Origin of the sequence: Chitinophaga arvensicola, from assembly GCF_900110835.1 — a bacterium.
GTDB classification, from domain to species: Bacteria; Bacteroidota; Bacteroidia; order Chitinophagales; family Chitinophagaceae; genus Chitinophaga; species Chitinophaga arvensicola.
Map to the genome: position 1 here is coordinate 3,709,611 of NZ_FOJG01000001.1, position 115,343 is coordinate 3,824,953.

Here is a 115,343-nt window from a genome sequence, read left to right on the forward strand (position 1 = left end):
ATCCTTGTATGTCCCTCGAATCAATACAACAAGCATTACTCGATCGCTGGTTAACTGCGTATGATGAGATAGACCAGTTGCCGTATTATAAAGCGCAGGCGGTAAAAATGATGTATGGAGATGCTTATCTCTATCAACTGCAACAATATCAATCCCGGAATTTTCAGCCTGACAGGCCACTGTCAGATCTCCCATCAGAGCGCCTGTCAGGAGTTTATGGACTTGATGTCAGCGGAAAGCCTTGTTATACCTCCATTCAGACGGATTGGGAGGGCTTTTATCTGTATGGAGACACGTATGTGGAATACCTGGAATTTTATATTCCGTTGGGAATCCTCTACCGGTTGGAGCGATTGCAGCTGGATCAGGGAAAGAAAATCAGCTATCAGTCCTTTTCATTAAACGGTATGGGGCGGGAGTCGCCGTACGCGGGCAAAGCCAAAGAGTACATCCTGACAGAAGAGCTGAAAAGAAAGGATTTTATCAGTACAGTGGCACTTTATGAATATAAAAAAGGCAAAATAAAATGGGCGGATTGCCTGTATAATATGCCTGGAATTGGTAAGTATACTTCCAGGGAAAAATACGGCTATAACGATTCCGGAGAACTGGATGAAATTGTGTCGGCAGATAAGGAAGGGCATAGTCAATATACTTATGTAAAGCCACCAGCCGATATGCCATTGGATGAATTGTCGGAACAGGTGTCGCAATTGCTGGCAGCAGATGTATTGGCCGCAATTGTGAAAAGTGCGCCAAAGGAACCATTGATGATATTGGAACTCAATTACCAGGACGTTGGCAATTATTTTCCGTTGTTGCAGCTGGTTTCTGAGGCCTACTGGAGCAAGCATGCTGTAAAGTACGGGGAGGAGGGACTTTTCGACGCGGTGGTATTATCAGGCGATAATCCGCTGACGGAAATTTCTTTTACTACTTCTGAAAGAATTATAAATGCGTTCATTGGAGAAATCACCAAAAGTGGGGACTATGATGCTGCGCGTAGAATGATGTACAAAGCCGCCTGGCATTTAACCACGGGCCGCCTGAATAAACAGGTCGCCGTATCTGATCAGTTTATTGCCTATGCGGTGGATTGGTCTATGTGCCCGGAAGATGTGGGTGAAATATTGACCGCCTGTGGCATGCCGGCGGCACAACTCAATGACTGGAAAAAAAGAGGCATCCTGTAATTCTCACATCTCCCGAAGGGACAATATATACTTACCTGTTCAGGAAACAGGTAAGTATACATAAAACGTAGTTCCTTCACCCGGCGCTGATTCCGGGTAAATATTTCCGCCATGATTCAGCGCTACTTTCCGGCAAATGGTGAGACCGATACCCGTACCAGGATATTGTGCTGCTTTTACCAGTCGCTTGAAAATAGTAAATACCTGGTCGGCATATTTCTGATCAAAGCCAATACCGTTATCATGGAAGCCCAGTTCATAATACTGCTTGCCTGCGTTCAGTTCCGGGAGTGTCTGTTGTTTTTCGGGAGACAGGAGCGCAGTGCTTACGCGTATCACCGGATCTTTATCGGAAAATTTCAGCGCATTGCTGAGTAAATTATGAAACAGTTGATTGATCTGTATGGGAATCGCTTTTAGCTGTGGCAGCTGTGATATTTCTATCTGTGCATTTTTGTCGCGGATCACAATCTCAAGATCGCTTAATACCTGCTGCATAACGTCGTTCAGATCGGTGGTCACAAAGGGATCATCGCTTTTATTCAGCCGGGTATAATTCAGGAGATCTTTGATGAGGCCCGACATCCTGGAGGCAGAAAGGATCATTTTTTCCAGGTAATCGCGCACGGGCTGTTGTGCTGCATCAGCGCTCATAGCGATATTGCCGAAGGTCTGGATTTTACGCAGGGGTTCCTGCAGATCATGGCTTGATATGAATACGAAATCTTCCAGTTCCTGGTTGGTCCGTTTCAATTCTTCGTTGGCAATTTTCAATTCGCCGGTACGGTCCTGCACATGTTGTTCCAGTTTGTCGGCGTAGCTCCTGGCGGCTTCCCGGGCGGCCACAAAAGGTGTGATATCGTTGGTGATACACATGATGCCGGAAAGGTCGCCGTTTTCCTCATAGAGTGGTTCAAAAGTAATTCTGACAATGATCGTTTCTGGTTGCTGGAAACGGTTGATCGTCAGGGAAAGTTCACCGGTAACAAACCGTTTGCCGGTCATGTACACTTTCTCGATCATATCTTCCAGGCCTTGTGCTTTCAGTTCCGGTAAGGCTTCGAGTAAAGGTTGTTGCATCACTTCGGCGGCTGTTCTGCCCCAGTATTGCAGCTGTATTTCGTTGGCCACTTCAATATTCATGAAAGGGCCTTTCAGCAGGCAGATGGCTACGGGTGCCTGTTCAAATAAATTTTTCAGCTGTTGTTCTGCATGGTTGCGCGACCGGAGTATCTTGATATGCGCTTTCACTTTGGTCAGCAATTCCCTGGCGGAAAAAGGTTTCACGAGGTAATCATCTGCACCTGCTTCCAGTCCGTCGATGCGGGCTTCCCCACCGGCGCGCGCCGAAAGAAAGATCAGTGGAATGCGCGTGGTAGCAGGATTGCTTCTTACCCTTTCCAGCAGTGCTTTTCCATTCATCACGGGCATCATGATATCGCTGAGGATCAGATCCGGTTTATGATGCTCCAGTTGTTGCAGCGCATCCAGGCCATTCTTTGCCACGGTTACATGGAAATTATTTTCGAGTAGCCGTGACAGGTAGCTGCGCATATCTGCGTTATCATCCACTATGAGTACGTGTGCGCGCTCCGCATTTCCTGCGTTGTCGCTGATCTCCCAGTGCGCCATTTCAGGCATATAGTTACCTTCATGGGCAGTGGAGGTGTCGTTATCGAGCAGGCTATATGCTTCTTTCAGGAAAGCGCCTTTCAGGATAGTCGTATCCGTTAGTTTCCCGGTTTCTGTAATTTGTTCTGCCGGGAGATGTGATTTGCCGAAAGGTAAGGTGATGGTAAAGGTGGTGCCTTCTCCTTCCTTACTCGCAACGCTGATGGTACCGGCGTGTAGCCGTACCAGTTCGCTCACGAGTGATAACCCGATACCTGATCCTTCGTGTGTACGGCCAATACTGTTTTCTACGCGGTGAAAGCGCTCAAACATATGCGGCAGTTCTTTTTCCGGGATGCCCACGCCGGTATCTGTTACGTGCAATACAGCATGGGTGGCTGTTTCCCGGAGTTGTACGCTGATGCTTCCTTTCAGTGTGAATTTAAACGCGTTGGAGAGGAGGTTAAGTACGATCTTCTCCCATATTTCTATATCTACATATACGGGCTGCGTGGTTGTACAGCTCACGAGGAGTTGCATGCCTGCTTTTTCTATGATCGACTGGAAGCTGCTGGCCAGATCGGTGGTGAGCCTGGCCAGGTCTACAGGCTGGTAGGCTGCTTTCAGCCGGTCGGCTTCCACGCGGCTGAAATCCAGCAGGTTGTTCACCAGTTTCAGCAGGCGGTGGGCATTGCGGTAAGTGGCGTCCAGGTTGGTTTTATAGCGGTTGTCCTGTAGCAGTGGTTGTTGCAGCAGCTCTTCCAGTGGTCCCATCATCAGTGTGAGGGGAGTTCTGAATTCGTGGCTTACGTTACTGAAAAAGGCGGTTTTGGCTTTATCTATGGCAGCCAGTGCTTCTGCGCGTTGCTGTTCCTGTTCATACGCATGTACGTTGGAAAAGGCGGTGCTGAAAGCGTTGCCCAGTAATTCGTAGAAGTTGAGATAGGGTTCATCCAGTGCGCGTCTGGCGCTGACGCCAGCTACGATGAAGCCCCAGGGTAGTGGCTGCCCGGAGATGAGTACCGGCAGCAGCACTGCATTCTCGGGTATCTCCGGGTAGGGCCCTGCGGCCACCCCGCCAAACCGTTGTGGAAGGTCGGTAACAACGTGGTACTGCATGGTTTGCAGCGCCTGGTTAAAAGGCCAGGAGCTATCGTCCTGCAATGATACTGTTTCCGGTGTGAGCGCGGTATCATCTGTAATACCGGCGCTGGCGGTGAGCCGGGCATTGTCGCCATCCAGCTGGTACAGCAGGAGGAAGGGTATATCCAGTTGAAAGTCGGCCGCCCTTTCCAATGTGGCGGCGCATATTTCTTTTACCGTTTTTGCTTTTCCTATTTGTGCAGATACGTCCCTGATCACTTGTGTGCGGCGGGCGGACAACATTTTATCGGTTGTTTCGGTGATAGGGTGAAAGATGCCGCCTACTTCGCCGGCCTCATTTCGTATAGGCGCAAACGAGAAGGTCATAAAGGCTTCTTCCAGGTAGCCGTTGCGGTCCAGGAACATGCGTTGATCCTTGATATAGGTACCTTCTCCTTCCTGGCCACGGGTAAAGGCATCGCCTACTACAGGCAGGGCCGTTTCCCAGCAGATCCGGAAATTCTGCCCCATAGAGGCAGGGTGTTTATCTCCGCAGATCGGGCGGTAGCTGTCGTTGTAAATCTGTATGGTTTCCGGTCCCCAGGCTATTAAAATAGGAAAAGTGGACGACAGGCAAAGGCTCACGGTCGTCTTCAAACTCTGTGGCCATGATGAGATGGGGCCCAAAGGGGTAGTTGACCAATCCATGCGCTGGATCAGTTTACTCATTTCTCCTCCACCCGATAAAAATTGTTCCGTATGCTGCATAAGCGCTTATTAACAGGGCAGTTGTCCTTTTGTTTGAATGAATCCAAAGCGGATACTATCTTTACCCTTCTTCTTCGCCCAATTTAAACAAACCACTGTGAAAAGCAAATTACTGTTTCTGCTCGCAGCTACAATAGGTCTTCTGCAGCAGCCTCTTCTGGCGCAAACCAACCATCTGCCTGATTGGGCTTTAGGCGGTTTTGTACGGCCTGCGGGCTTAAATCCGGTGATCGGTACGGATACTACCACCCATTTTTATGATTCGCTGTTGAACCGCCTGGTATACTGGGAGTCGAACGACACCTTTAACCCGGCAGCAGTGGTAAAGAACGGAAAGATTGTGGTGTTGTACCGCGCAGAAGATAAGTCGGGAATACAGATTGGTATGCGGACTTCCCGCATCGGGTACGCCACCAGTAAAAATGGCACTACTTTCCGCCGGAAGCAGGCGCCGGTGTTATATCCCCGCAAAGATGACCAGCAAACCTACGAATGGCCCGGCGGTTGTGAAGATCCCCGTGTAGCCGTTACCGTAGATGGTACCTACGTGGTGTTCTATACGCAATGGAACCGGCAGGTACCCCGCCTGGGAGTTGCTACCAGCAAAGATCTGGTGCATTGGACCAAACACGGCCCCATTTTCAGGAAAGCCGAGGGTGGTAAATTTGTGGATGCCCCGCATAAATCAGCTTCCATTGTTACCCGCCTGGAAAAGGGAAAACAGGTGATCGCAAAAGTGAATGGTAAATACTGGATGTATTGGGGAGAAGCTGGTGTATTTGCCGCAACTTCCGATAACCTGGTCGACTGGCAACCGGTTACCAACGATCATGGAGCGCTCAAAGCCCTTATAAGGCCCAGGAAGGGTTATTTCGACAGTGGTTTAACGGAGTGCGGCCCGCCGGCCATTATCACGGATAAGGGCATCCTGTTGCTGTATAACGGCAAAAATCAGCCGGGGGAGGAAGGAGATCAGCGGTTCACGGCCAATACCTACAGCGCCGGACAGGTATTGTTTGATAAACAGGATCCGGAAAAGGCCATCGCCCGACTGGATGTACCTTTTCTACGGCCGATGGAAGCATTTGAGAAAAGCGGGCAGTATACGGCGGGTACCGTTTTTATTGAAGGACTGGTTTATTTTAAACACAAATGGTTTTTATACTACGGCTGCGCCGACAGCAGGGTAGGCGTGGCGGTTTTTGATCCGAAGCATCCTGCACCCGGAGATCCTTTACCTGCGGCGCCCGGAACCATCGGTGAATAGTCCCCGCCACCCGCTGCAAATGCCGTCCTTAAATAACACTGTTGCAGCGGGTCTTTCCGTACGGGACCTATTTATTGTTCGCTATTCCCGGTATAAATATCGAATACGCCGCCTTTCATCAGATCACTATGCTGCAGCAATAAGCCAGGATATTTTTTTCCATCTTTCAGGATCTGCGAAATAGACAGCGGATAGCCATTGTCGTTATGTACGCGGATAGTGGTGGTGGTACCATGTCCTGTGTGAATGATAATATTGCTGAAAGCGGGAACGGTGAGCGCATACTCCGGTGCTACCGGGTTTACGGGATAAAATCCCATCGCAGCAAATACATACCAGGCGCTGATCTGCCCGGCGTCGTCGTTGCCACACAAGCCTCCCGGCCCGGTGCTGTATTCTGTGGTACGGATTTCATTTACATACGCCGCTGTTTTTTGCCCGGCACCTGCATAATTGTAGAGAAAAGGAATTTGTTGGCCCGGTTCATTGCCATGCCAGTATTGCTGTTTCATAAAAAGACTATCCAGTGCCCGTTCAAATGATGGCTTACCGCCATACAATTTTATCATACCAGGGATGTCGTGTGGGATGTAGAATCCATACTGGCGCGGCGTACCTTCGGTGATAAAGGATTCTTTTTTATCGGGGTCCGGGGCTTCATACCATTTGCCGGAAGCATAACGGCCATTGACGAAGCCCCGCTGCGGATCAAACACATTCGCATAGTTACCCGCCCTTTTCTTTAGCGCGTTGTAATCGCTGGTTTTATGCAGAGCTTTCGCAATGGTGGACAATGCGTAATCGTCGTATGCATACTCCAGGGTACGGGACACCTGCTCGCGGCGATGGAATGCGTATGGCACCTCATCTTCCAGGGGTACATAGCCGTATTTCAGGTAAGAAGATAACGCCCTGCGGCCTTTGCCTTCTTTGTAATCCGCTAATGCGGCGGTGTCAAAGGCGTTCTGACGCATAAGCCGGTATGCCTCCTGAATATCGTAGTTCCGGATGCCTTTGTTCCAGGCAGAGGCGATGAACGGAATGGCATGGTCTCCGACCATGGCGGCGGTATAATTGTTCCAGCAGGGGAAGATCGGCAACCAGCCGCCCTGCTGGCCTTTGAGGATCAGTGAGCGCACAAAATCATTGATCAGCGTAGTTTCCAGTATTTCATACAGTGGCAGTTGTGCGCGGTAGATATCCCACATGGAAAAATCATCGTAGTAATTGCCGGATTCGAGTTGCTTTACCTGGTAAGATTGCGCAAATGCCGGATAGGTACCCGTTACATCATTGAACAAGCGCGGGTGCTGCATGGAATGATACAGCGCGGTATAAAATACCTGTTTGTTTTTTTCGGTAGATCCCTCTACGGTGATTTTACCCAGGGCTTCGTTCCATAAGTCGCGGTTTTTACTGGCCAGGGCCGTAAAATCCCAGTTGGGAATTTCGGCGGCGAGATTTTCCCGTGCAGCAGCAATACTGGTAAAAGAAGTACCTGCGCGTACGCGGATCACACTTCCTTTGTGTACCTTTAATTTCACTGCCACACCGATGTTTGCCTGGTCTTTAAGACTATCGGCGATGAATACACGTTCTTCCTGGAATACCTGTGCATCAGCAAATTCCTCTTCAAACTGCACCACAAAGTAGCCGCTGAAACCGGCGGGTTGTCCCTGTCCCTGGTAGATCCGGAACGCAGGGTTGTAGCCGGATATTTCCTTTCGCTGCCGGTCGATGTATACTGCTCCTTTCCCCCTGTCGCTGTTGGGCCGGATCAGCAGATAGCCGTCGCTGTTATTGTCAAAGCTGAATTGCATCATGCTGCAACGTGCGGTGGCGGTGAGTTCAGATTTAATGGCGTACTTGTTCAATTGCACACGGTAGTAAGCAGGTGTGGCTACTTCCGTTTTATCAGAAAACGTGTCTGCGTACTCGTCAGGTGCTGTTTTTAGTGCTCCTGCAACCGGCATAATGGTAAAGCTGCCATAATCCTGTGTACAGGAGCCATTCAGCCAATGGGTACCCCGGAATCCGCTAAACAGTGAGTCGGTATAATAATAGGGCGCTACGCATTTCTGTTCGGTGAGCCGCGTTTGCGGGGTCCATTGCGTCATTCCGAAGGGGGTACCCACTGCGGGAATGGTGTTTGCCAGCTGTTCGGTGCCGGCGCCATGAGCCATGGCGGCAGCAGTAGTGCTTTTAGACGTACCGGTGAGCGGGTCCACATAAGTAATCAGCTGGTTGGTTTGTGCAGAAGCACTCCCCAAACCAGCTGATAACCATAACGTATAAACGATTTTTCTGATCATCAATATCCTTTGTTTTGTTTAATCTTATCCCGGTTAATGTCTATCTGGCTTTGCGGCACCGGTATCACCATGTTATCGGCCGTAAGATCGGCTACTAAACGGATCTGTGCTTTTTTGCCGTTTAATACCGCTATCGCCCTGTTGGTGCGTACCAGGTCGTACCAGCGATGCCCTTCAAAGGCGAATTCCACACGGCGTTCGTTCTCAATCGCCAGGCGGAAAGCTCCCTGATCCGGCAGGTCGGTGGATGTTTTATCGCCCAGTCCTGCTCTCCTGCGGATGGTATTCAGCCAGGTGAATGCATCTCCGCCGGCCTGGTAACCAACTTCATTGAGTGCTTCCGCGTACATCAGCACTACGTCTGCATAGCGGATTACGGGAAAGTTGTTGCCGTTATCATTCTTGGTAGCCGGTACATCAAAGTACTTCTTTACAAAGTAATAATTTACGGTGGCGCCGCTGGCATTTTTGTAAGAAGTGGCCATAGACAATCCTTTACGCAAGTCGCCTGCTTCATAGGCATTTTCCATGTCTGGTGTAGGCTGGTTGTTACCATCGCCGCCAAACATGATCACTGCGTTGCCGGAGTTCTCCGGCGCAAAAGAGTTGGGCAATGGATTGCCTTCTTTCACGCCACCGGATTTGTATTGTACGTCAAAAACAGATTCCTTGTTATTTTTCTTGCTCACATCAAATACATCGGCATATTTGTCGAGGATGCCATAGGTGCCCGCGTTGATTACTTCTTTCAGTTTGGCAGCTGCATCGGGAAATTTGCGCTGTGTGAGCAACACTTTACCCAGCAGGGCTTTAGCAGCGCCGCTGGTGGCCCTGCCAATGTCTGCACCGGTGTAAGTGGCCGGCAGCGATGTTTCTGCTGTTTTCAGATCATTTTCAATCTGCGTGTATACGTTGGCGGCAGGATCGCGGGTATACTCATATGCCTGGTTGGCATTGGTCAGTTCTTTTATCACCAAAGGTACATCCCCGAAAGAACGTACGAGGTTGAAGTATACGAGCGCCCGCAGGAACAGCGCTTCACCGGTGAAACGTTTTTTCAGGGAATCGCTCATCGCAATGGGGCCTATCCTGTCGAGGATGGCATTGCTGCGGGAAATAGCTTTGTAGCTGTCGTTCCAGCGGGCGGCTACAAAGGGATTGGTTGTTTTGATATAGAAGCGGTCAAATTCGTCCTGGTCGGTGACGGAGCCGGATGGTACCGGGAAGTTGTTGTCCGATGGTATATCGCCGTATACATAGGCATTACCGAATACACCGCCGGATTGCAGGGAACCATAGTTGGCGTTGAGTGCATTTTTGAAGTCGTCGGCTGTTTTATAAAAGTTTTCGGCAGTGGCCGTGGAAGGAGGGACCTGTTCGAGGAAACTCTTTCTGCAGGCGGTAAAAGCAACAGTAGTTGCCAGTAAAATGTATATATATTTTGTGCGCATGTTCTTTCAGTTTTTACAAGATCAGAATCCGATATTTACACCTACTACAAATGTTCTGGCAAGCGGATAGCGGCCATAGTCCACCCCGCTGGTGAGTGCGCCTTCGTAGTTACTTACTTCCGGGTTATAGTTCAGGTAGTTGGTAAAGGTGTAGAGATTTTGTGCAGACAGGTAAATCCTGGCCTGTTGCAAACGGATATGTTGCAGCATTTTTTCCGGTAGCTGGTAACCCAGGCTGATGTTCTGGATCCGCAGATAAGAAGCATCTTCTACCCAACGGTCGGAAATAGCGTTGTTATTACCGGTGGTGCGTTGGTTGGCGCGGGGAATAATACCGTTGCCAGGTTTCGCTTCCGACTGCCAGCGGTTCATTACAGTAGTGAGCTGGTTAGCGCTGCCTTCCACGTTTTCAAAGAAGCGTCGGCTGAGGTTCAGGATCTGTCCTCCCTGCTGGCCTTGTATCGCTACCATCAGGTCGAAATTTTTATAACGGAAAGTGTTGGTGAGGCCATAGATAAAATCAGGCTGACTATTGCCAATAATCGTACGGTCATCTGCGGTGATCTTACCATCTTTGTTCACATCTTCAAACTTCACGTCGCCAGGTCTGGAAGTGGCGTCGTGTGGAAATTTATCCAGGTCGGCCTGGTTCTGGAAGATGCCAATCTGTTTGTAGCCATAGATGTTACCGATAGGTTTGCCGATCACGGTGATGTTGGTTTCATTCACGCCGGAGTTACTGCGGATCGGATCTCCCGTAGGGCCTAATGCCAGTACGGTATTACGGTTAAAGGAGATCGAGGCATTGGTATTCCAGGTAAAGGCGCCGGTGAGGTTGCGGGTAGCAAGAGAAAACTCCCATCCTTTGTTTTCGATGGCGCCGATGTTTTTAACGGCGGTGCTGAAACCTGTAATAGTAGGCACATTTACGGCCAGTAACAGGTCGTTGGTATTTCTTTTATAGTAATCGATACCGATGGCAATTCTTTCGTGAAATAACCCGATGTCTATACCGGCATCAAACTGTTTACTCTTTTCCCATCCCAGTTCAGGATTTCCCATGGTAGCTGCCGCCAAACCATTGACCAGCGTGTTGTTGAAGCTGTAGTTGTCGGCGTCGAGGGTAGCGAGGTAGGGGTAGTCGGAAGTAAACTGGTTATTCCCTGCCAGGCCATAGCTCACACGCAGTTTGGCGTTGGATACGGTGGGGATGTTTTTCATGAACGGTTCTTCCGTGATCACCCATCCTACCGAACCTGCGGGGAATACGCCCCACCTGTTCTGGCTGCCGAAGATGGAAGAACCATCGGCGCGCAGGGATACATTGGCGATGTATTTTTCTTTATAGTTATAGGTAGCGCGGCCGAAGTAAGACGTAGAGCTATTAGCCGTTCTGAAAGAGTTGACAGTGCTGGGTAGACCTGCGGCATTCAGCGTAGGTACTACATCGTTAGCATAGGAGGTACCGATCGCCTGGCTCCTCTGGAACTGATATTTGTAGGCTTCCATGCCTAACAGCAGGTCGAGGTGATGTGCGCCGGAATTTTTGGTATAGTTCAGTGTCTGGTTGAACAGCCAGCTGGTGGTCATATCGGAGTAGGCTTCGCCTACTGCCTGTGTAGGTGGCAGGATCTGGTTCAGTGGCAGACGGGAAGTTTTGTAAGCGTTTCTTCTACCGGAGCCTACATTGAAATTGCCCGTAGCCCGATATGTGAAATCTTTCAGGAACTGATAGGATGCATATACGTTGGTGAGCAGGTTGGTGGTGATCAGTTCACTCGGATTTTCGGTGATATTCGCCACCGGGTTGGTAATGCCGGGCCAGCCATAAGGTACGGCCAATGCGGTTTGAGAGGTATAGGCGCTGTGGTCGGCATTCCAGATGGGCGTCATTGGTACGGCAGATAAAGCGGCGTTGATGATCCCATTGCTGGCCCAGTGCCCGTCACTGTTTACTTCCTGCTGAATTTTGTATACCGGGTTAATATTGGCGCCCAGTTTAAAACGATCAGTTATGTTAAGGTCTACATTGGCACGCACAGAATAGCGGTCCAGGGTAGATTTATCGATGATGCCATCCTGTTTGAGATAGCCACCGGTAACGAGATATTGTGCTTTATCGGTGCCACCGCTGGCGGTTACCTGGTAGTTATTGATCATGCCTTTGCGGAAAATCATATCCTGGTAATCGTACGTAGGCATGGCAGCTACTTTTGCCGGATCGTCAAAGTTGAACCAGTCGAACAGGTCACCGCGCGGATAACGGTAACGTAAATACGAAGAAGGACGGGCGCTGTTTGGATCGTTGATACTGGCGCCGGGTACGTTATCGAGATAGGCGTTGTTGGAGGCTTCTTTGGAGAATTCCGCAAACTGCTGGGAGTTTAATACATCTATTTTTTTTGAGAGTTCCTGGAAACCCGTGTATACGTCGGCGTTAAATTTCGTAGCGCCGGTTTTACCGCGTTTGGTGGTTACAATCAGTACACCGTTGGAGCCTTTGGAGCCGTAGATAGCGGTGGAAGAGGCGTCTTTCAGTACATCGATACTTTGTACATCATTGCTGCTAAGGTTACTGAATACGCTGGCATCCACGATGTTGCCATCTACTACAATGAGGGGATTGGTACCTGCGCTGATGGAGCCGAAGCCGCGCACTTTGATGGCGGGTGTAGCACCGGGAGCGCCGCCGGTTTGTTGTACAATCACGCCGGGGATTTTTCCCTGCATGCCGGTGGCCACGTTAGACAGTGGCATGTCGCGCATTTCTGCCATGGGTACGGAGGAAATGGCGGCGGTTACATTTCTTTTCTTCTGGGTGCCATATCCTATTACTACTACATTATTCAGGGAGCGGGTTTCTTCCTTCATTACTACATTCCTGGAGCTGCCGCTTCCGGCGGCAACTTCTACGGCGGTATAGCCGATCATGCTGAAGATGATCACGCTTTTTTCGTCCGGTACCCGGATGGAGTAGTGACCGTTTACATCGGTAATGGCACCGCCGCCACCATTCTTAATGGTGATGGTTACATTGGGAAGTCCGTTACCTTTTTCATCCGTCACTTTTCCGCTGATGGTAACCGGGGGAAGAAGGGTGATAATAACAGTAGGCTTAGACTTTTCCGTGATCACGATGGTGTTGGCATTCAGCGACCAGGAAAGAGAGGTGTGTTGCAGGAGCAGGTTCAGTGTTTGTAGTACGGACCTGCGTTCTGCCGGCAGCGTCAGGGGTTCATAGTCAGCCAGCTGAGCTTCCACATAAGCGAATTTGAAATGGCTTTGCTGCTGGATCTGTTTAAACCCTTCTTTGAGGGGCTGGTGTTTCAGGCCGACCATAACGTCTACCTCTTCCAGCCGCTGCGCTTTGCCAGGAGCCGCAATCAGCATATTGATGCCCAGGAGAAAAGCAGAGGCGAGTAAGCAACTTAGTTTCATATAATACGCAAACGTTCGCTTTGGGAAAAGGCGTAGCCTTCCCCTGATAAGAAATTTCATACCTTTGGGTAGTTTTTAAATGTTTACCAAATGTTTAAGACAACCGGCTATACTAACTCGTCCTTAGTATAGCCTTTTTTAAAATCGTTTATCCAGCCATATTGTACTGTCGGCTCCTTTTTGCCATTGTGCGTTTGTTAGCTTACAGATCACGTCCAGTGCCTGTTTCATTGGATCGTTGATAAAATTTCCGGTGAATTTTTTGGTGCGCAGGGACTCATCCCTGATTTGAATGTTGACGCCATAGTATTGGTTGATAAGTGGAATAGCTGTTTCAAGGGTAACGTCTTCAAAAACCGGTTCATCATTTTTCCATACCAGCACTTCTTTCATATTGGCTTTTGTACGTAAAGGCGCTATAGCGGCCTTGTCGATGATCAGTTGATCACCGGCCTGCAGTTCGGCCAGTACCGTTTTATTATCCTGTTGCACCTGCACTTTACCGGTGCTCACGGTCACAGATATGGGGGCGGTACCGCCGGTGGCTTTGATATTGAATGAGGTGCCCAGTACGCGCGTCACGATGCTGCCCGTGCGTACCAGGAATGGCTTGCTTTTATCGGGTACCACTTCAAAGAAAGCTTCTCCCTTAAGTGATACTTCCCGGTTTTTACCCTGAAAAGTAGCGGGGTAGTCTAATTCGCTGTTTTCGTTCAACGTTACGATACTGCCATCCGGTAGTTTGATCACTTTATTGGTATTCTGCTGAGTAGCGGGAAGTTGCACATGTAGGGTAGGAGCAGGTTTGGATGCCGGCATCAGCCACCAGGCGGTTAATAGTGCCAGTAATACGGAAGCAGCGATAGCGATTTTCTTAAACCCGCCTGGACGTTTTACGGTCATCACCTGTACCATATCGATATCGCTTTCCCCGATTTTTTGCTGTAAACGGGTGTAAAGCTGGTCCCAGGCAGGTTCGCGTGTTTGGTCGGGCATACGTTCCCAGAGCGCCGCCAGTTCCTGTGATACAAGGTCATTTTCCGAAAGTTCCGACATCAGTGTCCAGAACTCTTCCAGCTCCTGCGGCGTGCAATCGCTGGCCAGGTATTTTTCCAGTAAAAGTTTTAGTCGTAACGGATTCGAGGACATACACCAGTTATATACCTCTATGACGACAAAAAAGAAGGGGTAGTACTAATCAGTCTGAAAATAAATCTGAGAATACCACCAGGTACACAATAGCCTGGGGAGTAATATGGTGGTTAAGCAGGTATTGTTTAATGATTTTCAGGCTGTCTGTAATAGTATTTTTAACGGTATTACGGGATAAATTGAGTTCTGTGGCGATTTCTTCATGCGTCATGCCTTTTTCCCGGCTTAGGGTAATCATGAGTCGTCGTTGGGGAGATAGTTGTTTATACGCATTATTAAGGATCTCGCGGCACTCGTTGTTGAGCAGACTGTAATCGGCGCTCTGTTCCTGATGTGCTTCCATATGCTCGCTCACCAGTTTCTGGAGGCGGGCGTTTTTGGCGGCCAGTTTGAAGAAGTCCATGGCTTTGTTATAGGCCACCTTGTACAGGAAAGCATCCATGTTCTGGATATGAATGATGAGATCTCTGCCGGTCCATAGTTTCAGGAATACATCTATGACAATTTCCTCCGCCACCTCTCTTGATTTGGTAACGGTGATCACATACTGGTAGAGCTTTTTTCTATGACGTTCAAATAACTGTTTAAACGCGGCTTCATCCCCTGCAGCAATGCTGCTCAGCAATTCAGTTTCATTATACATGGAATCTTCTCTTAGTTGATATCAGGAACGTGGTCTGACAAATATATTTTTTTTCCGGAGATTTTTTTAAAATATATCGGCAGATGCAGAATGCTCTATTGCCATATCAATAAAATTGATGGCCGGATGCTGGCTGTTCTGCTAAATTTACAACTCTGAAGAAACATCATATGAGATTACCCATTCAAATACTGGCCATTTGTGGCAGCACGCGGCAGTCGTCTTCCAATCATCACCTGATTCAGGCCATCCGTAACCTGTCGGCTGGCAGATTTGCGGTAACGCAACTGGATAGCCTCACGGACATACCTCATTTTAACCCGGACCTGGATCTGACAGCCGACAGCGCCCCTGCTGCGGTGCAGGCGTTCCGCGCGCAACTGGCCGCCGCAGATGCGGTGCTGATCTGCACGCCGGAATATGCGATCGGTGTGCCTGGTACATTAAAAAATGCGATCGACTGGACCGTTTCTTCTATGCATTTCTCCGGGAAGCCGGTGGCTTTGGTAACGGCGGGTACATCCGGGCATAAGGCGCATCAGTCGCTGTTGGGTACTTTATTGATCATTGAGTCGAAAATTGCACCTGCCGCACAATTGGTAGTATCGTCGGTGAAAACGAAAGTAAATGATCAGGGTGTGATAACGGATGCGGCAACGGAGATGCAGGTACGAAAACTGGTAGATGCCCTGGAAGCGGTGGTGCTTGGAAAGGAAGAGGAATTGCTACCGGCGCCATCGTTATTTTGAATAAACTTAATAAGGCAAGGGTGTTTCATTTTTTAGATGAAACACCCTTGTTGTTTTTATGTTGATTATCCGTTTACGAAAAGACGTTTAATGCCAGAACCTACTATTGCTGTTATGCCGTCTGAATTTTTTGATGGCAGCAATATTTTCCATGAGTAGTTTGTTCCGGGTTGCAGTGGGTTGCGCTGCTTCAAATGCGGGGATCGATTTAAATGCCATTACCATGTCGTAGTCCATGCCTACCTGGCCGGGGCTGAAAGGCACATCGCCGTAGTTATCGCGGAACCAGAGTTTCCACCTCGGGCCACCTGGTGTGAACACGAAGAAGGAATCAGAGTTGGGCACCGGTGCGGGTAGCAGGAAGGCTTTCAGTGTATCCTGTGCAGGTGAGTGGCAGCTCATACAGGACGATAATGCCAGGTTGGTGTATTTCTTTTTGGTATCGAGGTCGTAGGCTACCTGGGTAACGGCGCCGTCGTTTGGTCCGCTTAAACGGCCGCCCCAGCCCAGCGTTTCTTTGCTATAGGCCGGTGCATCTGGATTAATCACTGTTTCGTTCAGTTTAGGATAGGGAGGTGCGATCGGGCTGTTGATATCCGGATCATTTCCCCACATGGCGCCCAATGGTACCATCTTTTCCCAGGTGGAGCCACTGGCATCTTTTTTATAAACGAAAGTAGAATACACCCACCCTGTTTTCGGAGAGGTTTTACTATCCTTTACAATCACGTCCATCTGGAAGAAGCTGACTTTGCGCAGCTGGTATCCCAGTCGCGGATCTGCCAGTGTAGGAATGGTATCAAACACATGGAAGGTTTGCGCATTTTCCATGACGGACCATTGTGGGTAGTTGATGTTGGAGAATGCCAGTTTTACGATCACGCTGCCTTCTTTAAACTGAGCGGCGTTGTTCATCAGGTTTACTTTCTGACCGGTTTCGCCCCAGATCTGTCCTACGGTATAGGCAGCAGTGGAATCATACAGCGTCAATACATAACCGGCCTCGTCTTCTTTCAGGGTGGTAAACATGTTGGCCGGGTTACCATTGCCTAAATAAGTGCCCAGGATAGATTCCCTTTGAGATCCAAGCCATGGCTCATGAAACCAGCCATTCTTTGCAGCCGACCAGGTGGCGTTGCTGGTGAAAAAGGGGAGCAGGTGCGGTGCTACATAGCTTTTCAGGGAGTCCATGTAAGCAAATACATTGGACGCCGAAATGGGTTGTCCCTTTAGCGCCCTTTGCCAGGAAGGATCTACCACCGGTTTGGCGGTAGAGGGGTAATCATGGCTCAGCACAAAAAGCGAATCGGGATACTGTTGTGCAGATGGTACGGAGTCCCGATGATTTTGGAAGGCTCCCGCCTGCCAGGCAGAAGAGTCTTGTTCAGAAGTGGTGCCAGGATCTTTTTTTGGATGGTCGGTGCAGTTGTATGCCAATACAACAATGACAAACAGGGTCAGTAAAGCACCCGTGATACCGGATTTCTTTTGCATGGTGTGTTGCGTTTAGGGTTTTGACGATTTGCTTAGTGGAATAAGAAAAATGTTATTTTGAGTAATATAAATATATAGGAAAAAAATAAATCTTGAATAAAAGTGATTGGTTTTTTTCTGTTATGGCTGAGGTAGGTGTATAAAACAGGAAAGCCGTTCCTGTTTTGCAGGAACGGCTTTCTTTATAGCATTAGTTGTTATCGTACGCTGTACTTCACGGCTTCGGTTACACTTTTCCAGTTATCGGTGCGGAAGGGAGATGCCGGGAAACCTTCTTTATTAAAGAGGTTATCTTCCAGGTTATCATCTGCCCAGCCATAACGCACGGCTACTGGTGTTTTTACTTCATCGGTATATACCACTACCTTATCGCCTTCTACAAAAGCTTTGGCATAGTGGAACTGCTGATCGGCGCCTGCCACTTCAAATCCCCGGATATAACCGTATCTGTCTTTTACTTCCAGACCGCTACCCACGCTGGTAAAGCTAAGGGTTACTTTATTGCCGTTTACCTGCATACCCTGGTATACAGGACCGCTGTAAACGTTATTTTGTCCGTAGGTCTGGTGGAGGGCTGCTGCTGCCAGTCTTTTACCTACATCCTGTTTATTTCTCGGGTGAATATCCTTTGATTCACCGATGTCGGTGATCACGGCCATACCGGTATTGGGTACATTCAGGGAAAGCGTTTGTGCTTCTCTGAGTTCCGCCCATTTGCTGCCATTTTTGCTGGTGCCGTTGTTGGAATTAAAGCTGGCCAGTTGTACAAAATAGAAAGGGAACTCGCCCTGGTTCCACAAACGGCGCCAGTCGTTGATCAGCAACGGAAACGCTTTGCGGTACTGGTAAGCACGATCGGCATTGCTTTCACCCTGGTACCAGATGGCGCCTTTAATAGCAAAAGGGATCACCGGGTGGATCATGGCGTTGTACAAGAGGGAAGGGTAGCTGTTAGGCCCTACGCTGGTAGCCGGATTCAGGGCAGTAGCAATGCGGAAGGTCCAGTTGCCGGCCAGTGATTGTTTACGGCTGTTGATTTTCAGGAAAACATCATCTGCTTCTCCGTAGAAACCGCCGCCGCCGGCATTGTCTTCAATTCGTACCGCAATAACGTTATCGCCTGCCTTTAATACGCCGGCGGGGATTTTATAGAGGCGGAAAGCATTGTAGGCGGCTGTGTTGCCTACTTGTGTGCCGTTGATATAAGTAACGTCGTTGTCGTCGATAGTGCCCAGGCTTAATTCCGCAGGTTTACCCGCATCGTCTTCCGCCACCGTGAAGTGTTTACGGAACCATACCACGCCGTCGAAGTTGGGGAGTTTTTGCTGCTCCCAGAGACCAGGTACTTTCATTTGCTGCCAGGCCTGATCGTTGGTGTTTACGGCCGACCAGGTATTAGCAGTGGCTTCATCCGGCAAGCTTCCTTGTATAGATTGAATAAGTTGTTGCTGTTTGGTTTTGGCCACGAGTGCAAAGGAATCCATGTTCAGCACCGGTGTTTCTTTCATCAGGTCGCGGAAATCGTCGCTGCCGGCCAGTCCTTCGCGGCTGATCCAGGTTTCCACGATTGTGCCGCCCCAGGAGGTATGTATTAACCCGATAGGTACATGCAGTTGTTCGTTGAGCGCCTTTGCAAAGAAGTAACCTACCGCTGTGAAGCTGCCCGTATTTTCTGGATCAGCAGCCAGCCACTCGCTTTTCTTTACATCCGTTTTAGGTGTTACCGCCATATCTTTTGGCAGGTAAAAATGCCGGATCTGCGGATTGGCGGATTGTGCTTTTTCTTTGTCGGCGTTCAGTACATCATTCACATGAAATTCCATGTTGGATTGCCCGCTGCAGATCCATACATCGCCCATCAGCACATCTTTCAGGGTAACATTGTTTTTGCCATTTACGGATAAGGTATACGGGCCTCCGGCTTTTTCCGGTTGCAGCAATACTTTCCATTGTCCGTTTTTGTCTGCTTTTACGGTAGTGACCTGTTGATTGAACCGGATCGTAATTTTTTCATTCTTATCTGCCCAGCCCCATACCGGAATGGGTTTGTCGCGCTGCAGTACCATGTTATCTCCGAAAACGTTGGGTAAACGAACGTCGGCGAAGCTGAAGGAACTTATCATGGTTGCCGCCAGCAATAAAACTGTTTTTTTCATAATTGTGGTAATTGTTCGTAGCGTATGTTGAATCGATGCGTGTGTATAAATGTAATAAAGACAACTATCAATTTATAATTTTTGAGGACCGGCGGCGGATAATAGCTTGAAATGTGATGCCGGCAGGGAAGTAATGCGGTCTTAAAATTATGTACATCTTATCCCTAATCATGTAACAATTCCCCTCCGGGCAGGGAGTAGCTTTGCATAAAATCAGTCGAATATGTCAGTAGCTATACCAGTGCAGGGCTCTCCTGCACACTCAAAGAACCAGATCAAAGAAACCTTTCCCGTATTGGAAATGACTTGCGCCGCCTGTGCGGTGAGCGTGGAGTCTACTCTGAAAGCAGTGCCGGGTGTGGCTGATGCCGGTGTTAACTTTGCCAATCAAAGCGCCTGGGTGCAGTATGATCCGGCCAGGGTAAGCCCCGAACTCCTTCAAAGCAGCATCCGTAGCGTAGGTTACGACCTGCTCATCAATAAAGATAACCAGGAAGAAGAACAGGCCGCTGCACAGCAGCACCATTACCAGCAGGTAAAACAGCGGACCATCTGGTCGGCCGTATTGTCGTTGCCGGTAGTGGTGATCGGGATGTTTTTTATGGATATGCCTTACGGCAATTATATCATGATGGCCTTTGCTACACCGGTGGTGTTTTTCTTTGGCCGTCATTTCTTCGTGAATGCCTGGAAACAGGCCCGTCATGGTAAAGCCAACATGGATACACTGGTAGCGCTGAGTACCGGTATTGCCTGGTTGTTCAGTACCTTTAATACCTTCTATCCTGAATTCTGGCACCAGCGTGGATTACACGCCCATGTGTACTTCGAAGCCGCTGCAGTGGTAATTGCCTTTATCTCGCTAGGGAAATTACTGGAAGAAAAAGCAAAGTCAAATACCTCTTCTGCTATTAAGAAACTCATTGGCCTGCAACCAAAAACGGTGCTGCTGGTTGAAGCAGGGGGACAAGCCCGCGAGATCCCCATTTCCCAGGTAAAAGTAAATGACCTGCTGATGGTAAAACCCGGCGAAAAAATACCGGTAGACGGTAAGGTGGCCAATGGCACTTCTTATGTAGATGAAAGCATGATCAGTGGGGAGCCAGTGGCGGTGGCCAAGAAGGAAGGCGACGCTGTATTTGCCGGAACCATTAACCAGAAAGGAAGTTTTCAGTTCCATGCAGAAAAAGTAGGCGCAGATACCCTGCTGGCACAAATCATTAAAATGGTACAGGAAGCACAGGGTAGTAAAGCCCCCGTGCAGAAACTGGTCGATAAAATTGCGGGTATCTTTGTACCGGTGGTTATTGGTATTGCCATTGTCACTTTCATCGCCTGGATGGTGTTGGGCCAGGAGAACGCGTTTACACATGCACTGCTCACTTCTGTTACGGTGCTGGTGATTGCTTGTCCCTGTGCACTCGGACTGGCCACACCCACCGCTATCATGGTTGGTGTAGGCAAGGGCGCGGAAAACAACATCCTGATCAGGGATGCGGAAAGCCTGGAACTGGCACATAAAGTAAATGCGCTGATCCTCGATAAAACCGGTACCATCACAGAAGGGAAGCCTGTAGTGACCGATATCAGCTGGTATGCCACAGATGACGAAGCCGCCGGTGTATTGTATGCATTGGAGCAATCGTCTGAACATCCGCTGGCAGAAGCCGTGGTATCCCATCTCCGGGAAAAAAAGATAGTTCCGGTTACCTTACAGCAGTTCGAAAGCATTACGGGGCAGGGAATTAAAGGCCGGTATAACAACCAGGACTGGTTTGTTGGTAACAGCCAGCTGATGGCCTCAAAACAGGTGGCCATCCGGCCCGATATTGCGGCCCAGGCAAGCGCTTTACAGGCGGGTGCCAACACGGTCATCTATTTTGCCAAAGGTAAAACCCTGCTGGCCGTAGTAGCCATTGCAGACAAGATCAAAGCGACTTCCCGCAAAGCTATTGAAACCTTACAACGCCAGGGCATTGAAGTATACATGCTCACCGGTGATAATGCCCACACCGCCGCTGCTGTAGCCCAACAAACCGGTATTAAACACTACAAGGCAGAAGTCAGGCCATCAGATAAAGCAGATTTTGTAAAGAAACTGCAACAGGCCGGAAAAGTAGTGGCCATGGCCGGCGATGGGATCAATGACTCCCAGGCATTGGCGCAGGCAGACGTAAGCATCGCCATGGGCAAGGGTTCAGACATTGCCATGGATGTGGCCAAGATGACTTTGATCACTTCCGATCTGAACAGCATTCCCAGGGCGCTGAAATTATCCGGAAAAACTGTCCGTACCATTAAACAAAATCTCTTCTGGGCGTTTATATATAATGTGATCGGTATTCCGGTTGCAGCAGGCGTATTGTTCCCGGTAAATGGCTTCCTGCTGGATCCTATGATTGCCGGTGCTGCTATGGCACTGAGTTCTGTGAGTGTGGTAAGCAATAGCTTACGACTGAAAGCCGCCAGACTATAATTATATAAAAGGTTGCATGAATTGTATAACAGTACAGCCCTGTCAGCCCCGTAATTTTACATCATCATCAACAACAGAAAAAAGAATCAATATATGAGCACAACACAGTTTAAAACAAACATCAAATGTTCCGGCTGTATCGCTACGGTAACGCCTGTATTAAATGAACTGGTAGGATCTGATAACTGGAAAGTAGACCTGGCCAGCGCTGATAAAGTACTGACCGTTACAAAAGAACACCTGGATAAAAGTGAAATCAGGAATGCCATAGAAAAAGCCGGTTATAAGGCGGAAGCTTTGTCATAAACACTGATGGCAGGAACGATATTCTGAATTTATAAAAACAAGCAAGATGAAAAAGATATTACTGACAGGTATTGTATTGGTAGCAGTATTCCTGCAGGCAGGAATGGCACAGGATAAGACCGTTTCCCCACAGCTGTCTCCGTTGCTTTCATTGTATTACAATATCAAAGATGCATTGGTAACAGGTAACGCGGGTACGGTGGCTGCCAAAGCAGATACGTTTGTACAAACCGCTGCACAAACAGATATGTCGTCCCTGCCACCCGCTGTTCATAATGCTTACATGCCGCTGGCTTCTAAGTTGACCGCTGATGCCAAAGCAATGTCTGACGCAAAAGATATCAGCAAACAACGCGAATTATTTAAAACATTTTCTGATAATTTTTACCAGCTGGCCAAAGCCGTTCCGCTTTCCGCACAGCCGGTATACCAGGAGTACTGCCCCATGAAAAAGGCCTACTGGTTAAGCAGCAGCAATGCTATCAAAAATCCTTACTATGGCAGTCAGATGCTGACCTGCGGAAAAGTAAGCGATACCATTCAGTAGTTTTTTTCAAAGATCCATATGAAAGCAGTATTACTGTATATCACATTCATGAGCCTGTGCAGCATAGCGGCTGCACAGGCTTCTTCGCCTAAGGTAGTCCGCTACGATCTGTACGTAGGCGATACCATGGTTAATTACTCCGGTAAAATGCGCCACGCACTTGCCATCAACGGTACCATTCCCGGGCCTACCCTGCATTTCACAGAAGGAGATACTGCAGAGATTTATGTACACAACACCCTGAAAGAAGAAACTTCCATCCACTGGCATGGACTGATCCTCCCCAATCAGTACGACGGTGTATCTTATCTTACTACCCGACCCATTAAGGGCGGACAAACACACCTGTTCCGCTTTCCCATTGTGCAGCATGGTACGTACTGGTATCATAGTCATACGATGTTCCAGGAACAAAGCGGCATGTATGGCGCTATTGTTTTCCACGAACGGAAGCCCACTATCGGTAAAGAATATACGTTATTGCTAAGTGACTGGACCGATATGCATCCGCATACGGTAAACCGGTATCTGCACAATGCGAACGACTGGTTTGCCATAAAAAAAGGCTCGGTGCAGAGCTATGGAGAAGCGATCAAACATCAGCATTTCAAAACCAAAGTAACCAATGAATGGAAGCGCCTGAATGCCATGGATGTCAGCGATGTGTATTACGAGCGCTTCCTCAGCAATGGTAAAGAAGTGGATACACAGCCCCAATTCAGGGCCGGTGATAAAGTGCGGCTGCGTATTATTAATGGCAGCGCTTCCACTTATTTCTGGTTGAACTATGCAGGAGGAAAACTCACCGTAGTAGCCAATGATGGCGCAGATGTGGAGCCGGTGGAAGTAGACCGTTTACTCGTTGGCGTATCTGAAACCTATGATGTGATAGTAACCATCCCGGAAGATATGCAATATGAATTCCTGGCCACTGCGGAAGACCGTACCAGGTCTACCTCGCTATGGTTGGGGCAGGGCATGAAGATGCCTGCCAAACCTTTACCCCGCCTGAAATATTTTGAAGGGATGAAGATGATGAATGGCATGATAAAAATGAACGGCGACCTGGATACCAGCAGCGGCATGCAGATGAGTAACCAGGTAATGGATATGAATACCGTTATGTATCCGGAAATTACCGGCGGGGAAGAAACGCCGGCGAAGCCCATGGATCACAGTATGCATGGCATGCAGATGGATAGTGCCTCCGGTGACATTGTAACGCTGAACTATGGCATGCTGAAAGCGCCTGAGAAAACCACCCTGCCCGCTGGTCCGGTGAAGTTGTTGCAATTTGAACTAACCGGAAACATGAACCGTTATGTGTGGAGTATCAATAACAAAACGGTGTCTGAATCAGATAAGATTTTAATCAAAAAGGGAGAGACTGTAAGGATCGTATTGTTCAATAATACGATGATGCGGCATCCCATGCACCTGCACGGGCATTTCTTTCGTTTGCTGAATGGACAGGGCGAATATTCGCCGTTGAAAACCGTGCTGGATATTATGCCGATGGAAGTAGATACTATTGAATTTGCGGCGACGGAACCAGGGGGCGACTGGTTCTTCCACTGTCATATTTTGTATCATATGATGAGTGGCATGGGGCGTGTATTCAGCTATGAAAATTCACCGCCTAACCCCGAGGTGCCTGATCCGGCTATGGGGTACAAAATGGTGCAGATGGACGACCGGAAACTGCATCCGATGGCGCGTGTAGGATTGGAAAGCACCGGAAGCGACGGAGAAATTACTGTGGCAAACACCCGTTACCGTTTGTCTACCGAATGGCGGGTAGGTCTGAACGACCGGCATGGATACGAAAGTGAGAGCCATTTCGGGCGCTATCTCGGCAAAATGCAATGGCTGTTTCCCTATATCGGTTGGGATGTGCGTTACCGTAAGATGGATGAACCGGAGAAGAATCTTTTTGGACAGAAGAATACAAAGGATTTCCGGCAGGTGTTTCACGTAGGTCTGGAATATACATTGCCTATGCTGATTGTGGCCGATGCGTCGGTAGATACGGATGGAAAGGTGCGTGTGCAGCTGATGCGCGATGATGTACCGGTAACACGGCGTTTACGTTTCAGTTTTATGGTGAACACAGACAAGGAATATATGGCAGGGTTCCGCTACATTGTAACGAAGAACTTTGCTTTCTCCACACATTACGACAGCGATATGGGACTTGGTGCAGGGATTACTTTAAGCTATTAAAATCTACCGGGTATGGAACATCAGCATGACCACTCCAATATGAAAATGGATCACGCCGGCAGCGGCGAAAGTCACGCACACGGCGGGCATCACGATCATCACGCTATGATGATTGCCGATTTCAGGAAACGTTTTTATATCGTGCTGGTGCTGACGGTGCCGGTAATGTTATTATCGGAAATGATCCAGCATTGGTTGCGGATCGATATTCATTTTCCGGGAGATAAATATGTACTGCTGGCGTTATCTTCTGTGGTGTTTGTTTACGGAGGATGGCCTTTTCTCAAAGGCTGGTGGGATGAGATGAAGCAATGGCAACCAGGGATGATGACGCTGATCGGTTTTGCCATTACGGTGGCTTATGTATACAGTGTAGCCACAGTACTGGGTTTGTCCGGTATGGATTTTTTCTGGGAGTTGACCACGTTGATACTGATCATGCTCCTGGGGCATTGGATTGAGATGAAATCGGTGATGGGGGCTTCGCGGGAGTTGGAACTGCTGGTGCAACTGATGCCCGACGACGCGCACCTGGTACATGGCGATCATGTGATGGACGTGAAAACAGCATCGTTGAAAGCGGGCGATGTGATCCTCATCAAGCCGGGAGAGAAAGTAGCCGCAGATGGTACCGTGCTGGAGGGCACTACTTCGCTGAATGAGAGTATGCTTACCGGCGAATCGAAGCCGGTGCAGAAGCAGGCGGGTGATAAAGTGATTGCCGGTGCTATCAATGGTAACGGTGCTATTAAAGTAACGGTAACGCATGGAGTAGCGGACTCCTATCTTTCCCAGGTAGTGAAGCTGGTGCAGGATGCGCAGCAATCGCGCTCCAAAACGCAGTTGCTGGCGGATAAGGCGGCCCGTTGGCTTACGCTGATCGCTATTTTATCGGGGATCGCTACTTTTTTATACTGGTGGATGAGCGGGCGGGAGTTGTCATTTGCGATAGAGCGGATGGTGACGGTGATTGTGATCTGTTGTCCGCATGCACTGGGACTGGCAGTACCGCTGGTGATAGCTAAATCCACGGCTTTGTCGGCCCGCAATGGTTTACTGATCAAGAATCGCACGGATTTCGAAAATGCACGTAAAATTACCACGATTGTTTTTGATAAAACGGGCACCTTAACGGTGGGCCGGTTTGAAGTGGTACGTTTTGATAGTTTACAGCAGGGCATTTCCAAAGAGGATTTGCTGGGTATGGCCGCATCGCTGGAAGGAAGCTCGGAGCATCCTATTGCAACAGGTATTACCGGCAAAGCGAAAACGCTGGGTATAACATTGCCGGCGGCAACCAATGTAACGGCTATTACCGGTAAAGGAATTACGGGTAATATTTCCGGGAGAGATGTGAAAGTAGTGAGTCCTGGTTATGTGGCGGAACAGTTCCCCGGAGCCGCGCCTACGGCCATTCAGCCTGGTGAAACATTGGTGTATGTGCTGGTGGATAACCAGGTGGCGGGCTTTATTGCGTTGGCCGATGAGATCAGGCCGGAATCGGCAGGAGCAATCGCCACGCTGCGCGAGCAACAGATCAAAACGGTATTGCTGACCGGTGATAATAAAATCGTGGCGGAGAGTGTGAGTAAAACGCTGGGAATGGATCGCTTTATAGCCGAGGTACTGCCACATGAAAAACTGGATAAGATTAAAGAATTGCAGCAGCAGGGTGAGTTTGTGGCCATGACCGGCGACGGAATCAATGATGCGCCGGCGTTGGCACAGGCGGATGTAGGTATTGCTATCGGCAGCGGTAGTGATGTAGCGGCAGAAACAGCGGGAATTGTGCTGGTAAATAGTAATCCACAGGATGTGGTCAACCTGATTTTATTTGGTAAAGCTACGTGGCGGAAAATGATCCAGAATTTAGCCTGGGCAACGGGGTATAATATCGTGGCGCTTCCACTTGCGGCAGGCGTGTTGTATAAAGAGGGAATTCTGCTGAGCCCTGCTGCAGGAGCGGTATTGATGACCGTGAGCACAGTAGTGGTAGCAATAAATGCCAGTATGTTAAAAGTGAACCGTTCCGGGAAATAAATTATGTGTAAATTTGTGTAGGACGTAGGAAGTGTTTTACAACTGTTTATTACTTTGTCAGCTATCCCGCGAATGCCTCTCAAAATATAGCCATATGAACATCCGACAATTTTTTCACCAGGTTGTGAATACCGGGACTCTCCGCCAGGAAGCTTCGCTGGCGAAAGTGACCCGGATGGTTAATACTTTTTCCGTAGTTACCATCTCCCTTTGTCTCATATTCGGTGGATTGATCTACCTGGGTACCGGTAAAGCAGATCTCCTGATTCCTGCCTGGATAGAAGCGGCCGTGTTTCTGGGGGTGTTTATGTTAAATGCTTTGAATAAGCCCGTTTTAGCCAGTATTTCTTTTATAGCCATCAACAATATAGCGATTGTCTATTTCAGTGCTGTAATGGGCATGGTAGCAGAAGTACACTTGTTATTCCTGTTCCTGCTGGGAGCATCACTGATGATTTTCCGTTCGCGCGCCCTGGTGATTGCCAGTATCGTGGTAGCTGTGGTATCCGTAACGGCCTGTGAAATCAATTACTACTACCGCCTTATCACACCCATGTCTATGCCGCTGTCGCAGCAGTTTATCATCCGCTGGATTACGCTTCCGGCGATCCTCCTGCTGGATGTGGCTACTATCTTCCTATATGTCAGAAAACTCAGGACGCTGAATATCCGGTTGACGAAAGCCACCGATGAGAAAACCATTTTTGTGCGGGAAACCAGTCATGAGATCCGCAATCCGCTGAATGCTATTTACGGCATCAGCCAGGATCTGATGATGAAAGTGCATAAGGAGGAGCGTTACAGTGAGATCCGTCCGGAAATTGAGCACCTGTATTCCGCTACGCATAATGTATTACAGATTATCAATAACGTGCTGGCCATTTCTAAAATAGAAGACGGAGCGGCACATACGTTGCATCCCGAAGTGTTCAATATCCGGGAGCTGATTACAGACAAGGTGATTGTGTACCAGTATATCGCTGATCTGCGGGGAGTAAAAATCCGGGCAGATATCCCTGAAAATATGCCGGAACATATCCTGGCAGATAAAGGCAAGCTGACGCAGATACTAAATAACCTGTTGTTTAATGCGATCAAGTTTACCCGGAGCAACAGTATGGTAACAGTGCTCGTATCGCGGGAGAGTGATCTGTGGCAGTTTGTGGTGAAAGACCAGGGCAATGGTATGCCGGAGGCCGACTTACTGACCTTGTTTACCCCGTTTAAATCCGGGAAAAGTGAGTTTGAGGGCTCAGGACTCGGGCTGCCGATTACGAAGAAGTATGTGGACATGATGAATGGTCGCATTACAGTGAACAGTACATCTGGAAAAGGCACGTCGTTTATTGTGCGTTTGCCGCTGGTAGTGAGCGAAGCGGCTATACCGGCTACGGGTACCGGCTGGATGGAGCTGACTATGCACAAAGGCATGAAAAGCCTGGTGATAGATGATAATGAGATGAGCCAGCTGGTGTTATCCAATTTTCTGCGTCGTCTTGGATTTACCACCGTAACGGCGGGTAATGGAGCAGAAGGGATTCACAAAGCAATGGATGAAAAACCGGATATTATTTTCATAGATAGTTATATGCCGGGACTTAGCGGGAAAGACACCCTTCAGCAGCTCCGTGCTATTCCTGATTTACAAAACATACCGGTGATCGCCGTTTCGGGCGATGCGTTCCAGGAGTCCATCGATGATATGCTGGGCGCGGGCGCCAGTGAATACATTTCCAAGCCTATTGATCTTAAACTGCTGAACAGTGCTTTGAATAAGGTACTGGTGCAGTAACTACGCATACACGTACTGGTAGCGGGTAGTATCCTGTGTGCTCCAGTCGATGTTTCCTTTCATCATTTGACCGAGTGTGAGCACATATTGCTCCAGCACAGGTTTTACGGCTGCTGCGCATACGGCAGACAGTACATCGGCGGTGTTATTAAACAGCGCTACTTCCGAGTTATGGATCTTCACGGCCTGTTCCACAGCCTGATCCAGGGTAAGTTGCTGATGATGTTTCAGCAGCATAACGAGATTCAGTTCATCTCCCCCTTCATATTCTTTCGGGAAAGAGTAGAGATCATTTGCCCAGCAGATGGTACGGCTGCAATAAAGTCCCATGTTTTTTACCTGTGGATTGGAACGCAGATCTGCCGGCAGGCGGATAGCACCCATCAGGGTAGCGAGATCCAGGAAGAAGTTGGCGCCACCGATCTGTGGCCGGAAACGCATGTAATCTTTCAGGGAAGTGTTGTGCGCTTTGTCCACGTGTTTCATACGCCAGAGATTGGCGGTAAAAGCTTCTTTAAGGCTGCGGGCGAAGCGGGCCTGCCAGGGGCGCTGACTGATCTGCCGCATGCGTTGCCAGATGTCGCTCATCGCTGCCAGGAGCGGGCCGCCTGTTTCCAGGGAGAAGGTTTTGCCGGTTTCCAGGATCTGCATCATGTGATGCGCCATGCGTTCAAAACCGGTGTTGAAAGCATTGGGAGCGAGCGCGTCGAGGTGGTCATCCCAGAGGAAAAGCAGCGTGTTGAAATCGCTGGCAATGCAGAGGGAAAAGAGGGAGGCCTCCGGGAACATCCGGGCCACCATCCAGGTGAATTTCTGTTCGTGGTACGCTTCCCAGGCAGTATCGGAAGTAGCCAGCCGGAAAGTGTGTACCCAGGCGGTGGTGTGGGCATCTGCTTCGTTTACCAGGGGATGCAGACGCTGAGGAAAAGGACAATAAAGGTCCGGGCAGGTGGTTGTTGCTTGCATGACAAATTGCATTTAAAAGTGAATAGATAAAAGTTGACGGGTAATGGTCGATTTCGATTGTTTACAAATTTATTAATGTGGGCGTTGGTCCGGAAAAGAATTTCGTGGGAGAAGTGGTGATCATGAATGTCGGGAATGCCCCTGAATATTTCGCAAATACCCACCCTGAGTGATACATTAATGGGCTATTTTTGACAGGAAAGCATCCGGGTACTCAAAAGTTGCCCTGTCCGGATTGTTCCAGGTATAAGTGATACCGCGTCTATAAAAGAAAACTATTCATCAGAAAACCTTCAGCGTATGAACACAAAAAAGATTTGGGCCAATTTCAGTGTCCAGGATTTAGACCGAACAACTGCCTTCTACAAGAAACTTGGATTTAAGCACAACGGCGCTTCGAATCAGCTGACCAGCTTCTTCTTTGGCGAGCAGCAATTTATTATTCATTTCTTTCTGAGAGAGATCCTTAAGCCTGCTATCAAAGGCGAGATCATTGAAACAAAAACAGGGAATGAAATTATATTCACCCTTTCTGCTGATACCAGGGAAGAAGTGGATAGCTGGGAAAAAGAGGTGCGGGAAGCAGGGGGAACAATTGTTTCAAAACCGGAAGCGTTTGGAGAGGGGTATTATGGTTTTGTGTTTGCTGACCCTGATGGTCATAAGTTCAACGTATTCCAGATGTAGTAGCGTATGCTGCAATAAATAGCCGTCTTCATCAGCTGATGGAGACGGCTATTTGCTATGGTAAAGGTTACTCCGATCTTAAGCTTTTTACGGGATTTCTCAGGGCCGCCTGTATGGATTTATAACCGACGGTGAGCAGGGCAATGACCAGGGAAACTCCAAGTGCCAACAGGAAGATGCCTGCCCCCAGGTGGATGCGGTAGGTGAAAGTGCCCAGCCAGCGGGTCATCAGGTAGCCGGCCATGGGGGGATTTGTGTCAGTAAATTCCGTAAGATGCTTAACGTGGCCGGATTGTGACCCTTTACGGGTAACATAACGATGGCATCTTTCCGGAAACCCATGTCAGATTCCATCGTATACCGCATTTGATTGGCGATCATGATGGTGCTGATAATGAGCGGATAGCGTACGCGATGCCACTTAGATGTGGCTTCTATTTTCAGTGATTTTTAATTTATGGATAATTAATATGTGTTAGTGTTTTGTACAGTAATCCGTTCGCTTTTACAATGTTCAGAGGGTAGCAGCAATACGCTGGATCGTTTCTTTTAAAGCGGCAACGGAAGTGGTGCTGGTTACCTTATTCACCTTCATTCGGATGATCTTATCTTTTTTTCTGACCATGATGAGATCGAAGTTTTTCGCATCGCTCTGGTAGAAGGCTTCGTCGCCGGTATTGGATAGGAGTTGAATGTTTCCGTTGCGACGGTTGTCGTCCAGGATATTCGTGTAGGTTTTTTGTGCAGCAGCTACGGAGCTGTATTCCTCATAGTTGTAAAATACATTACCGGTGTTGCCGGATACCGGATCTGATTCTACCGCTGTGAAAGCGGAGCGGTATTTCATGGCATTGCGTTCCTGGTCAGCAGATTTCTGCGTGAGCAGTACGGATTGGCCGAGGATCTTTGCTGCATCGGCAGGGGTGAGGTAATAGCTGGGAATGGTATCTGCTGATGAAGCCAGCGGGAGAATGAGCAAAAGAAAGAACAGTTTTTTCATGACGGTATCATTTAAGGTTTGGAATAATACGCGTTGGAAGGTAGTGGAAAGGTACGAAAAAGAGTTGGGGTTACGAGAGAGAATCATGGCCGGATGGCAGTTTATTTATACTGTCTTTTTCTCTAACCTCCTTTACTCTCCGATTCCATGTTTCTATCTGTTTTTTTAGTCTCTTTTCTTTGGTGTAACAGGAAGTTAGCAGCAGTAAGAAAAAAAGAAGAATGGGACGATTGGATTTCATAAGTTAATAAGAAAAGGTGCCTGTGCGTTTTTTATCTTAAACACATATTGATAACCGAAAATTGTATTTGTGTCTCTTGAATGAATGTTCATCATCCCGGAACTGATTTTCATTTACGAACAAGCACCTTTTCCCCTTTTGTTAAAATGTCTGCTGTAGTCCATCGAAGATTTTCCCCGCTGCAACACCCAGTCCTTCCTGTGCAGTAGGATCAGCTTCATTGCTCAGTAGTACAATGCCCAGGTTAAGGTCGGGATATATCACACAGTAGCTGCTGAAGCCAAAGGTGCCTCCACTTTGCCAGATCCTTCTGGCGCCTTTGTCCGTTTTATTCATCTGCCAGTTGAGGCCTACAGCAAAGCTGGAAAAATCGCCCCATGCCGGTTGATGGGTAAGTAACACCGCGCGGTTGTTTTCATCCAGGTGAAGGCGGATATATTGCAGCATATCAGGAACAGAAGAGTATACACCACCGGCCGCCAGTGTAAATGACGGAATATAAGGCATTACAGCGCCTTTCTGGTTATAGCCTTTCGCCAGCACTTTTGAATTGCCGGGCGTTTCAGTGGCAGTGTATTTCATGTGCTGGGGACGTGTAATATATTTTCTCACCAGTTGACTGTAGGAAATGCCGTATATGCGTTCCAGTATGATACCCATCAACTGTGCCCCTGCATTCGAATACTTAAACCTGGTGCCGGGTATAGTATCCGGTTGCACCTGGTGCAGATCGTTCAGAAATTCAGCAGTGCCGTAGTTTTCCTGGCTTTTAATAACAACGGAAGGAATGGAATCGGGCGGTAGCTGGAACAAATCCTTGCGTTCAGGTAGCATAAACGGAAGCCCGGATACGTGCGAGATCAGGTGTTTCATTTGAATAGCATGTCCTTTGTATTGCAGATTGGGATAATCGCCATTCAGGTAGAACCGGATGTCATCCTCCAGCTTAACTCTTTTTTCAATCACAGCTTTGGCCAGTAAATAGCCGGTAAAGGTTTTGGTAATCGAACCAATTTCATATTGTGTGTTGAGTTCGGGCAAGGTCTTACTGCTGTAGCGATACGTATACTGCTGGCCGTTTGCCCAAACACCTGCTTCTACATTTACTCTCGCAGGGTGCTGCATAAAACCGGATAAGGCAGTTTGTACCAGGCTATCCATTTTCGTTTTTAACGGATTATCGGAGGTAACCTGCGCCTGCGTGGAAAGACCGGATATAATTAAAAGGACAGCGGGGATAAATTGTTTCATAGTTGCTTTTCGAACTACTATGAAAAGACGATGCCATTTAGAATGTTACAGATAATTATCACATTAGGTATGGTGAAAAATGAATAATTGTATCAAAAATGAACATTCATTGTGCGGAGTCGCACTATTACTTCGTGGGTACGTTCACGTATGGTCTTATCCCCGCGTAGCTCCAATACCGGAGCTGTTTGCTTTTGCATCCATTGTTCATGTGCATTCAATGTGCGGGTAGCGATACCGGTATCATGATCGTAGTCTGCCGCCCATGCAAGGAATTCCTGGTGCTGTTTTTTTCTGTCGGGATTTAGGGAGATGCGATCGCCATAACGTTCCTGTTCACGCTTAAGTAGCCGTGCCATCCGGACTTCCGGGGGAAGCCAGAGAAAAACGATCAGGTCAAAAGACGGAAATACCGTATCGCCCCAGTTGATGATGGAGCCACCTACCATCCAATCAGGTTGTTTATCCAGATCGGCGCGGATAAGTGCATTCCTTTGGGCGGCATTTCGCCTGATAGTGAAAGGGGGATCGGTTGATTCCCAGAAATAAGCATCGCTATCGAAATATGGAATGTTTAATTGTGCTGCCAAAGCATTGCCTAAAGTAGTGACGCCGCTTCCGGAAGCGCCGAACAGGTGCAGTTTCATGTTCGCAAAATTGCAGAAAAATACTAACGGGACAAGGGGCCCGTACTGATTTTTTCTCCTGCTTTATACACCGCAGCTATTTTCCGGGTGTTCTTGATGTCTTTTGATGGATCAGCATCGAGTAGCAGCAGGTCTGCGGTTTTTCCTTTTTCAATGGTGCCATAATGAGCGTTTATCTTTAAAGCGGTAGCAGCATTTTTGGTGGCTACGGTAATAGCTTGTAACGGTGTTAATCCGGCTTGTACCAGCAGCTCCATTTCCAGGTGTTCCGAGAAGCCCTGGGTGCGGATAGGCTGTGCACCGGAATCGGTGCCGAGTGCCACCAGGATACCCGCGTCTGAAATGCGTTTAACATTTTTCATCGCCGTCTCAAAAGCTTTGATGTTGCGTTGCAGCGCCGGTGAATTTTTTATTTTTTCCTGGTAAGCCGGTGCCGTGATCATGTCATATACGCCCGGTTCCAGCGAGGCTTTAAAAAAAGGATCATTGATCCATTCCGGCTTACGGGAATAGATATACGCATATTCATCCAGTGAAAGTGTGGGAATGTATACGATGCCCTTTGCTTTCATCTGTTGCAGTAAGTCGTTGTCAATTTCCTGATCGCGGATACTATGGGCGATGATATCAAGCCCATTGTCTACCAGGCTTTTTGCATCTGCCAGGTAAAACAGATGCGATGCCACGCGGATATGATGGGAGTGTGCGCGGGCAATGAGGGCCTTGTAAATATCACTGTCCATTTTTGGTGTAGAGCCGCCAAAATCATCTACCCACATTTTTATTACCGTAGGATGAATGAGTGCTACACTGTCCAGTTCGGTAGTCGCCTGCGCCACGGTGGAAGGATGATACACATACTTCATCGGGGGACCGCCATGCGCCGATGAAAATCCATATCCGGCAGAAAAGAGACGGGCGCCGGGCAACAAACCATTCACCGAAGAATCGCGCAGACCGGAGGCAAACAGCATCGGCTGATCCGACCCCATGACCAGAATGTTGGTAATGCCGTAATCACCATATTTTTTTAATTGTGATAATATATTTTCACGGGTGTATGGTTCTTCTTTACTGTCACTGCCTTTTATCATACCGATGTGTACATGACTGCTCGTGAGCGCGGGCATCACTGTTTTTCCTGCTCCGTTGATCACTGTGGCACCGTCTGCTTTTAAACCACGACCGATCTCCGCTATTGTAGATCCTTTGATAAGAATATCGGTATTAGGCACTGGTTTACCACCATTACCATCAATGAGGGTTACGTTTTTCAGCAGGATTGTTTTGACAACCGGGGCCGGAGAAAGGGCCGCCAATAACAGTACAGCAGGGAGTAGTAACAGGTAATTTTTCATAGCAGTAATTTAAGCATTAATGTGTAAACGGAATAGAGAAACGGTTCACAAATTGTAAGCCGTTTTCCGAAATAACACAACAGGGAGCAGTGGTCAACCACAGTAAACTAATACATAGGTACCGTCTGCACTGGCATGACGGAAGAAGTTTTGTAGGTTTTCAAGATCATTTCCTAAGTCTGTCAGATTATAAGCAACATGCAAGTCTTCACTATCATTCCATACACCAGGATATACACCTTGTTCATTAAGCTCGCTGGCATCGTAATTTTCAATAAGATCTGTTTCATTAACAGTCGCCAATAAATTATTGATTCTATATACTTCGTCCGGTGATAGATAACTTACATAGTCTGTAATGTTCTCCAGCGCATCAAAATCGATGTTTTCAAAATCAATATCATCACTGTCTGCCGCTCCGATTACAGTGGCTGGAGAGAAAATATCTATTTTTTCATTCATCTCTTTCCTGGAGAAAATTTTGTTTAACAAGTATTCCGTGCCCATAAAGCTTCCCTGGAATACGACAGATGCGTTACTCAATTCGGTAGGATTTATTCCTTTCCCATTTTTCTCTTCTATTAACCTGAATTTTTCAGGAGTAGTTTTATAAAGTGTGGCCGACTGGCTCATAGTTAGATATTTATATTAGGTAAGGTGAAATTAAACAAATTCTATTACCGCTTACTATACTGCATCTCCAGCGGCATTGGGAAATCATCTCTCCCGGGCAGCTTCAGGTAAATATCCGGCAAGGGGCCACTATCTTTTTGATGAAAGTAAACTACGCGGTAAGGATAAAATCCTTTCTCCAGTGGTAACACGTAATTCTCTCCATCACCTGGTTCAAAATGAGCGCCCAGGATTTGCCGGCCAGCTAAATACACTTTCGTTTTTTCATTACCGGGACCCATCTCAAAAATATAATAGCCCGGGGCGGTGATTTCAATAAATCCTTCCTTTACGAGGTAAAAGAAAGGCTGTTTTGAAAGCTGGTTGATGTCAAATGTTTCATCTGCGATGCCGGTTTTTGTAGGCAATAGTTTTTTCAAGTCTGGTTCGCCTTCATAGCAGGCGTAATGGAGGCCGCCGGACTGCACTCCTGCCGGTTTCGGGCTGGCTGGAATCACGTTGCCCGTTTTCAGATAGGCGGTTGCCTCCCGGTTGTATACAGTTCTTTTGCCGATTGATTTCACATGGATGGTCGCATCAGAGCGGAGTGCAACCGGTGTTTCTTCACCTTTAAGTGTCGGGGAAGATTGGTCTGGTATACTGCCATCTGTGGTGTAATGAATATACCGGTCCGGATTCAGATTGTAGCTGAATAAAGTAAAGGGTTGATCTTTTAATACAATGCCGTTGGTGGGTTTGATATATATTTTCCTGGAGGTATTGTAACCGCCGGTAGAGGCGTAGAAGCCACCATAGGAAAATTTCAGTCCTTCCCAGAAGCCTTTGAAATTAGTGGAGTAATGGGTTTCGTTGGTAAAGGGAATGCAGGTCCAGTCCAATGCTGCCGGCGCTTTGGCCCGGAGAATACTATCCATACCTGAAATACCCATGTAATCAAACGCGATGCCTTTGCGACCGGCGATGAAGAGGGTGTTATTGGCGTAAGAGAAGGTGTTGATCTTTTTATCCGCCAGTTTATTCAGGTATTGATGATCCCACCATAAACTGGGATCGATGGCGATATAGGAAGTAAAGAGATCCGGGTCTGTCAGAAAAACATACATCACAAAAAGTCCGCCCAGTGATCCGCCATACAACGTGTGACCGCTTGCGCCGGCTTTGTATTGCTGTTGCATATGGGGCATCAGTTCCTTTTTAATAAATTGCAGGAATTGATCTGCACCGCCGGAAACGCCACCGGTAGCGGTGGGGGTAAAATCCCTGTCTCTCATGTCCGCGCCGTTTTTCCGGGTGTTGGTGATGCCCACCAGGATGGTATTTTTCGGAATAAATCCTTCGCCATGAAGGAAGCCCCATTCCATGCGTTGAAATTCTGCGACGTCGTCGAGGCAGTAGATGATTTCGTATTGATTGAAGGTGTCTTTTGGAAGGATAATATTCAGCGCTCTTTTTTCCTGCAGTACCGCAGAGTAGAGGGTGTCGTGCAGGATGTTGGGCGCCTGTGCTTTTGCTTCACAGGCAAAGAACGTAGTGACGGTGATGATGAATATTAAGCGTATCGGGGCTTTCATCGTGTTGTAATTAGGTAGCTTAAGATAAGCAATTGTTGGCTACCTGGCAAACGTTGATGTGGCGTTGATAATTTGGTTTTTTATCTGCAATAAATAAGGGGGCGCCGGAAGCATACTGCTCCCGGCGTCCTCCTCTTTTTTAGTGACCACATTTAATGCGTTATCTCTCCGGGAATTACTTCCACTGATTGCTTATGTCCCCCTCTTAAAATATCTACAGGAATTCTTCGTCCTATCTGCTTGTCTGAGAGCAACAGGTGAAGGTCATCTACGGATGCTACGGGTTTACCATCAAATGCAATGATGATATCGCCGATATGCAGTTCGCTGTTGTAGTAATTTCCATCGGGTACCGTTTCAAACACGTATACGCCGGTGTGGGTAGTGAGTTTGTTGGCGGCAATCATTCTGCTGCTGAGGTTTACCGGTTGAGCGGCAATACCCAGTTGTGCGCGTCTGATTTTTCCGTGAAGGATCAGTTGCCCAGCAATCTGTGCGGCCAGGTTGGAGGAGATGGCAAAGCAAAGTCCTTGTGCGGAGGCGATTACGGCGGTATTTACGCCGATTACCTGGCCTAAGGAGTTCACGAGCGGTCCTCCGCTGTTACCGGGATTCAGTGCGGCATCGGTCTGGATCACATTATCTATCAGCCGGCCGTTGCTGGCCCGGAGTGTGCGTCCCAGTGCGCTCACTACACCGGCGGTCACGGTATATTGCAGTCCCATCGGATTCCCGATGGCAATGGCAATCTGTCCTACCTGGAGTGTGGCGGAATCGGCGAGAGGCATGGCCTTCAGACCGGATTCATCGATCTTCAGGACGGCGATATCGGTAGAGGGATCGGCGCCTTTGATTTCTGCGTTGACCCTTCTGCCGTCTACGAAAGAGACTTTGATGCTTTCCGCATTTTCTACCACGTGGTTGTTGGTGATAATGAAGCCATCGGAAGAGATGATGAAGCCGGAACCGGTACCCGCCTGCGTGCGTTTGTCGCGCGATCGCTGATCGGTAACCTTCTTCTGTACTTCTATATGTACTACCGATTCGGCTACAGTACCCACTACGCCGGTAACGGTCTGGGAATAGGCATCTAATAAACTCTTATCGTTCGACGCCTGGTGCGTAAGAAATGAAATTGAGTTATCCATAATCTCAACCGGCTCAAATTTATTTCCAGTTTAGATGGAATGCCGTTTTGGCATCGGAACACCACGGTTTATGCCATCTTTGCTTTGGGAGAGTTGAAAATTATAATTATTTAGCTATTTTGACGGGGAATGTTTTTCGTCTAATAAGGAACTATGCCGGCAATTGATTTACAGGAGCTGTGGGATGAGGTATACATGACGGACGATCAGCAGTCGTTCCGGAAGCTGTTTAATCTCCTTTACGGCCGTTTGGTGCGTTTTGCAACGGATCTGGCGATCAGCCCGGAGGCGGCAGAAGAAATTGTGTCGGATGTATTTGTACAACTCTGGAAAAACCGCACGGAAGGCGAACCTATTCTATACCTGAAAACATATTTATACACGGCGGTGCGCAACCGTTGCTACAATTATCACCGTGATCATGAGAAGCACCAGTGGCTCGAACTGGAAGCCGAAGATGGTATGGCAGCCAATGAGATACATCCGCAGCTGGAATGGAAAGAAATGCAACAGTGGCTCGATGGTGCTGTTGCCAGTCTCTCTCCCCAGGGACGCACCATTTTCCGCCTGGTGCGCGAAGAAGGATTTAAATACAAGGAAGTAGCAGCTATCCTCCAGATCTCTCCACGTACCGTAGAAACCCAGCTGGTACGCGCTACCAGCCGCCTCCGCGAGGCCTTGCGGCAATACGGCAAAGGCTTTGACTCCCAATTACCGGTCCGGTAAAAAATATTTTCCCGTTCTGTAGGTAATCGTTTCCTTTTCCGTGTCTCTTGACACAGGGAATATTTAAACAGCACCTACATGCAGCATCATCGCTTTGATGAATTGATTACGGCAAAACTAAGCGGCACGCTGGACCACAGTGGTGAACAGGAATTGGCGGCTTTACTGGAACAGCACCCGGAGTGGGGGGCTGAACTATCTGTGCTGGAACAATACTGGCAGCAGGCGCCGGAAGTGGAGGAGCCTTCTTTTGCTGTTTTCCGGGAGATGATGGACAAAGCGGAGGCCACGCCGGCAGCGATCGTAAAACCCATGCACTGGTGGAAACCGGCAGCCGCTGCTGTGGTAGCGGGATTACTTTGTATGGCCGGTTTCCACCTGTGGAAGCCCCGCACCCAGCCCGATTCCAATATCCAACTCGTGCAAACCGGCAAGGCAGAACGGCGACAGTTCGTGCTGAGCGACGGCAGTAAGGTACACCTGAACGCCTCCAGCCAGCTAAAGTGTCACCTGGATCCCAACAGCCGGGAAATATGGCTGGAAGGGGAAGCCTATTTCGAAGTGGCGAAAGATGTGCACCGACCTTTTATCGTTCATGCCGCCGCTTTGAATATCCACGCACTCGGCACGGCGTTTAACGTGAAAGCCTATCCGCAGGATGAGCAGTACGAAACTACCTTGCTGGAAGGCGCCGTAGAAGTGTACCTCAATAAAAAGCCGGAACAGAAAGTACGGCTACGTCCGTACGAAAAACTGTTGGTCGGCAGCCATACGGCGCTGGCATCTCCGGAAGAGAAATTAGTGATAAAGCCGGTACTGTCCAAAGGCGCACTGGCAAAGGCATTAGCTTTACCGGTCATTGACAGCACCCTCCGGGAAACTGCCTGGATAAGTAACCGGCTGCAGTTCGACTCCCTCTCTTTTGAGCAACTGGCACGGGAACTGGAACGCTGGTACGGCGTACAGATCGAATTCAGGAATGAAGGAGTGAAAAAGTATATTTTCAGCGGCTCCTTTGCTTCAGAAACCGTTATCCAGGCGCTACAGGCATTACAATTAACAGAAGATTTCCACTATAAATATCAAGGCACGCAGATCATCATATATTAGGCACGTTACCTTTAAAAATCGGATATGAAAAACTAAGTACCAGTACACAGTTCAATGAAAAAAAGCACAGGAAATGCTACTAACATTCCCTGTGTGAAGGCTAATCAGCAACGCGCCAGCCCCTTTGGAACGGATGGCAGGGCCTTGCTATTGTATCACCTATCATCACAAATTTATGGAAAAAGTCAACCAATCGGATGCATGCCGGCGAAGAACGGCTATGCTTAAGCATTTGATCATTATGAAGCTATCATTCTTTATTGTCCTGCTCTCCTGTATGCAGGTAGCTGCCACCGGTTATTCCCAGAAACGGATCAGCATCAGCGTAAAGGATACGGAAATTAAAAAAGTACTGGACCGTATTGCCGGCCAGTCAGACGTCCGTTTCCTGTACAGCAACCGAAAAGTAGACCTGCAGCAGCGCATCAGCATCAATGCCGCAGAAGAGCCACTGGCACAGGTGCTCGACAAAGTACTGTCAGGCAGCGGCTTTGCCTGGAAAGAACTGGAAGGCCACCTGGTAGTGATTATCCCGGAAAATACCGCCTGGGAAAATATCCGCGTAAAAGGACATATCTCCGGCGCCGATGATAACGCGTCTCTTCCCGGCGTAACGGTGCAGGTAAAAGGAACGGCTATCGGTACGCTTACCGATGAGAAAGGAAACTTTACTATCGATGCCCCGGCCGGTGGCACCCTGTTATTCCGTTATGTAGGCTATGAACCCCTGGAACTGGCTGTGAAAGCCAATATGGAAGTACAACTCAAAAAATCTTCCAGCGCCCTCACGGAAGTGGTGGTTATCGGTTATGGCGTCACACAGAAAAAAGACCTTACCGGCTCTATCGTCAGTGTAACCCCCAAGGAATTCAATAAAGGTATTATCAGCAACCCCGTACAGGTGCTCCAGGGTAAAGTAGCCGGCCTGGTGATCAGCAAACCGGGTGGTAATCCCAACGGTAAAACCAGCATCAGCCTGAGAGGCGCATCCTCCCTGTCTGCCAGCAGCCAGCCGCTGTTTGTAGTGGACGGTATTCCCGGCATCGATATCAATGCCGTACCTCCCGATGATATTGTGTCTATTGATGTGCTGAAAGATGCCTCCGCGTCGGCTATCTACGGTTCCCGGGGCGCCAACGGCGTTATCATCGTTACTACCCGTCGCGGTAAGGAAGGCCTGGTACAGGTGTCTTACAGCGGGTATGTGGGTATGGAAAAAATGTCCAATACCTACGATGTACTCAACGCTTCCGACTATCGCAAATACCTGAAGGATAACAATATCGACGCATCAGCATTCGACCTCGGTGCTTCCACCGACTGGCAGAAAGCCATTACCCGCACAGGGATCAGCCACAGTCATAACCTGTCGATGAGCGGCGGAAAGGACAATACCCGTTACAGCGCGTCTGTAAACTATCTCAACAATGAAGGAGTGGTGATCAACTCCGGCCTGGAAAGAATGATAGGCCGTATCACGCTGGATCAGGGCGTATTCGATAACCGCCTGCGGCTTGGATTATCGATGAACTATGTAGGCGAAAAAAACAAATACATCGGCACAGATCCCGATGGCAACGGTGATAACCGCATCTGGGAACAGGCTATTTCCTATAATCCTACTGCACCCATTTATAATGCCGATGGCAGCTGGTTCGAAAAACTGGATATCAACGATAACTATAACCCGGTAGCACTGGCCCACCAGATCAAACACCAGCGGGCCATGAATAAGTTCATCGGTTCTGCCAAAGCCACCTATGATATCAGCAAACACCTGACCTACGACCTGTTACTCGGACTGGAGCGCGCTTCCAGCGATCGTGGGTTGTATTACTCCAAGAAATCACCGGTCGTGGAAGGGGCAGGCAGCAATGGTACCGCCACCCGCGCCTCGCAAACCTGGGATAACAAAACACTCGAAACCTATTTTACCTATAACCAGCAATGGGGGAAGAATGTGCTGAAAGCAACCGCCGGTTATTCTTATCAGAACTTCTTTAACAACAGCATGACCGCCGGTAACACCCAGTTTGTATCTGATATTTTCAGCTACAATAATCTCGGTGCAGGTCAGGGTGATCAGCCGGCCGTTGGCTCCGGTGCGGAAGAAAACTCGCTGGTATCTTTTATTGGCCGTGTATTTTACAGTTATAACGATAAATACCTGCTCACCGGTACGGTGCGCCGCGATGGATCTACCCGTTTCGGGAAAGATAAGAAGTGGGGTACTTTCCCTTCTGCCTCCCTGGCATGGCGTATTACGCAGGAACCTTTCCTCCAGAACAGCAGCTGGCTGCAGGACCTGAAATTTCGTGTAGGCTACGGCGTTACCGGTAACCAGGAAATACAGAATTACAAATCACCATTAACGTATAGCCCTGGTGGTAAGGTGCTGGATAATGGCCGCTGGGTGACGTCCTACCAGATCGGGCAGAATGAAAACCCGAACCTCCGCTGGGAGTCTGCCGCACAATTTAACGCCGGCTTCGACTTTACCATGTTTAAAGGGAGATTGAGCGGAACGCTGGAATACTATGATAAGCGCACCAAAGACCTGCTCTTTAATTACAACGTGCCTTCACCGCCTTACCTGTTTCCCTCTATGCTGGCTAACGTAGGTAAAATCAGCAACAAAGGGGTGGAATTGTCGCTGAGCGCCGGTATCATTGAACACAAAGATTTCAGCTGGAATGCGTCTTTCAATATCTCCCGCAACTACAACGAAATCCTCTCCATCGCCAACGACCAGTTTAAGAGCGATGCCATCTATGATGGTACAGTAGGCGCCCGTGGACTCACCGCCGTACAGATCGTAAAAGTAGTACCGGGGTATTCTATCGGCACCTTCTACATTCCTCACTATACCGGTGTGGATGCCAATGGCAACCAGCAGTTTGAAGATATCGACGGCAGCGGCAGTTTCGATTTCCGCAGCGACAGCCGCGTAGCGGGCAACGGCTTACCGAAATACCAGGCAGGACTGGCCAATACCTTCCGCTACAAAAACTTCGATCTGAACTTTTTATTGCGCAGCCTTTTCGGCTACCAGATTTTCAACGCCACCGACCTGGTGCTGAGCGACCGTTTTAGCCGCCTGCCGGGCCGTAATGCCATGGCCAAGTATGCCGACAGCAATATCAAAGGTACCTACGTATCCGACCGGTTTATAGAAAACGGCGCTTTCCTGCGCCTGGATAACTTCTCCCTGGGCTATAGCATTCCAGCCGCCAACAGTAAGTTGTTTGCCAATCCAAGGGTATATATCTCCGGACAAAACCTGTTCGTAATTACCAAATACTCCGGTCTGGATCCTGAATTGCCTATCGACGGACTGGCACCAGGTATTGATAACCGGAACGTATATCCGAAAACACGCTCTTTTGCTGTAGGCTTTACGGTGAACTTTAAATAAAAACCATCGACATGAAATCAACATTCCTGAAATATACATTGCTGACCGGGATGATCTGTTCCCTTTTCAGCTGCACTAAACTCGACGAAACTTTCTACGACCGTGGAACAGACGATAACTTCCTTAAAACAGAAGACGAGCTGAACGCCTTTGCCAACGGTGCTTACGCCAAAATGCGAGGTTACCGCGACAGCTACTGGAAAATGAATGAAGTAACCACCGATGAAACTACGGTGCCCTCCCGGGGAGCCGACTGGAATGAAGGCGGTTTATGGCGCGTATTGATCAGTCATGAGTTCCCGATCACGCATCAGTACATCAATGATATGTGGAACTTTATTTACCGCGATGGCGTGAATCCTGTGAATGCCATCCTGCAAAAGCTGGAAGGCTCTTCGGTAGTACTGCCTACCAAAGACCAGATCATTGCGCAAATGAAAGTGCTGCGTGCATTTCACTATTACCTGGCCATGGATGCCTTTGGCAACGTGCCCGTAGTCACCTCTTTTGAACAGACCGATCCGCCAAAGAATACGCCGCGCGCAGAAGTATTCACGTTCATAGAAAAAGAAGTGAAAGATAATCTCGCTGCCCTGCCCGCCACACTTGATACAAAGAACTATGGCAAAGTGAGCAAGGGAATGGCCTTTATGCTGCTGGCCAAACTCTATGCTAACGCAGAAGTATACACGGGCACACAGCGCTGGGCAGATTGTATTCGTATGTGCGATTCCGTTACTGCTATTGGCTACCAGCTGGAGCCCAGCTACTTCACGAATTTTTCTACCAAGAATGAGAATTCGAAGGAGAACATCTTCGTGGTACCCTATGATGCCATCAATGCCAAAGGCATGATGCTGCATTACCTAACCCTACATTATAACAGCCGTTATACCTACGGTTTACCAAGTTCTCCCTGGAATGGCTGGTGTACACTAAAGGATTTCTACGAAGCCTATGATACGGATGATAACCGCAGAACCATGTTCCTCGAAGGACAGCAGTATGCGCAGGATGGAACGCCCCTGAAAACAGAGCAGGGGGCGCCGTTGATCTTCTCCCGTACTATCGGCGACCTGGCCAATGCCACCCAAACAGAAGGTGTACGTATCGTGAAATACGAAATTCAGAAGAATACACCTTATTCCGATCAGGACAACGACCTGGTGATTTTCCGCTATGCGGATGCACTGATGCTCAAAGCAGAGGGGTTGTTGCGTACCGGTCAGGCCGGGCCTGCACTCACACTGGTGAACCAGGTGCGTGCCCGAAATTTTGAAAATGGGAAGCCGCTGCTGACACTCACGCTGGATAACCTGCTGGCAGAACGTGGCCGCGAGTTTATCTGGGAAGGTTGCCGCCGACAGGATCTGATCCGCTTCGGGAAATGGAACAGCACCTGGCAGTTCCATCCTGCGGACCAACCATTCCGCCAGTTGTTCCCTATTCCACAGGCCCAATTGGATGCGAATCCCAACCTGGTACAGAATCCGGGGTATAAATTATAAAGTATAAAACGGGGAGGGAGTAATCCTTCCCCGTTTTTTGTTCGTGGCATAACCTTTGGCTTTATATAGCATCAGGTAGGTAAATGTTTCACAGCACAGCTGTTTCAGCAGGCGCTTGTAGAAAACTTTACAGCTATTGTGCATTTAATTCTATAGTGTATGGACGAACAATTTCATAGTTACAGTCAGCTGATTTTTGATAAACTGCATGGCTGGCTGGTAATGGCGGTAAAGATGACGCCGAATTTTATACTGGCGGTGCTGGTATTCTTTGTTTTCTTACTGGCGGCGCGTTTTATCCGCAAAATCACCTACAAATTCTCCCAGCGGCTTTCTGAAACGCCTGCCATCTCCAACCTGGTATCCAGTTTACTCTACATTGTGTTGATGTTGATGGGATTATTCATCGCCCTCAATATCCTGAGCCTCGATAAAGCCGTTACCTCTTTACTTGCTGGTGCGGGTATTATAGGGTTGGCTTTAGGTTTTGCTTTCCAGGACCTCACAGCGAATTTCATCTCCGGGATATTTATCACCTTCAAGAAACCTTTTGAAGTGGGCCACCTGATAGAAACAAACGGATTTACCGGACGTGTAGATAATATTGCGCTGAGAGCTACTACCATGATTACAGCAGATGGACTACATGTGATCATTCCCAATAAAGAGATTTTTCAGAAACCTATTATCAATCATTCACTCACTCCTTTGCGGCGTATTACGCTCACCTTTTCCATTCCGTTGTCCGACAAACTGAATGAAGCGGAAAAGATTATGACGGATATTGTAACGGGTATGAAAGATGTGGTGCCGGACCGGCCCAAAACCGTGTGGTACAGCGCTATAGAAGGTGGAACCGTGAAAGTGATCCTGAGTTGCTGGGTGAGCAATGAATCGGATGACGCCTACGAGCGCATTACGCATGAACTGATTACGAAAGTCACTACGTCTTTAAAAGCGGCAGGTTTGATGTAAAGTAAGCCCGGCACACCAGCCGGGCTTTTTACTTTTATGGGTGCAGGGTGTTTTCCTGTCTGTCTTTGCACCAGGGACCATTTCCTTGTCGTATAGCCGTACGCATGAGTACTACATTGGTGATAATGAACAACACGATTACCAGTATCGCCGCTATTTTAGCGAACGTGCGCAGCACAGGCTTCTTTGAAAAGCCACCGAAAATATATCCGATAATGAATACCATGCTGGCGGCGAAAAGCACACGCAGCAGGATAAAAATGCCAAAGAACATATTATTTGTTTTAAAGATTATTTAATTTTACTGAGCAGCAGTTGATCTTCCGCTTTGCCCCAGTGCGGGTACACATCTGTGCCGGGATTGGCCAGTTTGGCCAGACTTTCACCGGCGAGTTGTTTTGCTTTTTCTTTATCACCGCCCCACATTCTTGGGGTATAATATTTCACCCAGGCGGCCACGTATAAAGCGCGTGGATTTTGCGGTTCCAGTGCCATGGCTTTGTCCAGCATCTGCTGGGAAAGCATCCCGTATTTGCGGCCGTAAGTCATAGGATTGATGAATACCTTAGTGCGGTAAATCATGCTGAGCACGGTGTATACTTCTGCCAGTTCCCTGCGTTGCCGGGTGCTGTCGAGCAGTGCGAGCGCCTGTTTGGCCTGCTGTTCACCTCGTTCACTGTATGGCTCAATCTTATCTCCATCGTCTTGCAGGAGGAATCCGATCTTTGCGTTGCACAGCGCCGCATAGTAGGGCGATAACCAGGCGGGGCTGCCACCGGCGCCGGTGAAAGTTTTTTCCAATTGTGTGTAGTCGCTGACTGTTTTAGCCTGATCCAGTTTGTTGACAGCTGCCTGCAGTGCGTCGGATTGTGCGTGGGTGCTGTAGCCTGAAACGAACAGGAGTGCGCTGATGAATAGTTTTTTCATGTTTTCTTTTTTGAGTGATTTATAAATTGTTATTTAAAAAATCGTCGGTCCGGTCGATGCCAAAACTCATAAATACGCCGATGAAGTATCCACGTGTAGCCGGTAGCGCTACCGGCTGTTTATTCGATCCATTGGCGCTGTATTGATAACCGAAAATCTGTTGGGTGCCGAAAATATTATTGACGCCCATGGCAAAGCCGGAGAAGTCTTTCCACTTCCAATGCTTAAAGAAGGAGCAGAGATAAGCCACATGCAGGTTGGCGATGTTATAGGTGCGGGTAGTGCCCTGATCAGTGATGCTGCCATCTTTGATATTATAATAAGGGCGGCCTGCAGCAAAAGCCCAGGAAACATTAACACTGGTGCTGATGTCCTGGAAGAATTTCTTGATGGCCACGGTAGTGGTATGTGATGAAGCGTATGCCGGGCGCAGGGTGTAAGGATTATTAAGATCGTTGCGTTTGGTATCGAGATAGGTATAGGTGATCCAGTAGTCTAGGTTTTTGATACTTTTTTTATCCCGCCAGAAGAATTCAATTCCCTGCGCATAGCCGTGGCCGTTATTGTTCACATCTGGTGTGGTCTTTACCAGTTCGCTGTATTTTTTATAATAGGCTTCGGCGCGGAAGAAGCGGTTGTGGGCTTTTTTCGTATAGTTAAGCACGTAGTGTGTGGCACTGGAAAAGGTTAAATTCCGTTGCAGGTACAGCCAGTCGTTCAGCGGTTCCTGGTAGAAAACGCCATAGGCAATATTGAATTGACTGCCATCCGGCAGACGGTAGGCCATGCTGAGTCTGGGTGCCACTACTGCTTTATGTAGCACGCTGGCATACTCCGCCCTGATACCCGCTTTGGCAGCGAGGTTCGGCGCAAGGTAAATATCGCCTTCGGCAAAGAGGGCGCTGAGTTGATCAGTGAGGGTAAGGGCGCTGTCGTTGCTATGGCCTTTGTCGTGCGTGTAGAAATGTTCTCCGCCTATACGCAGTGCCTGCCCTTTAGGAAAGAAGTGCGAGAATACAATACGTGCCTGGGCGAAATCGCTGCGGATCTGACGAAAGCCTGTTTTACCCGGCACAGGGGTGTTTTTCCAATCCGTAAGACTACCCGCTGTATTGGTTTCGTTGGAACTATATGCTGCGCCGGATTCTACCTTCCAATTGTGCGCCAGCAGGCTACGGAAACTGATATTATTATAGCTGTTCCAGCCACGTACGCGGTAGGTGTAGTTTAACAGGCTGCTATCGATGTCGGGGTTGCGCATGCCCACATCGCTGTAGGTCCAGTTGCTGTAAAGCTTGAGTATACCTGTTTTTCCGGTGCGGATCCTGAAATTAAAATTGCCATCTGCATAAGCCGGGCCAGCATAGTAATCTGGTTTTTGTGGCACTATGCTGTTATAAACAGATTGATTGCTGTAATTCAGGTTAGCGCCATAACTGCTTTTATTATTTTGAGCAAGATGTTGGAAGCCGGCGCCGAGGTTAGCTGGAAATACGCTGAAACTGGCGGAGGTCTTCTCCGGCAGGTCGGTGCTTTCCATAATAAGGGCGCTGCTCATAGCGCCGCCATACAGGGCGGAGTAGCCACCGGAACTGAAAAGGATTCCTTTAAACAGGAAAGGATTAATGCGGGCATATTGCGGAATGCCGGGAACAGCCGGGTAGTTGGGTGTTTTTAATAAGGTGCCGTCAATAAACTGGCGGGTTTCATCGCCGGTACCGCCTCGGACAAAGAGTCCCGATTGCTCGCCGATCTGTTGTGCCCCCGGAAGGGAACGCAGTGCCTGTGTGATGTCGGCGTTGCTGCCCGCTACGGTAACAGCATCGATGGGCGTAAGGGAAGCGCCTTTGGCTTTATCGCTCGCTTCAAAGGTACCGGCGCTGATGACCACTTCAGATAAAGCACGTTTGCTTTTGATCGTGGTGTCTGGTTTATTTTGTGCGCCGGCGGTAATGGCAGTGAGTAAAAGGAATGTGAACCCTGTTTTCATGATGCTGTACGGTTATAACAGCAAAGCTAGGGTGGGGGAAGCGCGGGATTTTTACAGAGTAGACACGATGGGAAAGTGTGGCGACAAAACGGGTAAGGCTCAGGATTCCAGTAGGCGGTTAACATTCTCTTTAAAGAATTCGCTGACGGGAATTTCCAGGGCGCCTATGCATACGAGATCTCGTTTGATGGTGGTAATTTTCTTTACTGCCACGAGATAGGATTTATGTGTGCGCACAAAGGCACCGGCCGGGAGTTTCTCTTCCATGGCCTTCATGGTCATGCGGGTAAGTATGGGCTTGGGATGATTGGTGAGATGGATCTTGATATAATCTTTCAATGCTTCAATATAGGTAATCTCTGCGGTGCGGATCTTTACCTGCGTGTATTCTACGTGTACGAAAAAGGAATGTTCTTCGATGGCGGCAGGCGCATTTCTCAGGCGGTATAACTCACTCGCACGGTTACACGCTTTCAGGAACCGTTCAAATGAAAAGGGTTTAAGCAGGTAGTCTACCACCTGGAGATTGAAGCCTTCCAGCGCATATTCTTTATAGGCCGTCACGAGGATCACCATAGGAGGCTGTTGCAGCGATTGCAGCAGTTGCAGGCCGCTGAGCCGGGGCATCTGTATATCCAGGAAAAGCAGATCAATGGGTTCCTGCTGTAGTACTTCCAGCGCTTCCATGGCATTGCGGCATGATTTCACCAGTTGGAGGAAAGGTACCTGACGGATATTATCTTCCAGTAGTTCCCTTACCAGTTGTTCATCATCTATAGCAAGACAGCGTATCATGTAAGAGACAGTATTAAAGTGACCTGGAATACCGGTGGTTCGTTCCGGATCTGTAACTGATGCCGGTGAGGGTAGAGCAGTTGCAGCCGGGTTTTAACATTGGCCAGTCCGATGCCGGAATTTTCATCTTTGCTGGCGTTTGGATCGTTGTCGTATCTGTTTTGTACTTCAAAGGTAAGCACCTCTTTTTCCAGGAACAATTGTATGTCGATGGACGGATTGGGCGTATAGCCGCTCCCGTGTTTAAACGCATTTTCCACAAAGGGAATCAGCAGCATGGGCTCAATGGTAAAAGCGGCGGTATCCCTGCTGCCGGCGATCCGGGTATTTACAGCTATCTCCTGGCCAAAACGGAGTTTTTGTAAAGCGATATAACTGTTGAGATACGTCACTTCTTCAGATAATGCCACTTTCTTCCCGGTATCGTAGAGCATGTAGCGCATCAGGTCGGAGAGCATGAGCAACGCAGGTTCCAGCTGATCGGATTTTTTCCGGGCCAGCGAAACAAGATTGGTTAATACATTGAAGAGGAAGTGCGGACTTACCTGTGAACGCAAAAATTTCAATTCGCTGCTGAGTTGCTCGGCCTGTTGCTCCTTCTGCGCTTTCTCTGCCTGCAGTTTGTCTTTTATCCGGCAGTAAATCAGGCTGATCGCATAAACGACGAAAGAAGGTGCGAATACAAACCGGTAGGTACCTGGATCATGCTGTACCGCCGGAAACCATTGTGCCATAATTGCGTACTTCAATGGAAAAGAACCACCGATCAGTACGATCACAGCCGGGATGTATGCCCACCAGTAGTGCTTGTTCCAGAGCCGGGGATAGAGCACCAGCGCATGCAGGTAGAAGATACCGATATGGATAACGCCACAGATCGTAAAGAACGATCCGGGGATACTGCCGATACTGTAATCGTGTGCAGCATTGGACACGAGATAAGGCAATAGCAGTACCACACTCCAGAGGAGGATATGGAGCGTAAGGATGATTTTTTTTACAGAGATGTTTTTCTTCATGATGCTGCCTGATAAAGCTACTGATTTTTCCAAAGCTAACGGCATCGCGGGCATTACGGATGGAAGGGGAGATATGACAGGCAAATGTGCCCGCTACACCGGTATTTGTGGAGACGGGCAAGTATTTATTACATTCAGGGAAAATACCATTACTATCGGCGGATGCAATTGGTACCTTTGAAATGGTTATGAAACAAAAAATCCTGTTATGATAAAACGCAGTATAGGGATACTCTTTTTGCTGTTGAGCAGCTCCCTTGTTTTTGCACAAAAGTATGAGGCCAACTGGGCGTCTCTCAATAAACGGGGTATCCCGGACTGGTTCAATAATGCAAAATTCGGCATCTTTATTCACTGGGGCGTGTATGCTGTTCCTTCCTATGCAGTGGTGGGGCCGGGTGGTTATTCGGAGTGGTACTGGTACAACCTGAGAGGCACTAAGGAAGGCTCCCATTCTCAGGTGCAGGCCTTTCACGATAAAAACTACGGCAAAGATACGCCGTACGAAAATTTTGAATCACAGTTTACAGCCTCCCTGTACAACCCACAGCAGTGGGCAGAGGTGTTTCGCCGTTCCGGTGCTAAATATGTAGTGCTCACTTCCAAGCATCATGAAGGCTATTGCCTGTGGGATAATAAACAAGCCAATGAGTCCTGGGGGCATTCCTGGAATGCTGTGACGGGAACGCCTAAACGCGATTTACTCGGCGATCTGACCGAAGCGGTGCGCAAAGAGGGATTAAAGATGGGCTATTACTATTCCCTGTACGAATGGTTTAACCCGCTGTGGCTGAAAGATCGCCAGCGCTATGTAAAAGAAGTAATGACGCCACAGTTCAAAGACCTGGTGACCCGCTATAAGCCCTCCGTTATCTTTTCTGACGGAGAATGGGAGATGTCGGATACCGCGTGGCAAAGCCCTTCTTTACTGGCCTGGCTGTTTAATGAGTCTCCGGTAAAAAACGAGGTAGTGGTAGATGACCGCTGGGGAAGTAATACCCGTGGCAAAAACAACGGCGCCACTTACCTGACTTCGGAATATGGTAGCGGCATGCAGCCGGGGGTGATCTGGGAAGAAAGTCAGGGCATCGGCCAATCCTATGGCTACAACCGTATGGAAACCGCCGACGACTACAAAAAGAGCAGTGATCTGATCCTGATGCTGGTAGACATTGTATCAAGGGGAGGTAACCTGCTGCTCGATATAGGCCCCACTGCCGACGGGCGTATCCCGGTGATCATGCAGCAGAAACTGCTGGACATCGGTAAATGGCTGGATGCCAACGGCGAAGCCATTTATGATACAAAACCCTGGAAGTTGAGCCAGCAATGGAGCAGCGGAAAAAAGCCGGAAACAAAAGGAGAGGCGTATATGTCCGGTTACAGCATTACCCAGCTGGTGAAGAAATCAGCAGAACATGCCAATATAGAATTATTCTTTACCAGGAAACCGGGCGCACTGTATTGCTTTGTACCGGCTTATCAGCCACAGGTGCTGATCCGGGACTATACGCCTGCAAAAGGATCCGTAGTGAGTGTATTGGGTACTTCAAAAGCCGTAAAATGGAAACAGCAGGGGAAAGATTGTGTAGTGGATCTTTCGGGATTACGTCCTGGTGATGTACCCGATGGAATGCTGGTAATGAAGATAAAAGGATAGTATATCTGCCGTGATAAGAAGAGGGTTGTCCAGGTATTAACCGGGGCAGCCCTCTTTTTATAGGCGGGGATCGTATCTTTGCGGCGAAGACAGCCGGAAACCTGCTTCCCATTTTTAGTACAAATAACAACCATGGTACATTCTTTTTTAATGGTTGGCCAATCCAATATGGCTGGCCGTGGGTTCATAAAAGAAGTGACACCCATTTATGATGAACATATAAAAATGCTCAGAAACGGCTTGTGGCAAACAATGTCAGAGCCCATCAATTACGACCGGCCGGGTGCTGGTGTTGGTCTGGCGGCCTCTTTTGCAGCTGCCTGGCGTTTAAAGCATCCAGGTGAGCAGATAGGTTTGATTCCCTGCGCCGATGGAGGTACCAGTCTTGACGACTGGGCCGTAGGCGGTGCATTGTTCGATCATGCGGTTGCCCAGGCAAAACTGGCCCAACGGATCAGCGCACTGGACGGCATTTTGTGGCACCAGGGCGAAAGTGATTGCTCTGTTGAGCGCGCGGCTGCCTATGGCGAAAAGTTCGCGGTTATCGTGAATGCCTTCCGCAAGGAATTGAATGTGCCGGATATTCCGCTCATTATAGGCGGAATAGGCGATTACCTCACGAAGGGTATCTATGGTAAATACTTTGAGACATATCCCCTGGTAAATCAGGCGTTGCAACAATTTGCAGGTCACACGCCTCATTGCTATTTTGCTACCGCCGCTGGGTTGACTGCCAATCCGGATGAGATCCACTTTAACGCTGCTTCCCAACGGGTATTAGGAGTCCGCTATTTCAAAGCATTCGATGAGCTGACGGATGTTACCGTGCCGCAGGCCGATGAAGCAGATATCCTGCAAACTATTTACGACCGGCCGCTTACAAAAACGGAACGGACGAAGTTGCTGGAGAACAGTTTTGCCGCCGGAGTATTATCGCTGGCAGACTACCAGGCGGAGTTATCGAAATTATAATATACTTGCTGAATAACAGGAAGGGGGCGTCTCAATATCAATTGAGACGCCCCCTTCCTGTTTATGAAGAGCAGTTCTATCAGATCGCCTCAATAGAGAAGCGCCTGGTCTTTTCTTTTTTATTGTATTCAGACACCATTACATGCCCTTCTTTGGCAGGGAAAATGTATGTTTCCAGGTTACCGTCTTTACGGGAAATAGTACGCAGTACTTTCTTCTGATCAACACTATAGAAGTTAATGTTCTTCTGGTCGGTAATGATCAGATAAGTAGACTTGGTATCCGAAGAGCTAACGGTATAGTACGATTTATTGTCGGCCAGCAACAGCGAGTAATTGCAGGGCATACCACGACTGGGCAATACCGGGATGGTGTTGTCGACCGACAGCGCGCCATCTGGTGTTTGTTTGATCACCATCGCATCACGGATAGTGAATTTCCGGGTACCAAAATAGCCCAGCATGATGGGGGAAACAATCACCAACGGTACAGTAGCTACTTCGGCAGCGACCAGACCTACGTTCATTCTTCTTTTTAAAGCTGATCCGGTAAAATAGGTATTGCCGGAGTAGTCTTTAAAAGAAGGTCCTGCCAGCAGGTAAGATTTATTCGCATGCAGCCTGCCTTTTGAATTGGCAATAGGATTTTTTACATCATTCCAATAGTTATAAACGTGTTTGATACTATCTTTTTTGCGGCCGTCGATATTAACGGTAAACAGCCCCAGGTAATTTCCTTTGGCGATGGATTTATAGGTAACCAGTGCACGGTTTCTGCGGGGATTGATGATTTTACCAGACACAAATGGTTTGCCGGATACCGGATCATTTGAGAATGCCTGCACCTGCAGGGGATTGCCTTTTTTGTCTTTCAGGTAATATTTGGGGATAGAGGTGCTGTCTTCCAATCCATAACCAAATACATAGAAGCCACCACCGTGTTTCTCATCTTTTTTCTGCAACAGGAAATATACATCATGACCGGATACGAGCATGTTGTAATCTCCTTCTTCACCGCCAATTTTCTTTTGCCAGGTCTGGTTACCTTTGATATCATAGATGTAAAGGAATTTTCCCCGGTCATCGCCAAAGAAACAGGCAAATCCTTTTCCGGCAATATTGCTTACGCGCAATGGTTCTTTCAAACCACCGTTACCGATGTCCAGCTGACCTTTTCTATATTCTGTTGCGAGGTCTACGCCTACTTTGATGGTATTGGTTTTTAATACTTTTCCGGTCAGGTCAATGAACTGTGTAAATACGGCCATGTAACCTTTGGATACCGCTTCACGGATTTCTTTCCTTTTTTTAATGGCATGTCCGAGGAGGTTACTTTTCATGTACGACAGGCAGAGTACTTCCTGCTCGAAGGCTACAGAACGAAGATCCAGTTTCATTTCCCGGAAATTCACTACGCCAATGTCGTTCAGGTTTTCATCCATGATCGTGATCTTGTAGTTAAAGGAATCTTTGTCGGCTTTTTCAAGTTCAGTGAAAACGAGGTAGCCTACCAGTGTTCCGTCCTGGCTGATAGTTCTCATGCTGGAAGACATTTCATTTCCAACTTCTTTGAAAACTTTTGTTTGGGCAAACGTACCGGTTATTGTGAAGAACAATAAGGTACATGCTACGATGAGCTGTTTCATGTGTGCAGATTAGGGATAAATTGTTACAGTATTATTTTTTTGAAAAAGGTGTGGCAAATTCGCAGTATAAACTCCTGGGATGATTGCTGGTAAAAGCTTTGGCAGCCTTTTGTTTATCATTGTCGTCGTTTTCTGAGAGTAATGTACGCATAAGGGATTTGAAGCCTTGTTCGGCTGGCGTCATGCTGCTCCAGAAATTAGCTTGTTGCAGGGTGTTATAAAACTCTTCCAGTTTTTGTCTCGGCATTTGCTCGAACATCGTTTCCAGTTCGTAGTAATTTTTGGAGATGTATTCTTTTGGTCTGATGTTGATCGCGTTAAAACGATTGAGTTTTTTATCGGCATAGTATAACCCGGAAACAACATTATGGAACATAAAGTCGTACCACGGATCGGTGTTGCCTTTGTCTTTTTCCAGTAGCAGGCGATACAGACAAGCCGTCATGTTGCCGTTGCAATAGATACTCCAGACCATCATTTTCATGGACTTATCTTTCAATGCAGCCGGTACGGGGGTAAACGTGCTGTTGGGTGATTGCAGACTTTTTGTTTTGTTATATCTTTCCTGGCAGTCCGGGTGCGTTTTCAGCGAGTCTTCCAAACCAGCTGTGCTGGTATTGAAGCTGTAGTTTTTGGCAGACAGCCCCTTGGTGCGTTTTACCATCCAGCTATCTTCCACTGTCAGTTGATAGGCGGCGAAGTAATCTTTCACATTTTTCTTTAATGGTTGACGGTATTGGATATCTGCACTGTCGAGTCGCAGGAAGAACGATGGATCAATTTCAATCCGGCTGTTTTTAAGCAGGATCAGGGCCAGTGAATCGGCATCTCCTTCGTGATAGCGCTGATGCCTGCTTCTGTCGAACGAATAGCCTTCAAACACTTTTTTCAGGCGGGTGAGGCGTTCGTATTTCGAATCCAGTACTGCGTTCAGCGATTGTTTGTATTCATCAGAAGTGAGCCATTCCGCTCGTTTTTTCATACCGTTTTCCGGATGCATCATGATGTTGTGCGCCAGTTCATGCGCCAGTACAAGTGCCAGCTCCTCCCTGTTCTTTACAAACGCCAGCAGGCCGATGTTTACCGCAATCATATCGTTACCGGTAGCATAGGCATTCACAGAGGTGCTGCGGTCTATCATCAGGAAAGGCTTATGCGCGATCAGTTTCGGGTTGGCACGTACAATCTGGCTGATAACCCCATCAAGGTAATTATAAATGTCAGCCTCATATACATACCCATCATTTTCAATGGCTTCCGTAATGAAATCAGTGCGGCCGTCCCAGATTTCCTTGTATTTCCGCTGGGTCTCCTTTTCTTTATAGAAAGAAGGACAACTCCATGCTTTTTTCAGGGAATCTTTCTGGCGTTGATAGTAGAAGTGCGAAAGATCTTGATAACTATACAATGTCTGGCTTTGGGCTATAACAGTGCAGGTCAGCAGTACGACTGCTGTTAAGGTAAGGGATCGGTAAATTGACATAAGTATCGGGTAATGACTATGCGTCAAAGATAGGAAGGAATTATCTGAATTGAAAAGTGCTGATAGTTGTATTTTTTGGGGCTAGAGAAGATGATAAACTAAAATTTTACCGCTCTAATAGTTTTATTAAAAAATTATTTTAAAAAGTATATTTTTAAAGGCACAGCAAACCAATATCTCTTTCAATGGTTTCCAGATTCCGCTATTTGTTGATAGCCTCCACGTTTATACTATCCTGTAAGTCCAGGAATTCCACGCACCGTACCTGGCAGGTATATGGTGGCAGCAAGGAAAATATTCATTACAGCGCCTTAACGGAGCTGGACACCAATAATGTTTCGCAGCTGAAGGTAGCCTGGGCTTACCATACAGGCGACTCTGCCGAAAGAACCCAGATCCAGGTAAACCCGGTAGTAGTGGGACAGCGCCTTTATGGCGTATCGCCCCAGTTGAAACTGTTTGCCGTAGATGCCGCTACAGGAAAGGTGTTCTGGGTGTTTGACCCGGCGAAGTTATCAGGATCCCCGCTCCAGGTGAATGCATGCCGGGGCGTTACCTACTACGAAAAGGAGGGCAGGGAACAGCGGATCTTTTATACGGCAGGCAGCCGGCTTTATTGTGTAGACGCGACCCAGGGTACACCGGTACCGGCATTTGGAGATAGTGGCTTTGTAGACCTGCACCGTGATATGGGGCGTAATATGGATCAACTGGATATTACCTCCACCACGCCGGGCATTATTTATAAAGACTTACTGATCGTAGGCACAAGGGTAGGTGAGGCTGCAGGCGCTGCGCCTGGCTATATCCGGGCTTATGACGTGCATAGCGGGAAACTGACATGGATTTTTCATACCATACCGCAACCAGGAGAGGAAGGTTACGACTCCTGGGAAGATACCACCGCCTGGCAGCATACCGGCGGCGCCAATTCCTGGGCCGGATTCAGCCTGGATGAAGAAAAAGAAATTGTGTTTGCACCGGTAGGATCTGCTACCGATGACTTCTATGGCGGCAAAAGAAAAGGGAATAATCTTTTCGCCAATTGTGTACTGGCATTGGATGCTGCTACCGGCAAAAGAATCTGGCACTTCCAGACGGTACACCATGATCTGTGGGACCGGGATCTGCCCACCGCGCCTATGCTGGTGACAGTGACCAAAGACGGGAAGAAAGTACCTGCCCTGGTACAGGTAACCAAAACAGGTTTTATCTTTTTACTGGATCGCTATACCGGTGTTCCTTTGTACCCGGTCACAGAAAGGCCTGTACCCGCAGATACAGCGTTGCCGGGAGAACAGGTATCGCCCACACAGCCGGTGCCCACTTTCTTTGCGCCGTTTGTGCGGCAATCGCTCGCGGAGAAAGACCTGAACCGGCTGGTGCCGGATTCTTCCTACGCAGATATACGTGCACGACTGGCCACCTACAAAACCGGGCAGTTATTTATTCCACCTTCGAAAGAAGGTACGGTGATTTTTCCTGGCTTTGACGGAGGAGCAGAGTGGGGTGGACCGGCCGCCGATCCGGAAACCGGTATTATGTATGTGAACGCCAGCGAAATGCCCTGGATATTGACCATGGTGGCTGCCGGCACAGCCCCTGCGCCGGCAAAGGAAACGCAACTGCAGGCAGGCAAACGCCTGTATACCGCTAACTGTATGTCCTGCCATGGACCGGAGCAGAAAGGCGGCGGCGCATTTCCATCTCTCGTAAATATTCAGACAAAATATTCAGATACAACCTTTATGCAGCTGGTAGCTACCGGCAGACGCATGATGCCCGCTTTTAAACAGCTGGATGAAGCCGAGAAAAAAGCACTGGCAGTATTTCTATTGAAGATAAAAGGAGCAGAACAAACGTCGTTTATGGCTACCCGTAAAAACGATGATGCCTATACGAATCTTCCCTATCATACTACCGGGTATAATAAATTTTTAACGAAAGAAGGCTACCCCGCAGTAATGCCACCCTGGGGCACCCTGAGCGCCATTGACCTTCATACAGGCGCATTGCTCTGGAAAGATACACTGGGCGATTACCCCGAACTGAAAGCAAAAGGTATCCATAGTGGCACAGAAAATTATGGTGGCCCGGTGGTAACAGCGGGCGGCCTGTTGTTTATTGCCGCTACGGCCGACAGCAAGTTCCGGGCTTTCAATAAAAGAACAGGACAGCTGTTGTGGGAAACAGATTTACCGGCATGTGGATTTGCCACGCCTGCCGTGTATGAGGTAGCCGGTAAACAATATGTAGTCATCGCCTGCGGAGGTGGTAAACTGGGAAAGAAATCCGGAGATACCTACCTCGCATTTTCACTATAATAACAGATCATTCCACCTTTAAATATCTTTTACTATGAGCATTTCAAGAAGAAGTTTTCTGTTGCAGGGAAGCCTGGCGGTTGCCGGTGCGGCATTCCTGCCAAAAGGTTTGCTGGCTGCCAATGCGGCGAAGCCATTGCTGGGAATACAATTGTATTCTATCCGCGAGGATATGAAAAAAGATCCCTCCGGTACGCTGAAACAGCTGGCGGCCATGGGCTATAAAAATGTAGAACATGCCGGCTACAGCAAGCGCCAGTTCTACGGCTACAGCGCCAAAGAATTTAAAAAACTGCTGGACGACCTGGGATTACTGATGCCGAGCGGGCATACCGTGATGGGAAAACAACATTGGGATGCTGCAAAAAAAGATTTTACAGATGAATGGAAGTATACCGTGGAAGATGCCGCCATCGTGGGGCAGCACTACGTAATCAGCCCATGGCTGGATGAAAGTCTGCGCAAGAACTATGATGACTTTAAAGCCTATATGGATGTATTTAACCGGAGCGGCGCCCTGTGTAAAAAATCAGGAATGAAGTTCGGGTATCATAACCACGATTTTGAATTCAGTCAGCAGCTGAACGGCAGGAAAATATTTGATCTTATTCTCCAGAATACAGACCCGTCACTGGTAGCACAGCAGCTGGATATCGGCAATATGTACCACGCCGGTGGTATCGCCCTCGATATTATCAAGCAATATCCCGGTCGTTTTGAACTGATGCATGTGAAAGATGAAATAAAAACAGACAAAGGCGAAATGGGTGGAAAATACGAAAGCACGGTACTGGGTAAAGGTATCATACCAGTAAAGGAAGTAATTGACCTGGGTAAGAAAGCCGGTGGTACACATCATTTTATTGTTGAGCAGGAGTCCTACCAGGGTCAGGCGCCGTTGGATGCTGTGAAAGAAGACCTGGCCGTAATGAAAAAATGGGGCTACTAAATGAAACTACGGACTATAACGATTGGTATATTGACAATGGTGTTACCTGCGGTGCTTTGCGCGCAGCAGGTAACATGGCTCGGAGCAGAGAAGGAGCTGATAGCCGGTCCGGCCTCAACGGACCGGCGGGCGCAGTGGCTGGATACGCTACAACAGTGGCGCACCAACGAAAAGAAACGCTTGTCTTATAACGGCAACGAATATAGCAGGAAGGAATTCAATTGGGTGCAGCAAACCTTTATGTTTGCACAGGTAATGGCGCACGACCGCTTCCTGTATGATACGGCCACCCGGCAATACACGGTAGACCGTTTCCTGGACGACCTTGAAAAACGCTACGGTGGCCTGGATGGCGTACTGATATGGCCCACTTATCCGAATATCGGCATCGACAACCGCAACCAGTTCGACCTGGTGGCGGATATGCCCGGTGGTAAAGCAGGAATACAGCAGATGATCCGTGCGTTTCACCGGCGGGGAGTGAAGGTATTCTTTCCTATCATGATCTGGGATCATGGAACACGCAGGATAAGCATTCCGATGGCTGCAGCGCTCACCGGTGAGATGAAAGAGCTTGGTGCAGACGGCTTGAATGGAGATACGATGAATGGCGTTAGTGAGGACTTTAAAGATGCGTATACCCGTGCGGGTTACCCGCTTGTATTGCAGCCCGAGATCCATATCGGAGATCTGAAAATGGTAGAATGGAACACGATGAGCTGGGGCTATTACTGGTTGAAATGGGGAAGCCCGGAATTCAGTTATATACCAGGCGTGAGTGTATATAAGTGGCTGGAGCCACGGCACCAGGTACATGTTACCGACCGCTGGTCGGTGAACAAAACCGACGACCTGCAATATGCCTTCTTCAATGGTGTAGGTTACAATACCTGGGAGAACATCTGGGGAATCTGGAACCAGTTGCCCGACCGGTATGCCTTTGCCATTCGCCGTATCCGGCAGATTTATCGCTTTTTCCCGACGGTATGGAGCAGTGAAAACTGGGAGCCGCATATACTCACGGAGCAACCCGGCGTATTTGCGTCGGCATTTCCTGGTAATAACGTGACTGTCTATACGCTGGTTAACCGCGATAGCGTGGTAAAGCAGGGGGCTCAACTGGCGCTGCCGTTCGGCGCGGGCGATCGTTATTATGATGTGTGGAATGGGCGGCAGTTAAAGGCAACCGTGAAGGATGGTAAGGCATATCTCGATTTTAGTATAGAGAAAAATGGTTTTGGTGCGGTAGCGTTGGTGAAAAATAATGCCACACTGCCTGGACTATCCGCATTCCTGGGCGTAATGTGCCAACAAGCCAAAACACCGCTGGCCGGTTTAAGCGGAATTTCACTTCCTTTGCAGCAGCGTCAAACGCTCATTCCTGCTACTAAGAAGTATCAGCAGCCGCCGGAAGGTATGGTCCGGATACCGGGCACAGACCAGTATCATTTTGAATCGGCTGGAGTGATGATAGAAGGCAATGAGTTACCGGAGGCGATCGGGGTGCAGTATCCCTGGGAGTCGCATCCGCAACGTGTTCACCGGCATGGGATGAAGCTACCGGCATTTTACATGGATGTGTACCCGGTAACCAACCGTCAGTACAAACAGTTCGTACAGGCAACCGGGTATCATCCGGCGGATGACCATCATTTCCTGAAGGACTGGCAACATGGAAATTATCCTGATGGTTGGGCAGAAAAGCCCGTAACCTGGGTAAGTATAGAAGATGCAAGGGCCTATGCCACCTGGGCGGGCAAAAGATTGCCCCATGAGTGGGAATGGCAGTATGCGGCACAGGGCACAGACAACCGTCAGTATCCCTGGGGGCAGGAAGCCGACTCGCTTCGTATACCCGTGCCGGATACTACCCGGGAACGCAGACCACCTACTAACGTAAACGCATACCCGGCAGGCGCCGGTCCGTTTGGGGTGAAAGACCTCACCGGCAATGTATGGCAATGGACCGATGAATATACGGATACGCATACACGTTCCGCTGTATTAAAAGGCGGCAGCTATTATCGTCCGCAAACCTCCTATTGGTATTTCCCGCAAACGCCTAAACTGACGCAGCATGGGAAGTACCTCTTGGTATCACCGGGCATGGACCGTTCGGGAACGGTTGGCTTCCGTTGTGTGGCAGACGCAGAATAGGATCGCCGGAGCCGGCAATTGAAGTTATTATTAGTGATCAATGAATCTATGATGTTATGAAAATGAAGATTATTTCCGGTATCAGCGTTGCGTTGTTTGTAGCTGGTCATTGCCTGGCACAAACGCCACGCACGTTTAAAACCTGGATTCCTGCTTACGATACCGTGTCCGCTTTAGAAGGACGTGGATGGACCACTGGTTTAAATAACTACTACGACCGCTTACCCGCCAAAGCAGAAAAGACGGTGAGAACACCGGTATGGAACCTGTCGAAAAACAGTGCAGGTATGAACCTGCGTTTCCGCTCGGATGCTGATGAAATTGTAGTGAAATATGTGGTGGGCGGTGCGAAGGAAATGCCGCATATGCCTGCCACCGGTGTAAGCGGGGTAGACCTCTATGCCAAAAGCATCGACGGCCAATGGTTGTGGTGCGCCGGTAAATATGATTTTAAAGATACAATTGTATATCGCTTTGCAGGATTAAAGAAATACGACCAGCACGTTAAAAATATCGATTATACCCTTTACCTGCCTTTGTATAATTCTGTAAAGTGGTTGTCTGTTTCCGTGCCGGAGGAAAGTCTATTACAACCGTTGCCGGTACGTAAAGAAGCCCCTGTGGTGATATACGGTACTTCCATTGCACAGGGCGCCTGTGCTACGCGGCCGGGTTTAGCATGGACTTCCATCCTCGGCCGTAAACTGGAATCGCCGGTGATTAACCTGGCCTTTTCGGGTAACGGGCGACTGGAGCCAGAAGTGCAGGAGTTTGTAGGACAACTGGATGCCCGTCTTTTTGTACTGGATTGTTTACCTAATCTCGCGGGTGCGGAGTATGCAGGCGCCGAATTAAAGCGTCGTATCACCAACGCAGTAACTTTTCTGCAACAGGGACATCCGGGTACACCGATCCTGCTCACAGAACACGACGGCTATACTGGTGGCGACATGAACCTCAGCAGTAAAGCGGCTTATAAACAGGCAAATGCTACCTTGCGGGAGGTGTACGATTCCCTGCAAAAAGCCGGTGTGAAAAATATCAGCCTGCTCACAGAAGCCGAAATAGGCCAGGATATTGAAAGTATGGTAGATGGTACGCATCCGAATGATATTGGTATGATGCACTACGCCGACGCCTATGCGAAAAAGATCCGGGAAATACTGCATGCAGAAAACGGCAACACGGTTACCACTACGGCAGTGACCCAACGCAGGGATTACAATACCTACGACTGGGAAACACGGCATGAAGCAGTAATGGCATATAACAAAACACATCAACCGAAGGTGGTGTTTATGGGTAACTCCATTACGAATTTCTGGGGTGGAGAACCCGTGGCGAAAGTCAGAAACGGGAGCCTTTCCTGGGAAAAGTATTTTACGCCCAAACAGGCAGTGAACCTGGGATTTGGCTGGGATCGTGTGGAAAATGTGCTGTGGCGCGTACAGCACGGAGAACTGGATGGTATTTCGCCGGCATATATCGTGTTAATGATCGGAACCAACAATCTGCAGGCCAATACAGACGAAGAGATTGCTACCGGGTTGGTATTTCTCTTGAAAAATATACAAGCCAGGCAGGCAGCTGCAAAAGTTATCCTCATGGGTATATTGCCACGCAAGGAAATGGAAAGCCGCGTGGTTCGCATCAATCAGCTGATAGCGAAGCGTACCGCAGGTAAGAATATCCAGTTTCTCGATGCAGGTAAATTATTCCTGAAAGCGGACGGAAAAATCGATGTGTCGCTGTTTTCTGATGGGTTACATCCGAACCAGGAAGGATACGAACGATTGGGAGCCCTGATTAATAAGTACCTGAAGGTGCAGTAAAATCAACATTTGACGTGTCGAAATAAAAAAAAAGGGTGTTCAGTTATATTTCCTACATTAGATGGAAATATCACTGGACACTTCTCTGTGAGCTCATCAGAATAGGCAGGAAAGACAGCATAAATATTTTGCATGAGAACTCAATATAATCAGGACCCTCATTTTATTGTTGCCATCGGAGCCTCTGCAGGCGGAATAGAGGAATTACAATCTTTTTTTGATCATACCCCGTTAGCGCAGGCATCTTACATTATTATACAACATCTTTCGGCAGACTATAAAAGCCGGATGGTGGAAATATTGTCCCGGCATAGTCAGTTACAGGTAAAGGAAGCCGCCAATAATATGCTGGTGGAGCCCAACCAGGTGTACCTGATTCCAAGTCCGCAGTCCATGACAATACAGGACGGTCGCCTTTTTCTGAAAGATAAAAGCAGTAGTGCTGCGCCCCACCGGACCATCAATACCTTTTTTAATTCGCTGGCGGCAGACAACGAGCATCACCTGATTGCGGTGATCCTGTCGGGTTCCGGTGACGATGGCAGCGAAGGCATTGTAACCATCTGTAAGGCAGGAGGAATGATCATGGTGCAGAACCCGGCTACGGCGCAATACAACGGTATGCCTTTAAGTGCCATTGCCACCGGCGTGGTAGATCATGTGCTCACTCCGGCGGAGATGCCGGCCGTTATCACAGAATATGTAAACAAGTCGAAGAAGAGTGTGGTCACTCCCGCTATACAAGCCATGGAAGAAAAGAGTATTACTGCGATCATTGACCTGATCCGGGAGAAGCTGCCATTTGATTTTTCTGAATACAAACCTACTACCATATTGCGGCGTATCAGGCGGCGCATGGTTTATTTCAATTTTGAATTCCTGGAACCTTACTACCAGTATCTGCTGCAACATCCCGGAGAAGTGGAAACGCTGGCGCAGAGTTTTATGATCAGCGTGTCTTCTTTCTTCAGAAATCCGGAAGCGTTTGACGTGATCCGGGAAACGGTTTTGCCGGAAATCATGACACGGAAGAAGCCGGAAGAAGAAATCAAGATCTGGATAGCCGGGTGCGCCACGGGAGAAGAGGCGTATACAATGGCCATCCTGTTGTACGAAGAAGCAGAGAAGACAGGTAAGGAAATCACCATCAAAGTTTTTGCAACCGATATAGACAAGTCCGCGTTGGAATTTGCGGGCAAAGGGCTGTATGGTGACCAGGTACAGCAGGAGATATCGCCGGCACGACTGGCACGGCACTTCATTCAGGAGGCGAATGGTTACCGTATCAAGCAACATATCCGTAAGATGTTGATTTTTGCACAGCATAATGTGGTAAAGAATCCGCCTTATTGTAACATGGATCTGATCAGTTGCCGGAACCTGCTGATCTATATGAATATATCATTGCAGCAAAAGGCGCTGGCAATGCTGCATTTCGGATTAAGCCAGCAGGGCTACCTGTTCCTGGGATCGAGTGAAAATATGGGCATGCTGCAACCTCATCTCACGGAGATCGATAAAAAATGGAAAATATACCGCAATCAGGCATCTGCGAGGTCCGTAAGGTTTGATATCTTTACACCCGTGACATTAGCAGATAGTAGCATGGCGCCATTGGTACCTTCAAAAAAAACCGGTAATACCGGAAAGAAAAGTATGATGCTGGAAGAAGTGAACGAATTGCTGTTTGCCGAAAGCGATTTTGCCGGTGTTTGTGTAGACACTGACCATCGGGTGGTAAAATATTTCGGTAAAGTAGAACGCTTTCTGCAGCAACAGGTTTTCAGTTTTAACCTGATGGACCTGCTGCCCGGATCGCTGAGCGTGGTATATGCCACCGCAGCAAGAGAAGCGTTGAAAAATAATGAGCGGGTAACAGTAACAGGTATCGCTGTAGCAGAGTATGCCCCGCCTAAAGTAATTAATCTCACTATCCGTCCTTTGCATACAAGGGAAGCTGATCGTGCGCTGCTGCTGGTATTGTTTACAGAAAACAAGACGGTGGAAACACCGGCGGCGCCTGCATTTGATTTGCAGGTATACCTCAACGCCGGTTTGCAAAGTCTGGAAGAAGAACTGAAAGATACACGGCAGCGTTTACAGGAAGCAATGGAGAAACTGGATGCCTCCAATGAAAATATGCAATCGTTCAATGAAGAACTCGTCTCTGCCAATGAAGAGATGCAGAGTGCCAATGAAGAAATGCAGTCGGTGAACGAAGAGCTGCAAACGATCAATACCGATTACCAGCTTAAAATAAGAGAACTGATCGTACTGAATGACGATATGGACAATTATTTCCGCAGTAATCTCAACGGACAATTGTTTGTAGACAATAAACTGTTGTTGAAAAAATTCTCTCCCGCTGCTATCCGGCATATCAATCTCCAGGAAAGCGATATTGGGCGCCCTATCCATGATATTACGGTCAATTTTAAAGACAATTCCCTGGAGCAGGATCTCCGGCAGGTAATTGACAAGGGTGTAGTATTGTCGAGAGTAGTAGAATCCTTTAACGGCAACTGGTACCAGATGATGGTAATGCCTTATATCCGGCAGTTGGATCATTTGCAGGACGGCGCCATTATTTCTTTCAATGATATTTCGTTGTTAAAGAAGGCCGAACTGGAACTGAACCGGTCGAACCTGAGCCTGCAACGGATCAACGAAGACCTGGATAATTTTGTAAACTCCGCCTCTCATGATCTGCTGGGCCCATTGACCAGTATAGAAGGCCTGATGCAGTTGTTGAATGAAAAGGTGGATATGGAGGATAAGGACATTGTGTTGTATACGGATATGATCGGAACCTCTATTAAGCGCTTCAAAGAAAATCTGCGGGAGCTGGCGGAAGTAGGAAAGATAGAAAGCGAAGCCGTGAAAGAGGTACAGGAAGTAGAGATCGGTTCGGTACTGGATGAAGTGTTCTTCAGTATCCAGGACAAAATGCAGGCAGCCACTGCGGTGATTTCCCGTAACCTGGCAGAGAACAAGTTGATTTTCTCCAGGAAAAACCTGCGCAGCATTCTTTATAACCTTATTACCAATGCGGTTAAATTCAGGGCGGCAGACCGCCCGCTGAAAATCGAAATAAGTACCCGGAAGGAGAATGGTTTCCTGTTGATGGAAGTAAAAGACAACGGGATCGGCATTGAGCAGGACAAGCTGGGAGCCGTTTTTAGCATGTATAAACGCCTGCATCCGGAGATAGAGGGACTGGGTATCGGATTATTCCTGGTCCGGAAAATAGTAGATGCTTCCGGTGGTATGACAGCGGTAGACAGCGTGTTAAACCAGGGAAGCACCTTTAAAATTTACTTCAAAACAAATTAGTTATTTCCCGCGCGCCTTATTATAGATTGCGTTCAACAGGGAATTTTTATCACCTGTTGCCACATCCTGTTGCAGGTGCCAGATCATAATTCCTGCACCACCATTGCTTTTCACAAAAGCGGTTTTCTTTTCTATTGTTCCGGTTCCATTGTAATAAATCGTGCCTTTATCTTTCACTACGATAGCGTCGCTGCCGGCGGCATTGGGATACGTGGTCACGAGGTCGCGGTACGTGAAAGTACTACCCGCATCAGTAGCCGGGAAGCCGGGGCCGAATGCATATCCATAGAACGGTACACCAACGTACAACTTCTCCGCAGGAATACCCCTGGCGCGATAAAACGCAAAATCGCCGGTAGCTTTTTCATAGCTGGCATGTGGGCCTGGGGCGGCAGGGTTCCACCATCCGGTGGCATCATATGACATGATATTGATGTAGTCAAATTTATTAAGCGTAGTGGCCGACATAAACTGCGGCGTACTGCTCCATTGTACCTGTGCGGAAGTAATCAGTTTTCCTTTCTGGTGTAATGCGGCCTGCAATTCGCTCACGAAAGCAGCATAGCGGGTGGTATCGTGAGTGATCAGGGTATTTTCCAGGTCTACGTCTACGCCGTCAAAGCCGGCACGGACAGCCAGGTTCACAATATTGTTGATAAATGCGGTTCTGCTGGCCGTATTGAGCAGTGGCTCAAAAGAGGCAGGTGGATCTCCACCGCCGATGGCAAAGAATACGCGTACTTTCTGCTGATGTGCTTTGGTGGTCAGTTGCAGTAATGCTTCGGTGTTATGTTGTCCGAAGGTGCCGCTGGCATCCGGGTTCACAAAGGCCAGGTTGATATCGGTGACTTTCGACAGATCGATCGTAGGGAGTTCTGCAAGCCAGTTGTTGGCCGGGCTGAAAAAGTAACCCAGTATGCGGATACCGGGTGGTTCCGGTTCGCTGTGCGTATTCTTTTTAGCACAGGCGGTGGTCAGAAATAAGAAAAGGCAGCATAAAGTAAGTGTATGTTTCATGAGCATAAGCCTGGTTTTAAAAGGTATAAAAAGCCCCATATTGATGTGCAATATGGGGCCATGTTTTGTATCTGACAATCATTGTTTATCCCACCAAACGGGTTGCATCCAATCATTTTTACCGCCGATACGTTTGAGCGCATCCTGGTAGTTGGCCGTATTGTTATAGGCTTCAGTGCCCGGATAGAATAGACGTTTGAATGGTTTCATGCCTGTTTCAGATTCGCCACCCACATCTTCAATGGCCGCCAGTACCGGGAAACCACTCCTGCGCTGGTTTGCGAAGGCTTCGTAACCATTCGGAAACAGCGCTACCCATTTCTGCATATTGATCTGTTCCAGTGCTTTGGCAGGAGTGAGGGTATGGGCTGCTACAAAGTTATCTACCAGTGTGCCGTTGATGGGTGTCATGCCCGGATAAAGTTCCAGTTGTTTCATGGCAGCCCGGATGCCGAGCTGGTAGTGTGTATTGGCATCATCTGCAATCCAGTTCCTGGAGGCTGCTTCTGCCAGCAGGAATTCTGTTTCCGCTATGCCCATATGAAGGAAAGGAGCGTTTAGCTGATAGAAAGGCGCATTGATCTTGGTGAATTTGGCGCCATGCGGAATAACGGTACCATCTGCAGCCGTGAAATCGCCCCAGTTATCCCACCAGTAAAGGCCGGGGGCGAGGGTGAAATAATTGGTTTTAGCAGTGATGTCGTTGCCGGCGGCATCTTTATTAATAAAGATCGCTGGTAGTCTCGGGTCATTTTCTCCTTTCAGGTAATTGACAAAAGTGCTGCAGCCGAGCGTGTAGTTGTAGGTCTGGTCTTCCTGTAAAGCCTGCGACAGTCCATTGCCACGAAGATCAGGGAAGTTGAAGTTTTCATGGATCATCTTGAAATTATCATCTGCCGTTTTCATCACACCGGCGGTAACGGCTGCCTGAACTTCTTTGGCAGCAGTAGCGGGATCAATTTTAGACAGGCGCATACCGAGTCGCAGCCGGAGTGAGTTCGCCAGTTTTTTCCATTTGGCGATGGAACCCTGGAACACAATATCGTTACCGATAGGTGCTTTTGTATCATCGAACTGGGCGTTTGCTTCGGTCAGTTCCTTGAAGAAATCCATATAAATTTCCTGCTGGGTATTGTAGGCCGGCGTGTAGGTTTTATTGTAATATGCCAGCCCGGCATCCTTGTAGGGAATATCACCATAGCAGTCGGTGAGCAGCGAGAAGATATAGACTTTCAGGATGCGGCCTGCAGCTACGTAATTCACCACTTTCCCATCGTTTTTGCAGCGTTCGATCATGTCTGCCAGCTGCTTGATGCTTTTGCCATAGAAGATTTCCCAGGGGCGTTCATTGTAAAAATCATCCCGGATATATTTGCTGCCGGTGCGCATCCCCCAGCTGCCGCCAATATATTGCACCCTTGGCTGAAAGAGGTAGAGATTAGGATACCCCGTTTCACGGCCGCCATTAAGATAATAGGCGGCTGCTGCCAGTTGCTGTCCGGGATCAATATTGTCACCTTTGGTAGGGTCGGTATTTATGGATTCAAAGTCTTTGGTACAACTGCCCAACAGGAGGGTCGTAAAAAATACCAGGACGAGCGTATAGTTATTGCGTTTCATCAGTAGTGATTTAGAATTTTGCATACACATTGATACCATAAGATCTGCGGGTAGGAAGTGAGCCGTACTCAAAGCCTTGACCGTTGCTGTTGTTGTAACTGCTTTCCGGATCTACGTTGGGAATATGTTTGCTGATGGTAAAGAGGTTCCTTGCTACCAGTGATACAGACAGGTCCCGGATGATGCCATTGCCGAGAATAGATTTCGGGAAGTTGTAGTCCAGGTTCAGCTGTCTGATTTTTACAAATGACGCATCATAAATAAATGGCTCGGGGATGTTGTCCGTTACCCGCTGCCAGTAAGCTTGCGGATTGATGAAACTTTCTGCGGTTTTATATTTGGGAGCGCCGGTACCGTCTACGCCATCCTGTTGTACACCTTTGATCGGCAATCCACCGGTTGGTGTCCATTCTGCGGGTGTTTTATTGGCGGCAAGTCTTGCTTTTTCTGAAAGCGCCCAGCCTTCGCGGCCATCAAGGGTACCTTTCTGCCGGCCATTGGCATAGGCGAGCAGGTTGGTCATGGAGTAGATGCTGCCACCTTGTTTGATATCCAGTAAGATGTTGATCGAGAAATTTTTATAGGAAAAGCGATTGGTGATACCACCTATCCAGTCGTACTGGCCATTACCCAGTTTAGCGTCTGTAGGATCATACTGCGGAAGATTGTTGGCGTCGAGGATCAGATCTCCGGCAGTATTGCGGAGGAACTGACGGCCTACGATAATACCATATTCTTCTCCTTCTTTGGCAACGATAGACGCATTGGCCCAGCGTGCGGATGCAAGCGTGTAGAAGCCGGATACCAGCGGACTGAGTTCCAGGATCTTGTTACGGTTACGTGCGAAGTTCACATTCATATCCCAGTTGAAATTTTTGGATACGATCGGTTTCAGTTGCATGCTCACTTCAATACCCCTGTTGCGGATATTTCCCGAGTTGATGACTGCGTTGGGATAGCCGCTGGTGGAAGAAATCGGCGCATTCAGGATCTGGTTGCGGGTGTTCGACTGATACCAGGTCACATCCAGGTTGGCCCTGTTATTAAAGAAGATGAGGTTGATACCGGCTTCGTACGATTTGCTGATGCTTGGCTTCAGGTCTTTAAAAGGTACTTTATCTACTGCTACTCCGCCAATCGCATAGCCGCCTACGAGCGGAATATCAGGATTACTGCCGTAGGTAAGTTTCAGCTGATAGGGATCAATCGCATCTGTACCGGTTTGTGCAATGGAGAAGCGCAGTTTGCCAAAATTCAGCAGGTTGTTTTTAGGCAGCAGTTCAGAGAATACAAAACTGGTAGATACGGAGGGATAGAAGAAGGAGTTCTGTCCCATAGCCAGTGTGGAAGACCAGTCATTTCTACCGGTGATATCGAGGTAGAGGTAATTTTCGTACGCGAAGTTTACCGCGCCGTATACAGAGTTGATCCGTTTACGGTTAATGATTTCGTTACTGATCTTGGTCTGGAAGTTATTGATGCTTTGTACACCTTTTACGCTGATGTCGCGGCCGGAGGTATTCAATACATTTTCATGAAAATCCATGCGGTTGGTACCGAGGTTACCACCGATCCAGAATTTGTGTACCTGTTTGCCGTAGTTGAGCAACAGTTCCGTATTGGTTTCCTGGAATACGCGGTCTTTCATGGTGATGGCGCCGGTTTGATTAAACGGTGTAGAAAATTCCATGAATTCGCGGAAGCCAAAGCGGGAGTAGTCGGTACCGGAGCGGGCCTGTACAGAGAGTTCCGGCAGGAGCTGGTATTTCATCTGCACGAAGCCGTTGAGGCGGTCCTGTTTACTGTTATTGGGTTGTTCGTTGATGGCCCAGTAGGGATTTACCTGGTAGTTATTATTGTTCCAGTTGATATAGTTACCGGTGATAGGATCTTTATAATCTTTCAGCCAGTTGATATCGATATTGGGGGCGATGCCGCTTAGCACATAGCCGATGTTGTTAGGATTATCTGACAGTGCCGGGCGGTTATCGACGTTTTCATTGACATAGGCCAGTTTGGCGTCTATGCTGAATTTGCTGGTGAGCTGCGAGGTACCTCTCAGGGCAAAGTTATGCCGCTGTAATCCGCTGTTGGGCACGATGTCGGTGTTGCGGATATTGGTGTAGGTGAAGCGCAGTTGTGTATTTTCCCCACCGGAGGAAATGGCCACTGAGTTCGTAAGTGTCAGTCCTTCGCGGAAGAAATGCTGGATGGCGTTTTGTGCCCGCACATAAGGTTGCTTTGTGCCGTTCCAGATCCAGGTCATACTGTCCGCATTGAATTTTGGTCCCCAGCTGGCTTGTGTATAACCTCTCGCGGCGTCTACATCCCTGGCTAATATACCGTCCCTGCCGCTGCCATAGTCTTCCTGGAAATCGTAGCTGCTGTTCAGTTTTTCAAGAACGGCGTTGGAAGTGATTTCCAGTTCCAGGCCTTTGCGGCTGCCTTTTTTGGTGGTGATGAGGATCACGCCGTTGGCAGCGCGGCTGCCATAGAGGGCCGTAGCGGCGCCTCCTTTTAATACGGAGATACTGGCTACTTCATCGGGATTGATGATAGAGGAGCCGTCTCCCAGATCATATCCGCCATATTTATCTGCCTGGCCGGGAGAGGAGTTGTTGGCGGGGATACCGTCGATCACATACAGTGGTTGGTTGTCGCCGCCGATCACTTTCACTCCTCTGAGGGTTACTTTCACGGAAGCGCCTACACCGCTGTTGGTGGTATTGATATCCAGACCGGCCACACGTCCGCTGAGGGAGGCGATGGGATTGGTTTCACGCGCCCTGGTGAGGTCGGAGCCTTTTACATCGGTGAAAGCATAACCCAGTGAGCGTTGCTGACGGCCGATACCGAGCGCGGTAACTACCACCGCATTCATTTCAATGATCTTTTGTGGCGAGGAGCTGTCGGCAGCTACGGGCGCGTTATTACCGGCGGTTTGTTTAATGATGATCTGTGTGCCGATCGCTTTCACGGTATACTGTGAAGCGGGGAAGAGTGTTTGCAGCAGGCTGCTGATGGGAACATTCTTCTGATGGATAGTGAATTTGCTTTTATTGGCAATCACCTGGTTGGGATAGGCAAACAGCACGCCGGCCTGTTTTTCAATCAGGGACAAAATTTCGGGTACAGCTTTATCTGTGACATCTATAGAAACCCTTTTTGTCAATGCGCTGGTTTTATCCTGCCCGATGGAAGTAACAGCGGAGCATACCATCATGAAGATCAGGGAAATACAGGGAATGAGTTTCATTGAGTTATTTTTGATTGTTGATGATAGGGGGCCTTGTGAGGCAGACATACTTTCTCCTGTTGGATCAGCTGCTTCCAATTGGTAAAAGTGTGTGCAATACAGTGCCTGGCGGCCTTCGCCGCATTTGTGTTTTTAACGTGTTTGTTGATTTGCGTTTTAGATCCTGGTAATTAGTACTGAATTTGGTTGACTAGCTTTTTGGTTGTTTTATATTCTTCTATATTGAAAATAATAAGTAGAATCGTTTTCTTTCTCCACTTTCAGATCGAGTATTTCAGAAAGTACCTGCAGTGCTTCGGACAGTGGTACGTTGTTAAAACGTACGGTCGCCTTGAACTTCAGCCTGTCTTCATTGGGTACATGTAGTGTTACATGATAAAAAGAGGCGACGGTTTGCATGATCAGGGTCAGTTCCTGGTTGCTGAAAGCCAGATCGCGGTTACTCCATCCGCATCTCCAGGCATAGTCGCCTTCCGGTTTCTCTATGGCGCCGGTGGCGGCGTTCACGATAGCCAGATTGCCGGCGGTGAGGGTCACTGATGTTCCTTTATTGCTTTGTACACTTACCTTTCCGTCCCATACGGCTACATCGCTGTAGCTGCTGGTGGTTTTCACATTAAAGGAAGTACCGAGTACCTGGATGTTGCCGTTGGGTATGGCTATGCTGAAACGTGTCTGTTCGTCTTTCGCTATTTTAAAGAAGGCTTCCCCCTGTGTCATACGCAGTTGCCGGTTGCGGTAGCTCAGCATGGTGCCGGGTTTCATGAATACATCCGAGCCATCAGGCAGGCGGAGGCTATCGGTAGTATTGCCTTTGGCGATATAGTCGTGCCATTCGGGAGGAGTGCTGTGCAGGTAACGGTAACCGGCGAAGGCCAGCACCGGAAGCGCAATAGCGGCGGCCCACCACCAGCGGGTGCGCATCGCACGTACCGGGGTACTTTTTCCGGGCGTGATCTGTGCGGACAGCTGCTGCCAGCCGGCATCACGGTCGAATGTTTCTTCGGGCAGGTTACGACCGGCTTCCCATACCTGTTTTATTTCCTGGAACAGGGCAGGGTGGGATGCGTCGGCATTCAACCATTGCTGCACAGCGGCTGCTTTGGCAGTATTATCCGGGTCCGACAGATAATCAATGACGATATTATTCAGCTCATTTTCCATATGCGTATACTATAATGACATTTCAGCAAGCGCAAACTTTGATGCTAACGCAAACTTTTTTTTACGGGGAGGATCTGGCGGAGTGTTTTGAGCGCGGTAGACAGCTGGAAGTACACGGTATTCAGGGAAATGTCCAGCTTTTCGGCTATTTCGGCCGGTTCAAGTTCACGGATACGGCTCAGGATAAATATTTCCCGGCAGCGTGGCGGGAGCGACTGCAAATGTTGCATCAGCTCTTTCTGCAGCAATATATAGTCGGCTGTTTCGTAGAAGGAGGAGTGATCCGACTGGAATTGGAGGATGTCTTCCCCTACCTGGCGTTTTCTTCTTTTCAGTTCGTTGATGGCCTGGTTAGTGATGGCGCGGTAGAGATAATGGGGTACGTTACCGGTAATAGTGATGGTAGTTCCCTTTTCCCATAAATGGACGAAGAGATTGTGTACCAAGTCTTTGGCCAGGCTGCTATCCTTTACCCAGCGATAAGCTAACAGGTATAATTCTTCGCTGCAGGTATCATATAATTGCCGGAAAACGGATACATCCTGGTTGTTCAGCGCCTTGGTTATTTCAGCGCCTGTAAATGGGAAAGCGTCCTTTGTCATCTATTTAATAAAAACATAGCGGTATAACGGCAATATGTAAGTATACGAAATATATTTTTTGATTTGTAAAAAAATTAAGAAGTGATAGACTCAGTGGGGTAGGGTAACTGCGCTACTCAGTTACCCGCCCGGGGTATTTTCGCTTTTCCCTTCGAGCCAGTTTTTGAATTCAGAAACCCTCTCACGGCTAATAATAACATCAGTATCAACATCGGGTGCTAATTGAAGAATTAAACGACTATTATAATAGGTGGTAATTTTTTTGATGGCATCTATCTGGATGATAAACTGCCGGTTGATCCGGAAAAACTGGTGCCGGTCGAGTAGTTGTTCGATCTGATCGAGGGAGTAATCGAGCGGTACCCGTTGATTCGTAATGGTGGTGGCCCAGGTGGCACCACGGGCAAACTGCAGCCAGGCAATATCTTTTGCTTTTACATAGATCAGCTGGTTGTTGATCCGCCCGATAAAACGGGTGCTGTCGCGGCGCAGGAATTCTTCCGCAATGCGGCTGATGTCTACCGTATAATTGGTGGCAGGACGGAACTGTTCATATTTTTTCAGCGCATTCTTCAGGTCGTCCAGGTCTATCGGTTTCAGTAAATAGTCGATGCTGTTTACTTTAAACGCCTGGAGCGCAAAGCCGTCATAGGCGGTGGTGAATATGATGGGCGTGCGTACTTTCGTTTTGCTGAATATTTCAAAGCAGTTGCCATCAGACAGCTGAATGTCCATCAGCATCAGGTCTACCGGCTGTTGTTGCGCCAGCCAGCGGATGCCTTCTTCCACGGAAGAGATCACGGCAACGATGGAGATATCCGGATTGCACTTATGCAACAATTGCGTCAGCCTTTCGGCGTTGTGCATTTCATCTTCAAAAATAACTATTCTCATGCGGCAGTAATGATAGGTAGTTTAACAATAAACAGGTTGTCCGTCTGACTGATTTCAATATTGCTGTTACTGATCAGCGCGTAGCGTTTCCGGATATTTTCGAGGCCGATACCGGAAGATATTTCCGGATGGGCTTTGGGCCGGATATGATTGGATACCACCAGGAAATTGCCTTCGCTTTTCAGGTGTATCGTGAGTGGGTCCAGTACGGAGAACCGGTTATGTTTGATGGCGTTTTCAATGAGCATCTGCAAGGTAACCGGTGGGATCATCCCTTTGGTTCTGGCTTTGTCCGATATATCGGTATGGAACTGGATACTTTGCTGGTGGCGGATGCGGATCAGGAACAGGTAAGCATCGAGGAAGTCGAGTTCTGTTTGTACCGGTACCAGGTTTTCGAATTTCTTATCAAGGATATAGCGGTATGTTTTGGCCAGCTGGGTAATATAATCGGCCGAAAGATCGGGGCTTTTATACACCAGGTTGGTGAGTACGCTGAGGGAATTGAAAAAGAAATGTGGATCTATCTGGTTGCGCAGCGCGTCATATTGTGCCTGGATGTTTTCGCGCATCAGCCGTTCTGTTTGCAGCTGGTATTCTTTCCAGCCGGAGTAATAGAATATAATCCCGTTGAAAGTGAGAATCAGCAGGTAAAACATAAAGACGCCGAAGTTCAGATTGTAGCTGAACCGGCGGAAACTTTCCCATGCTTCATAGCGGTGAAACAACAGGATATCCGTCAGCGAGTAAAAAAGGCCAAAGAGAAAGGCCACGAGTACACCGTATAGCAGGAGGGCGGCACAGAGAAATACCAGCTTTCCGGAGGTATGCCGCGCGGAGGTTTTTCTTTCCACCGTGCGGGCCAGCCAGGTCGCACCCTCCCACGCAAGCAGACCAAAGATAACATAGAACAGACTGAACATCTGTCCCCTGAAATCGAAGATGCGCAATCCATGTATGAAGGAAAGATCAAAGGATTTGAAGATGGTACTGAACGTATACAGGATCAGTATCCTGGACAGATACAGAAACAGTTTACTGGAGAATAACTTTTCATTTTCCTGGAAATTCATGGTGTGGGTGCTATAATACTAAATGTAGTTATTTTCTTTAAACCAGTTGAGCGCTCCTGTAACGGCGGCTTCTACCGGTGTGTACCGGAGTTGCAGCTCTCTTTCGGACTTTTTACCGGAATAGTAGTTATCCAGGCAGAGGAGATAAGCCGTGGTATAATTCAGTTTCCCGGGCAAACGTGTCAGGGAGCTGAAAAAGCCGGCTGTTTTCAGTACAAAGGCCGGGATGCGGATGAGCAACTGCCTTTTGCCGGAGATCTTTCTCAGCAGCCGGAAGAATTCGGCGTAGCTGAGATTTTGTCCGGCCAGCAGGTAGCAATCGCCTGTTTTCCCTTTTTCAATCGCATTGATAATACCCCGGCATACATCTTTGATGTGTACAAAATTTTTCCCTCCCGGGGGATAGAACAGTAACCGGTGTTTCAGGCCGTACAGGATCAGTTTACCGGAGCTGGGTTTGGTATCATGCGGTCCTATCATAAAGGTGGGATTTACCACGATGCCTGGCAGCTGACTGGCACTCACCTGTTCCAGCACATATTGCTGGGCAAGGTATTTACTGTTGATATAGCCGGAGTTGGCGTTGAACAGGGTAAATCCGTTGAGTTCATTGCCCGGGTTATTCTTATTACCCGGACCAATGGTATTGGCGGTGCTCACGTAAATGAATTTCTCCACCTGGTGTGTGATGCAGGCGCTGGTGATATATTTGGTAGCAGTGAAGTTGGTGCGTTCATATTCGGCAAAGGAGATGCCCCATTGTTCGGTGATACAGGCGGCGTGGATCACAATATGACAGCCCTTTACGGCTTCCTGTACATCGTTGTTGTTATCGATACAGCCGTAAAAGATTTCGCAGGGAATGTCCGCGATGCCTTTCAAATCGGCCGAAGGCCGGATCAGGATTTTAATATCAAAGCCCATGCGATATAATTCCCGGGTAAGATTAGCGCCCAGGAAGCCGTTAGCGCCGGTGATCAGTACTTTTTTCATGTATTTTATTTAGACGGATAAGCCAAAGGGAATTTCTTTCTTCACCTCCCGCGACACGATCCTCATTTTGAGTGAGAGCGGCAGGAGCTGCATGAGGGCATGATTAATTTTATTCATCAAACCGGGGATGATCACGGGGTATCCTTTTAAGGTACCTTTCAGTGCAATGCGGGCAATGTCTGGCGTAGCGAGTAATCCCATTTGTCCCTTTCTTCCCTGGCTGATGATGCGGCGGGAAGTATGGGAGTTGGTCATGATGGGGCCAGGGTACACTACGCTCACGGATAAACCGGTATGCGCCATTTCTTCTTTTAATCCCAGGAAGAAGGAGGAGATAAAGGCTTTGGAGGCCGGGTACACCGTTTTATACGCGATAGGCGTGAAAGCCGCCATGCTGGCGATGTTCATGATACGCGGCTGGCGGTGTTTCAGCAGGTGTGGCAGCAGCAGATGGGTGAGCAATACCGTACTGCGTACATTGAGCATAATAATATCGTCTATCCGTTCCAGTGAGGTGCTGGTAATGGAAGATGTGCCGCCGATACCGGCGTTGTTGATCAGGAAATCTATATCATATTGCGCCGTGATGTGCTGTAATTGCTGCTTGAGCGTGTCGGAGTCGGACAGGTCAAATTCAAATACTTTTACGCTCACGGGATACTCCAGTTCCAGGTTATCGGCCACCGACTGCAGGCGGCTGCCCGGCAGTGCAATGAGGAGAATATTCCTGCCCATGCGGGCGCATTGAATGGCAAATTCTTTTCCCAGTCCGGATCCTGCACCGGTGATGAGGGTGTAATTATTGTTGGGCATACGTTTTATTTTCGAGCAGGCCTTTGAACTTTGTCATTGTCCTGAACAGATTATCGTGAATAATGGGATCAGATACCCAGCGCGGAATTTTCCGGCTGCGGTCTGTGGTAACGATATAAGTGATCCGCAGCGGCCCTCCGGGCGTGGGTTCCATGATCCATTTGCCCCGGGTGCCGGTAATGCGGGTGGTTTTATTATACAACGGGAAGCGTTGGTCGTTGATACTTTCGAACACCACTTCCGCGCTGCCATTGGTTTCCCGGAGGCGGTAGAGCAGGCAGCAGTCCTGGTCATCTACCGGCCAGGGGATATCATAGCGGATATAGGTGATCCAGTGAAGCGGATCGGGGGCAGGCACTATTTTGTATTCGCTGGCGTTCGTATTCCAGTCGCGGCCATGGGCCTGGTCTTTAAACAGGCCAACCACTGCCGGCACGGCACATCTCACGAGGAAGACGGCTTTTATTTCCCTTACATTTTCACCACCGGCGCCGGGGATCCATCGCTCATACAGGGAGATGGCGTTGTCTTGTTTTACCAGCTTAAACTCGCTGGTATCGCCGGTGAGTGACCGGAAAAAGAGCAGGCTGCTGATCAAAAAAACATTGAGGTGTTCCATACATCGTCATTTATGATACAAATATGCCCCCGGTGGGGAAGTTGACCATCGATTTTCTGATGAGTTGTAGCATAAAGGGAATGAACCGTCACTATGCATAATAATCTACATTTGTTTATTATTTTTATGGAATCGCATCGGCTATGGCATCATGCGTAAAACCTCCCTGACATATGAATACAAAAACCTTTCTGTTACTGGGTTGCCTGCTGGCAACCGGTGTAGTGGCGATGGCGCAGACAAAGGCGGAGCAGGCCCGCGAGAAAACAGATGAAGCCATAAGGCTGATGGATGGCGGGAAGCCTGAAGCTTCGCTGCCACTGCTGGAAGAAGCCCTCAAACTGACACCAGATGATCCCGATATCCGTTATGAGCAAGGCTTTGCCTACTACCTGATGAAGGATTACAAAGAGGCCCGCAATATCATGAAAAAGTTACTGAAGGCGGATGATCCCGGTGCGAAGGCCTACCAGATGCTGGGGAATTGTTATGACCTGCTGGAAGACAGTAAAAAGGCCATTGCTACTTATGAAGATGGGCTGAAACGCTATCCGGATGCAGGTAACCTCTACCTGGAACGAGGAATTATGGAATTGAAGGCAGAACAATATACCAATGCTTTGCGTGTTTTTGAAAAGGGGATAGAAAAAGCACCGATGTTTTCTTCTAACTACTATTGGGCGTCAAAGTTATTTTGTACCGGATCCGATATGAAGTACTGGGGGATGATGTACGGCGAAATATTTGTGAACCTGGAACGGAGTACCCGGCGTACGGAAGAAATCAGCCAATTATTATTCAATACATATAAAAAGCAGATCAGTTTCCCGGCCGATTCTGCTCCGCAATCAAATTTCACCGGGGTGGTACATGTTAATATTACCTATAATACCAAAAGCGGCCCCGAAGCCCTACTGGAGTTGTTAAAAGCCGCTAATACCAAAACCAATTATGGTAAGGATATCTACGATCCGGTGATGCGTAAAGCGCTGGTAGGAGAGCAGGCGATTGATCTTGCTTCATTGAACCGTGTGCGCTGCCGTTTCCTGGAGGAATATGAAGCGCAGGGATTCCAGGAAAAAAAGCCGGTCGTATTGTTTGATTTTGAACGGGAAGTGAAGGCGGCAGGGCACCTGGAAGCCTATCACTACTGGGTACTTGGCAGTGGGGACAAAATTGCCTTTAATCACTGGCAGCTGGCCAACAATGATAAGTGGGAGCATTTTAAAGAATGGATTGGCGACCATCCTTTCCGTATTACCGAAGAGAATAAATTTAATATGGAGAAGTACTGAGCATATTTTATTATTTTGTCTGCCGGCTGCTTTTAGTAGCCGGCAGACCTGTTTATAACAGGTCTGTAATTTAAATCAGTCTGAACATGAAAAAATACCTGTTAGCCATTGCTATTGCTTTTACGCTGTTGCCCGCCGTGGCGCAGCAGATATGCCCGGTGATCCCGTTGCCGGTGAAAGCAGATAAAAAGAATGGATCATTTAAACTGTCCAATTCCACCGTGATCACATCAGCAGATTCTTCACTGGGTACTTACCTGCAGGAAGAACTATTCCGCAGGTTCGGTATTTCCGCTGTCACGAAACAGAAAAAGGGCAGTGCTGAAATTGTATTTAAGAAAGCGTCCGGGCTAACTAACCCCGATGCCTATACGCTTAGTATCAGCAACAATAAAGTCGTTATCTCTGCCGGTGCGCGGGAGGGGTTCTTCAACGGGATACAGAGCTTGTTGCAGCTGGCAGAAGTGGCGCCGTTATCCGGTAAGTCGATCCAGTTGCCGGGTTGGGAGATCAGCGATGCACCGCAATATGCCTGGCGTGGGGTGATGCTGGATGAATCACGGAATTTCTTTGGAAAACAGAAAGTAAAATCTATTCTCGACTGGATGGCTTTTTACAAGTTGAACCGTTTCCACTGGCATTTAACCGATGTACCCGGCTGGAGAATTGAAATAAAGAAGTATCCGCTGCTGACCACAGTAGGAGGTATTGGCAATATCGTGGATCCAAAGGCGCCGGCGGCTTATTATACGCAGGAGGATATCCGGGAAATAGTGGCCTATGCGCAGGAGCGTTGTATCGTAATTATTCCGGAGATAGATATGCCGGGGCATGCAGCGGCGGCAAACAGGGCCTATCCTGCCTTTGATGGCGGTGGTACCGACCGTTATCCGCAGTTTACGTTTAATCCCGGCCGGGAAGGTACCTATCAGTACCTGGCAGACATTCTAACGGAAACGGATGAACTGTTTCCTTCGCAACTCATTCACCTGGGGGGCGACGAAGTAACGTTTGGCAACGCCGCCTGGGATAGTGATACCGGAGTGATCCGCCTGAAACAGGCCATGGGATTGAAAGATCGCAAGCAGGTAGAGGATTATTTTATACAGCGTATGGCCGACACCGTATTAAAACGGCATAACAACGTAATGGCCTGGGATGAAATTGCTACGGCGCATCTGCCGGCAGACAGCACCATTGTGTGCTGGTGGCGGCATGATAAACCGGAAGCACTGGCGCTTTCGCTTCAGAAAGGCTATTCCGTAGTATTATGTCCGCGGTTGCCGTTTTACTTTGATTTTGTACAGGATAGCAGTCATAAGATAGGACGCAGGTGGAAAGACGGAGAATTCAATACGCTGCAGGCGGTATACGACTTCTCCGCCGGAAATATCCCGGTAACGAAGGGGCATGAATCGCTGATCCTGGGCGTGCAGGGTTGTATCTGGACCGAAACCGTTCATAACGACAAACGCCTCGATTTCCTGCTTTTTCCGCGTATTGCTGCCCTGGCGGAATCCGCGTGGACCACTTCCTCCCGGAAAGCGTTTAATGGCTTCCTGGGGCGTTTAAAGGCCCAGCAACCGTTGTATGCCAAAGACCATCTCAACTATTTTGATGTTTTCCAGCCGGCGAAACATCCGGAATCGGGCAAAGTGGGCACCAATTATATTGATTGAGTGTCGGTTTTGTTCTATTCCCGGAGCGGGAATGCTTTTAATATTGTGCCGGGAATAAAAAATACCCGGAATAATAGTATGAAGATTTTTGTATTGGCATTGGCCACCATCACCACAGCCCTGGTAGCGGGCGTATTTTACGGATTTGCCGTTTCCGTGAACCTTGCCTTTGCACAGTTGCCCGATGCCGCCTATATAACGGCCACCAAGGCGATCAACGTAGCCATCGTAAACCCGGCCTTTGCAGCCAGCTTTTTCGGTGCGCCGCTGTTCCTGCTACTGGCCGCCTGGATGAATGCCCGTCCGGCTTTCACCCGGCGCGGCGCATATATCCTGGCCGCCACTATTATTTTCTGGATCGGCTCCTTTGGTGTTACAGTAGCTGCCAATATCCCGCTGAATGATCAGCTGGCGGCTTTCAGCGTAGAAGGTGTTTCCGCTGCGAAATTGCATGAAGTGCGTACCGCCTTTGCCACGCCCTGGAATAACTGGCATATGGTGCGTACGCTGGCTAGTATTTTAGCGATGGTATTATTGATCATAGCATGTCTGCAACGGGGCAATAAGGAGGTGAACCATTAATGCTGTATTATTCTTCGTAATTTTATAGGGATGCAGTACGAAACTATTCCACCACCGCCCCATCTTGCACACCTCATCCGGTTTTTCTGGGTGATGGAAGGTACGGTGGGTTATACGCACTATAACATGGCAGATGCCTGTGTAGAGTTACTCTTTCACCTGGATGGACGGTTTGATGAAATAGAGGAGGATGGAAAGATAAGTTCTTCTTTTACCTCGGGGGTGCATGGCGCCTGCCATACACTGCGCAGGTATACCATCGATACCGGCTTTCGTATTTTTGGCGTCTATTTTTACCCGCAGGCGATTCCGCTGCTTTTTTCCCTATCGGCTGCGGAGTTGGCCAATACAACGGCGGAGTTGTCCTACCTGTTGAAAGGGGCAGGTCGCATCCTGGAAGAGAAGGTGATGCTGGCGAAGAACAATCGGGAGCGATGTGATATTATCTGCCGCTTTACCGAAGAACGGTTATCGGCTGGCCGGATCATAGAATTACCGGTATTTGCTGCTATACGCGATATTGTTCATCGGCGGTCATCCGCGAGTATCCAGTCGCTTTCGAAAGCGTATTATTTATCGGAGCGGCAGTTTGAGCGACAGTTTAAACAGTACGCCGGGTTATCTCCGAAACTCTATTCGCGCATTGTCCGTTTCCAGTCGGCCACCGCTTTTTATCATCGCCGGGAAATGAGTCTTGGTAGCCTGGCACAGGAATGTGGTTATTATGATCAGTCGCATTTTATCAGTGACTTCAAAACCTTTTCCGGTATGCATCCCAAACAGTATTTCTCTGGTCGTTCAGAAGCTACGGTTTGGCGCGACTAAGCAGAATGTCGGTTTTTTCCAATTTTCGAAATAAATAGCGCTGCAATTTTGTACCAGACATTTAACCTTAAAACAGACGATTATGAAATTACCAGAAGGACATCAGCAAGTAATCCCTTATTTAATCCTGAAAAATGCCGAAGGCTTTTTTGATTTTACCGGTAAGGTATTTGGTGCGAAAGAAATTATGCGTAGCTATCGGGAAGATACAAAGGATTTTCAGCATGGGGAGATCCGTATCGGCGATGCAGCAATTATGTTCGGGCAAACGAGCGATAACTGGGGGGCCGATAATGCCGGTCTGTTTATTTATGTAGAAGATGCCGATGCCACTTTTAAGAAAGCCATTGAGGCCGGCTCTACGGAAGTGATGCCGGTAACGGATCAATCCTATGGAAGATCCGGTGGTGTCAAAGATCCGTTTGGAAATACCTGGTGGATTACAGCGGTATAAAAAAGATTGTTTCTAATGAACAAAAGGACCGGCGTGATGCCGGTCCTTTTTCGTTTGTGCTTTCGTGTTATATGTCCGGTTTGTTATGTGTTAAATCGACAATTGATCTGTGTTAAGCTTTTATGATTCAATGTTAAGTTTTTATTATCGCCATATAGCCGCAGTGCTCCCGATTAATTTGGTAGGATGCGCTTCTTTCCAGTAGCGGTATTTGACCAGGCATCAGCGCCCGCGCCAACCGGTGTGCTGTTTGTCTCACCCATTTAAATGAAAAGTAACCAATGATTATTGAAGACTATCCGGCTACAATAAGGTACGTTTTATCAACCAGATCTGAATCCACACCCCGCAGTTCCCGGCAGTTTCCCACACATATGCGGGATATGGCATTAAAGGATGCGCAGGTGTGGTATACAGAAGGTGATTTCGGCTATTTCGCTACCCAGGAAATCAGCCGTAAAGACTGGGTAATCGGCTGGCAGCATTTTTCTATGCGCTCGCCGGTGATCCTGCATTTTGTTACAGAGCGGCCTATGGTGGCGGTGGTCTGCATTATAAAAGGGAAGCTCTCGTACGATCTGTCCGGCCACGGTAACTTCATTATGCCGCAGGGGAAGTATGGATTTTACTACATTCCTCCGCACACGGAAAACAGTACTTTCCTGGCAGCCGGCGATCATGAAGTAATTTACTTTTCTTTCTCCGCCGATTTTCTGTCCTCTTTTGTATCACAACATGCTAACTTCCAGGAACTCTATGATGCACAACAGAACGAAGTAAAGCGGGGGTATGTGTTCCCTGTCTTTAAGATAGGTGTAGAAGAGCGTCGCATCCTGGATGCCATGAAGCTCAATAATTTGTTGGGACCTGCGAGGCTCATTTTTTTGCAGGCAAGAATCAACGATCTGCTGATCAGTTATTTCTCCTCCCTGGAAATAGCCGACGGCAGCCATTTGCGGGAAGAAGACCAACGGGAGCGTTTCCGGGATATAGAAACTTTTATACAGGAGAATTATCATCTGCCCCTGAAGATTCACTTTTTAAGCCGTAAAGCCGGTATGAACCAGCGCAGTTTTGAGAAAGGATTCAAAGCGTATTTTGGTGTGAAAGCAAAAGAATATATAGAACATCTCCGCGTAAAATTAGCGACAGAACTGCTGAAAAACAGCGACATGCCCATTACTACAATTGCCTATCATGTTGGTTTTGCGGGTACCAACTATTTCTCCTTTGTATTCCGGAAGCTGCAGGGCTGTTCACCCCGGGAGTATCGTCAGCGATTTTCCGGCAATTTTTTGTAGATTTTTTTATTCGAAATATTGCACATTAATTTGGTATTAAGTTTTGATATTTACAGAAGACAGCACATTAGCCCTACAGCCCGGAGTAAAACCCTTAGTTTATTGTTTGCCTGCTACATTTATTGATAATACCCTCGAAATAACAAAGTATGCCAGTGTAATTCTTTCCATTCATATAAGTGTGTAATTCCCTTGCTGTTTTATTCATTTCGCGCGAATGAAATGGTTTGTTGTGCGCGGACGTGAGTCCTTTTCTGAAAATATAAATATGACTATGAAAAAAAGTACCATCGTTGATGTTATCAGCTATCTATTGGTGTTATTGTTTGTGTATACGGGAGCAGCGAAGTTAATGGCGTTAGATGTTTTTAAAACGCAATTGACCAACCAGCCATTATTGAGCAGTTTTGCCGGTTTGCTGGCATTGGCGATACCACTTGTGGAACTGCTGACGGCCGCTTTACTGCTGAATGGGAAATGGAGGAAGTGGGGATTATACAACGCCTTTTTTTTGATGAGCGCTTTTACCTTATACGTAGGTTATATGGTGATTTTCATATCGCCTGAGAATCTGCCCTGTTCCTGTGGAGGTGTTATTGGATGGATGACCTGGAAGCAGCACCTCGTATTTAATCTATGTTATACCCTGCTGGCACTGACGGGAATATGGGCAGCGCGTAGTTTGGAAACGAATCATTATAAACACGGCATATGAAAAGACTGACAGGATTAATGATTGTTTTGCTTTTATCCGGTGCCTGCCGGCAAAAAATAGAGATGCCGGTATTTGATCTTTTATTGCCAGACAGCACATTGCTCAATACAGGTGGTATTCCCTCAGGTAAGATAACAGTGCTGGCTTTTTTCAGCCCTACATGCGAGCATTGCCAGGATGAAACAATTGATCTGATAAAACATATGGAGGCAGTCAGGGATATCCAGTTTTATTTCGTCAGTATAGATTCACTCAGCCGGATAAGGGAATTCACTTCTTTTTACCAACTGAGTAAATATAAAAATATCACGATTGGAAGAGATTATACGTTTTCGTTTCCCCGCTTGTCCGGATTACATAACATCCCATCTTCCCAGATATATGACAGGCATAAACGGCTCAGGGTGGTTATCAATGGTGGATTTACGGTAAATACGCTTCTTGATAAAACGAAAGCGTGGTAATTAATAAAAAAGACGGCTGTATGAAAACACTTCCCAGTAAAAGTATCCGGTTGAACGAAGTTTTATTGAATACTACCCCCAAAGGGATGGTTGATTTTAAAGAGCTGCTGAAGGAATTCGGGTTGGCATTTACAATAAACGACTTTTATCTGCAGGTGGGAGAAATTTCGCAGGTACAGGGTTGGATATTGCACCTTTCCGTTGTGAGAGTTCAGATTGAACCGTTATTGAGAATCCTGATTCCGGAACTGCTCCGCCTGGATGTGCCTTTTAAAATAATCAGAGATATAGAAACCGCAAAATTCCTGCTGGATGCGGAACTCGGATATTACCGTTTAGGAAAAATTGTGGCTGTTTATCCTAAACCGCATACGGATATAGCCCGGCTGGCAGCCTTCCTGGTTCATTTAACCGATGGGTTTCGCGGACCGGCAATACCTACGGACAGGCACCTGGGAAGTATTGTATACACACGTTATGGCAGTTATAATCCTGTAATTAAAAAAGGAGGCGACCGGACACGGTATATTTACAATGTAGCGATGGAATTGATACCTGATGAATTCATTATGCCCTACGTTCCTCCTGCAGATGTGAAATGGCCGTTTGATATTATCGCAAAAGTGATCCCGTTGCCTGCGGGTAAATTATTTAAGAATACCTACAAGCCTTTACTTGTTATAAAGGAAGATACCAAGGGGAGGGTACTGAAAGGTATTTATATGAAGCACTTCTTAAACTTCCGCCATTGCATTATTAAAGAAGGAAAGAGGGATATGTGGCTTGATGAGAACGGACGTGACATACAGGACCGGTTGAGATGGCAGTACAAATTATGTAATGATTTATCAGAAGATATTCCTTTCCCGAAAATATTTGATCTGTTCGAAGAAAATGGAGATCTGTACCTGGTAATGGAATTTATTAATGGTAATTCCCTTGAAGCAATTATTGCCGGATTTTATGAGAAGGAACATAGATGGCAGGTTTTGTCATTGAAAAACAAAACGCTACTATTTAAGTATGTCATTCATGTTGTCCGTATTATACAGTTGTTCCATGAAAAGGGGTATATACACAGGGATATTACGCCTGCTAACTTTTTGGTAGATAAAAAAGACCGGATCTTTCTGATAGACATGGAATTGTCGTATTCTACAACGGAGAACTTTCCCGATCCTCCCTTTAAGTTTGGCACACCTGGTTATGTTTCAAGGGAACAGAAGTATTTCCGTAAACCTGATACAAAACAGGATATATATGCCGTTGGTGCATTGCTGCTATATGCATTTACGGGGTTGTCTCCTTTGAAATACAATGTAAAAAAAACCGATCTGCTGTTGGATAGTATCCATTTCTTTACCGGAGACCCGGAAATAGGTTCGCTGATTGTGGGCTGTATATCTGTAGACCCGGAGCAAAGAATTTTGCTGCCCGAAGCGATCGCAAGGCTGGAGGCGTTGCAGCTGTATTATGCTGCTGTGGAACCTCGCGATACGGCTGCCGGAAGTGTTTCTACGGGAAGATTAACACCGGCAACACTGTCGGGAATCATCGATAGTGCCTGGAAAGGTATTATGGGCGATGACTTCCTCACAGAGGATTTATTATGGGATGCTCCGGTGCTATACAGGGCTGATGGGAGAAACGGATATATGGAACGAAGGTATCTGCCTGAATTTTATAGTGGAATGTCCGGAATATTATATGCTATAGCAAAGGCGAAAATACTCGGATATAATATGGATGCTTTTTCGTCCGCCTATGAGCAGTGTATGGCATTTATCAAGGGAAAAATAACTGCAGACAACAGGGAGATCGAACCAGGGTTGTATTATGGGTTAGCTGGCATCGGCGTTTGTATTGCCATCAGCATTGAATCCGGCTATCTTCCTGAGGAGGAAGAACAGTTATCATTACTGGGAGAATGTTTTACATCGGTAGCAGATAGTCTGGATTATGCAAATGGCATTGCCGGGCAGGGGATGGCGCTGTTGTATTGCTCCCGGTGGCTGGCACAGGATTTTGTGAAAAAGCAGCTAGATGAGTATGTCCGTATTCTTCTTGAAAGTCAGCTCAGAAATGGTTCCTGGACTTCCGGGCGACGGACGGATCCCGTGAGAAGCCGCAATATCGGTTATGTGGAAGGTGTTCCGGGAATAATTGATTTTTTGTTGGCTTATGTGGGAATATATCCTACGGAAGCAGTACTGTCGGCCATCCGGAAAGGTCTGGAGTGGCTGGTGAAGCTGGGAGTCCGCAGGAATGGCACTTTCTATTGGAAAACAAATGAAGCGTCGGCAGCATTTTTAATCAGCCGTGATTATGGCCTTCCGGGAATAGCCGCTTTATTTATTAATGCCTATCAGCAGTTTAAAGATCCATCTTATCAAAGGATAGCGGAGGAAGTGTTGCGTTATCTTCCTGCCTTTCCTGTAAATGAAAACTTCACGCTGGGAGATGGTCTGTCAGGTCTGGGAGAAGTATATCTGAAGGCCGCGCTGGTATTTAAAAGCGATGAGTGGATGAGCAGGGCCGATTGGATCGCACAGCATCTGGCGCATCTGTTGATTACCGGTAAGCGGGGAAGTGCCTTCTGGATAATGGACCAGGGCACCGAATCTGTTGCGGGCCTGATGAGGGGTGGTTGCGGAGCGCTTCACTTTTTTATGAATTACAGCCATCCAACAGGGATGTATCCTTTATTGAGATTTTATGGACCATCCGCAAAATTATAAGCAGCCAATATTGTGCAATATTATTCAGCTTAACTGCAGTACAGCTGACTAACAGGGGAAACCGAAAACCTGGAAAAGAGTAGGTGGATTATTAAAATTCAAAGTTTTTCTTACTTTTTGAATTTAAAAAGTAAGCGCATATATGAAAAATACAAAATTAATACTGGGCGCTCTTACCATCGTTTTGGGTATTGCAGGTGCTGTTTCAAGCGCAGCAGCCAGCCGTGCGGTTACTTTTGGCCGTGTACTGGTAACCACCGTTGGCGGAGGTACTATTTGTACTAAGATTACCGCTCCTTGTGCCCACGGTAGCTCTTTAACCTGTAAAACTGCTTCGCTGACACACAGAATTGTATGGACTATTAACTCCAACTGCAAGATCAACAAATATAAAAGGCTCATCTAACATTGACCTGCCAGTAGAAAGCATTTGTCTGACAGCTGAAGGTATACCCTTCAGCTGTCTTTATTGTAATACAGGCCTAGTCAGGTTTTGCCGCCCTGATAACGAGTACTTTCATCTTTGTCTGACTCTTTACGAGAGATAATCCATTTTCTTTCAGCCCTTTTTGAATTTCTTCTATATTTGTGAGGACGTGTCTCAGCGTAATGTCAATATTTCCATCAATGCCGGTATGGTCAATCACAGGAGCGTCAACGTATACCAGTTTGGAGATGATTTCTTTTACCGGGCAGTTTTTTGCGACAAAGCCGGTATCGATTCTTCCTTCATATAGTTTATGGCCGCCTTTTGTTTTCAGATGTTTGCGGGCTTCGGCGCTCGCTATCAGTTTCCAGCAAGGCATTTTTCTTTCTTCAATGGCGGCGTGGTAACCAAAGTAGTTGTTTAAGTCATGCTGCATGATCAGCATGGCATTTTTAGGATTGTCTCTTTCCGGTGGTAGGCTGAGCCGGTAACAGTAGACGGTTGTGCCGAAGGGAGGAATGTTTTTTTGTTTTTCGCTCATGTCAAAAACAGGTTTCCCGGCGACAACTGTATAAAGGCTGTCCGCTGTATCTATTCCGTCCTGTCCGAAGTAGGCAAGCATATAGAGATCGTTTATGCTACGTCCGATAGCTTCATAGTAGCCATTTGTGGTGATCACTTTACTGCCGCTGCTTCCCTGGATGGAAGGGGTCCATTTGTTGAGCACTGATCTGAAAAGGAGCGTACTGTCAACGCTTTTTTCCGACTCACTGAGCGTATATTTTTGCGGCGGAGTTTCATTTTGCTGGTATATTTTATTGAGTTGCGGGCGTCTGTCTGCAAGGATATCCCCAATATCATGATCAGTTAAATGATTGGTTACGGCATATACCAGTCCGTCCGGCGTTACAATAATAATACGGGGGCAGGAAGTAACATCGAATTTCCTGAACAGGGAAGAGTCGAATGCATGTGGAATCTGTAGATCCAGTGCTTTCCTGAATTTGTCATATATCTTCCGGATACCATGATTGTTATCTTCCCGGCCGATCAACAGGTATTGAAGATCGTTTTTGTATTTTTTTTGCAGGGTGTTTATTACGGGCAAACTTTCGATACACGACAGGCAATATTTATCCCAGAAATCGATGATCAGCCATTTTCCTTTAAAATTAGCGGGAGAAGCGCGGGGCAGGCTGAAATCGTTGATACTGTCAATCTCAAAATACGGAAGCGGTTTGCCTACTTCCAGCCGCAGGGTATCAGTATCTTTCTGAAATGCGGAACCGTTGAATGGCAGCCACATTCCTACAATTAATATACAGATGTATTTCATGGATGGTATCGTCTTTTTAAAGCAGCTGTAGCGAGAATTTTTGCATAATGGTAGGCAGACATTCTTTGTCATCGCACAGCATAAAGGAAATGACGCCGTTTACAGTTGTTTTTTGGTGCCGGCCAACGCTGATAAGTTGTACAAAGTCAACCCTGGAGCTGTATTGGAAAGATTTTATCCCCAGTTCCCTGTTTTCGTAGGTTTCCCTGATGCCCATTTCTCTTGTATGTCCATGCAGTTGTACCGAAGGCGACTTTTCGAATATAATAGCCGCCGGTTCAGCAATGGCCTCCGGTGGTTGCCATTGAGAGTACAGGTGCCAGCCTTTTTCAATATCTGCTGTCAGGTGTATTTCGAACAGGCTGTCTGTTTTTTTTTCGCTGCTGAACGTCCATTTTATCTGTCCGGTTAATTTTTCCGGCAGCAGGAGTATCAGCAGCATGAATAGTATGCGATAGGATTTCATTTTGATTTTTTTAGTAACCGGGGTTTTGTTTGAGATTAGAACTGTGTTGAATATCTTCCGTTGGAATGGGATAAAGCTGTTGATAGCTTTGCCACTTTCCTCCGCCTTTTTCCGGTGTCACCTTTGTCATGACCTGGTCTATCAGTGCTTCTTTTTTAAGATCAATCCAGCGGTGCCCTTCTGTGAACAGTTCTACCTGGCGCTCATGCAGAATGGCTTTTAGCAGGTCAGCCTTTGTAGTGGCAGTAGTGCCGGGCAATCCTGCTCTTGTTCTGATGGTGTCGAGATCGGCTGTTCCGCCACGCAGATCATTCAGTTGTATCCTTGCTTCAGACCGGATGAGATATTGCTCGGCAAGTCGTAGTACCATGCTGTATTCGGTAAGATCTGAACTTCCATATTTTACTTTGTATTTAAATGGATAATAATAGGCCGTTCCCGAAACCACGATGCTGTCCACCCAGTTCTTCCTCCTTTCGTCATTTGGTTCAAACGCCTGCAGTAATTGCGGACTGAGTGCTACCGCTGTTGGGACCGCATCCAGGATGAAGTTGGAACCCTCTGGAGTCTGTAGGGCGTCATTGCCTGGCATCAGCTGCCAGATAGCTTCTGTACTGTTTTTCAGGAAAACATCGTTAAGATCTTTGTTCAGTTGAAAGGTGGCGGTGTTATTGATGATGGCAGTACTTTGCAATGCCGCATCATTATAATCTTTATTAAAGAGATATGCGCGGGCCAGTAATGCCGTAGCTACCCACTTTGTAGGACGCACCCTGTCTGAGGTAGAATTATTTTTGCTGTCTACATACCCGTCGCCCAATAGCAACTGCGCCGCTTTCAGATCATTGATAATTTGCGCATATATATCTGTTTTAGCGCTGCGGGGCAGTTTTGTGATAACGTTGTAATCGGTAGTAGTTACCAGTGGTACATCTCCATAAAGATTGATAAGATTAAAATACCAGAACGCTCTTATGAACCGGACTTCTCCCAACAGCTGGTTTTTTATATTTGCTGCAATACCGTTGGAGTGTTCGAGGCCCTCTATCGCTGCATTGGCCTGATATATATATTTATAGGCGTTGCTCCACACAAGAAAACCACCGTTTTTGGCGGATAATGCATTCTGATAGAGGCTGGGGTAAAGATCATATCCATATGAAGTCAGTTCATCGGATGAAAGGCCGGTGTAGATGTTGAAGTAAACCATGGAATACATGGCGCCATATATTCCTGTTACGGCGGCTATTGCGGTATATTTCTCCTCGAAAACACTTGCGGTGGCCAATTGGGTAAGGGGAGGATCAATTTCTACAAATTTCTTACAGCTACTTATAGATATCGCCACACTTAGCAGCAGGTAACCGTTTCTCAGGAATTTATATATTTTGTTCATGTTGCACTATTTAAATAAAATGTTTGCAGGTTTCTCAGGTAATTAAAGGGAAAGTTTTATACCGCCGGTGATCATCCGGAGTGGTGGTAGCGTCAGGCCGCCCTGTGATTCCGGATCCAATCCGACGTAGGAGGTAAATGTCATCAGGTTCTGCCCCTGTACATAGAAGCGGATATCCTGTATGCTTATTTTGTTGAGAATTTTTTGTGGAATGGCATAAGAAAGCATTACATTTTTTAGTCGTATAAAGGAGGCATCTACCACGATTGCATCGCTTTCGCTTCGGTAGCTGCTGGCCTGTGCCGTTTCGTTTGTTCCGGATGATATCTTCTGATATTCAGCATGGTCGCCCTTTGAACGCCATACTTTATCTACGATGTCGGTAGGGAAATTTTTGTTGTTGACACCGGGGCCACTGGCGATATTGGAGCTATAGTCATACGCATTCTGTTTTACATACTGGATGAAAATATCCAGCTGGAATCCCTTGTAGCTGAAACTATTTTGTATACCGCCAAAATATTGCTGCGTAATCGTTTTGTATTTTATGTAATCACTGCGGTCGATGTTGTTATCATTGTTTACATCTCTTACGGTGTAAACGCCTGTCTGGGGATCAACACCTGTATACTCCAGCAGTTTTCTTCCAAGTATGGATTGCCCGATAACATAGGAGAAGTTATCGGAACTTGCTTCCAGTGCCGGATATTTTAAGAGTTTGTTACGGGGAACGCTGATATTTGCGCCGATTCTCCAATTCAGGGAGCGGGTATGGATTGCCTCTACATGAAGGTCTGCCTCCATGCCGGTATTTTGTACCAATGCCGGGAGATTGTATTGTACGGAACTGAATCCTGTAGTGGTGGGAAGCGAGTAACCTACCAGCTGATTGCTGCTTCTGTTCCGGTAGAAATCGATGTTGAATAATATTTGATCTTTCAGAAATCCTGTTTCAAGGCCTACTTCAATTTTTCGCACCTGTTCCCATCCGAAATCTGAGTTGGGAATACGGGTAGGTGCCAGCCCGATTAATCCCTGATAGGAGTCATAGGTGTTTGAATAGGTACTCAGGTATTGATAATTCCCGATCTGGTCATTTCCTGTAGTACCATAACTGGCTCTTATTTTTCCGAAACTAAGGAATGGAAGGTTGCCTTTTATCCAGTTTTCATCAGAAAAGATCCATGCGGCCCCTATTGCCCCGAAATTGCCAAACTGTTTGCCAGGTCCGAACCGGCTGCTGCCATCTCTTCTGGTGGTAAGATTAAGCACGTATTTTTCCTTCCACTCGTAATTGATCCTGCCAAAAATGGCGTTGTATTTATAGGTGGCATAATCAACTCCCATTATGCGGATATTTTTGGCAGCAGCGATATTCGTAATGGCAGCATCACTGGTAAAGTCGTTGGCATAAGTGCCCATCGAGTTGGAGTTGTTTTGCTGAAAGGTAGCGCCGAGTAGCACTGTTAATGTACCTGCTGCTATCTTTTTTATATAGTTTAACTGGGGTTCAATCAGCCAGCCGCTGGAATTCGTACCGCCGTAGTAATTTTCTCTTTTTGCAGAATTGTCAATGGTGGTGGGAGGGAAAGCGGTGATGGGCGTTTGGATGGTCTGATCGGTCTGCAGCCGGTTGTATCCGAAACTTGATTTGGCAGTCAGGCCGGGAAGAAGCAGATAACTCAGTTCCACATTACCGATCAGGTTTTCTGAAATAGCCTGTGCTTTCTTTTTGGTATTTCCTAATGGGTTAACAAATGTTTTTGCCCAGTTCAGATTGCCCAGGGAATCATAGATGGGGGGCGCATCGGGAGCAAGTGTAATAAGGCTGGTGAAGTCAATCTGGGGTAAAATACTTTTGTCGTTCAGGTAGCTGGCCGTGATATCTGCGTGAAATCTTTCATTGGTTGACCGGTGTGTAACATTGAATAATACAGATGCTTTCCTGTCGTTATAATTTCCGGGGAAAACGGTAGACTGGTTGCTGTAACCTCCCCGGAGAGCGAATTGTGTATTGCCACTTCCACCGGAGATACCAGCTTGCACATTCGTGAATGTTGCGGTGCCTCCGATCAGGCTCTTTTGCCAGTCGGTGTAGCTCGTGGAGTCCCAGGTACCGTTCACATCATAGTCGCGGGCACTGGGTTTTTTCCCATCATTGATAAATCCTTCCTTGCGCATTTTCAGGTATTGGGGCGTATTCAGCAAAGAGAGTTTGTTGGCTACTTTTCCACCGCCATAGGAGGCATTGACGTCCAGCCGTGTTTTTCCCGGTTTACCTTTTTTAGTGGTAATCAGAATTACACCATTGGCGCCCCTGGAACCGTAAATAGCAGTTGCATCTGCATCTTTCAGTACATCTATCCGCTCTATGTCGGAAGGATTCAGAAAATTAAACGGACTTAAACCACTGCCCTGGGAAGTTGGGCTACCTACAGCGCCTCCGCCGATGAAGGTGCTGGTAGAGCTGGTCGGAGAATAGGGTACCCCGTCTACTATATAAAACGGATCATTTCCATTGGAAATGCTGTTCTGGCCTCTCAGCCTGACAACTGAGGCGGCGCCCGGAATGCCCGAATTCTGCGCAATATACAATCCAGGTACTCTCCCCTGCAACGCCAGCAGCGGATCCGTCACCGGCTGGCTCTCTATCACGTCCGCCTTCACAGTACTCACGGCACCAGTATTAAACCGCTTCGTCGTCGTTCCATATCCGATCACCACCGTTTCATCCAGGCTGCCAATTTTCTTCTTCAACACTACATCCAGACTACGTCTGCCGCCTGGCACCATTTCACTCGCTTCATAACTGGTAAAACTTACACGGATAACTGCATTATGAGGAATCCCTGCCAGTGTAAATCTTCCTTCTGCATCGGCAACTGCGCCGGCGCTGGTGCCTTTTACCAGGATAGTGGCGCCCACCAGTGGCTGCCCTTCTTCATCGGTCACACGACCCCTTAATAAGTACACATTAAGTGAGTCTTTAGAGGGCGAAGATTCCTTCCTGGCTTCCTTTCTCAGGTAAATCCCGTCGTCTATCATCCGCCAGGAAATGCCCTTGGCTGAGAATAATTGCCCAAGAACCTGGTTGAGCGGCGCTTCGTTGTAATTGACATTCACCTTCTCATTGATATTCACTTCATTTTCACTGTAATTGAAGCGTTTATTCGTTTGGTGCTCAATATTTTTCAGCACACTGGACAGGGAAGCGTTACCTGCCAGCAAGGTAATACGCTGATCATTACTGTCCTGAGCCTGTGCATATACACAAAAGCGCAACAGCATCAGTAGTAGCAGTAGTCGGTTTCTTAGCAGTTTTTTCATAAGTACCTTTTTGAAGAATGTTTTTGCTGAGAATAATTATTCTGAGGGAAAAATTTCACATGACATGCTCTAAAAAGGAACCGTTTAAACAATGAAGTACTATGACTACCTGTGTTAATTGAATATGAACAAAACGCAAAACCGTTTTTCGTTAACTTCTGATTTACAGTTGAGGGGGGAATATTTGTTTGCTTGCAGGCCGTATTTAACCATCATCCGTATGTGTGAATTAAGCGACAATACCTTATTTGAATTGGTGAAAACCGGCGATAAAGCCGCTTTCTCCACCCTGATGCTCCGTTACCAGCCGCTGCTCTTTATGGTGGCCTGTCAGAAATTGTCCTGTGAGGAGGAAGCCAGAGACGCCGTTCAGGAGGTATTTATCTGGCTGTGGATGAAGAAGGGAAGCGTATCGCTGCAATCCTCCCTGCGCAATTACCTGTGCGGCGCAGTCCGGAATTATTGCCTCAATGTACTCCGGTCAGAAAAGATCAGCCGTAAAAGAAAGCGGCAATATGCATATATCAGGGAGATATTCGCCACTCCGGCAGAACTGGAGAACAAGGAACTGAGTTTAAGTCTGCGCCATGCTATTAATAATATTGCACCTGCCAGCAGGGCCGCCTTTGAAATGCAATACCTGGAAGGATTCAGTCAGAAAGAAATTGCCGCCAGGAGAGGGGTAGGACTCCAAACCGTAAAGAACCAGGTATTGTCTGCATTGAAAGAACTCCGCAATAGCCTCAAGCAGGGTTAATTAATAATTTATTAATCACAATAGTACCAGATCATGGTTTTAGTTCCTTATGGATAGCGTTTACTATGAAAACTGATAAAGAATATCTAACCCAATTGGTGCTTTTTGAGATTTCCGGGAAGATCGGGGCGGAAGAAGAAGCCGAACTACACAGGATCATCGGAGAAGATCCCGAGGCGCATGGTCTCTATCTGCAATTACATAATATCTATGATGAATCCCTCCTGGAAGATATCTCCGGGGAATGGGGGCCACAGGAAGTCTGGAAAGCGATCCGGCGAAAGCAACAGCAGCGTATGGTTACCCGGAGCATGGCCACAGTGTCGGTGCTCCTGCTGGGATGCATGGCTTTTCTTTTTTTTAGATATGACCGCGTTTCCACACCTCCTGTGGCAGATAATCAGCATATAAAATTACAGCTCTCCGGCGGACAAATCATTGATCTCAGCCACCAGCAGGGAGCGGTGAGCACGGGCGGTATTACGTTACATAATCAACAGCATTCGTTACACTTTACCGCCGGGGCGGGCGAAACACAGTTTGCCACACTGACCGTACCCGCCGGAAAGGATTACACAGTTTATTTACCGGATGGCTCGGAAGTACAGCTGAATGCGGCTACGCAGTTGCTTTTTCCACTCACTTTCCCTGCGCATAGGCGGGAAATTACCATCCACGGAGAAGCCTATCTCAAGATTGCACCAGCAGCTGATCAGCCTTTTATTGTACATCTCCCGGGTACCAGCGTACAGGTATTGGGCACCGAGTTTAACGTAAACAGCTACGACAGCGCCCAGATCAGCGTCGCACTGGTGAAAGGCGCGGTGAAAATGATGACCGATAAAGATACCCTGGCCCTGAAGCCCGGTTTTGAGTCTGTATTAACAACAGGCAAACAACTGCAAATGCATCCTTTCGAAGCAAAGGACGTCCTGGCCTGGCGCAGTGGTATTCATTTATTTCACCAGGCCGATGCGGCAGAAGTGGCCGACCTCATTCACCGCTTTTATGGGGTGAACGTGAAACTGGATATACCTGCCAGCCATACCGCTACTTTTACCGGCTCCATGAACCGGCATCAACCGGTAACACACTTTCTGGATGGCCTGCAATACGCACATTACCTGGATTACTATTTTGCAAAAGATAGTATCCTGCATTTAACTTCCTGGACGGGAAACCGGTGACGATGTATTCATTTTATCCGTCATCAGCAGTACAAAAGAAAAGCAGAGCAGCATCGGGAATACCTGGTACCGGAATACAATCGGCGAAGCGAGGATACTGAACGCCGCGTTTACAATCAGCAGGGTAGTAATGATGATTAACGCATACTTAAAAACAGGATCAGCTTTCCTGCCATGTGCCGAACGTATCCATAATACCAGGGTCCAGCAGAAGAAAAAGTTGAGCGAAAGAAAGATCGCCGGAAATAATAACAGGATAATACCCTGTGCATCCCAGGAAATGGCTGTTACCTTATTGCCCGGATAGTGAAACCACTTGACAGCCATACCGGATACCCTGTCTTCACCAAGATTATATACTTCCAGTTTTTCAAGCGGAGGCAGAAAGTAATTGATGGTATTGGGCAACAGGAAATACCGGGCGAATGCAATGGGATGTTCCAGCATCAGAAACTTACCATAACTCCCGTATATGGGCGCTACGGCTCCCCAGGAATAAATACCATTGGTGCTGTCTTTTTCGGGATTTATATGTGTCGCCACATATTGCTTTAGCGGCGCTTTTGAATATTTGATATAGAAAGCGCCATCTCTGGGAGAAATACTTTTTCCCTCCTCTGGGATATTCCGGAAATAGGTTTGTACCACCTGGTCAAATTCCCGGCATTCCGCAGGTGGCTGCCCTTTGACGGTTATATACGGATACATATACAACGCATTGTTGGCCAGTTGCCAGCCACCAAAAATAGAAAACTGCGGCGTACCGGTCATTACATCTGCTACCTTGCGCGTGTGTTGTACAAACAGGAAAATAAACAGCAGCGGAAGCAGGATCCCGGTAACTTTCCAGATCCATTGCTGCCGCGAAAGTAATAACACAAAGGCGGTAATAAACGGGTAATACATGGCATTATACCGCAGGGTAAACAAGGCTATTATCAGGAACGCATGTATGAAAATCTGATACCAGCGGGGCTGATGAAGCATCCATAACAACTGGATCACCCATAGTAAACTGAGTGCCAGGAACAACGCGTCACTGGAAATGTAATTACTCAGGTACAACATCAGCGGATTAAAAAAGAAACAACCGAAAATGATATACCGGATTCGTTTCGACGGTGCATAAAAATACAGCAACGTGAAAAAGAAATATAACGTAATAGTTTGCAGAAAGAGATACTGAAACACCACTAATGTTGTATCCGAAGTGGTTTCCTGGCGGAAGAACCAAAGAAATTTCGAATACCCGACCGGCCAGATATTCACATCGGTGCCGGTAGCCGCCGCATAAATATAACTGTAGGAATCCGAAAAGAAATCGGCATAAGGATAAAGCAGTTTGAAAATAATAATCTGTAAAATCGCTGCCACTGCAGCAATAAGCAGGTAGCTGCGGTTATCTTTCGATAACACAAAGGAGGGAAAAGTAGCTGACATAGTCGTAAGGGTTATGAAATAATTTACCATACCTTCTTCAACTATATTTATCCATTTTAGCAAAACACCTATTGATAATAATAACTTAATATAACCTCTTCATGAAAGCCATTATTTTACTGTTGTTACTCAGCACTACACTCGCTGCACAATCGACCTGGCCTGTTGCGAAGGCCAATCAATGGTACCAGGATCAGCCCTGGATGACCGGTGCCAACTTCATTCCCTCCACTGCAGTCAACCAGCTGGAAATGTGGCAGCCGGATACTTTTGATCCGGTAACTATTCAACGGGAACTGGGATATGCTTCTACTATCGGTTTCAACCTGATGCGGGTATACCTGCATCATACGGCCTGGCAGGAAGACGCCACCGGGTTTAAAGACCGGATCCGGCAATACCTCACTATCGCTGATCAATTTCACATAAAAACCATGTTTGTGTTTTTTGACGACTGCTGGAGAGATGAATATCATCCCGGTCCGCAACCGGCGCCCAAACCAGGCGTACATAACAGCGGCTGGCTGAAAGATCCCGGCAGCGCTATCGACACTCATCCTGCATTAATGGATACACTGGAATGGTATGTAAAGGATATCCTCAGCACCTTTAAACAGGACGAGCGCATCAGCATGTGGGATCTCTACAATGAACCCGGGCACTTTGGTCATGGTGATAAAAGCTGGCCTCTGCTGAAAAATGTAGTTGCCTGGGCCAGGGCAGTGCAACCCGCGCAACCCATCACCATCGGTATCTGGAATAAAGACTTTACTGCTTTCAACCAGTTTCAGCTGGAAAATTCCGATATCATCACCTTTCATAACTACCGGGATACCACTTCGCTGATTGCAGCTATTGATAGCCTGTTGCCCTATAAACGTCCGCTGATCTGTACCGAATACATGAAGCGCCCGAACAATAGCACCTTTGCCACCCACCTGCCCATTTTCAAGCGCAACGGCGTCGGCGCTATCAATTGGGGATTAGTAGCGGGTAAAACACAAACCAATTTCCCCCAGGGAAATAAAGGAGGAGAACCCGAACCCGCTTTGTGGTACCACGACATTTTCCGGGCAGATGGCGCTCCTTTTGATCCGGAAGAGATCCGGTTCATCCGGGAAATGAATCAACGTTAAACAATGCGCCCCGCGCAGGTTTTCCCGATCCCGAAAATTAAATTCCCATTTTCGTAAACAGTGGCACCGTATAGCCGTTACTTTTGTATCCTGTTACTATCCGATGTTACCCTATTTGCATTTTGGCAGTGGTTATATTATTTTCAGGACATGGAGCAAACTGGCAACGAGGAATGGCAATCTTTCAAAACAGGCGACCGGCGAGGTTTTCAATGGCTATACGATAGCTATTGTCCGCACCTGGAAAATTACGCCCGTCGTTTTAGTAATGATACCGCATTACTGGAAGAATGCATCCAGGACCTGTTTGTGAAGTTGTGGCTGAACCGTGAAACGCTGGGCAATCCGGCTTCTGTAAAACACTATCTCTTTAAATCTTTCCGGCACCTCCTGTATAATAAACTGGCCGGAAAACGGAAAATACTCCCTATCGGTGATCATCATGATTTTGAACACTTCGATCTCTCCGTGCCTGCTTTTGAAGGAAAGGAAGAACTGAGTGAAAAGATGCAGCAAATGCTGCGCAAACTCACGCCCCGGCAACAGGAGGCTATTTTCCTGTTTTATGTGGAAGATATGAGTTACCAGGAAATAGCCGATGTATTAAATATGCAGGTAGGTGGCGCGTATAAACTCATCTACCGCGCACTGGACAACCTGAAAGCCAACGCTGAAATGTACCTGCTTACACTATTGATTACCTCTTTGCGGCTGCTGCCATCTACCACCATACCCGTGGCAGTGTAGCCTTTTTAATTCATCTGTTCATTCCCCCCATCTCATCCTGCTTTGCGGGACCAATCTCCGTTTGCTGTAGCGCGGAAAAAAATATTTTTCCCGGCATGGGATAAAACGGGCATGTCCCAACTGTATATCTGTTAAAATCAAAAACCGACTGTAGCAGCTATGGCCGACAAAGACTATCAGGAGTATGAATTAGCCGATTTTCTGGCAGATGCCGATTTCAAACGCTGGATCGTTGGCGTACCCATAGATCCTTTGCTGGAAGCACATTGGCAACAGGTTGTGCTTCGCTTTCCGCAAAAAGCAACAACGATAGCGGAGGCCAGAACGATGGCTGCCGCACTCCGTCAATTACCGGTATTAAGCAACCCGGCAAGCCAGGCGCGGATGTGGGAGCAGATTGCTGCCCGTACCGCAGATACGGGTCCTTTAACAGTACGTCCTGTGAAGTGGTTCCGCTTTGCAGGAAGGTATGCCGCCGCCATATTGGTGCTGGCTGGTGCGGTATTGGGTGCCGATTATTATGTACACCGGCAATCCGTTTTTTTACTCACCGGCAATGGACAAGATACCGTTTTTCATTTGCCGGATGGTTCCCGCATTATGCTGGGACCTAATTCCAGCCTCAGCTACCGCCATGCCGCCACCCGCGAAATCTGGTTGAGTGGCGAAGCTTATTTTGACGTAGCACCCGCACCGCAACATCGCTTTATGGTGCATGTAGGCGATTCTATCGAAGTACAGGTACTCGGTACGGCCTTCCTGGTAAAGAACCGCAGGGGCAACACCAGCATCTCGCTCGACAAAGGACTGGTACAGGTACAGGTGAAAGGAGCACCGCTTCACCGCCTGCAACCCGGTGAAACCCTGCTGGCAGATACCCGGCAGCATACCATTATTAAAACGGAAACGGCGCCACAGGAAACCCGCCACTGGCAGGAACGGGTGCTGGTACTGAAAGAAACACCGGTTCGCGACATCATTACCATGATCGCAGATAACTATCACCGGCAACTCATTATCACCGACACCACTTTATTAAATAAAAAAGTAGACGGCGTATTACCCGCCAACAATGAACAACAAGCCCTGCATGCACTGTCCAGCATCCTGGACGCCGACATTTTCATCCAGGAACATACCATTCAACTTAAAGCCAGGAATAAATAAATGTGTAGAAAATATATCAGTGCCTTTATTGGATGCTGCCTGATGATCAGTACAGCCATGGCAAATGGCGCACAGCAACACATAAAACCGGCTGTGGTAACAGGACAGGAAAGTATCCTGCTTACCGAAGCGCTGAGGCGTATCAGTCAGCAATGGGGCACCCGCTTTGCTTATGAAAGCGGCCTGCTACCGGCTGTAAAGGTTACTTATAACTGGAAAGAACTATCAGCCAGCAATGCCGCAGCCGTACTGAAAACTATTCTGCCACCCATCGGACTGGTACCGGTAAGTATTGGCGATAACTACTATACTATTGTGAAACAGGCAGAACGTGCGCGTACTGCCGCCCCTGTAGCAGTCACGGCTCCGGACATCGCCATATTGGATACCATCCCGGTTCCCGCAACAGCGATCAGGAAAACAGACGGAGTGATCACCGGGCGGGTAACAGAGAAGTATACACGTAAACCAGTGGCTGCCGCCAGCATCAGTATTCCTGAACTGGGCCTCTTTACGGTAACGGATACACTGGGCGTTTTTATTTTCCGGGAGATACCTGCCGGCAAAGTGAGAATCAATGTTCAAAGCATCAATACCCTGTCTGCCGAAAGCGTGGTTACTGTAGCGCCACAACAGGTATACCGCTTATACTTTGAACTGGACAAACAGGTGCTCGCCCTAAAAGAAGTACAGGTAGTAGCCAGCGAAAGCCGCGCCGGCAGCGCCACGGCCTCGCATATTTCCCAAACCGCCATCGAGCACCTGCAGGCCACCAGTCTCGCTGATGTACTGCAATTACTGCCGGGCGCCCTGGCGCAAAACCCCGACCTCTCTAAAGTAAACCGCTTCGCTATCCGCCAAATCACACCGGATAATATGGGAAGTCTAGGTACGGCCGTTATCCTGAACGATGCACCTATTTCCAATAACGCCAATCTTCAATCTACCAATACCGCCCGTGGCGGTGCCCTGGCAGGGTTTGAAACCAGCTCCGGAGGCGGCGTCGACCTGCGGCAGATCTCCGCAGATAATATCGCTTCTGTAGAAGTAATCCGTGGTGTTCCCTCTGTTGAATACGGAGATCTCACCTCGGGTGCTATCCTCGTGAAAACAAAAGCCGGCCCCACACCGCTTACACTGAAAGCACGTATCAATCCCACACTTACACAACTATGGGCGGGTAAAGGCTTTGCGCTGGGAGAGAAGTACGGTAACCTGAATGTAGATGTGGACTATACAAAATCGTACAGTGATCAGCGTTATGAGTACAATGCATTCAACCGCATCACTACCAACCTGCTGTATTCAAAGAAGTTCTTTCGGCAACATCCCCTGTTTACCACCACCGGCTTCACTTTTGCCACCAACCTCGACGATCAGAAACAGGACCCCGATGATATCGCAGAAAAGATCAAACGGAGTTCGAAAGACATGGCCTTCCGTTTCAATACCTCCGGTAAATGGAGCCTGCAGCAACGTTTTGCACGGATGATCAACTACACCTTCTCCGTCAACTACAGCGTACAGGATGGCTACTACCAGAAACAGGTAGGCAGCGGTATTACCCCGCTGATTAATGCCATGAAAGATACGACTATGGTTACCAGCTACCTGCAAAGTGAATACCTCGCCAGATACTGGATCAGCGGACGCCCTTTCAATGCCTTCGCCAAAATAACGAACGGCTTTTTCAGTCGCACCGGTAGCCTGAAACATAAAGTACTCATGGGTGCAGAGTGGAAAATGGATGCTAACTACGGCGGCGGTAAAACTTTCGACCTCAATTTCCCGCCGGCCATTGGTTCAGACGGTAGCGTTACCCGTCCCCGTGCTTTTAAGGATATTCCTGCGCTGCAGCAATTGTCGGCTTACGTGGAAGACAAGATCACCACTACCATCCGGCAACATACACTGACCGTACAGGCAGGGTTGCGTTTCGACCAGGTATCTAAAACCGGTGGCGTATGGTCGCCCCGCGTGAATGCAGCCTATGAGATCATTCCAGGACTGTATGCCCGCGCAGGTTTTGGTATCACCGCCAAAGCGCCGTCGTTGCTGTACCTGTATCCGGAGAATGCATATTTCGATTACATCAACCTGAACGGATATAACGATGATGCATCCAAACGCGTGATGATTGCCACCACCAAAGTATATAATACCGACAATGACCACCTGAAAATGGCGGTGAACAATAAAAAGGAACTGGGGCTCGACTGGCAGTTTGCCGGCACCAAACGGCTTACCGTTACCGCCTATTACGAGAAACTGAAAAACGGCTACGATTTCAATACCACTCTGGGCAGCATTAACGTGTTGCCGTTGCAGTTATATAAGATCGTACAGGCAAATGGTTCACAGAGCGTGCAACCGGATGTGATCATCAACCGCCTGCCTGCCTATAATATGCCGGTCAATGATCTGCTCAACACCAATAAAGGCGTGGAGTTCGACCTGGACCTGGGACGTTTCGAAGCGCTGCGCACGTCCTTTGTATTCAACGGCGCCTGGATGAATTCCAAAAGCATCAGCCAGGGATATTATATCGCTAAAAATACACCCTATAAAGCAGGAGAAGTGGAACCTGAACGCGTGGGAATCTATGCCCCCGGCCGTGGAAAGGAAAACGAGCAATTCAGTACTACGTTGCGCATGATCCATCATATTCCGCAACTCCGTTTTATTATCACTTTTTCTGCGCAAACCATCTGGGTAAGCAAGAATAGCTACCTGGGCCAGGATAGCCTGGCAGTTGGCTATATCAGCAGGAGCGATGGCAGCGTGAACTGGTTCAATGACAAACAGCGAAGTGAATTGTCGCGTAATAACCTGGCAGATCGGGAAGTGATTCTTCCCATTTCTGCCGCAAATTATATCACGGAATCCTGGAAGCCGCTATGGCTCTTCAATACAAGACTTACAAAGGAAATCGGTAAGAATATCGGTTTCTCTTTTTATGCCAACAATGTGTTTATGTACAATCCACTCGAAAGGAGTACCCGCAACAATACAGTGTATACACGCCGTAACCAGCGCCTCTTCTTCGGAACGGAAATCAATATAAAATTTTAAAAACAAGTACAATATGAAAAAGATCCTGCAACAGGTAGTAGCCTGTCTTTGCGCAGTAACATTGCTGTTGAGCGCCTGTAAAAAAGATAACGAGGTACCTACAGTGAATTATACCGTGAAAGTAACTTACCCTGTTACCTATACGAAATCGGCTGCCGCCGGTGTAAAAGTAACCCTCACCAACTCGGTGACCAATACTTCCACCAGCGCTGTAACCAATGAAGAAGGCGTGGCTACGCTCAACGGACTGTTACCCGGCAACTACCAGGTAATCGCTTCGCGTGATCTGACCGCAGAAGAAGCCCTGCCACTGACCGGTTATTCCGTAGCCGTATACCTGAACGCATCTGCCCTGAACCACGTGATACAAGCCAACAGCACTGCATCGCTGGACCTGGTACTGAATGGTTCCAAAGTAGGCGGACTGGTATTCAAAGAAGTGTTTTACGCAGGTACTAAAACTCCCGGTGGTACCAACTACCTGATAGATCAGTTCTATGAAATATACAACAACTCTACTGAGGTAATGTATGCAGATAGCCTTTGCCTGGCAGATATACAGGGAAATCCCGCTATCAGCAGCTCCGTAAAACCTACCGGTTTCCAGTCGGATGTAAACAACGCCTATGCACGTAATGTTTGGATGATTCCCGGCAATGGTAAAACATACCCGATCGAACCAGGTAAATCTATCATCATTGCACAAACAGCGATCAACCACAAAACCGATCCTGCCGGTAATCCTAACTCAGTAGATCTCGGAAAAGGAATATCTGATTTTGAAGTGTACGTGGCGTCATCTACCCGCGATGTAGACAATCCGGATGTACCCAATATGATTGCAATATATACGCCAACACCAGGTTTCTACTGGCAGACTTATGTATTCGGTCCGAGCATGATCATCTTCAAACATCCCAATCCTGCTTCATTGCCACAATTGATGGAACCGGGTACCACGGCTACCACCTTGTATATGCAGGTACCAAACGCCAACATTATTGATGGTGTAGACTTCCTCGCCAACGCTACTGCCGGTGATAAAAAACGTTTACCCGTTGCCGTAGATGCCGGTTTCAAATACGCCAGCGGTACTTACAACGGTGAATCGATGGTGAGAAAATCCAAAGGAAATGGTACCAATGGCCGCCTGATTTACCAGGATACCAATAACACAACAGATGATTTTAAGGTAGTGCCACAGGCCACTCCGAAAAAATAAAATGAAATAACGTTGAAGCATATACGGATACTAATATTTTGCTGTGTATTGTCGCCGGCTGCTGTTGCTCAAAGCACGCAGCCGGTACAAACACCGGTGGCACCTGAACAGGTGCCTTTACTGCGGCCATGGCTGCAGACACAGAATGCGGCAGGGCTTCAATGGAGCGATGTGCCGGCGGCAGGCTATACCGCTTTCGGCACCCAACAGGAAAACGGCGACTTTAAAAAATCGCAGCAGCCGGAAAGCGACCGGCAACTGCTGTTTCACTCTTCCCGATACCAGCCGTTGAAGAAAGGAGTGCTGTATGGCAGCTTCAATTACATACAACAATGGAGCGGACAGGTACACTGGAGCGATGTGCTGAATCCTTATAGGGGAACACCCTATATTATGGCTGACTCTATTGGAGGCGACTGGAAGAAGCAACGCTACGACCTGGAACTGAAAGCAGCTACTGCCCGTTTGGCAAACAACAAACTGGTACTGGGTGCAGGCGTCCGGTACAGTGTGTACACCGGCGCCCGGCAAAATGATCCGCGTCCGTTGAATAACGCCGGCGAACTTACGCTTACTCCCTCCCTGGTATACCAGCTGGGGAAACGGCAACAGATCGGTCTCAGCGGCCTATATGGCTTTTATAAAGAAGATATTTCCTTTGAACTGAAGAATACCAATGTTACGCATAGCCTGTATAAGTTACTCGGACTGGGACAGGTATCCTCGCCGCCTTCCATCCTGGCGGTATCCGCCAGCCGTTATTACAACGGCAAAAAGTATGGTGGCGCCCTGCAATACAGTATTTCCGGACAGCATTGGCAATGGCTCACAGAAGCCTCCTACGCCAGCTATACAGAAAAAGTGACCGATGGATCGGGTATTCCTTTACTATCAGGTACCTGGAAGAAAAAGGATTACCAGCTACGATCCGTGTGGCAATATACCGCCGCTGATTATGCCCACCGCATTACTGCGGTATATAAAATGAACGATGGCAGCGGGATTGAAAGTCACCAGAAACTGGTAGACGGTTTCTGGCAAACTATTCTCGAAGCTACTTTCTATACCGCCACACAAAGCACCGGTCGGCTGGAATACCTGCTGATGAAACAACGTACCAAAGACCAGTACGCCTGGTACGCTAAAGCCGGGATTACCTGGAGTGATACGGAAAACAAGTACCTGGTGCCGGTATCGCGCCAGCAGTACAGCAGTTTGCGCTATGATATTACCGCCGCCCGTAACTGGTCGCTCGGAACTTACTCGGGCATCGAAGCACAGGTACAGGCAGCTTACCGTACTAACCTGAACGCATATCTGAATTATTCGCTGATGACGAACAGCAGCAATATCGTGGCACAGCAGGTACTGTATCCGGATCATGATTATTACACCGCCAATGCAGTGGAAGCCGGCGCCTCGGTTCAATATCATTTCAGCTGGAAAGAAGCCGCCGCAGCGCGTTTCTTCCTCCGCCTGAATGCAGTGACCACACAACGAACTGCCGCTACGGCATTACCATACGGCCCGGATGGCAGCCGCCAACGTTTTGCATTTACCATCGGAGCTTTCTATTAAACGATACGACCCATGAAACGACTCATTTTTTCTTTTACACTTTTATTCGCGGCTACCCAGGTATGGGCACAGGCTCAGATCAAACAACCTGGCAAACTGCATGCTTCCGCCGTGGCTATTGTAGTGGATGAAACTACTTACCGCGCTACACAACCGGCTATAGATGCCTATAAAAATATGCTGGAAACAAAGGAAGGCCTCAGCGCTTACCTCGTTGTCCACACCTGGAAAGATGCGCAGGAAGTGAAAGACGTGTTGCAACAACTCTATAAAAAGCCCTTGCAACTGGAAGGCGCAGTGCTGATCGGCAACATACCCGTTCCCATGATCCGCAATGCCCAGCACCTCACTACCGCATTGAAAATAGATGAGTTGAAATATGATATGGAACGCAGCTCTGTGGCATCCGACCGCTTCTATGATGATTTGCACCTGCAGTTCCGCTTCGTGAGCCAGGATGAGAAAAAGCCACTGCTGTTCTATTACGAACTCACCGAGCAATCCCCGCAGGTAGTACATTCCGATTTCTACAGCGCCAGGATCAGCCCGAACGGCGATGCCAACACGCAATATGCGGCTATCCGCGATTTTCTGGCAAAAGCTGTTGCCGCGCGTGATAAGAAAGATACCCTGGATCATGTGCTCACTTTTGCCGGACCATCCTATAACTCCGAATCCCTCAGCGCCTGGCTCGATGAAAATGATGCGTTGAAAGAGGTATTTCCGCTGGCCTGGAAACATCCGTATCAGCACCGTCACCTGAACTACCGCATGGAGGAACAGATGAAATTCCGGTTACTGAGCGAGTTGCAAAGGCCACAACTGGATCTCGCTATTTTCACCAATCATGGCCTTACAGCCTTACAGCATGTAAATGGTATTTATTCTTCCGATGATGCCAGTGAAGTGCTGGAACACCTGCAACTCTTTGTGAGAGCAGATTACCGCAAGCTGGTAAAACGCGGCCAGGAGCCCGCCAAAGTGATCGCCACCCTGAGCAAGAGATACAACGTTACCAGCTCCTGGTTCGACCAGGTGGATTCTTTGCGGGTATCAGATTCACTCGCCATTGCCGCCACCGATATCGTAACGGCAGATATGGCCCACATTGCGCCACAACCCAGGATGATGTTCTTTAATGCCTGTGGTAACGCTGCGTTTCATGAAGAGGATAACCTGGCCAACGCTTATCTGTTCAATAAAGGAAATACCGTAGTAGCGCATGGCAATACGATCAACGTACTGCAGGATAAATGGTTGCTGCAACAATTGGGCGCTTTGTCGTATGGCGTAAGAGCCGGTATCTGGGCCACCCGCACCAACACACTGGAATCCCAGCTGATCGGTGATCCCACCTTCCACTTTGCAAATCCATATAGTACAGATCTCAACAAACTGCTGTTAACCGCAGGAGGGAAGCTGGCTACCTGGCAGCAGTTGCTGAAAAGCAGCGATCCTGCCTTGCAGGCAGTAGCACTCAGCGCCATTTACCGTTTGCAGGGCGCCGCCTGTAGCCCGCTGCTGGCGCAAACTTTCCGTCAATCTGCCTCTCCGAATGTTCGGATGCAGTGCCTCACTCTACTGGCGCAAACCGGTAACGATACTTACCGCGATGTACTGGAGCTGGCGCTGAAAGATAATTATGAACTGATCCGCCGCAAAGCATCCGACTGGATCGCCAAAGATGGCAGCGACCGGTTTATTGCGCCGCTGGTACAAAACATGCTGGAACGTCCGGATGATGAGAGGATCGTGTATACCAATTACAAGGCGCTCGCCCTGATGGATTGGGATAAAGTGAAGGCCGCAGTAGAGGCCCAGACCGATGCCGCTACCTGGATCTATAACGTAAAAGGCTATAGGAAGATGTGGTTGCAGAAAATACAAAAGGACCAGACTACGGCCACCACTGCACTGAAAAATATCCAGGACCCGAATCAGAAGGAAAGCATCCGCTGGAGCGCCATCCGTTCGCTCCGGAACGGTAACTACCACAAACTGGTGCCGGCTTTGCTGGAAATAGCAAAGGATAACACCCAGCCGGTACAGATCCGCACCGGTGTGCTGGAAGCGCTGGGATGGTTTTCTACCTCTTACCAGAAACCATTGATCCTGGAAGCCTGCGAAAAGATCAGTAAAGACAACAGCAACGACGAAGCGGTGATCCGGGAAGCAGTGCAAACCCGTGCGCGTTTAACCGAATGGACTTTATTCTAACAAACAGACATCATGACATCCATCTATCATAAAATAAATGCCGGGTTGGTCTTATTCACCACCCTGGCCATACAAACCGCCACCGCGCAAAAGGTGGAGGCGCCTAAGTTGAAAAAGGCTACTTCCTCCTTTGCCATCGTAGTGGATAATGTAACATTGCAAAAATCCGGTGCTGCTATCTATGCTTACCGGGATGCACTCGAAGCACAGGGGCTGGCCACTTATATAGTATCTCACCAATGGCAAAAGCCGGAAGAGATCCGCGAGCAGTTACAGAAATTATACGCCGCACCCACCCGGCTCGAAGGCGCTGTACTCGTAGGGGATATCCCCGTGCCGATGATCCGGAATGCGCAGCACCTGACTTCCACTTTTAAAATGGATCAGCGGATCGACTGGAAACGTTCTTCCGTACCATCAGACCGGTTTTACGATGATTTTGACCTGCAATTCGATTTCCTGAAACAGGATTCCGTGAAGAAGAATTATTTCTATTATAATCTCTCACCCCGTTCGCCGCAGTACGTGCATATGGATATTTATACCGCGCGTATTAAACCGGCCACCGGGAAAAATGAAGATATGTATGCCGCCATCAGCGCTTACCTGCTGAAGGCCGTCGCAGAAAAAAAACAGCCGCAGCCACTGAATGATCTCATGGTATTCACCGGTCAGGGTTATCATTCGGAATCACTGAACGCATGGGCAGGTGAACAGCTCGCATTAAAAGAGCAGTTCCCGCATTTGTTTGCCTATGGCAATACCCTGAAGTTTTTCAATTTCAGGATGGCCACTCATATCAAATACCAGCTGTTATCTGAAATACAGCGCCCGGAGCTGGACATGGCCCTGTTCCACGAACATGGTGATGAAGAAACACAGATCCTGAATGGATATCCCTATGTTTCCAATCCACAGCCTTCTATGGAAAACATCAAACGTTTTCTGCGGGCTAAAATACAGGCGGTACAACGTAAGAAGGGCGATGTAGCCAAAGCAAAAGAAGGCTATGTGAAAAGCATGGATGTACCGCTTAGCTGGATGGATGACGCCCTGGATCCGAAAGTGATGGAGGCTGATTCTATTTTCGAAGCAGAACAGAACATCGTGATCGGCGACCTGGTGAAAGCCACTCCCAATGCACGGTTCGTGATGCTCGATGCCTGCGAAAACGGTTCCTTCCACCTCGATGATTATCTCGCCGCACGTTATTCTTTTAACAAGGGAAAAACCATCGTTACCCTGGCCAGTTCAGTAGGAATTGTACAGGACCAGTGGTCCGATGAAATGCTGGGATTATTGCAATATGGTGTGAGAACGGGGAACTGGTTTAAGCAGGTAGCAGGACTGGAAACACATCTCTTCGGAGACCCTGCCTTCGCTTTCCAGGGTAGCACTACTACGGATTTGAATAATGCGATTGTCAATAAGAATAAAGACGTGGCTACATGGGAAGCACTGCTGAAGCATGCTTCACCTGATGTGCAATGCCTGGCGCTGGCACAGTTGTTTAACATACAGGGCGGCAAAATGTCTGGTCGTTTAAAGGAACTGTATTTTAATTCCACTTCTATGCTGCTGCGACTGGAAGCCTTGAAATTATTAAACGTATTGAACAACGACGATTATCATACGGTGCTGAAAGCAGCGGTAAACGATCCTTACGAGTTAACACGCCGACTTACCGCTTCCTGGATAGGAGATTGGGGCAGCGAAGAGGCGGTTCCGGCATTGGTGAGCCTGGCCATCTCCGACCGTCATTCCAAAAGGGTGTCTTCCCGTGTAAGAGGAGCTTTTTCCTTTATGGATGCTACTACAGTGATCAGGGAAGTAAATAAGCAGTTGTCGGCAGATACTTACCTCATCGACAGCACCGAATTCAGCTCCAAACTGATCGCCGATGAGCGGAACTTTGAAAAGTCGCTGAAGGAATATTTATTGGTGCTGCCGGATACTTCTAAACCACTGAAAGAGCGGTTGTTCAATATCACCACACTACGGGCTTATTCCTATCATGCTGCCGTTCCTGCTGCCATACAGTTTGTTACGGATAAAACCCAGGATGAAAAACTCCGCGTGGCTGCTATGGAGGCTTTGAGCTGGTTTACGCATTCCTGGAAAAAGGACAGTATCCTGCAGTTGTGTAAAGCAATCCTGTCGGATGCCACGCAACCGGCAGCATTGAAAGAGCAGGCAGAAAGAACGCAGGCGATCCTGCGTCGCTGATGAAAGGCATACCGCTTCCGGGAGGAATGGTTATCTTTAAAAAAAGGGTTACTATGATGTTGAATGCAATGATTGCGTCCATAAAAAAAGTGGAGCATGGCTTTAAACATATCCTGGAAGCGGGCAGCCAGCTGTTGAACAATCCTGACCTGGACCACCTGGAAACGGCCACCCGCCTGATTCAGGGCGAAAGTTACCAGGAGCGGGGATTAGGGGTGTGGTTGTTAGGGTTGCTATCTCCGGAAAACCCCTCTGCATTACAGCTTCTCCGCACCAGTATACCAGCCGATGAGAACTGGCGCGTACAGGAAATGCTGGCCAAGGCATTTGATTATTATTGTAGTAAGATAGGCTATGAACAATCACTTCCGGAAATCCGGAAGTGGCTGAAAGCTTCCCATCCCAACCTGAACAGGGCGGTAGTGGAAGGACTCCGTATCTGGACCGGCCGGCCTTATTTTAAAACACATCCGGAAGTAGCCATTGCGCTGATCAGTGCGCAGCGATCGAAAGAGAGTGAGTATCTGAGAAAGTCGGTGGGGAATGCGCTGAGGGATATCAGTAAGAAGCACCGGGAGCTGGTGATGGCGGAAGTAGATACCTGGGATCTGGATAAGCCCCGGGAGTTGTTTGTATATAAATTAGTGATGAAATAAAGAAGGCAGGGAAGTAATTTCCCTGCCTTCTTTTTATTAAGTACGATTACCAGTATTTTTCTCCTTTCTTCATTTTCTCCAGGGTAGTCTCGTAGTTTTTCTTCTCGTCGCCATTGGCTTTGTTCAGGGCTTTTTCTTCCCAGGCGAGGGCGTCGTCTTTCTTACCGGCTTTGTACAGCAGGTTAGCGTAAGTGTCCATGAAGGCAGGTACTTCGTTGTCTTTGAAAGAGCGTTTGCTCCATTCCAGGGCCTGTTCAATGCACGCCATATCATTACATTTTTCGAAGATGGTCCATGCGTATTCATTTAATGACTGTGCATCTGCTTTGTGGCCATATTTTTTCATATAGGCAACAATGCTGGCCACTGCGTTATCTGCATCCTTTACGTAGTTGAAATACTGGACCTTTGTTTTCAGGGTCAGTTCTTCTGCGATAGATGGATATTTTGTTTTCAGGTTGGTTTCGATAGCGGCCCAATCAGGTTTGCTGCCATCTTTTTTCATCAGCTGCGGATATACTTCCTCGTTAGCTACGATACCCATCAGTTTTTCTTCTGCTTTTCCAGGACCCAGTACTTTATTGATTTTATCAGCATGGTGGAGGAACATGTCGAATCCTACATCTTTGCTGCTTTGGGTGAATTTGGAAATGAATTCGATGTTTACGGGAGTGTACAGGTCTTTCTGTTTGCTGAGGTATTCTTTGGATACTTCCGCAGCGTTGGCCTGATCGTATTTGTTCAGGGCCAGAACAGCCAGTTGACGCAGGAACGCGGTATCTTTTTTACCTTTTTTGTAAAGATCCAGCTGTGTGTAGTACTGGGTAGCCGGGTTCAGGGAAGCGGCGCATCTTTCTACGAACTGGTCAGCTTCGGCTCCGCCTACCTGGCGGTCTACGATGCGGCCATCTGGTGCAAATACCAGGAAGGTAGGATAGGCACGGATGCTGTAGTCCTTTTCAATCTGTTTGGCGGAAGCGTACCAGGCTTTCACGTCGTCGTTATCTTTTTCGGTCTGATCCATCTGCACTTTTACGCTGATGAATTTGTCGTTCATAAAGCTGCCTACTTTTTCCTGCGGGAAAATATTGGCGGACATGAATTTACAGGGGCCACACCAGGTGGTGAAGCAGTCCATGAAGATGTATTTGTTTTCTGCTTTGGCTTTGGCCTGTACGGCGGCCCAGGTGGTGCCATGCTCAAAGTGGATGCCTTTGTCCTGTGCCATTGCCATTACGGGCAACAGGAAGGCCAGGAGGAATAGTTTTCTCATGATGTGTGTTGTTGGTTTTGATTAGTAGGCACTAATTTAATGCAGTTTCAGTTGAAAACCGGGAGGGTGGACAATTAATTTGGCTGGATAAGTTGGGGGTATAGTCAAATATGCCGTCTCTTCAGCTGGCAATTCCCCGGGTGGAGTACCGTATTTTGCCGATGGTGGATTGCAGCATTTTATAGTCCAGTGGTTTGAGTAGAAATCCAGCGGTGCCGCTGTATTGTTCATGCCTCGGATCGTCTGGTAAGACACCGGAGCAGATCAACACCGGGATATGCCGGGTATTACGGTCTTTTTTGAGCCGCTGCAGCAGGGTGAGTCCATCAGTGCCGGGCATTTCCATGTCCAGTAAAATAAGGTCGGGGAGCAGGCGCTGGATCATTTTTTCCCCTGCGGAGGCGGAGCCGGCCAGTGCAATCTGTGAGATGCCCATCCGTTTCAGGTGGTGGGCGGCGGCACGCTGGTTCATTTCATCATCATCAATCACTACCACTGACATATCATTGAAACCAAAAGGGAACGCTTTATCTGCCGCTGTTTCCCGGACAGCTTCCCCGGCGATAAGCGGGAGGGTGAGCCGGAA

84 protein-coding genes (1 of these 84 only partly in view) are annotated in these 115,343 nt (G+C 48.0%); 43 read left to right on the plus strand and 41 right to left on the minus strand.

Annotation, left to right across the window (positions count from 1 at the left end):
• The first annotated feature begins 8 nt into the window (after positions 1–8).
• Positions 9–1,193 (plus strand): hypothetical protein, encoded by a 1,185-nt coding sequence (locus tag BMW79_RS15355; RefSeq protein ID WP_089896184.1) that lies wholly within the window; start codon positions 9–11, stop codon positions 1,191–1,193.
• A 39-nt stretch (positions 1,194–1,232) separates the two neighbouring features.
• Here the strand turns inward: BMW79_RS15355 and BMW79_RS15360 are convergent, their stop codons facing one another.
• The gene (locus BMW79_RS15360; RefSeq protein WP_218150317.1) at positions 1,233–4,655 is read right to left on the minus strand and encodes an ATP-binding protein; all 3,423 of its coding nucleotides are present in this window, start codon (positions 4,653–4,655) and stop codon (positions 1,233–1,235) included.
• Positions 4,656–4,752: 97 nt separating this feature from the next.
• Between BMW79_RS15360 and BMW79_RS15365 the strand changes: the two genes are divergently transcribed.
• Positions 4,753–5,922 (plus strand): glycoside hydrolase family 130 protein, encoded by a 1,170-nt coding sequence (locus BMW79_RS15365; RefSeq protein WP_245752505.1) that lies wholly within the window; start codon positions 4,753–4,755, stop codon positions 5,920–5,922.
• Between the two features lie 71 nt (positions 5,923–5,993).
• Here the strand turns inward: BMW79_RS15365 and BMW79_RS15370 are convergent, their stop codons facing one another.
• The 5 genes from BMW79_RS15370 to BMW79_RS15390 form a co-directional block, all read right to left on the minus strand.
• Positions 5,994–8,234, minus strand: coding sequence for a GH92 family glycosyl hydrolase (locus BMW79_RS15370; RefSeq protein WP_089896187.1), 2,241 nt, complete (start codon positions 8,232–8,234; stop codon positions 5,994–5,996).
• Complete coding sequence (locus tag BMW79_RS15375; RefSeq protein ID WP_089896188.1) at positions 8,234–9,685, minus strand: RagB/SusD family nutrient uptake outer membrane protein; 1,452 nt, start codon at positions 9,683–9,685, stop codon at positions 8,234–8,236. Before BMW79_RS15375 ends, BMW79_RS15370 begins: the two co-directional genes overlap by 1 nt.
• 21 nt (positions 9,686–9,706) lie before the next feature.
• Positions 9,707–13,123 (minus strand): SusC/RagA family TonB-linked outer membrane protein, encoded by a 3,417-nt coding sequence (locus BMW79_RS15380; protein WP_089896190.1) that lies wholly within the window; start codon positions 13,121–13,123, stop codon positions 9,707–9,709.
• A gap of 138 nt (positions 13,124–13,261) precedes the next feature.
• Positions 13,262–14,272: a FecR family protein gene (locus BMW79_RS15385; RefSeq protein WP_089896192.1), complete on the minus strand. Its 1,011-nt coding sequence runs from the start codon at positions 14,270–14,272 to the stop codon at positions 13,262–13,264.
• A gap of 49 nt (positions 14,273–14,321) precedes the next feature.
• Positions 14,322–14,918 (minus strand): RNA polymerase sigma factor, encoded by a 597-nt coding sequence (locus BMW79_RS15390; protein WP_089896194.1) that lies wholly within the window; start codon positions 14,916–14,918, stop codon positions 14,322–14,324.
• 170 nt (positions 14,919–15,088) lie between these two features.
• Here BMW79_RS15390 and BMW79_RS15395 point away from each other — a divergent pair, with 170 nt between their 5' ends.
• On the plus strand, positions 15,089–15,667 hold the full coding sequence (locus tag BMW79_RS15395) for an NADPH-dependent FMN reductase (RefSeq protein WP_089896196.1): 579 nt from the start codon (positions 15,089–15,091) through the stop codon (positions 15,665–15,667).
• A gap of 87 nt (positions 15,668–15,754) precedes the next feature.
• Here BMW79_RS15395 and BMW79_RS15400 read toward each other — a convergent pair whose 3' ends face one another.
• Positions 15,755–17,161 carry a hypothetical protein gene (locus tag BMW79_RS15400; protein WP_089896198.1) on the minus strand — a complete coding sequence of 469 codons (1,407 nt, stop codon included), beginning with the start codon at positions 17,159–17,161 and terminating at the stop codon, positions 15,755–15,757.
• A gap of 197 nt (positions 17,162–17,358) precedes the next feature.
• Positions 17,359–19,317 (minus strand): sialate O-acetylesterase, encoded by a 1,959-nt coding sequence (locus tag BMW79_RS15405; RefSeq protein WP_089896199.1) that lies wholly within the window; start codon positions 19,315–19,317, stop codon positions 17,359–17,361.
• A 223-nt stretch (positions 19,318–19,540) separates the two neighbouring features.
• Between BMW79_RS15405 and BMW79_RS15410 the strand changes: the two genes are divergently transcribed.
• The 6 genes from BMW79_RS15410 (at position 19,541) to BMW79_RS15435 (ending at position 28,701) form a co-directional block, all read left to right on the plus strand.
• The gene (locus BMW79_RS15410) at positions 19,541–21,793 is read left to right on the plus strand and encodes a heavy metal translocating P-type ATPase (RefSeq protein WP_089896201.1); all 2,253 of its coding nucleotides are present in this window, start codon (positions 19,541–19,543) and stop codon (positions 21,791–21,793) included.
• Positions 21,794–21,886: 93 nt separating this feature from the next.
• Entirely contained in the window at positions 21,887–22,099 is a 213-nt protein-coding gene (locus tag BMW79_RS15415) for a heavy-metal-associated domain-containing protein (protein WP_089896203.1), read from the plus strand.
• Between the two features lie 46 nt (positions 22,100–22,145).
• Complete coding sequence (locus tag BMW79_RS15420) at positions 22,146–22,646, plus strand: DUF3347 domain-containing protein (RefSeq protein ID WP_218150318.1); 501 nt, start codon at positions 22,146–22,148, stop codon at positions 22,644–22,646.
• A gap of 18 nt (positions 22,647–22,664) precedes the next feature.
• The gene (locus tag BMW79_RS15425; protein ID WP_089896204.1) at positions 22,665–24,869 is read left to right on the plus strand and encodes a multicopper oxidase domain-containing protein; all 2,205 of its coding nucleotides are present in this window, start codon (positions 22,665–22,667) and stop codon (positions 24,867–24,869) included.
• A 12-nt stretch (positions 24,870–24,881) separates the two neighbouring features.
• Positions 24,882–26,909, plus strand: coding sequence for a copper-translocating P-type ATPase (locus BMW79_RS15430; protein ID WP_089896205.1), 2,028 nt, complete (start codon positions 24,882–24,884; stop codon positions 26,907–26,909).
• Between the two features lie 94 nt (positions 26,910–27,003).
• Positions 27,004–28,701, plus strand: a complete 1,698-nt coding sequence (locus BMW79_RS15435) for an ATP-binding response regulator (RefSeq protein ID WP_089896206.1) — start codon at positions 27,004–27,006, stop codon at positions 28,699–28,701.
• On the opposite strand, the gene BMW79_RS15440 is transcribed toward BMW79_RS15435, so the two are convergent.
• The gene (locus BMW79_RS15440; RefSeq protein ID WP_089896207.1) at positions 28,702–29,667 is read right to left on the minus strand and encodes a terpene synthase family protein; all 966 of its coding nucleotides are present in this window, start codon (positions 29,665–29,667) and stop codon (positions 28,702–28,704) included.
• A 300-nt stretch (positions 29,668–29,967) separates the two neighbouring features.
• Between BMW79_RS15440 and BMW79_RS15445 the strand changes: the two genes are divergently transcribed.
• Entirely contained in the window at positions 29,968–30,354 is a 387-nt protein-coding gene (locus BMW79_RS15445) for a VOC family protein (protein ID WP_089896209.1), read from the plus strand.
• Between the two features lie 67 nt (positions 30,355–30,421).
• On the opposite strand, the gene BMW79_RS33895 is transcribed toward BMW79_RS15445, so the two are convergent.
• The 8 genes from BMW79_RS33895 to BMW79_RS15480 all read right to left on the minus strand — a co-directional run bounded on the left by BMW79_RS33895 (position 30,422) and on the right by BMW79_RS15480 (position 38,203).
• Positions 30,422–30,598 (minus strand): hypothetical protein, encoded by a 177-nt coding sequence (locus tag BMW79_RS33895; protein WP_177192181.1) that lies wholly within the window; start codon positions 30,596–30,598, stop codon positions 30,422–30,424.
• 270 nt (positions 30,599–30,868) lie between these two features.
• On the minus strand, positions 30,869–31,354 hold the full coding sequence (locus tag BMW79_RS15450) for a hypothetical protein (protein ID WP_089896211.1): 486 nt from the start codon (positions 31,352–31,354) through the stop codon (positions 30,869–30,871).
• A gap of 382 nt (positions 31,355–31,736) precedes the next feature.
• Positions 31,737–32,846 (minus strand): serine hydrolase domain-containing protein, encoded by a 1,110-nt coding sequence (locus tag BMW79_RS15455; protein WP_089896213.1) that lies wholly within the window; start codon positions 32,844–32,846, stop codon positions 31,737–31,739.
• Between the two features lie 92 nt (positions 32,847–32,938).
• Positions 32,939–33,493 carry a P-loop NTPase family protein gene (locus BMW79_RS15460; protein WP_089896215.1) on the minus strand — a complete coding sequence of 185 codons (555 nt, stop codon included), beginning with the start codon at positions 33,491–33,493 and terminating at the stop codon, positions 32,939–32,941.
• Positions 33,494–33,516: 23 nt separating this feature from the next.
• Positions 33,517–34,851 (minus strand): amidohydrolase family protein, encoded by a 1,335-nt coding sequence (locus BMW79_RS15465; RefSeq protein WP_089896217.1) that lies wholly within the window; start codon positions 34,849–34,851, stop codon positions 33,517–33,519.
• Between the two features lie 93 nt (positions 34,852–34,944).
• Positions 34,945–35,484, minus strand: coding sequence for a DUF1877 family protein (locus tag BMW79_RS15470; RefSeq protein WP_089896218.1), 540 nt, complete (start codon positions 35,482–35,484; stop codon positions 34,945–34,947).
• A gap of 44 nt (positions 35,485–35,528) precedes the next feature.
• Positions 35,529–37,055, minus strand: coding sequence for an alpha/beta hydrolase-fold protein (locus BMW79_RS15475; RefSeq protein ID WP_089896220.1), 1,527 nt, complete (start codon positions 37,053–37,055; stop codon positions 35,529–35,531).
• 152 nt (positions 37,056–37,207) lie between these two features.
• Positions 37,208–38,203 (minus strand): S1C family serine protease, encoded by a 996-nt coding sequence (locus BMW79_RS15480; protein ID WP_089896222.1) that lies wholly within the window; start codon positions 38,201–38,203, stop codon positions 37,208–37,210.
• A 153-nt stretch (positions 38,204–38,356) separates the two neighbouring features.
• On the opposite strand from BMW79_RS15480, the gene BMW79_RS15485 reads away from it, so the two are divergent.
• From BMW79_RS15485 to BMW79_RS15505, 5 genes are all read left to right on the plus strand, one after another.
• Positions 38,357–38,929, plus strand: coding sequence for an RNA polymerase sigma-70 factor (locus tag BMW79_RS15485; protein WP_089896224.1), 573 nt, complete (start codon positions 38,357–38,359; stop codon positions 38,927–38,929).
• Between the two features lie 78 nt (positions 38,930–39,007).
• Positions 39,008–40,039 (plus strand): FecR domain-containing protein, encoded by a 1,032-nt coding sequence (locus BMW79_RS15490; protein ID WP_089896227.1) that lies wholly within the window; start codon positions 39,008–39,010, stop codon positions 40,037–40,039.
• Positions 40,040–40,280: 241 nt separating this feature from the next.
• A complete protein-coding gene (locus BMW79_RS15495) occupies positions 40,281–43,454 on the plus strand; it encodes a TonB-dependent receptor (protein WP_177192182.1) in 3,174 nt (1,057 codons plus the stop codon).
• 11 nt (positions 43,455–43,465) lie between these two features.
• On the plus strand, positions 43,466–44,962 hold the full coding sequence (locus BMW79_RS15500) for a RagB/SusD family nutrient uptake outer membrane protein (RefSeq protein WP_089896231.1): 1,497 nt from the start codon (positions 43,466–43,468) through the stop codon (positions 44,960–44,962).
• 159 nt (positions 44,963–45,121) lie between these two features.
• The gene (locus tag BMW79_RS15505) at positions 45,122–45,937 is read left to right on the plus strand and encodes a mechanosensitive ion channel family protein (RefSeq protein ID WP_089896234.1); all 816 of its coding nucleotides are present in this window, start codon (positions 45,122–45,124) and stop codon (positions 45,935–45,937) included.
• A gap of 34 nt (positions 45,938–45,971) precedes the next feature.
• Here BMW79_RS15505 and BMW79_RS15510 read toward each other — a convergent pair whose 3' ends face one another.
• From BMW79_RS15510 to BMW79_RS15530, 5 genes are all read right to left on the minus strand, one after another.
• Positions 45,972–46,211, minus strand: a complete 240-nt coding sequence (locus tag BMW79_RS15510; RefSeq protein ID WP_089896236.1) for a hypothetical protein — start codon at positions 46,209–46,211, stop codon at positions 45,972–45,974.
• Between the two features lie 17 nt (positions 46,212–46,228).
• Positions 46,229–46,864 (minus strand): hypothetical protein, encoded by a 636-nt coding sequence (locus tag BMW79_RS15515; RefSeq protein WP_089896238.1) that lies wholly within the window; start codon positions 46,862–46,864, stop codon positions 46,229–46,231.
• Between the two features lie 19 nt (positions 46,865–46,883).
• Positions 46,884–48,854 carry a TonB-dependent receptor plug domain-containing protein gene (locus BMW79_RS15520; protein WP_089896240.1) on the minus strand — a complete coding sequence of 657 codons (1,971 nt, stop codon included), beginning with the start codon at positions 48,852–48,854 and terminating at the stop codon, positions 46,884–46,886.
• A 99-nt stretch (positions 48,855–48,953) separates the two neighbouring features.
• Positions 48,954–49,649: a LytR/AlgR family response regulator transcription factor gene (locus BMW79_RS15525; RefSeq protein WP_089896241.1), complete on the minus strand. Its 696-nt coding sequence runs from the start codon at positions 49,647–49,649 to the stop codon at positions 48,954–48,956.
• Entirely contained in the window at positions 49,646–50,668 is a 1,023-nt protein-coding gene (locus BMW79_RS15530; protein WP_089896243.1) for a sensor histidine kinase, read from the minus strand. The genes BMW79_RS15525 and BMW79_RS15530 overlap by 4 nt, the downstream gene beginning before the upstream one ends.
• Positions 50,669–50,876: 208 nt before the next feature.
• On the opposite strand from BMW79_RS15530, the gene BMW79_RS15540 reads away from it, so the two are divergent.
• Both BMW79_RS15540 and BMW79_RS15545 read left to right on the plus strand, forming a co-directional pair.
• Positions 50,877–52,328 carry an alpha-L-fucosidase gene (locus tag BMW79_RS15540; protein ID WP_089896248.1) on the plus strand — a complete coding sequence of 484 codons (1,452 nt, stop codon included), beginning with the start codon at positions 50,877–50,879 and terminating at the stop codon, positions 52,326–52,328.
• 132 nt (positions 52,329–52,460) lie between these two features.
• Positions 52,461–53,300 carry a sialate O-acetylesterase gene (locus BMW79_RS15545; RefSeq protein WP_089896250.1) on the plus strand — a complete coding sequence of 280 codons (840 nt, stop codon included), beginning with the start codon at positions 52,461–52,463 and terminating at the stop codon, positions 53,298–53,300.
• A 79-nt stretch (positions 53,301–53,379) separates the two neighbouring features.
• On the opposite strand, the gene BMW79_RS15550 is transcribed toward BMW79_RS15545, so the two are convergent.
• Both BMW79_RS15550 and BMW79_RS15555 read right to left on the minus strand, forming a co-directional pair.
• Positions 53,380–54,945: a DUF6770 family protein gene (locus BMW79_RS15550; protein WP_089896252.1), complete on the minus strand. Its 1,566-nt coding sequence runs from the start codon at positions 54,943–54,945 to the stop codon at positions 53,380–53,382.
• A gap of 31 nt (positions 54,946–54,976) precedes the next feature.
• A complete protein-coding gene (locus tag BMW79_RS15555) occupies positions 54,977–56,428 on the minus strand; it encodes a M48 family metalloprotease (RefSeq protein WP_089896254.1) in 1,452 nt (483 codons plus the stop codon).
• A gap of 185 nt (positions 56,429–56,613) precedes the next feature.
• On the opposite strand from BMW79_RS15555, the gene BMW79_RS15560 reads away from it, so the two are divergent.
• The 5 genes from BMW79_RS15560 (at position 56,614) to BMW79_RS15580 (ending at position 67,023) form a co-directional block, all read left to right on the plus strand.
• Positions 56,614–58,752 (plus strand): outer membrane protein assembly factor BamB family protein, encoded by a 2,139-nt coding sequence (locus tag BMW79_RS15560; RefSeq protein WP_089896256.1) that lies wholly within the window; start codon positions 56,614–56,616, stop codon positions 58,750–58,752.
• Between the two features lie 34 nt (positions 58,753–58,786).
• Positions 58,787–59,701, plus strand: coding sequence for a sugar phosphate isomerase/epimerase family protein (locus BMW79_RS15565; RefSeq protein ID WP_089896258.1), 915 nt, complete (start codon positions 58,787–58,789; stop codon positions 59,699–59,701).
• The gene (locus BMW79_RS15570; protein ID WP_089896260.1) at positions 59,702–61,858 is read left to right on the plus strand and encodes a formylglycine-generating enzyme family protein; all 2,157 of its coding nucleotides are present in this window, start codon (positions 59,702–59,704) and stop codon (positions 61,856–61,858) included. It begins immediately after the preceding gene.
• A 56-nt stretch (positions 61,859–61,914) separates the two neighbouring features.
• Complete coding sequence (locus BMW79_RS15575) at positions 61,915–63,690, plus strand: SGNH/GDSL hydrolase family protein (RefSeq protein WP_245752508.1); 1,776 nt, start codon at positions 61,915–61,917, stop codon at positions 63,688–63,690.
• Positions 63,691–63,822: 132 nt separating this feature from the next.
• Positions 63,823–67,023, plus strand: a complete 3,201-nt coding sequence (locus BMW79_RS15580; RefSeq protein WP_089896262.1) for a chemotaxis protein CheB — start codon at positions 63,823–63,825, stop codon at positions 67,021–67,023.
• Here BMW79_RS15580 and BMW79_RS15585 read toward each other — a convergent pair whose 3' ends face one another.
• The 10 genes from BMW79_RS15585 to BMW79_RS15630 all read right to left on the minus strand — a co-directional run bounded on the left by BMW79_RS15585 (position 67,024) and on the right by BMW79_RS15630 (position 79,074).
• On the minus strand, positions 67,024–68,040 hold the full coding sequence (locus BMW79_RS15585) for a glycosyl hydrolase family 18 protein (RefSeq protein ID WP_177192183.1): 1,017 nt from the start codon (positions 68,038–68,040) through the stop codon (positions 67,024–67,026). It abuts the gene before it with no gap.
• Between the two features lie 78 nt (positions 68,041–68,118).
• Positions 68,119–69,660, minus strand: coding sequence for a SusD/RagB family nutrient-binding outer membrane lipoprotein (locus BMW79_RS15590; protein ID WP_177192184.1), 1,542 nt, complete (start codon positions 69,658–69,660; stop codon positions 68,119–68,121).
• A gap of 10 nt (positions 69,661–69,670) precedes the next feature.
• Positions 69,671–72,916: a SusC/RagA family TonB-linked outer membrane protein gene (locus tag BMW79_RS15595; protein WP_177192185.1), complete on the minus strand. Its 3,246-nt coding sequence runs from the start codon at positions 72,914–72,916 to the stop codon at positions 69,671–69,673.
• 207 nt (positions 72,917–73,123) lie between these two features.
• Positions 73,124–74,080 carry a FecR domain-containing protein gene (locus BMW79_RS15600; protein WP_089896271.1) on the minus strand — a complete coding sequence of 319 codons (957 nt, stop codon included), beginning with the start codon at positions 74,078–74,080 and terminating at the stop codon, positions 73,124–73,126.
• 44 nt (positions 74,081–74,124) lie between these two features.
• Positions 74,125–74,682, minus strand: coding sequence for an RNA polymerase sigma factor (locus BMW79_RS15605; RefSeq protein WP_089896272.1), 558 nt, complete (start codon positions 74,680–74,682; stop codon positions 74,125–74,127).
• Between the two features lie 120 nt (positions 74,683–74,802).
• The gene (locus BMW79_RS15610; protein WP_089896274.1) at positions 74,803–75,576 is read right to left on the minus strand and encodes a LytR/AlgR family response regulator transcription factor; all 774 of its coding nucleotides are present in this window, start codon (positions 75,574–75,576) and stop codon (positions 74,803–74,805) included.
• Complete coding sequence (locus BMW79_RS15615) at positions 75,573–76,649, minus strand: sensor histidine kinase (RefSeq protein WP_089896276.1); 1,077 nt, start codon at positions 76,647–76,649, stop codon at positions 75,573–75,575. Before BMW79_RS15615 ends, BMW79_RS15610 begins: the two co-directional genes overlap by 4 nt.
• An 18-nt stretch (positions 76,650–76,667) precedes the next feature.
• Positions 76,668–77,642 (minus strand): NAD-dependent epimerase/dehydratase family protein, encoded by a 975-nt coding sequence (locus tag BMW79_RS15620; protein ID WP_089896278.1) that lies wholly within the window; start codon positions 77,640–77,642, stop codon positions 76,668–76,670.
• Between the two features lie 9 nt (positions 77,643–77,651).
• Positions 77,652–78,455, minus strand: coding sequence for an SDR family NAD(P)-dependent oxidoreductase (locus BMW79_RS15625; RefSeq protein WP_089896280.1), 804 nt, complete (start codon positions 78,453–78,455; stop codon positions 77,652–77,654).
• Positions 78,442–79,074, minus strand: a complete 633-nt coding sequence (locus tag BMW79_RS15630; RefSeq protein WP_089896282.1) for an START domain-containing protein — start codon at positions 79,072–79,074, stop codon at positions 78,442–78,444. Before BMW79_RS15630 ends, BMW79_RS15625 begins: the two co-directional genes overlap by 14 nt.
• Positions 79,075–79,247: 173 nt before the next feature.
• On the opposite strand from BMW79_RS15630, the gene BMW79_RS15635 reads away from it, so the two are divergent.
• The 10 genes from BMW79_RS15635 (at position 79,248) to BMW79_RS15680 (ending at position 89,533) form a co-directional block, all read left to right on the plus strand.
• Positions 79,248–80,369, plus strand: coding sequence for a tetratricopeptide repeat protein (locus BMW79_RS15635; RefSeq protein WP_089896283.1), 1,122 nt, complete (start codon positions 79,248–79,250; stop codon positions 80,367–80,369).
• Positions 80,370–80,455: 86 nt separating this feature from the next.
• Entirely contained in the window at positions 80,456–82,048 is a 1,593-nt protein-coding gene (locus tag BMW79_RS15640; RefSeq protein ID WP_089896285.1) for a beta-N-acetylhexosaminidase, read from the plus strand.
• Between the two features lie 78 nt (positions 82,049–82,126).
• Positions 82,127–82,630, plus strand: coding sequence for an anthrone oxygenase family protein (locus tag BMW79_RS15645; RefSeq protein WP_143059170.1), 504 nt, complete (start codon positions 82,127–82,129; stop codon positions 82,628–82,630).
• Between the two features lie 30 nt (positions 82,631–82,660).
• The gene (locus BMW79_RS15650; RefSeq protein WP_089896289.1) at positions 82,661–83,455 is read left to right on the plus strand and encodes a helix-turn-helix transcriptional regulator; all 795 of its coding nucleotides are present in this window, start codon (positions 82,661–82,663) and stop codon (positions 83,453–83,455) included.
• A gap of 82 nt (positions 83,456–83,537) precedes the next feature.
• Positions 83,538–83,909, plus strand: coding sequence for a VOC family protein (locus tag BMW79_RS15655; RefSeq protein ID WP_089896290.1), 372 nt, complete (start codon positions 83,538–83,540; stop codon positions 83,907–83,909).
• Positions 83,910–84,292: 383 nt separating this feature from the next.
• Complete coding sequence (locus BMW79_RS15660) at positions 84,293–85,210, plus strand: helix-turn-helix domain-containing protein (RefSeq protein WP_177192186.1); 918 nt, start codon at positions 84,293–84,295, stop codon at positions 85,208–85,210.
• A gap of 274 nt (positions 85,211–85,484) precedes the next feature.
• The gene (locus tag BMW79_RS15665; RefSeq protein ID WP_089896295.1) at positions 85,485–85,925 is read left to right on the plus strand and encodes a MauE/DoxX family redox-associated membrane protein; all 441 of its coding nucleotides are present in this window, start codon (positions 85,485–85,487) and stop codon (positions 85,923–85,925) included.
• Entirely contained in the window at positions 85,922–86,389 is a 468-nt protein-coding gene (locus BMW79_RS15670; RefSeq protein WP_089896297.1) for a peroxiredoxin family protein, read from the plus strand. The genes BMW79_RS15665 and BMW79_RS15670 overlap by 4 nt, the downstream gene beginning before the upstream one ends.
• Positions 86,390–86,409: 20 nt before the next feature.
• On the plus strand, positions 86,410–89,127 hold the full coding sequence (locus tag BMW79_RS15675; RefSeq protein WP_089896298.1) for a class III lanthionine synthetase LanKC N-terminal domain-containing protein: 2,718 nt from the start codon (positions 86,410–86,412) through the stop codon (positions 89,125–89,127).
• A 142-nt stretch (positions 89,128–89,269) separates the two neighbouring features.
• Positions 89,270–89,533 (plus strand): hypothetical protein, encoded by a 264-nt coding sequence (locus BMW79_RS15680; RefSeq protein ID WP_089896300.1) that lies wholly within the window; start codon positions 89,270–89,272, stop codon positions 89,531–89,533.
• A 76-nt stretch (positions 89,534–89,609) separates the two neighbouring features.
• On the opposite strand, the gene BMW79_RS15685 is transcribed toward BMW79_RS15680, so the two are convergent.
• From BMW79_RS15685 to BMW79_RS15700, 4 genes are read right to left on the minus strand one after another with little or no spacing between them, the layout of a single operon-like run.
• Positions 89,610–90,890, minus strand: a complete 1,281-nt coding sequence (locus tag BMW79_RS15685) for a thioredoxin-like domain-containing protein (protein WP_177192187.1) — start codon at positions 90,888–90,890, stop codon at positions 89,610–89,612.
• A 16-nt stretch (positions 90,891–90,906) separates the two neighbouring features.
• Positions 90,907–91,356 carry a protein-disulfide reductase DsbD family protein gene (locus BMW79_RS15690; RefSeq protein ID WP_089896304.1) on the minus strand — a complete coding sequence of 150 codons (450 nt, stop codon included), beginning with the start codon at positions 91,354–91,356 and terminating at the stop codon, positions 90,907–90,909.
• Between the two features lie 10 nt (positions 91,357–91,366).
• The gene (locus BMW79_RS15695; RefSeq protein ID WP_089896306.1) at positions 91,367–92,752 is read right to left on the minus strand and encodes a RagB/SusD family nutrient uptake outer membrane protein; all 1,386 of its coding nucleotides are present in this window, start codon (positions 92,750–92,752) and stop codon (positions 91,367–91,369) included.
• Positions 92,753–92,794: 42 nt separating this feature from the next.
• A complete protein-coding gene (locus BMW79_RS15700) occupies positions 92,795–96,079 on the minus strand; it encodes a SusC/RagA family TonB-linked outer membrane protein (RefSeq protein WP_089896308.1) in 3,285 nt (1,094 codons plus the stop codon).
• Between the two features lie 220 nt (positions 96,080–96,299).
• Here BMW79_RS15700 and BMW79_RS15705 point away from each other — a divergent pair, with 220 nt between their 5' ends.
• The gene (locus tag BMW79_RS15705; RefSeq protein ID WP_177192188.1) at positions 96,300–96,836 is read left to right on the plus strand and encodes an RNA polymerase sigma factor; all 537 of its coding nucleotides are present in this window, start codon (positions 96,300–96,302) and stop codon (positions 96,834–96,836) included.
• 65 nt (positions 96,837–96,901) lie between these two features.
• Complete coding sequence (locus BMW79_RS15710; protein WP_089896313.1) at positions 96,902–98,023, plus strand: FecR family protein; 1,122 nt, start codon at positions 96,902–96,904, stop codon at positions 98,021–98,023.
• Here the strand turns inward: BMW79_RS15710 and BMW79_RS15715 are convergent.
• On the minus strand, positions 97,997–99,463 hold the full coding sequence (locus BMW79_RS15715; RefSeq protein WP_143059171.1) for a hypothetical protein: 1,467 nt from the start codon (positions 99,461–99,463) through the stop codon (positions 97,997–97,999). The genes BMW79_RS15710 and BMW79_RS15715 overlap by 27 nt on opposite strands.
• A 101-nt stretch (positions 99,464–99,564) precedes the next feature.
• On the opposite strand from BMW79_RS15715, the gene BMW79_RS15720 reads away from it, so the two are divergent.
• The 9 genes from BMW79_RS15720 to BMW79_RS15760 all read left to right on the plus strand — a co-directional run bounded on the left by BMW79_RS15720 (position 99,565) and on the right by BMW79_RS15760 (position 113,484).
• Positions 99,565–100,599, plus strand: a complete 1,035-nt coding sequence (locus tag BMW79_RS15720) for a glycoside hydrolase 5 family protein (protein WP_177192189.1) — start codon at positions 99,565–99,567, stop codon at positions 100,597–100,599.
• 150 nt (positions 100,600–100,749) lie between these two features.
• Entirely contained in the window at positions 100,750–101,346 is a 597-nt protein-coding gene (locus BMW79_RS15725; protein WP_143059172.1) for an RNA polymerase sigma factor, read from the plus strand.
• 159 nt (positions 101,347–101,505) lie between these two features.
• Entirely contained in the window at positions 101,506–102,513 is a 1,008-nt protein-coding gene (locus BMW79_RS15730) for a FecR family protein (RefSeq protein WP_089896319.1), read from the plus strand.
• Positions 102,514–105,585 (plus strand): TonB-dependent receptor, encoded by a 3,072-nt coding sequence (locus tag BMW79_RS15735; RefSeq protein WP_218150319.1) that lies wholly within the window; start codon positions 102,514–102,516, stop codon positions 105,583–105,585.
• Between the two features lie 13 nt (positions 105,586–105,598).
• Positions 105,599–106,807 carry a DUF4876 domain-containing protein gene (locus BMW79_RS15740; RefSeq protein ID WP_089896321.1) on the plus strand — a complete coding sequence of 403 codons (1,209 nt, stop codon included), beginning with the start codon at positions 105,599–105,601 and terminating at the stop codon, positions 106,805–106,807.
• A gap of 12 nt (positions 106,808–106,819) precedes the next feature.
• Positions 106,820–108,385 carry a DUF6850 family outer membrane beta-barrel protein gene (locus tag BMW79_RS15745; protein WP_143059173.1) on the plus strand — a complete coding sequence of 522 codons (1,566 nt, stop codon included), beginning with the start codon at positions 106,820–106,822 and terminating at the stop codon, positions 108,383–108,385.
• Positions 108,386–108,397: 12 nt separating this feature from the next.
• Positions 108,398–110,602, plus strand: coding sequence for a HEAT repeat domain-containing protein (locus BMW79_RS15750; RefSeq protein WP_089896325.1), 2,205 nt, complete (start codon positions 108,398–108,400; stop codon positions 110,600–110,602).
• Between the two features lie 12 nt (positions 110,603–110,614).
• Entirely contained in the window at positions 110,615–112,828 is a 2,214-nt protein-coding gene (locus tag BMW79_RS15755; RefSeq protein WP_089896327.1) for a HEAT repeat domain-containing protein, read from the plus strand.
• A gap of 53 nt (positions 112,829–112,881) precedes the next feature.
• Positions 112,882–113,484, plus strand: coding sequence for a HEAT repeat domain-containing protein (locus tag BMW79_RS15760; protein WP_089896910.1), 603 nt, complete (start codon positions 112,882–112,884; stop codon positions 113,482–113,484).
• Positions 113,485–113,530: 46 nt separating this feature from the next.
• Here the strand turns inward: BMW79_RS15760 and BMW79_RS15765 are convergent, their stop codons facing one another.
• Together BMW79_RS15765 and BMW79_RS15770 are read right to left on the minus strand one after the other, a co-directional pair.
• The gene (locus tag BMW79_RS15765; RefSeq protein WP_089896329.1) at positions 113,531–114,757 is read right to left on the minus strand and encodes a thioredoxin family protein; all 1,227 of its coding nucleotides are present in this window, start codon (positions 114,755–114,757) and stop codon (positions 113,531–113,533) included.
• Positions 114,758–114,878: 121 nt separating this feature from the next.
• On the minus strand, positions 114,879–115,343 hold the end of the coding sequence (locus tag BMW79_RS15770) for an ATP-binding response regulator (RefSeq protein WP_089896331.1). It continues 1,278 nt past the right edge of the window; the window shows 465 of its 1,743 coding nt (coding positions 1,279–1,743); its start codon lies off the right edge, out of view; the stop codon is at positions 114,879–114,881.

Bases quoted from the DNA above. Each gene is read 5' to 3' on its own strand.
- BMW79_RS15400 (WP_089896198.1), bottom strand. From the start codon at position 17,161: ATGCAAAAGAAATCCGGTATCACGGGTGCTTTACTGACCCTGTTTGTC.
- BMW79_RS15635 (WP_089896283.1), top strand. From the start codon at position 79,248: ATGAATACAAAAACCTTTCTGTTACTGGGTTGCCTGCTGGCAACCGGT.
- BMW79_RS15740 (WP_089896321.1), top strand. From the start codon at position 105,599: ATGAAAAAGATCCTGCAACAGGTAGTAGCCTGTCTTTGCGCAGTAACA.
- BMW79_RS15705 (WP_177192188.1), top strand. From the start codon at position 96,300: ATGTGTGAATTAAGCGACAATACCTTATTTGAATTGGTGAAAACCGGC.
- BMW79_RS15595 (WP_177192185.1), bottom strand. From the start codon at position 72,916: ATGAAACTCATTCCCTGTATTTCCCTGATCTTCATGATGGTATGCTCC.
- BMW79_RS15660 (WP_177192186.1), top strand. From the start codon at position 84,293: ATGGCATTAAAGGATGCGCAGGTGTGGTATACAGAAGGTGATTTCGGC.
- BMW79_RS15650 (WP_089896289.1), top strand. From the start codon at position 82,661: ATGCAGTACGAAACTATTCCACCACCGCCCCATCTTGCACACCTCATC.
- BMW79_RS15510 (WP_089896236.1), bottom strand. From the start codon at position 46,211: ATGTTCTTTGGCATTTTTATCCTGCTGCGTGTGCTTTTCGCCGCCAGC.
- BMW79_RS15545 (WP_089896250.1), top strand. From the start codon at position 52,461: ATGGTACATTCTTTTTTAATGGTTGGCCAATCCAATATGGCTGGCCGT.
- BMW79_RS15700 (WP_089896308.1), bottom strand. From the start codon at position 96,079: ATGAAAAAACTGCTAAGAAACCGACTACTGCTACTACTGATGCTGTTG.
- BMW79_RS15425 (WP_089896204.1), top strand. From the start codon at position 22,665: ATGAAAGCAGTATTACTGTATATCACATTCATGAGCCTGTGCAGCATA.
- BMW79_RS15695 (WP_089896306.1), bottom strand. From the start codon at position 92,752: ATGAACAAAATATATAAATTCCTGAGAAACGGTTACCTGCTGCTAAGT.
- BMW79_RS15380 (WP_089896190.1), bottom strand. From the start codon at position 13,123: ATGAAACTAAGTTGCTTACTCGCCTCTGCTTTTCTCCTGGGCATCAAT.
- BMW79_RS15760 (WP_089896910.1), top strand. From the start codon at position 112,882: ATGATGTTGAATGCAATGATTGCGTCCATAAAAAAAGTGGAGCATGGC.
- BMW79_RS15440 (WP_089896207.1), bottom strand. From the start codon at position 29,667: ATGCAAGCAACAACCACCTGCCCGGACCTTTATTGTCCTTTTCCTCAG.
- BMW79_RS15550 (WP_089896252.1), bottom strand. From the start codon at position 54,945: ATGAAACAGCTCATCGTAGCATGTACCTTATTGTTCTTCACAATAACC.
- BMW79_RS15735 (WP_218150319.1), top strand. From the start codon at position 102,514: ATGTGTAGAAAATATATCAGTGCCTTTATTGGATGCTGCCTGATGATC.
- BMW79_RS15625 (WP_089896280.1), bottom strand. From the start codon at position 78,455: ATGCCCAACAATAATTACACCCTCATCACCGGTGCAGGATCCGGACTG.
- BMW79_RS15480 (WP_089896222.1), bottom strand. From the start codon at position 38,203: ATGGATAACTCAATTTCATTTCTTACGCACCAGGCGTCGAACGATAAG.
- BMW79_RS15395 (WP_089896196.1), top strand. From the start codon at position 15,089: ATGAGATTACCCATTCAAATACTGGCCATTTGTGGCAGCACGCGGCAG.
- BMW79_RS15405 (WP_089896199.1), bottom strand. From the start codon at position 19,317: ATGAAAAAAACAGTTTTATTGCTGGCGGCAACCATGATAAGTTCCTTC.
- BMW79_RS15430 (WP_089896205.1), top strand. From the start codon at position 24,882: ATGGAACATCAGCATGACCACTCCAATATGAAAATGGATCACGCCGGC.
- BMW79_RS15620 (WP_089896278.1), bottom strand. From the start codon at position 77,642: ATGAAAAAAGTACTGATCACCGGCGCTAACGGCTTCCTGGGCGCTAAT.
- BMW79_RS15555 (WP_089896254.1), bottom strand. From the start codon at position 56,428: ATGTCAATTTACCGATCCCTTACCTTAACAGCAGTCGTACTGCTGACC.
- BMW79_RS15680 (WP_089896300.1), top strand. From the start codon at position 89,270: ATGAAAAATACAAAATTAATACTGGGCGCTCTTACCATCGTTTTGGGT.
- BMW79_RS15495 (WP_177192182.1), top strand. From the start codon at position 40,281: ATGAAGCTATCATTCTTTATTGTCCTGCTCTCCTGTATGCAGGTAGCT.
- BMW79_RS15490 (WP_089896227.1), top strand. From the start codon at position 39,008: ATGCAGCATCATCGCTTTGATGAATTGATTACGGCAAAACTAAGCGGC.
- BMW79_RS15370 (WP_089896187.1), bottom strand. From the start codon at position 8,234: ATGATCAGAAAAATCGTTTATACGTTATGGTTATCAGCTGGTTTGGGG.
- BMW79_RS15530 (WP_089896243.1), bottom strand. From the start codon at position 50,668: ATGAAGAAAAACATCTCTGTAAAAAAAATCATCCTTACGCTCCATATC.
- BMW79_RS15360 (WP_218150317.1), bottom strand. From the start codon at position 4,655: ATGCAGCATACGGAACAATTTTTATCGGGTGGAGGAGAAATGAGTAAA.
- BMW79_RS15590 (WP_177192184.1), bottom strand. From the start codon at position 69,660: ATGAAACGCAATAACTATACGCTCGTCCTGGTATTTTTTACGACCCTC.
- BMW79_RS15375 (WP_089896188.1), bottom strand. From the start codon at position 9,685: ATGCGCACAAAATATATATACATTTTACTGGCAACTACTGTTGCTTTT.
- BMW79_RS15420 (WP_218150318.1), top strand. From the start codon at position 22,146: ATGAAAAAGATATTACTGACAGGTATTGTATTGGTAGCAGTATTCCTG.
- BMW79_RS15610 (WP_089896274.1), bottom strand. From the start codon at position 75,576: ATGAGAATAGTTATTTTTGAAGATGAAATGCACAACGCCGAAAGGCTG.
- BMW79_RS15615 (WP_089896276.1), bottom strand. From the start codon at position 76,649: ATGAATTTCCAGGAAAATGAAAAGTTATTCTCCAGTAAACTGTTTCTG.
- BMW79_RS15570 (WP_089896260.1), top strand. From the start codon at position 59,702: ATGAAACTACGGACTATAACGATTGGTATATTGACAATGGTGTTACCT.
- BMW79_RS15575 (WP_245752508.1), top strand. From the start codon at position 61,915: ATGAAAATGAAGATTATTTCCGGTATCAGCGTTGCGTTGTTTGTAGCT.
- BMW79_RS15585 (WP_177192183.1), bottom strand. From the start codon at position 68,040: ATGAAACATACACTTACTTTATGCTGCCTTTTCTTATTTCTGACCACC.
- BMW79_RS15460 (WP_089896215.1), bottom strand. From the start codon at position 33,493: ATGAAACTGCACCTGTTCGGCGCTTCCGGAAGCGGCGTCACTACTTTA.
- BMW79_RS15725 (WP_143059172.1), top strand. From the start codon at position 100,750: ATGGAGCAAACTGGCAACGAGGAATGGCAATCTTTCAAAACAGGCGAC.
- BMW79_RS15540 (WP_089896248.1), top strand. From the start codon at position 50,877: ATGATAAAACGCAGTATAGGGATACTCTTTTTGCTGTTGAGCAGCTCC.
- BMW79_RS15670 (WP_089896297.1), top strand. From the start codon at position 85,922: ATGAAAAGACTGACAGGATTAATGATTGTTTTGCTTTTATCCGGTGCC.
- BMW79_RS15605 (WP_089896272.1), bottom strand. From the start codon at position 74,682: ATGACAAAGGACGCTTTCCCATTTACAGGCGCTGAAATAACCAAGGCG.
- BMW79_RS15630 (WP_089896282.1), bottom strand. From the start codon at position 79,074: ATGGAACACCTCAATGTTTTTTTGATCAGCAGCCTGCTCTTTTTCCGG.
- BMW79_RS15515 (WP_089896238.1), bottom strand. From the start codon at position 46,864: ATGAAAAAACTATTCATCAGCGCACTCCTGTTCGTTTCAGGCTACAGC.
- BMW79_RS15470 (WP_089896218.1), bottom strand. From the start codon at position 35,484: ATGAGCCAGTCGGCCACACTTTATAAAACTACTCCTGAAAAATTCAGG.
- BMW79_RS15600 (WP_089896271.1), bottom strand. From the start codon at position 74,080: ATGGAAAATGAGCTGAATAATATCGTCATTGATTATCTGTCGGACCCG.
- BMW79_RS15355 (WP_089896184.1), top strand. From the start codon at position 9: ATGTCCCTCGAATCAATACAACAAGCATTACTCGATCGCTGGTTAACT.
- BMW79_RS15520 (WP_089896240.1), bottom strand. From the start codon at position 48,854: ATGAAAACAGGGTTCACATTCCTTTTACTCACTGCCATTACCGCCGGC.
- BMW79_RS15565 (WP_089896258.1), top strand. From the start codon at position 58,787: ATGAGCATTTCAAGAAGAAGTTTTCTGTTGCAGGGAAGCCTGGCGGTT.
- BMW79_RS15410 (WP_089896201.1), top strand. From the start codon at position 19,541: ATGTCAGTAGCTATACCAGTGCAGGGCTCTCCTGCACACTCAAAGAAC.
- BMW79_RS15665 (WP_089896295.1), top strand. From the start codon at position 85,485: ATGAAAAAAAGTACCATCGTTGATGTTATCAGCTATCTATTGGTGTTA.
- BMW79_RS33895 (WP_177192181.1), bottom strand. From the start codon at position 30,598: ATGGCCGGCTACCTGATGACCCGCTGGCTGGGCACTTTCACCTACCGC.
- BMW79_RS15385 (WP_089896192.1), bottom strand. From the start codon at position 14,272: ATGTCCTCGAATCCGTTACGACTAAAACTTTTACTGGAAAAATACCTG.
- BMW79_RS15505 (WP_089896234.1), top strand. From the start codon at position 45,122: ATGGACGAACAATTTCATAGTTACAGTCAGCTGATTTTTGATAAACTG.
- BMW79_RS15720 (WP_177192189.1), top strand. From the start codon at position 99,565: ATGAAAGCCATTATTTTACTGTTGTTACTCAGCACTACACTCGCTGCA.
- BMW79_RS15435 (WP_089896206.1), top strand. From the start codon at position 27,004: ATGAACATCCGACAATTTTTTCACCAGGTTGTGAATACCGGGACTCTC.
- BMW79_RS15415 (WP_089896203.1), top strand. From the start codon at position 21,887: ATGAGCACAACACAGTTTAAAACAAACATCAAATGTTCCGGCTGTATC.
- BMW79_RS15730 (WP_089896319.1), top strand. From the start codon at position 101,506: ATGGCCGACAAAGACTATCAGGAGTATGAATTAGCCGATTTTCTGGCA.
- BMW79_RS15500 (WP_089896231.1), top strand. From the start codon at position 43,466: ATGAAATCAACATTCCTGAAATATACATTGCTGACCGGGATGATCTGT.
- BMW79_RS15750 (WP_089896325.1), top strand. From the start codon at position 108,398: ATGAAACGACTCATTTTTTCTTTTACACTTTTATTCGCGGCTACCCAG.
- BMW79_RS15755 (WP_089896327.1), top strand. From the start codon at position 110,615: ATGACATCCATCTATCATAAAATAAATGCCGGGTTGGTCTTATTCACC.
- BMW79_RS15690 (WP_089896304.1), bottom strand. From the start codon at position 91,356: ATGAAATCCTATCGCATACTATTCATGCTGCTGATACTCCTGCTGCCG.
- BMW79_RS15525 (WP_089896241.1), bottom strand. From the start codon at position 49,649: ATGATACGCTGTCTTGCTATAGATGATGAACAACTGGTAAGGGAACTA.
- BMW79_RS15445 (WP_089896209.1), top strand. From the start codon at position 29,968: ATGAACACAAAAAAGATTTGGGCCAATTTCAGTGTCCAGGATTTAGAC.
- BMW79_RS15475 (WP_089896220.1), bottom strand. From the start codon at position 37,055: ATGAAAGCCCCGATACGCTTAATATTCATCATCACCGTCACTACGTTC.
- BMW79_RS15765 (WP_089896329.1), bottom strand. From the start codon at position 114,757: ATGAGAAAACTATTCCTCCTGGCCTTCCTGTTGCCCGTAATGGCAATG.
- BMW79_RS15710 (WP_089896313.1), top strand. From the start codon at position 96,902: ATGAAAACTGATAAAGAATATCTAACCCAATTGGTGCTTTTTGAGATT.
- BMW79_RS15390 (WP_089896194.1), bottom strand. From the start codon at position 14,918: ATGTATAATGAAACTGAATTGCTGAGCAGCATTGCTGCAGGGGATGAA.
- BMW79_RS15655 (WP_089896290.1), top strand. From the start codon at position 83,538: ATGAAATTACCAGAAGGACATCAGCAAGTAATCCCTTATTTAATCCTG.
- BMW79_RS15715 (WP_143059171.1), bottom strand. From the start codon at position 99,463: ATGTCAGCTACTTTTCCCTCCTTTGTGTTATCGAAAGATAACCGCAGC.
- BMW79_RS15580 (WP_089896262.1), top strand. From the start codon at position 63,823: ATGAGAACTCAATATAATCAGGACCCTCATTTTATTGTTGCCATCGGA.
- BMW79_RS15450 (WP_089896211.1), bottom strand. From the start codon at position 31,354: ATGAAAAAACTGTTCTTTCTTTTGCTCATTCTCCCGCTGGCTTCATCA.
- BMW79_RS15685 (WP_177192187.1), bottom strand. From the start codon at position 90,890: ATGAAATACATCTGTATATTAATTGTAGGAATGTGGCTGCCATTCAAC.
- BMW79_RS15675 (WP_089896298.1), top strand. From the start codon at position 86,410: ATGAAAACACTTCCCAGTAAAAGTATCCGGTTGAACGAAGTTTTATTG.
- BMW79_RS15485 (WP_089896224.1), top strand. From the start codon at position 38,357: ATGCCGGCAATTGATTTACAGGAGCTGTGGGATGAGGTATACATGACG.
- BMW79_RS15560 (WP_089896256.1), top strand. From the start codon at position 56,614: ATGGTTTCCAGATTCCGCTATTTGTTGATAGCCTCCACGTTTATACTA.
- BMW79_RS15465 (WP_089896217.1), bottom strand. From the start codon at position 34,851: ATGAAAAATTACCTGTTACTACTCCCTGCTGTACTGTTATTGGCGGCC.
- BMW79_RS15645 (WP_143059170.1), top strand. From the start codon at position 82,127: ATGAAGATTTTTGTATTGGCATTGGCCACCATCACCACAGCCCTGGTA.
- BMW79_RS15640 (WP_089896285.1), top strand. From the start codon at position 80,456: ATGAAAAAATACCTGTTAGCCATTGCTATTGCTTTTACGCTGTTGCCC.
- BMW79_RS15455 (WP_089896213.1), bottom strand. From the start codon at position 32,846: ATGAAACAATTTATCCCCGCTGTCCTTTTAATTATATCCGGTCTTTCC.